Genomic DNA, 115,343 nt, shown 5'->3' on the forward strand with positions numbered 1-115,343 from the left:
GCGTGGAATGCCGACGCGACGCGCATGCCCTATCGCATGCATTCCGAATATTTAAGATCTCTGTTCCTGAACAACGATCTCGCGGAAGGTCGTTTCAAAGTCGGCGGGCACACCGTGACATTGACCGACCTACGCGTTCCGATTTTTGCAGTCGGAACTGAGACGGATCACATCGCCCCCTGGCGCTCGGTTTATAAATTTAACATCCTGAGCGATGCTGCCGTAACTTTCGTGCTGACGAGCGGCGGCCATAACGCTGGCATCGTTTCGCCGCCAGGGCTATCCGGACGCCACTATCGCATGGCGACAAAGCCCGCCAATGCGCCTTTCATCGATCCCGACGAGTGGCAGAAGAAAGCGCCCACGTTCGAAGGCTCTTGGTGGACTGCGTGGTCGAAGTGGCTTGCAGAGAGATCGTTGGAATGGGTTAGCCCGCCCCCAATGGGTGTGTTCACCGATACGCTGACGACGCTCACAAAGGCGCCAGGAACATACGTTTTTCAACGCTGAACGTTTGTCATATCACGGATTGATCTTCATCAAGGCACATGTCCTTCGCAACGGGAACATTTTTCAAAATCTTTCAGGAGTACAAACGATGCTCGATTATCCAAGCAGAAATGGAAGCCAGGGCTCGCGGGTGCCGGTTCCCGGCATCGCTTCGTTGACAAACGTTTGGTCGCCCGCGGCGACCTGCGCCGAGGCGTGGAATGCGGCGGTCTGCCAAGCCGGAGACGAAGTTACCAAAAGCTGGGTGAAATTTATTGGCGAGCGTATCGCCAAAGATAGTACCTTTCCGCAGCAGTTCGCAGCTTGCCGCACCCCCAGCGATATCTACGATCTTTACGCGAAATTCTGGCAGCAGATGGCAGGCGATTACGCGGCGGAATTCTCCGTCATCGCAAACACCGGCTGGAAAGCCGCGCGAACGTTTCTCGAAACAGCCAGTAATGGCCACCCCGCATCCAAGACAAATTGAATTTCCGGAGACCTACTGTGAAAGCCAGCGACATCATGACAACCGGCGTGGTCTCGACAAATCCCGAGTGCCCGCTTTCAGAAGTCCTGCAGGTGATGCTTGATCGCCGCATCAGCGGCCTGCCCGTCATCGACAAGAGCGGCAAACTGGTGGGTGTGATCACCGAAGGTGATTGCCTGCGCCGTGTAGAAACCGGCACCGAAATCAAGCGGCCGTTATGGCGAGAACTCTTCACTGGTCCGGAAAAGCTCGCGCAAGAATACATTCACGCCCACGGTCGCAAGGTCTCCGAGGTGATGACGGCGGATCCGATTACGGTCACCGAAGACACCGACGTTTCCGAGATCATCCACCTGATGGAGAAGAGCCGAATTAAGCGGCTTCCTATCATGAGAGGCGACGTGGTAGTCGGGATCGTCAGCCGCGCTAACGTCATTCGGGCATTGGCGGGCCTTCTGCGCGGCGCGAAGGTGAACGAAACCGATACCGAAATCCGCAATAATATTGTCGCGGAGTTCGGCAAGCTGCCTTGGGCGGCAAACGAGCTTGTCGACGTCAGGGTAAAGGACGGCGTCGTCGACCTATGGGGATCTTTTACGGCATTTCGTCAGGACGAAGCTGCCGTTGTCGCCGCCGAGAACGTTGCTGGCGTAAAGGACGTACGAAGTCATCTCTCCTGGATCGATCCTATGTCCGGCCTGATGATTTATTCGCCCGATGAGAAAACTCCATTGGCTGCGGTCCGCGCGCAAGTGTGAAACGCCAATGATGCCGACAACAAACCATGCGGAAAATATCTGCAGGAGTAGGACGATGGACGATAAGCAGCTGAGACAAAACATTATTGATGAACTCGAATTCGAACCAAGCGTTGATGCACAGGATATTGGCGTCGCCGTAAGCGACGGCGTCGTCACATTGTCCGGCCACGTCTCCAACTACGCAGAGAAGGTCGCTGCACAACACGCCGTCCAACGCATCAAGGGTGTGCGGGCTATCGCCCAGGAAATCGAGGTTCGCTATCCGGGTGAAAAGAAAACCGCGGATGATGAGATCGCCAAGCGTGCGCTCAACGTTCTGAAGTGGGACGCGGTCATTCCGGAAGATATGGTGAAAGTGACGGTTCAGAAGGGCTGGGTATTACTCACTGGCGAAGTCGACTGGCAGTTCCAGAAGAAAGCTGCTGAAGACGCCATTCGGAAATTGTCAGGCGTAACCGGAGTGAGCAATTCCATCACCATAAAACCGCGTGTCTCAGCGTCTGACATCAAGAAGAAAATCGAGGCGGCACTGGCGCGCAATGCTCACGTCGAAGCCCGGGCAATCCGAGTCAATGTGTCGGATGGCAATAAGGTGCGCCTCGAGGGAGCGGTCGATAGCTGGGACGATCGCGATATCGTTGAGAATGCGGCGTGGTCGGTGCCCGGCGTCCAGTCGGTGGACGACCGTTTGGCCATCGCGCTTTGAGCGCACCGAAAACAAAATCTTCGAATGAACCAAGCAACAGGAGCTAACGATGGAAGAAACACTCATTAACGGCATACGTCACGATACGCTGCAAGCGATTGAGAAGGGCGAGAAGCTCCTTCGCGAAGTAGAGAGCAAAGCCGGCAAGGAAACAGAGACGTTGCGTGACGCGACCGATCATCTCGTCGAGCATCTCAAGAAAGAACTCGAACGCTGGGAAAGAAAATACAAGAAAGCCAAAGTGGAGGCCTGATGCACCATCGGGGGCTCTCCAAATACTCTCGAATTGGCCGAGCTTAGAAACACCACAAGATGACTTCGCCGCGTATGGTCGCTTCACGAATGATCGAGGCCCCGTTGACACAGGCGAATCGGCTCGCAGTGGCGGTTTCATGCTGGGGCGCGCCAATGGAAAGTGTGAATCTACGTCCGGACGCACGTGTGGAATTTTTACCTATCACTCGCAGGAAACGGCCACGATCCGTTCGACAAGTCCGACGCCAACGGATACGCTCCTGTCTGGCTAGATGGAGTGTAGGACAGGCTGTGTTCTCGCTAGAAAGGAGACGTCCGCTACTGGTGGTACTGCGGCCGAGTGTAACTGGGTAGAATTCGGCCTTGCACCAAATCTCTTCGATGTCCGCAAATTCGACACAGCGGCTATCGGGGTGGCGAGCTGTGGTACAATTGCAAAGGTCGCCTTTTGGGATTAGACAACCTTGCGTTCTTTCCAATCGCGTCAGCTGGCTACTCTGCCCCTTCCCGCATCCGCCGCTCTGCCAGCTCCGAGACCGTCTCACCGGTCTCGCGCAAAATTCCCTGTCCGCCCGTGACTTCATGATAGCGACGCAGGATGACGTCTACATAGCTCGGATCGAGCTCTAGACCCCGGCAGCAGCGCCCAGCCCTCTCCGCCGCAATCAGCGTCGACCCAGAACCCAGGAACGGGTCGAGCACGATGTCATCACGATTGGTCATGTCGAGCAGCGCGTCTTCGAGCATCGCGACCGGTTTGACAGTCGGATGGTCTTGCAGGCCGCGGCGGGCATCGGAGCCCATGCTGGACGCGCCTGGGTAGATCCAGGTGTTCGAGCGCCAGCGTCCGTGCTTGCCGAGCTCGACGTTGTTGACATGCGGCGCGGTGCCGATCTTGAATAGCGGCAGAAGCTCGTGCTGCGAACGGTACTGGCTGCCCATACCCGCATTGGTCTTGACCCAGACGATGAGGTTGACAGGGCTTAAGCCGAGCGCCGTCGCGGCCGCGTGGACTGTCGGATAGCCGCGCCAGTCGATGAAGGTACCGAACAGGGCTCCGTCGCGGAGGTGTGATCGGCAAGCGGCCATCCACGCGTCATTGAAGACGTGGAACTCCCGATCCGACATCTCGCCGCTAGCCATGACGAACTCGCGGTGCGCACCTCGCGTGACGTTGCCGGAGATTTTGACATTATAGGGCTCGTCAGTCAGCAGAAGCTGGGCTTGGTCCTCGTGCATCAGGCGTTCGAGGACGTGAGGATCGGTGGCGTCGCCGCAGATGATCTCGTGCCGGCCCAGGATGAAGTGGTCGCCGATGCGCGCGACCGGCTGGGCGTCGGGACCCGGCGCGAGCGGCCCCGGGTCAACCGCGGAGACATCGTCATCAAGAAGAATCTGATCGATCTCCGGCAACGAAAAGCCGGTGATCTCGATCGGCGCGTCTTCAAGGATGAGCTCCTGGAACTCGATCCTGAGGCTGTCGAGGTTCCATTGTCCTTTTTCCTGCAGGCGGTTCATCGCGATGCGCAGGAGTCGCCGCTCGGAGGCTGAAAGATGGCTGACAACGATGCAGGGCACGCGTGGCAGGCCGAGCAGCTTGGCCGCTTCAAGGCGGACAGCGCCGTCGACAAGATTATTGTCGTGGTCGATCAGAATCGGGACGCTGAAGCCCAGATGCGACACGGCAGAGGCCGTCTCGCGAATATCAGCGGGGTCCAGACCGCGCACGTTACGCGCGGAAATGGAGACCTCGGCGGGCGCGCGATCGACGAGCTGCAGCTTGGGGAGCAGGTCGTTGCGAATGACGCCCGCCTGAGCGCCAGGGGCGCTCAGGCGGGCGAGTTGATCGCGTCGTTGACGGCTCTTGGCTTTGAGAGGCTCGAGAACTCCGGAACGATTTCGGATTGAATTCTGACGCATGGAAAAGTCCTTGCAGATTGAGGGTGAGGTCTCAGGAGCGGCTGTCAATTTTGCTACCTGAGCCAGACCTTGCGGTAGTGCATGCCGTAGCGGAGCGAGGTCTGCTGCGGCGGCGGGCCCGGCGGGAACCGGCGGCGTCGATGCTGGCCCGCGCGCAAGCGCGCTGTTGGGAGATGAAGCAGGAGCTGCGAGAGCGCGTCCGGCCAATCATCACTAGGGCCATACGGGAACGGCCCGATGAGCCTCAGGAACAGACGTGCCCACTCGGTGTTGGCCGGCAGAAAGACACGGCCCGCTTCGATCATGGGCGAGACGATTTCCATGCGGCGGAGCTTCGAATTGCTGCCGTGAGTTTCAATCGTGCCGACATGGTTGATGTCGCGTTCCTTCAGGAGAGCGTAGAGACCCTTACCCGCTCCGATGGTCTCGAGCATGAACAGGTCGGGCTTCCAGGTCTTGTCGAGCTTCTCGATCCAGCGAAGAAGGTTCGGGTAGTCGTATTGAACTTGTTCGCCATGAACGAGATAGACGTCGTCGCCGACGATGTCGCAGACCAACGCCGCGGTGAAGTCGCCGCCATTCTCGGTGAACGCCGGGTCGATGCTGATGACGCGGTAGTCGTACTTCGGGAGCTCCGTGTAGGTCCGGAACCAGGCCGGGTCGATCGGGCAGCCACCGGTCTTGACGGGAGCCTGCATATACTGCGCCTGGAAATGTACTTCCCCCTGCGCGACTCGCAGTTCTTCGAGGATCTCCTCGGGGAGTCGCTCTGGCTCAAGGAGTTCGCCTTCGCGGAACTGGTGGACCTCGTCATCACCGAGATGAAACGTCATATCGGCCGGAGCTACGGCGGGAATGTTGAGATGCACCGTATCCTTGCGGACCCGCAACATGTATGCCGTGAAGTCATCGACGTGGAGCCGTTGCATGACGGTGATGAGGACGCCCTCGGCGGCAGCGCGCCAGCGGTTGGCCATCGAGCTTGCATAAAGCTCTTCGAGTTTGCGCCGTTCGGTCTCGGAATGGGCGAGGCTGGCCTTCTGCGGGTCGTCGATGATGATGTAATCAAAACCGTGCCCGGTAATGCCGCCCTGCACGGAGAGAGCCCTGACCTCGCCACCAGCCGTCGTTTCAAAAAGCGTCTCTGTATCTTTCTCCTTGCGAATGCGTGTAGCTGGGGCCAACGACAGATACCAGTTGCTCTTCATGATCTGGCGGATCTTGCGCAGCTGTGTCGAGGCGAGCTCCTCATCATAACAAACGATGGCAATCCGGAATGACGGGTTCTGCACCAGTAGCCACGCCACAAACGCGATGCTGACCAAGTGCGTCTTCAGGGTTTTCGGCGGCTGATTGACGAGCAGCCGCCGGCTCTCGCCACGAAAGCACCGCGTCAGTTGGTAGGTGAACGACCATCAATTTCAATTTTCGATATGTAAATTGTATTTAATAATGCATAATTATGGGTAAGTCTTTCAACGCCTGGCGATGGGATACTCGCGAGCGGCGAGACCATCGAGGTGCCCCACCGTCATGCAGCGGGCGCGCCTGCCAATGCGGGCACAAGTGTCTTAGGAATGAACCAAGAGCGCGAGCGGTACGTTAACGGGGCCGCTAAACTATCGAGAACTGAGCTTTGAGACCGGCGATCAAGCTATCAGCAAAGCGCTGTGCCCTGGCAGGTGTCGGCTTATGAACCGATCGCGCGTTGACCGCACCACCAAGCTTGATCTTCAAGGCCTTGATCTGAGGATACTCGCCCGCGGGCAGCGCATCGACGGTATTCGACTGGCTCAAGGACCATTTCGCGGGTGACAGGGACGTTGGGTACGCGCACTCGATCGTGATCATACCAACCAAGCTGCCCATGACTAGGTTGAGAGCTACGACCTTCTCGTTCTCGGGGAGCCCGGCGAGGCTGAGGGCATAAAGGACACGTTCGACGAGGAGGGGATTGAGATAGTAGTTTGCCGCTATCTTACGACCGAACAGCAGAGCGACTTTCCGGTGCTTATAGAAGGCAGCGAACACGGCATCGAACAGATCCCGAAGGTAGGCCTCGCAGGTCTCGTTCGGCTTTGGGGGGCGTGCCACATCGGCGAGAATGGCTCGGATCACTTCGGTATGGATCTCGGCGAGCCTACCCCGAAAATGCGCATAGATGGCAGCCGGGGCGACGCCGAGCCCCCTGGCAATCCCAGCCATACCGAGGTCAGGATTGTCATCAAGGAGTGGAAGAGCTTTCGCGATGATCTTGGCGCGAGTCAGATGGGCTTTTTGGCCTGGTTTGCGTTTTGGTCGCTTGGTTACGTTTACCGGCACACCGCACCTATCTGCTGAACTAATAGTGACATAGATAATTCGTATTGATGGTTCGTCAATAGCTGCGTTCGGTTCTGCGCCGGGGTGATCTTCAGCTGAAAAGGCCTCGTGGCGATCTCTCCAGGCTGTGCAAGAACTCGGTTCGGGACCGGGCCGACGCTGCCGACGCGAAGCGAGGTTCCGGCTCAGAGGATGTTGAAGGCGAGGATCGAGAGTGCCGCTTCGGCTTTCACTGCCCTGAGCCCTTAGGATACTGGGGGATGTCCGCTTGCAGGCACTTGTCCACGGCAAGCGTCGCCGACGACTTGCAGCGCATCAGTCGCGCGATACAGACAGTCCCGCGAGAAGCGGCGCGTACGCGGCGAGCCTGCGGGATACGAACTCAGTGAAGAGCCGCACGCGCTTCGTCTTGCGTGTCTCCCCCTGTGTGAGAAGCCAGAGCGTTCCATGCATGTGCAGGTCGGTGCCCGGCACCCTCACCAGGAGGGGGTCGGCATCTCCGACGAAGCACGGCAGTGTCGTCATCCCGAGCCCTTGCCGTACTGCAACGATCTGCGCCTCTGCGTCCGTGGTCCTGAACGGAACCCCCGTGGTGCGAACCTCACCCTCGCGGGCCCAGCCGGGGATTCCATGAATGCTGATGACGATCCACCGGATGGGATCAGGCGCGCCCGCACGCCACGCGGCTAGCCGCTCGCGGGACATGTAAACGCCGCCGAACAAGTCCGGTCCCTTCAGGCCGTGAAGATTGAGCGGCAGGGTTTTGCGGTCGTAAACGACGCGGATCGCGACATCGGCTTCCCGATTGGTCAGATTTGCCAGCTCGCCGGACGACAGGATTTCCATCTCGATGTCCGGATGCAGACGCGCGAAATCGGCGAGGTCCGGCATGAGCAGGTGTGTCGCGAGGGTCGGCGCCAACGTCACCCGCAGAAGCCCGCGCACGCTCTGGTCGCGACCGAAGATTCGCGTCTCGAGCTGGTACGACGACGCTTCCATCTGGTTCGCGAGCTCGAGAACCTCCTCGCCCGCAGCCGTCAGGCGGTAGCCCGAAGGCAGCTTTTCGAACATGTGCGCCCCGAGGCGTTCCTCGAGCTGAGCGATGCGTCGCAGCACGGTCGAGTGGTTCACCCCGAGGCGCTCGGCAGCCGCCCGCACTGAGCCTCCGCGCCCGACGGCAAGAAAGTAGCGAACATCATCCCAGTCGATCATGGTGCAATCCCGCACCGCGCGGTGCGCCTTCCAAAGCCCGTATCTAGCACATCGAACGGCAGTACGAGCGGTCATTACAGCCTATGTCGACGGGCACGGCCTAATTCCAAACGGCGGACACCGATCGTTGCGGTTGGCGTCAGCCGTCCAACCGGATCGATTTCGCACCACCGATGTGCGCGCTTCCACACTCAGCAACGGACGCCGGCGGGTCCATTTCGAGGTCGTCGGAGGCAGATGCTGTCTCGACACCCCGAAAGGAGAAGTCATGGGAAAGCTAGAGGGTAAGGTTGCAGTCATCACGGGCGGATCGAGCGGCATGGCGCTGGCGAGCGCCAGGCGGTTCGTTGAGGAAGGCGCCTATGTCTTCATCACGGGTCGAAGGCAGGAGGCGCTGGACGAGGCCGTCAAGCTGATCGGCCGGAACGTAACCGGCGTGCGCGGCGACGCCGCCAATCTCGACGACCTCGACCGCCTATTCGATACGGTGAAGCGGGTCAAGGGCAAGATCGACATCCTGTACGCGAGCGCCGGCACGGGCGAAGCCGTCCCACTGGGCGCAATTACCGAGCAGCATTTCGATGCGGCCTTCGGCCTGAATGCGCGCGGCACGCTGTTCACGGTTCAGAAGGCGCTGCCGCTATTCAACGATGGCGGATCGATCTTCATGACCGGCTCAGTTGCTTCGGTGAAAGGTTTTCCTGGTTACAGCGTGTATGCGGCGAGCAAGGCGGCGTTGCACGCATTCGCACGCGGGTGGCTCAACGAGCTGAAGGCCAGGAATATCCGGGTGAACGTGCTGCACCCGGGGCCGATCGCCACACCGATGCAGGATCAGGTTCTCACCGAGGAAGCGAAGCAGATGTTCGAATCCCTGATCCCGCGGGGAAAGATGGGTCGTCCTGAGGAAATTGCGACGGCCGCGCTGTTTCTTGCTTCAGACGATTCGAGCTTCGTGAATGGGGTGGAGTTGTCTGTCGATGGCGGCTTCTCGGCCATCTGAATTCGCGCCGGAAATCAACATCAACACGGATTGGAGAAACATGATGAGCTACGCGATTGTAGGATTCGGCAAGATAGGCCAGGCCCTCGCCCACGCCTTCGCCCGTAAGAACATCGACGTGACCGTCGCGAGCCGCCGGCCGCCCGAGGCGTTGGCGCCGCAGGCTCGAGCCATTGGGCCCACGGTCGTTGCCAGGTCGCTGCGGGACGCACTCGAGGCCGACACGATCATCCTGGCGGTCCCGTTCGGGGAGCATCGCGAGGTTGCGAAGGCCCTGCCGAGCTGGCAAGGCAAGACGGTCATCGACGCGATGAACACGTTTGGAGTTCCCCCTGAGGAGCTGGACGGCCTCCCGTCCTCCACCTTCGTTGCGAAGTCGTTCACCGGCGCCAAGCTCGTGAAAGGTTTCAATCACCTGATTGCGGCCACCCTGGCTGCCGATCCGATCGTCGAGGGCGGGCACCGGGTCGTCTTTCTGTCGAGCGACGACGAGGACGCGACCGCTCCCGTGGCGGCCTTGGCCAAACAGCTCGGGTTCGCACCCGTCAAACTGGGAAAGCTCAACGAAGGTGGCGCGCTGGTGCACGCACGAGACCGCACTTGGGGCCAGCTGATCTTCCAGGACCTGTTCAAGAAGGAACCATGACCGATGTACGATCACGTGATGGCCCGAGCGGTATGATCCGTAGACCTCCCGCATCTCTCGTCGGCCGCAATGAAATGTCCCGCATCCCACCCCGAACCGAATTTCGGAAGGTCGGCTTAACAGACAGCGGCCGTGGCGATACCATCGCCTAATCAGGGTTTTTGCACAGCCTGCCTCGAAACGCCCCGGCATTTCCCTGCCGGGGCAGTCGTTTTCCCTGGGGCAGCAGATACGAATTCGCTGCGCGCCGACATCTCGTGATGTCCGCTAACCTGCAGTGAATATTGAGATTTCTTGCGCTTCGCGTTCGCACAAGGGCGGCGAAATATGCGAAATTCGCTGCTTTTATTGTGTGAGCAGGGAATAAGTGGTTATGGAGACGGGTTCGCGTCAGACTACGCACACCGCCAATAAGCCGTTTCCAACCTGACGCGCCATCCGAGCCTGTGTTGACCATGCCGGCGAACAACAACCTGATATTACCTCTGATTTAGATCTCAACTACCGAGACCCTTTTCTATCATCCTCGTTTGGCCGTTCTGCACGGTGCGGAACGACTGTGGGATAGAGAAAGGGTTTGAACTACTGGCTCGCGCCGTACGCCATCACCAAAGCCAACCCGCCCGGCATCCTCAAGAACGGCGGCTGGGCTGATCATCGCCTCAGAATTGTCGTGACGCTGGGTGTTCTGCTGCATCTTCCGAGGTAAGCGCAGGGGATCTCGCCGGGGACACGTGTGTCCGACATGTCAACCGCACCCCGCGCCGTGAGGATGCGGCGCCAACACATTCCCTCGACCAATGCTAGAGCTTCACCTCAGTCGCCGGACAGGCGCGACAAGGCCAGGCCGAGCACGATTGCTCAGCGAAACCGGGAATAATTCCTAAGTTCTGAGAATTATTTGGAATTCCATCCCGAGAGGCGAATTGCCGACCCTATCCCAGGGGGAACGGGCAAAAAGTGCAAAAAAGGCGCCAAACGCCTGATTCCCTGACGTTTTCTACGGATGTGTTTGAGAATCCGAGAGCCAGTGACGCTCGTGACATCACGAAATAACTGGGTCCACGTGGGGGGTTTTGCAGATGAAGAGACTACAATTGGGTGTCGCTGTGGCAACACTAGCGTGCCTTTCGACACAAGGCGCGATTGCGCAGGATGCCGGTGAGGGGACACAGCCGCCGCCGGCGGGAGCTCAGTCAGGTTCCCAGCTCCCGGAAGTCCAGGTCATTCAGAAGCAAAAGGCAAAACCGAAAGTAAAAAAGGCCGCTCAGAAGCCTAAGAAGGCAGCCCCGCAGCCGCAGCCGATTGAGCCAGCCGCACCATTGCCGGCGGCGTCCGACGCAGCGTTGCAAGCTGCGGCTAGCCAAGGACCGGTCTACGCAAATCCTGCTCCGCCACCCGGTGTCCTGGTCGCTCCGCTCCCCGGCGCGGATCTGCCGATCGAGAAAATTCCACGATCCGTCAACACGCTTTCCTCGGCTGACATCCAGCGAGACCATTCGGTCAACATGCAGGATACGCTGAACAATCGTATTCCAGGCGTTGTCGTGGACGACCTGCAAGGCAACGCATTCCAGACCGGCGTGCAATACCGAGGGTTCGAGGCTTCTCCTGTAAACGGCCTCCCGCAAGGCCTTGCCGTCTACCAGAACGGCGTTCGCATCAACGAAGCGTTCGGCGATACGGTCAACTGGGATTTCATTCCCGCGAACGCGATCCAAGACATAACCGTCATGAGCAGCAACCCGATCTTCGGGCTGAACGCAATTGGCGGCTCGATCAGCATAGCGATGAAAGATGGCTTTAGCTTCCAAGGCGCCGACGTAGACACGCGGTTCGGGTCATTCGGACGCAAACAGGTATCCGCCGAGGCGGGCGCACAAAGCGGCCACTGGGCGGTCTACGGCGCATTCGAGGCGATTAACGATGACGGTTTCCGCGACTTCTCAGATGCTCAGGAACGGCGCGGATACGCAGATATCGGCGTCAAAGGTGATGGCACCGAGTTACACTTCAATACGACCGTCGCATCCAGCCATGTTGGCGTGACGGCCGCTGTTCCCGAAGAGCTCATCGACTTTGCCGGACGATCGCGCACGTTTACGTCGCCGCAGATCACCCAGAGCGATATGCAGATGTATTCGTTGAACGGCAGCAAGCAAGTAACTCCCGACATAACCGTATCGGGCGTCACTTATTACCGTCACTTCCAACAAAGCCACATCGACGGGAACATCTCTGAATTCGACGAATGTAATAAATTCGGCACCGGACTCTGCACCGAAGATGGAGCGCCGCTCTTTGCGTTCGGCTCGATGGCAGGAATACATGATCTCGATCAGTACGGCGACGTGCTCGGATCGATCGATAAGACCGGTCAGAATACGGACGGCTGGGGCGTTGCCTTGCAAGCTGTCGATAAGGCAGACCTCTTTGGCCATCGGAACCAGTTCATCATCGGCACGAGCTACGACCGTGGTCACGTTGCATACCAGGCGTCGAGCCAGCTCGGCGGCTTCCTGCCACGGTACGTCGTGGCCGGAACAGGTCCTACGCTCACCGGCGACGCGTCTTTGTGCCCGCCAGATGAGCCCACCTGCGAGGATAATGCATCCGAAGTAACGCCGCGCTCGCTTACAACAATTAACGATTACGCCGGTGTCTACGCACTCGACGCATTTGACGTCACCGACCGCCTAACGGTCACGGCAGGCGGCCGTTTCAACTTCGCGCGCATTCAGATCATCAATACAGGTGAATCGTCTTTGGATGCCTTGAATGGTGTGAACGAATATAATCGGTTCAACCCCTCAGCTGGTTTCACCTACAAAGTTACGCCGGACATGTCGTTCTACGGCGGCTATTCAGAAGCAAACCGCGCACCGACGGCATCGGAAATTGCGTGCTCCGATCCAGATAATCCCTGCATCATTGAAAGTGCGTTGGCATCCGATCCGCATCTCGACCAGGTCGTGACAAAAACCTGGGAATTGGGACTGCGCGGAACGCAGAACTACTGGAACGGCTCAAGGATCGACTGGAACGTCGGCTGGTTCCGGGCCATCAACTCTGATGACATCATTCAAATCGCTGATGAGCAGCAGGGTCGCGGATACTTTGCAAACGCCGGCGACACGCTTCGCCAGGGTATTGACGCAAGCATTCAGTATCGCGACCAACGCTTGTTTGCTTACGCAAGCTACTCTTATGTCGACGCAACGTTCCTATCGTCGAACGTGATCCCGTCTGAAAATAATCCCAAGGTTACGACGGAATGCAGCGACTTTGGTATCGGCGGCGACGATGATGACGGCGGCGGAGACGATGATGACGATTACTGCATGCAGATTCGTCCGGGCAACCGCTTGCCCGGCATACCGCGGCACCGGTTCAAAGCGGGCTTTGACTACAAGCTAACGCCGAAATGGATCTTTGGCGCGGATTTGATCGCAGCGAGCAACCAGATTTTCTTCGGAGACGAAGCAAATCTCGACAAACCGCTGCAAGGCTATACGAAAGTCAACCTGCACACGTCGTATAACATTACCGACAACGTTCAGGTCTACGGGCTGATCGAAAATCTGTTCGATAACCAGTACGGTATCTACGGCACGTACTTCAATCGAGACCTGGCGCAGCAAGCAGGACCGGGATGCGGCGGCAGCAACGATGCCGAAAATTGCACCGGCACTGGGGGTGGCCCAGACAAGTCTCTGAATGGCTTGAAGTACAGCGATAACGACAGCCGTACGTCAACGCCAGCGATCCCATTCGCTGCATACGGTGGTATCAAAGTAAGGTTCTAATCAGATTTAAGGATGCCCGTTCTGCGGGCATCCTCTCACAACTGTTGCTAATCGAGTTCCCGTCCCTCGATTGCAAAAAGAACGGCGGCCCAAGGGGCCGCCGTTCTTTTTTACACCTCAAGGAAGAGGAAGAATAACAGCTTGCCTACTTGGCTTCGGGCTTGACGACAACGCCCCATGGCAATCGTCCGACTGGAACCGACTTTTCAGCTTTCAAGCTCGCGATGTCGATGACTGTCACGTCATTCGTCATGCCGTTTGCAACATAGAGCTTCTTTCCGTCAGGCTTGAGCGCCAGATGCCAAGGCCTCTGCCCGACAAGAATATAGTTTTCAATCTTTCGCGTCGCCGTATTGACCACCGCAACCCTGTTGGCCGGTCCCAGTGCAATGAAAGCGAGCTTACCGTCGAGCGTGAAGCGAATACCGATCGGTTGCATAAGCTCGGGACGTACGCCTGGCACTTCAAATGATAGCTTTTGCTTTATCTCGAATTTTTTCGTGTCGATGATCGCGACCGTGCCGCCAACCTCTGCGGAGACCCAAACTTCACCGCCGTCGCGCGTGAACGTCGCCTCGCGCGGGCGCGTGTCGACCAACAAGTTGGCAAGAACCTGGTTGGACTTGGCGTCGATGATGTGCGCCATGCTCGTTTGTTCTGAGGTATTGACGACAAGGCTGTCGTCCGGCGAGACCGCCATGCCTTCGGGTTCGACGCCGACCGGTATCTGCGTGATCGCATTCCCCGTCGCGCGATCCATGACCGTCACCAACCCGTCATCCTCGTTAGCCACGTAGAGCCGATCACCTTTATGATTGACCGCGAGCAACTCCGGATCGGGGCCAGACGCGGGATACGATTTCATAACCTCCAGTTTCTCGGTATCGATAACATCGAGCCGGTTGTCGTCCCCAATACAGACGATCACCTCTTTGTAGTCCGGTGTAATGACGAGGCCGCGAGGCCGCTTACCCGTCTTGATGCTCTTGACGACTTTAAGCGTATCGCTATCGACGACAGTTACGGTGTTGTCTCGTTCGTTGGAGACGAAAATCTTGTCGGCGAAGGCCGAAGGGGCAGTGCCAAGCATAAGGGATGCGACAAACAGACGAGTTGTGGTTTTCGCCATATCTTTTCCTTTAACTCCAACACCTCAGCCAGGCAGCTTGCACGTCGTCTCCGGTGCATCGACACCGAGCGTATCGGTCAAATATTTCGGATGTAGAAATCCTTCCTGGGGCGAGGTCGAAACGAGCGAACGCGGGCCAGTGAGGAGAATGGGCTGACGAAGCTGCCGATCCCATGGCCGGAACGACATCGCCTGACCTTTGAACCCGGCAACGCCGAATTGAGGCGAAAGAATGTACGTCCGCCAGCCAGCGATATCTGCCTTGCCGGACCGCGTCACCGCCTCTCCGAACACGCGAACGGCAAGCCACGCCATGTAATCGCGCTCAGTCATCGGGCGCTTGATCTTCGCACGAAAACGCTTTTGCAGCTGTATCCCGCCGTATTCTTCATAGAGTGGCCCCCACGCGACAGACACTAGCCCCTGCGTTCCGGCGATTGGCTTCGGAAGAGACGTTCGCCACATCAGATATTCGCCGAACGTATCCTGAGTATCGGCGACAACGACGATGTCGTGCGGTGGCGGGTTCTGCGTTCGCATCGGAATTTGCGTTTGAATTTGCTGATGCCCGGTTTCCGAGTTGCGATTGCCCGGATCAAAAATGATCGTTCGTTCTTCTACGATCTTGCCGCCAAATTTCTTTGCCGCGCGTTTCATCGCCTCTGCGTATTCGATATCCTCCTTGGCATTGCCGCGCAGAAGGAACCAGGATTTCCATCGCTTCCATGCAAGATATTGGGCGAGCGCATCCGCGCGCATCGACCAGCTCGGCGCGACATGAAACACATTCCGGCGGCAATCTTTGCCACGCAATTCATCGTTGCTCGCTCGCGCATTGATGATGATGGCATTCTTAGCCTCGGGAAGATCGGCAACGCGCAGAAGGTCCTCGGGCGTGAGATCGGCGACGACGAGTTGTGTCTTCTCTAGAAGTTGCTTGGCGTCCGCGATGATATCGCCATCCCTTGCAGTGATCTTTTCATCGAGATGATAAGACTGGCCGAGAAAGCGCCCCGTCGCGAGATTATCACTGATGCCGACGCGTGCCCCTTGAAGTCCCTGATCCGTAACGACCGGCTCAAGCAACGAAATCGGCAAGGGATTGGGATAATCCCGACCGAGATAGCCGATCTCGACATTGAGCTTCGCCGGCGGATGGACGGACGCAGGCCCCGCGATCGCCGCCGAGGCTGCGCAAAGCCCCAGCAGCCACGAGAATCGACTTACACGCATCGTTACTGAATCGCCTTTGTATCGGCCGGCGGAGGCTTGACCGACGTTGTAAGAAACTTCAGAGCACCCACAGCAGCTTGATTGTAGGTTTCAGTCGCGATGTCTAGGGCCGTTTTCCCGGCTACAGATTTCATTTTTGGATCTGCGCCCGCACGCAATAGGAGACCGATCATCGGCGCATTATTCTGACCGGCAGCAACCATCAGCGCGGTTACGCCATCCTTTGAAGCGGCATTGACATCCGCACCACGCTTGATCATTTCGGCTGCGAGTGCCAAGGGGGTCGGGCCCATGGCGAGTTGCTTAAGACGCTGCTGCGGCTGAAGCTGCGTCGCGATAACCATTAGCGGCGTCAGCTTCTCCGGACCGGCGCCTCTCTTTACGTCGGCTCCCTCATCTAGCAGAGCCTTTGCAGCAAAAAATTTTCCGTCGGAGAGGGCGACTTCGAGAGCCGTATACCCTTGTTTGGTTACCCCTCTTTCCATATCTGCCCCGCGCTTCACCAGCAACTGGATGGAGGGCACGTGATTGACATTAATAGCGTGCTGCAACGCCGTCATGCCATCAGAGTCGACCGCATCGACCTTGGCGCCGGCATCGAGCAAGATCTCCATAAGACCGGTCATTCGAATGCTTGCGGCAGAACCGAGCGGCAAAGCCCCGAGAGAATCGGGCTTGTTAACGTCAGCGCCTTTTTCGATGAGAAATTTTACACGATCCGCGTCTCCACCGACGATAGCGTTCATCAACTCCGCATTGACGTCGACGCCCTGCTTTAGCCAAGCCTCGAGCCGCGCACGCGTCACCACCACGTCTGGTGCGACAGCTGGATCAATCTTTCTCTTGTGCGGAATAGTGAGAAAGCGTTGGCTGTAAGCCGCGCCTTGAACTTCCTGGATGATGCCGTGCGATGGCAAATTACCTTCAACGACGCAATTCGAACATTGGACCAGTGGCACTCCATAATCTTCGAGAATTTTCGCGATATCGTCCTTCGCGTCTTCGAACGCCATATCGATCTTTAGTTTCAAAACAACATCTGTGTTCTGCACACCCCAACCGATCGAGAATTCCAACGGTGTGTCATCGACCAACATATTGGCCGGTTGGATTACGAGAGGCGCCCCCTTTTTCTTCAGCCATCCGGCGAACGGTCCCCAAACGGCAGCGATATCGATTTTCTTGTCGACTACGCGCTGAACTTGGCGCCAAGGCTGCTTGTCCGGCTCGAGATCCGCATCGTAGCTTATAATCTGAACATCGAGACCGTCTTTAATTCCGCGATCGGCAAACACCTGCCGCATGGCGGAATGCTGGAAGACGCCAATCTTCAATTTGTGCAGCAACGGATCATCGAGACTCTTGATGTCAAGTCCGCTGTCTTCGCGATAAGCGAGCACATACGTAGAGCGATAGAGCGGAATAGTCGTCAACATACCTGAGTAATCGGACGGTATGCCCAGAAGGATCTGACATTCTTTGTTGTCAAAAGACTGCCGTGTGATTCCGCTCTCGATATAAGGACGCCAAAAGAAACTAATATCGGCGCCAAGCTTGCTCCCCACGACCTTGGCAATCTTATTCTCAAAACCTTCGCGCTTTTCATCCGAGAGCGGCATGTTGCCGGGATCCGCGCAGGCGACAAGATGAGAAACCTTAAGCTTCTTGGCCTCTTCTTTCGCGGCGGAAAGTTCACCGGCAGTCAGTTGATCGAATGGCTTCGATTTCAGATAGCTCATGTCCCGCGCCGAAGCAGGACCGGCTAGCATCGAGATGATCGCAGACACCAGAATGAACTTTTGACCACGCATAAATTTGTCCTCGGAACCTTGATGGGTAGTTCAATTGCGCGATCGCTTTGCGCACATGTCTTGTTGCCGCTTATCGGAAACGGAGATGGCGTCCGGTCTTAGATGACCGGACGCCGTTGGTTGCTGTCACTCCAATCCTTACGGATAGATGCGGAAGGTGGAGAGCACGCCGCTCTGCGGGATCTTGTCGAGGCCGGCGGCTTTCGCCAGTGCCGTCGCGCCGATCGCGCCGAACTTATCGTTCATGTCGAGGCCGGCCGTAACTGGGATACCGACCCAACCACCGAGGCCTTGGAAGACGGAGACGTACTGCTTGCCGCCAACCTTGTAGGTAATCGGATTACCGATGATGCCCGATGCAAGCTTACGCTCCCAAAGGACTTTGCCAGTCTTCCGATCGACGGCGCGGAAATGGCCGCTGTTCGAACCGTAGAACACCAGACCTCCGTCCGTATTGAGCGTGCCGCCCCAGTTCGGATAAGGATCCGGAATTTCCCAATCGGTCTTACCGGTCAAAATGTCGAACTTCTTCAGCTTGCCGGTCACGCCCGGTTTCTCCGGATACATGTAGACGTTTGCAAAGACGTACACAGTACCTTGCTGGGTATGCGTACGGTCTTGCGGTTCGTCTTCCATGCACCAGTTGTTCGTCGGGCAGTAGAACTTGTTCGGTTCTTTCGGATCGACTGAGCAGGGCTGCTGGTCCTTGCCGCCCATCGCCGATGGACAGGCCTGGACGTTACGATGGCGCTCGAACGGCGAGTGCTCATAGACTTTGATTGGACGACCCGTTTTTAGATCGACTTTCTCCGCCCAGTTCACAGTTACGAACTTGTTCGCGCGCAACAGCGTGCCATCGTCGCGGTTCAGGACGTAGTTGAACCCGTTACGATCGAAGTGAACGAGAACGTCCTGTTTCTTGCCGTCGACATCGAGGTTATCGACAAGAATGTTCTCGTTGACGCCGTCGTAATCCCACTCGTCGAACGGCGTCATCTGATAGGCCCAGACAACTTTACCGGTTTCGACGTGGCGAGCAAAAATGGTCATCGACCACTTGTTGTCCCACTTTCCGCTGTTGCACTCTTCCCAGGTCTTGGCACCGCAGCGATACGACGGGCTCCAATGGCCGGGGTTACCCGTCGACCAATAGACCAGCTTGCGCTTCGGGTCATAGCTGCCCCATGCCCAGAACGTACCGCCGCCGATCTTCCACTCGCCCCCGTTCGTCGACGGATAGCTCGTGATGCCGAGGTCGTGGCCATAGGTTCCGTATTCGGGGTGGTTCTTGTTCGTCTCGGGCGTCAAGCAGACATCCTTGTCCGAACCGGTCGAATGGCACTCCCAAACCTTCTTACCTGTCTTAAGGTCGTAAGCCGACAAGCGTCCGCGCGCCGCGAACTCATCGCCGCCGAAACCGGCGATCACGAGATTCTCAGCGATAAGAGTCGGACCCGTGTGCGTCTCGCCGTGCTCAGGATAAGCATGCTTGACAACCCAGACTTCCTTGCCCGTCGTTGCATCCAGCGCAACGATGAAGCCGTCGAGGGTATGATAGATCACCTTGCCGTCGGCGTAGTTGACACCGCGATGGACGGTATCGCAGCACGCCCGCGGAACAGCCGTCTCATCACGATCCGTCTGCTTCACGTAGTGCCAAACCTGAACCGGATTGTCCGGATCAGAAAGATCGAGCGCCTGAAGGATATTGCACTGTGCCATGTTCGGGCAGCCAGACGAGAAGAACATCATCGGCTTACCGTTATGCATCACCACAATGGGCTGACCTTCATGGCCACGCAGTGCGCCCGTCGACTGAGACCAAGCTAACTGCAGCTTATCGACGTTCCCGGTGTTGATATCGGAAAGATCTGAATGGCGCGTCAACTGATTGTCACGGCCGGGCGCGGGCCATAAATCTGGGTTCTTCGCTTCTTGTTCTATTTGCTCGTTAGCAAATGTTGGCACCGCCGTAGCGCTGCATAGGAGCGCCACCGCAAGCCCGCCCGCCCACAGGAACGATTTCCTGAAGCTCATGGGTTTTCCTCTCCATAGGTTCCCGATACATGCGCTAGTCCAACCCGCCGGACATGAGATCCGGTTCGCAATCGCCTGCGGCCACACGAGCAGGAATGGACTGCACTGCACCTCTCTTGCGTCAGGTGATTCCTTGAAGCGGAGCAGGAAATATTCCGTCATAAAACGGAAGTTGTTTTCTACGCCGACACGCGAAGAGCGAAACCGCCCGCCGCCAATCCTCGCCTGACAAAAATGCGGAGGATGGCATGAAAACCTGGAGGACCGAGCCTCATCCCACCCAACCGCAAGCGTGGCGAGAGGACCCTATGGTGCCGTTATACAGTTCGCCACGGGACGAGTTCCCGATGTTTTTTGTCTGTCTTCCTATAGAGATCGGGATAGCGATTCTGAGCCGCGCTTCACGTTTTGCGCATCTCGAGTGCCATGCGGATCAGGTCAGCGGTTCGTTCCACTGCAAGCTTGCTCTTCATCAAACTGCAAGCGTTGGCGACGGTTTTGTACGCGACCCCAAGTGTCGAAGCGATCGCGCTAAGACTTTTGCCTTCGCCGAGCAAACGCAGAATCTCAATCTCGCGCATGGTTAAGCGTTCAAGAAGATCGCCGTCGCCGGAGAACTGCTTCATCGCGAGGTCTGTCGCAATCTCGCGTTCGACGTAGCGCTTGCCTTCTGCAACCCTCAAAACCGCTGTAACAAGTTCCTCCGCCGAAGCACCTTTTGAAATATAACCACGCGCTCCCGCCTGCACCGCCCGCGCTGCATAGATGGCCTCGGCGTGCATGCTGAGCATCAAAACTTTGGCATTCGGGTTTTCAATCAAAAAGCGCTTCAAAAGCTCCAAACCGCTCGCGCCAGCCAGGCTAATATCCAAAACGACGACGTCCGGACTTTGCTGACGGAACACCGAAAGTGCTTCATAGCTCGTGGCCGCTTCGAAAATTTCGACACCGGGAATAGCCGACAGGAGCCGACGTACCCCTTGACGTACAAGCACGTGATCATCGACCAAAAGTAACTTCATAATATCGCGGGTCCTGCTCCCATGAATGCTGATGTCTCCGAACGTTCGGCGTTTGCCGGGAAGCTTGCCTCCACCAGCACACCCTTCCCGTCCAGCCGATTGCCAATGGCGAACACGCCGAGGCGTGCCGCAACGCGTTCACGCATTCCCGTGAGCCCGTGTCCGGCCCGCGTCGATTTCAATCCCCCGCCGTCGTCGCTGACACTGACGCGAACACCCTTCACGGGGTCGCGTTCGACGACGATATCGATGACATTCGTGTTGCCGTGACGAACAGCATTGCTCGTGCTCTCCTGTACGATGCGATAGATGACGGGATCAAGTTCAGGACTAATTCCGTCTTCCGGTACTTGCGCATGGATACGCAGCGTGGGACGTCGCGAAGTCCAGAACTCAATAAGTCGATTGATCGCAGCTTCTAAGCCCAAGTCTTCGACGGTGCCGCTGCGTAGCCGACCTAGAATTTGCAGCACGCGCTTCTGACTGAGACTGACGGCTTCTCGGATCGATTCAAGACGCTCGACGACGTCGCCGCTTGCTTCATCTCCAAGCGCCTTCTGAACAGCGGCCGTATCGAGCCCGACGGAAAACAACAGCGGTCCGATTTCGTCATGCAGATCTCGCGCGAGCTCCGCGCGCTCCTCATCTTGAACGCTCGATAATTGTTCCTCAAGAAGCGTCTTCGACTCCTCCGCCTCTTCCAATTGCGCCGCCATGTGATTGAATCCCTGTGTGACGACACGGAGATCCCGCGGCCCCTCTTCGGCCAACCTCATACTGAAATCGCGTTTAGCAACACGAGACAACGCATGGCCCAAATGAGCGAGCGGCCGGAGCTCACGACCCACCGTCCAATAGATCAAAGCCGAGACCAGGCCGGCCAGAATCGAAATGACAATGAGGCTGCCACCTAGATCCTCCCAGACTTCCTGCACCTCGTTGCGCGGATCGGCTTCAACAAGAAACGCCGAATAGCCTTGCAAATTGCTTGGGACAGGAATTCTGGAGACTTCGTGTGGTCCGCCGAGAAAATGGTAGAACCAATCCGGCGCGGGATCTTTCGGCATTTCAAGCCGCGATTCCGCGACCCGATTTCCGTTCGAATCGAGTAGCGACACCTTGACGTGCCGACCGCCGCTGAAACGGTCGATGACGCTAGGAAGCTGCTGGTACGGTCTGGGCGACTGCTTGAGTTCGTCCACAGCGTCTTTCAGAACCTGCTCGCCTACGACAAACCCCGAATGCAGCTCGGTACGGATCTTTCCAGCCGAGCGCCAATAAGACATGCCCGCACCGACGAGCACGCTAAGGCCCAATACAAGCGCAACATTGAGCAGCAATCTCTGACGGAGTGACATCGCGGCTACCAAAACATCACGGTTTGATCACAAGCCCCCACGGCAGACGGCCGACCGGAATTGACTTCTCCGCTTTCAAAGTTGCGACGTCGATGACGGTCACGTCGTTAGAAAGTCCATTTGCTGTGAATAATTTCGACTTGTCGGCGTTGAAATCCATGTGCCACGGCCGCTGGCCTACGAGTATGAGCTTTTCTATTTTGTAAGTCGCAGTGCTGATAACGGCGACGCGATTGGCCTTGCCCAATGCCACGAAGGCGTGCTTGCCGTCTTTCGAAAATTGCACACCCATCGGCTGGATAAGCTCAGGCCGTACACCCGGAATTTCGAAGGTCAGCCTCTGCTTGATCTTATGCGTTTGCGCATCGATAACGGAAACGGTGCCGCCAACCTCCGCTGTAACCCAAACTTCTTTTCCATCACGCGTGAAGCGCGCAACGCGCGGGCGCGTATCGACAAGAACGTTTGCTATAACCTTCAGCGACTTGATGTCGATAAAGTGCGCCATACTCGTCGACTCGGAAGTTGCTACGACGACGGTATCGTCAGGAGACACCGCCATTCCTTCCGGCTCGACGCCAATCTGAATCTCGCCGCGAACTTTGCCATCTGCCGCGTCGATGACGGTGACCATGCCGTCGTCCTCGTTAGCGATGTAGATGAACTTGCCTGCGTGATCGATGTCGAGCAACTCTGGATCGGGACCGGACGTTTCATGCGTGCCGGTGATTTTAAACGTTGTTGTATCCATAACGTCCAAACGATCGTCATCTCCGGCGCAAATAAAAAGCTGCTTGTGATCGGGAGACAGCACCATACCTCTCGGCCGCCGCCCAACCGGCACGGATTTAATGACCTTGAGCGCATCGGTGTCGAGAATGGTAATCGTGTTATCCTTCTCGTTGCTGATGAAGGCCGTCCCCGCCGCGGCAGGCTGGGAGCAGACTGAGATCAACACCGCAAATCCAACGATTAAGCGCACCATTGTACATCCCGAAAAATTTTCAATTTCTCTGCTGGCATTTCGATTCAGGCTCGTCGTACCCGAGCGTATCCGTAAGATATTTCGGATGCAGAAAGCCCTCTTGCGGCGAAACGGAAACAAGCGCACGCGGACCGACAAGTAAAATGGGCTGGCGCAACTGCCGGTCCCACCTGCGAAAATTCATCCCCTGAGACTTGAAACCCGCGACTTCAAAACGATCGGATAGCAAATACTTCCGGAGAACGATTGGATCGATCGAACCCGTCCGCGTCACAGCTTCTCCGAAGGCGCGCACCGCGAGCCAGCCGGAATAATCGCGTTCGGTCATGATGCGTCCGACTTTCCTTTCGAAGCGGTGCTGCATTTGCGTCGCCGCAGCCTCTTCATATGAACGATGCCACGACACGGCTTTTAACCCTTGCGTTCCCGCAACCGGCCGCGGCTCGTACGTATTGAAAAGCAAATAATCTCCGAAGCTCTCACCGAGGTCCGCGACGATGACGACGTCATAATCGCCAAGACCTTGGGTGAGCAGCGGCATTTGCTTCTGGACCTGCTGATGCCCCGTATCAGTGCGCCGCGATCCAGCAGCAAATTTGTAGGTCTTCTCACCCACAATCCGGCCGCCGAACCGCTTCGCCGCGCGGCGGATCGCGTCCGCATAATCTTTGTCCATCGGCGCTTCACCGGAAATCAACGCCCAGTTTCGCCATCGCTTCCAAATGAGATATTGGGCCAATGCATCGGCACGCATCGCCCAGTCGGGCGGGATATGAAAAACGTTTTTTCGGCAATCTTCATTGCGCAATCGAACATCGTTGGAACGAATGCTGAAGATGATCGCATGCTGTGCCTCGGGCAGATCAGCGACTGCGAGAAGATCTTTGGGCTCAAGATCGGCGACGATCAGCGAGACCCCGGAACGCAATAGGTCAAGGGCCTTCGGTTTGATGTCGTCAGTTTCCGGAATGATCGCCTCGATCATCCGATAGTTCTGCCCAATCAGGCGCCCCGTCCGAACGTCTTCCGACAAGCCAACCCGCGCGCCCTGAATACCTTTATCGGTATAAATTTTATCGACGAGCGAAAGCGGTTCGACCTCGGCATAGGACTTGCCGAGGTATGCAATCGTCACGTCTATGCTCTTCGTCGCATCCGGCCCGGGCGAAGCGTCATCGCTTCGCACCGGGACCGCGAGAAAAGTGAGAAAGGCCGCAAACACAACTATAAATCCTCCGGCGCTACGCAACGCGCCTTGGAAAAAACTTGCGGCCAAACCGGCTTCGTGCGTCACCAATCCCGCCTATGGCCTTTGTAGAGCGAATGGACGAAGGCAATGATCTTCCAGAGCTGATCATCGCTCTTAATCAGCTTCCCAAAGGGTGGCATCGGTCCGACGACGCTTTCTTGACCCTTTCGGCTGACTCCGTACGTCTTCTGCAAATCCTGGCTACCATGCGAAATGAGACGGAACAGAATGTCGTCATTGCTGCCATAAACCCACGTGTCGTTGGTCAAGGGCGGACACATGCCACCGCCACCGCCGCCGCCATGACATCCGTTACAGCTATAAGAAAAGAAGAGCTTCTTTCCTGCCTCGATCTTGTCCGGCTGGTCCGTATAGGGGTTCTTCATCGTCCCGATCGGATTGGCCTTGTCGACTTCGAGCGGCGGCTTGTTGGTCACTGGCGTCGGCTTCTTAGCCTTGAATTCCTCGTACGCCTTCTTAGCCGCCGCCTTCGCCGCCGCCTCCGGATCGTCATCATTGGAGACGGCTGGCTGATCGTCCGCGACGACCTTAGTGAACGACGCCGACAACACGGCAGCAGCCAGCACCGATGCAGCCGTGAAAGCGACAATTGAGTACCATTTCCTCACGATCATTCCTTCCCTTGCGTTTTGGTTGCCCCAAAAGTTCCTAAGCGATTGAATTCGACCGGCAGTCGAGGCTTCCATTTAACGCGTTCGCTGTTGCCGAAATTTCCCGAAATTCGTGCTGTGGCGATTGCGCTTAATTGCTGCGCGCTTGCGATAGAAGGCCCAGCAGGCTGACCACTGCGGTGTTTCCGTTTTGCTGCGCGAGTTCAGCCGCCGTTTGACCTTCCGGAGATTTGAACGTCGGGTCGGCACCCGCCTGCGTTAACAGCCCTACGATCGGTGCGTTATTGTGCGCGGCAGCAAGCAGCAGCGCCGTCACGCCCGACGCAGATACGTCGTTGACCCTGGCACCTTTGGCGATCATGGCCCTCGCAACGTCGATCGGCCCCGGGTCGCTTGGATTGACCTTTTCGATCCGTTCGACGCCGGCAGCGAGAGTCATCTCGCGGTTCTCGGTGCCCGAAATGATCATCAATGGCGTGAGCTTCGAATCGCCATCCGGCGTTTCCACGTCCGCACCCACATTGATCAGTCCAATCGCCGCCTTGTACGCGTTGTTCAGGATTGCGTATGCTAACGGCGTGAACCCGGTTGGCGTCCGTTCCTCAAGATCGGCACCGGATATGGCGAGAGCGACGATCGTTTCGGGAGAATTTCGCAACACCGCGTGATGCAGCGCCGTATAGCCGTCACGATCCTTGAGATTGATATCGGCCTTATGCGCAATAAGCGCTGCGATGACTTTGGGTTGCTCATTGCGCGCAGCGATGTGAAGCGGCGCATACCCCTCGGAATCGAGCTTGTTTACGTCCGCGCCCTTTTCGATAAGGAACGAGATACGGTTCATATCGCCCGCCAAAACAGCGTTCGCAAACTCCTGGTTGAGATCCGCACCATTTGCCAGCCACCTCTCCAGCTTCTCGCGCGTGACCTTTTGGTCGGGAGCAATCGGAACGTTTGCCGCGTCTGATGTCGTATCGACGGGCTTCGTGTAGATGCCGTGCGACGGTAAATCGCCAGGCACGAAGCAGCGGCTGCATTGAACCAGCGGAACTCCATAATCCCGCAGAATTTTTTCGATATCAGCCTTTCTGGCATCGAGCGCCAAGTCGAATTTATACTTCAATATCCAGTCGATCTTACGCAGCCCGATCGTCAGATCGAACTCCAGAGGCACGTCGTCCTCGTCAAGATTGACAGGTTGAACGATGAGAGGAGCGCCCCTGGATTTGAGCCAACCCGCGAAAGGTCCCCATACACCGGCCACGTCAAGCTTGCCGTCAACAACCTCCTGCACCTGACGCCAGGGTTGGGCCGATGGATCGATGTCCGAATCGTGGCTTACGACGTGCAGTTTTACGTTGTTGCGAATACCGCGCTCCGCCAACGCCATGCGCAGCCCGGACGTCTGAAAGGTACCAATCGACAGCGTCTTGAGTTGCGGATCGTCGAGATTTTTTATCTTGAGCCCTCGATCATTCCGGTAAGCAAGCACGTAGGTTGTGCGATAGATCGGCTCGGTTTCCAGAACACGTTCAAATCCAACCGGAAGATCGAGCAGGACGTCGCATTCGCCCGAGTCGAACGTCTGCCGGGTGATGCCGCGTTCGAGATAAGGACGCCAGAAATAGGTCACATAGGTTCCCATCTCTGCAGCAATCAATTCGATGATCTTGTTTTCGTAGCCCGCCCTATTGATATCGGACAACGGCAAATTGCCGGGATCGCCGCAAACGCGAAGACCGCTGACCTTGCGTTCGATCGCAGCCTGCTTGAGCGCATGATGATCGGCGGACGTAAGCGGCATTTGCGCTTCGAGATGCGCAAGCGCTGTATCGAGGCGGAATTTTTGCTTATTTGCCGACGCATCTGCAGCAAGCGCGGCAGTCGCGGCAAACCCAAGCGATGCTAATGAGAGAATCGCACGAAGCGCAAAACGCATCATTACTTAAGCCCGATGCTGATCAAAAATTGTCGTCAATCGCTAATCAAATCTCAGCGCCCGGCATTACCGGCCGGACGCTGAGTAATCTGATCGGCCGACGCGAACGACTAATCCATCACACGGAACGTAAAGAGCGTTCCGGCTTGAGGAATTTTGTCGAGGTTGGCAGCCTTGGTCATGGCCGTTGCACCGATCGCACCGAACTTGTCGCTAAGATCGAGGCCCGCCGTGACCGGCACGCCGATCCAACCGCCAAGACCGGACAAGATCGATACATACTGCTTGCCTTTGACCTTGTAGGTGATCGGATTTCCGATGATGCCTGAGGCAAGCTTCCGCTCCCAAAGGATCTTCCCGGTTTTGCGATCGACCGCACGGAAGTCGCCGCCAAGAGAGCCGTAGAACAGCAAGCCGCCAGCGGTATTCAAAGTGCCGCCCCAGTTCGGATAGGGATCCGGAATTTCCCAGTCCGTCTTGCCGGTCAACACGTCGAACTTTTTGATCTTGCCAGTAGTACCGGGCTTCTCCGGGAACATATACACGTTCGCGAAGACATAAACCGTGCCCTGCTGAGTGTGGCTTCGCTCCTGCGGTTCGAGTTCCATGCACCAGTTGTTTGTCGGGCAATAGAACTTGTTGGGCTCAGCTGGATCGACCGAGCATGGCTGCTGGTCCTTGCCACCCATCGCCGATGGACAAGCATTGACGTTGCGGCCACGTTCAAGCGGCGAGTGCTCGCGCACCTTGATCGGCCTGCCGGTCTTCATATCGATCTTTTCCGCCCAGTTCACAGTCACGTACTTGTTGGCACGGAGCAGTGTGCCGTCAGTGCGATCGAGAACGTAGCTGAAACCATTGCGGTCGAAATGAACGAGCGTCTTCCGGTCTTTTCCGTCAACGTTCATGTTGACCAGAATATTCTCGTTGACGCCGTCATAGTCCCACTGGTCGAACGGCGTCATCTGGTAGGCGAAGACAGCTTCACCAGTATCGACTTTGCGTCCGAAGATCGTTAGCGACCATTTGTTGTCGAACTCACCCGTATTGCATTCGTCATGGGTTTTCTTCGCGCAACGATAAGCAGGGCTCCAGAGACCGGGGTTACCGGTTCCGTAGTATACCATCTTCAATTCGGGATCGTAGCTGAACCAGCCCCACGCCGAGCCGCCGCCAATCTTCCAGTCGTCGCCGACATGCGTATGGATGCCGAGATCCTTTCCGAACGTGCCATATTGCGGATTGGCCTTGTTCGTCGCCGGCGTCAGACACACGTCCTTGTCAGAACCGGTCGAATAGCACTTCCAAACGGGTTTTCCGGTCTCGAGGTCATAGGCATTGACGCGACCGCGCGCTGCGAACTCGTCGCCGCCGAAGCCGATAATCACTTTACCGTCGGCGATCAGCGGTGCGCTCGTGATGGTCTCGCCTTTCTCGGGCCACGCATGCTTGACGACCCACTTCTCTTTTCCGGTTTTCGCGTCGAGAGCGATAACGAAGCCGTCGAGTGTTCCGAAAACGATCTTTCCGTCGGCATACGACACGCCGCGGTTGACAGTATCGCAACATGCACGGGGAACCGCAGTTTCGTCGCGATCCGTCTGCTTCACATAGTTCCAGATCTGCTTCGGATGATCGGGATCTGTAAGATCGAGGCCTTGCACGATGTTGCACTTCGACATTTCGGGACAGCCCGAAACGAAGAACATCATCGGCTTGCCGCCGACATCATCGATGACAACGGGCTGACCTTCGTGACCGCGTAAAGCGCCGGTCGATTGCGACCAGATCATCTGCAGCTTCGAAACATTTCCGGTGTTGATGTCACTGAGCGGACTGTGCCGCGTCAGGCTGTTGTCGCGGCCGGGCGACGGCCATTGATTGGGATCGGCAGCCCGTTGTGTGACTTCATCGGCGAAAGTGGGAACAGCGAAGCAAACGAGTAACGCTGCCACGCCTCCCAACAACCAGTGGATTAATCGAAATTGCATTGTTGTTTCCTCCCAATACCGGCTTTGCCATCCGATGCTCGGCTTTGGATGTCTTTTCGGCTCGTGCCCCGTCGAAGACGCAATCCCTCGCTGCCCGCAAACGATCGATTGCGGACATTCAAACTGCGGATCTACTTACAAACGGTGCGCGTCCGGCCCTTCGCTTCTTAAGCCAAAGCCACCAGAGATCTGGCAGCGAGCATGTCGTCAGCAGGCAGACGTTAGTGTCCAAATTTCCAGCCGCCCATAGGAGTTGTTCCGTGCGCGGACAGGAAGACTTCCCCATCACACTCTTGTGATACTGTTACACGCCATCGAAGACTTGAAAAAAGTCGGATGGATAGACAGTCGCGGTGCTGAATATAAAAAAAAGGCGCCGAATGGAGGACAGGAGGAGATCCACTCGGCGCCTTTGACGTGGCGTGACCATGATTCATAGAATTAGCGATTTCCCGCTACGGGCATTTCTCCCGATTTGACATCACAAAACTCCTGGAGCGGAGCGCATTGCAAACGCTCATAAGTGCGGCCCACTTATTTCGCGTTTTCATCGAGAACGAGCTCCGCAAGAGAATTTGCAAAGTCGTTTATTCCCTCAACGCCGTCGCTATTGGTCAGCAAAGACACCGACACCCAGTGATCCGTCGTCGGCCGAACTATAAGATTGAAAGATGTATAGCCAGATACCGTGCCGCTATGGAAATAGCGATCTATCCCGCCCTTGTGGATGATGAACCAGCCCATACCGTAATAGGTCCAGACTTCGACTCGCGCGGAATCCGACAGCATCAGGTCCCGCGCAGGTCCCGTGAGCGCCCGACCTTCCATCAGCGCTTTGTCCCATTTGAAAAGATCCATGACCGAACTTGCGACGTCCGCACTTCCTTGCAACCAATCCGGCTTATCGAAGCGCGGGAGCCGCTGATAGTGAGCACTGACGAGACGCTTTCGAATCCAGGGCTCCGATTCAAAGCCGGTGTCAGTCAAACCCAATCGCCTGAAGATTTCGTCTTCGAGCGTCTCATGGTAGGTGCGCGACGTTTGCCCCAGTCTCACCGCCTCGATGATCTCAGATAAAAGGAAATAGCTCGTGTTTGAGTATTCGAAGGAGCCCGGAAAGCCGCTGGGCTTGTAAGTCCCCATCTGGCCGAGCAGCTTGTGCGCTGGCACGGCGCCCCAGGGATCGAGAGCCGGAGGCGGCCGGCGCGTAAAATTAGGCAAGTTTGACGTCATCGAAAGAAGATTGCCGACAGTGATCGGCGGACTCTTTTCGATTGCCCACTTATCCGCGACTTCCAGAATGTCCGCGACGGGCATTGACGGCGACAACCGGGCGCCGCTCCGTTTCGCAACCGCCCCCTTCTCCATTAGTCGCAAGATAGCAGCGGCAGTGAACTGCTTTGTGATCGATCCAATCATGTAGATGGATCGCTCCGTTGCCGGGAGATGCGGTCGAGCTTCGCCGAAACCGCCGGCGTAGAGAAGCGTCCCATCGCGCCCGATCGCCACGCTCATTGCGGGAATGACGACAGTCGCGCCATCCGGACGCCCCGACATGAAATCTCGGGCAAGGAGCTGAACCTGCCCCGCAAGTGATGTGGGGCTGTCTTGCGCGACAGCCGAGGTGCAAAAAACCGGACCAGCGATGGTCGCAAGAATGCAAATCCAAGCGCGAGCCACCATTATGATTGCCTCGCTTCCAACTCTCCTGCTGGCGATTAGAGCGCCACGAGAACATCACAGCCACAATTGGGAATAATTCCCGAATGATCGGGTAAATGCAAGAAAGAGAAACGGGATAAGATCGCCAATCGGAGCGATCGATCTTTGTTCGGCGACTCATCCGTGCCCACTATCTAGGGACATCACGATGAACCTGCCATTTTCTTTACCTCGCTATCTCCTGCTATTCGCCATTGCTCTGGCTATCGGCTGCTGCAGCACCATCGCAAACGCCGACGATAATCCGTGGCCGGATATTCAAAAAAGCGTTTTCCCAAACCGCCAGGTCAAGACCGATACGACCAGCCTCCAGATTTACGCGCCCGATCAGGCTGATGATGCAGCGATCGTTCCGATTTCCATTAAAATTCCCGCGAATGTAGCGCCCACAGTTAAATCCTTAACACTCATCATCGATCGCAATCCGGTACCGGTGGCCGCAACATTTATATTCGGCGATGCGTTCCGAACAGGGCCGAACGTTGGCGAGCGCACCATCGCGACGCGGGTGCGCATCGACGCCTTCAGCCGCGTCCGTGCCATCCTCGAAAAGACGGACGGAACACTGCACATGGCGTCAAAATTCGTCATTGGCTCGGGCGGATGTTCGGCGCCTGCGTCTCGCGATCCCGAGGAAGCTGTGGCGCATATGGGTGAAGCCCGGCTCATCGTGCTGCGTAATGTCGAGAACGGCGACAAATGGCGTGAAGCGCGCGTCATGCTCAGGCATCCGAATTTCACCGGAATGCAAATGAATAAGAAAACCGGCGATTATACCCCTGCTCGTTTCGTCGATCATATCGAAGTGAAGCAGGGCCAGAATATTCTGTGGCAGATGGACGGCGGCATTTCGATTTCAGAGGATCCCAATATTCGCTTCACGTTTGGAACAAATAGCGCCGCTGACCTCAAGTTCGATGCACACGACACCGCCGGCACCACGTTCACGGCGACGGGCTCGATAGTTCCGCCTTCATGAGCGGCCTCGGCAGACCTTTTAGATTGTCCGTCGTCAGTGGACACGTGAGTGTTTTGCGCAATGCATCGACGATCTGATCTTCTGTTTCGACAGGAAGATAAAGACCGCCCGTTTCCTCAGCTAAACACCGGGCGCCGAAAACCGCACCGAGACCGCCGGCTTCACGGTGTCGATATCCGATGACATGAATGGTGAGGTCTGCGGCAGCTGACTTCAGCGCTTGCGCCATATCGCAAGGTTTGCCGCCGCACGTTTCCTCACCGTCCGTCAACAAGACGATCACCGCCGGATTCTGCCGATAGCCAAGAACTTCAGCGGCATCGTGAACTGCCTGCGTCAGGGGCGTGCGCCCGGCGGGCGTGATCTTTTCGATTTCGGCCATCAGGATAGGACCGGCATTGATTGTCGGCCTCAGCTTCAACTCGATGCTGTCGCATTGGTTATAAGCGCCCTGCCCGTAGACGATGAGGCCCATGCGGCGCGTTTCCGGGATCTCACGAACGATCCGCCGGAATGCATTCTTCACCCGCTCGATATGAGCAACTCTCGCGGTGAGGTCTGTCGTCGCCATCGAGCCGGAGGCATCGAACACAAACATCAGGTCTTTCGTACATTCCGGACGCTTCTCGCGGCCCGGTGCCGATTGACCGGCCAAGAACGGAATTAAAAAACCCAGTACGATAAGGCGCCGGACATTCGAAATGATCGACCGACGTCCATGGCTTACGTCACGCATGGATTACTTCGACGATAAGCTGGAGACGTCCCAAATTCGCGCCTTGCCATCATACGAGGCGGTGACGACCTCGCGCCCATCCGGCGAGAACTCAGCGTCCTCGACCTCCATCAAATGCCCGGCGAGCGTTACGAGCAAAGCGCCGGTCCTGGCATCCCACACGCGGGCCGTTTTATCCTGCGACGCAGTAAGGAGATGCATGTTGTCGTGACTGAGAGAGATGCGCACGACATATCGGGTATGACCATTGAAAGTGGCGACCTGTGAGCCCGTCGCAACGTCCCAAAGCTTCGCTGTCTTGTCGGTAGATGCGGAATAGAGCTTCGTGCCGGTATGATCGAAGATGACACGGAGAACCCCGCGCCGATGACCTTCGAGTTTCTTCAATAAGGCTCCGTTGGCCGCATCCCAAATCCGGACAAATTTATCGCTCGAAGAGGTCGCAATGTTCTTGCCGTCAGGGCTGAACGTCGCGCTCGTCACCATGCCCCCATGGTCGCCGAGAGTGAAAAGTAAGTTTCCGCTGTTTGCATCCCAGATTTTTGCTGTCCGGTCATTGCAGGCGGTCACGATGCGCGAACCGTCGGGACTGAACTCGATATCGGCGATATTCCCCTGGTGCCCGACGAGCTTCAGAAGCTCTTTACCGGTTTTGACGTCCCAGACGCGCGCGGTGGCATCGAGAGATCCGGTCGCAACTTTTGACCCATCGGGGTTGAACACCAAGGCTTCCACCATCGCAGTGTGGCCGATGAGATCCGCAATCGGGGCACCGGTTTCGCCATTCCATAGCTTGCCGGCTCCGTCACGTGCGACAGTAGCGATGGTCTTGCCGTCAGGACTGAAGGAAGCATTTCGAATGCCTTCGGCGTGGCCGGTCAAAGTCGCAATTTCAGCGCCGGTCTTGGCATTCCAGATTTTGGCCGTCTTGTCGTTCGATGCCGTTAGGACGCGCGTCCCGTCGGGACTGAACTGCGCCACCCAAAGATCTTTGGTATGGCCGGAAAGAACGAGCTTCGGGTCCGTCTGAACGACGTTATCGGCGCAATTTGCGATCGGAGAAAAAGCAAAGACTGCAACGACCGCAATGATGAAGCGTCTGACGAGCGTCATTCCAATCCCCACCGCCCAATTGCAGGTAGACGGCACCTTGCTCGCGAACGAATGGCGGCAGCAATGGGAATATTTCCCGAAGTTTATGTCCACTTCATCCAGCTGTTGCAGGCATCGCACGATGCGCTCTACACAGCGCTCGCGCGATCTTGTCGCGCGTTCAGTCATTTCATCGTTGGCATCCGGAGACCACCAAAATGCGCTTGAGGATATTGTTCCTGGCCTCGCTTCCACTTTTCTTGGCATCCGCGCTGCCAGCATCAGCCGAAGGCACAATAACCCTCCCGGAGCGGAAGGCGGGACTGTGGGAACTCAAGACCATGATGGATGAAGGCGGCGGCCCCCACGATCAAACGATGAAGCTGTGCGTCGACCAGCGGATGGAAAAGAATACGGTGAAGGCAAGCATCGCCGACCACCAGAAAAACTGCTCAAGCTATGACGTTAAGGCCGCGAACGGCAATACGACCGTCGACTCTGACTGCATCTTCAACGGTCGCCGCGTCATGAGCACGACGACAATGTCCGGCGACTTCAATTCAGCGTTCCAAATCCGCATCGAAAGCACGACCACAGATCCCGAACAGAAAGACCGGTCAGTGGTGATCAAGCGCACTATCACTCAAGAGGGCAAATATCTTGGCGACAAGTGTGGCGACCTGAAACCGGGGGAGGCCCAGGGCACCGATGGTTCACGCATATTGGTTCAGTAAGCTCAGCGTGATCATAGGAATGCATCATTCTCCCATTCGTTTCCGTTCGTCGCGGAGCATGCCGCACGGCATGGCTCTGCTCGTGCTCCTGGCATTCGGCATCCCGGTATCGCTTTCGACGGGCCACGCAGCCGAAATCAAGACGCTGAACGATTGTCCGAACGATCATTGCCCCGACCTGGTCGTCCTTCCAGCATCGCCGCCAGGCTTCGAAATCGGTTCGCCAACTGACGAACCCGGCCGTCTTCCGTCTGAAAAGCAGCACGTCGTCACAATCAAACCATTCGCCATCGGACGATACGAAATCAGCACAGCCGAATACATGGCATGCGTCGCGGCCAAGGGATGCCGGCCACCGGAGTGGCTCGAACCGGGCGGCGAACACAATATCAAAACCGGCTCCGGTGTCGCCTACAAGAGCGTGGAACAATATATCGAGCCGGACGATCAACCGATCGTCGGAATCAGTTGGGATGATGCCCACACCTACGCCGTATGGCTGTCCAAGAAAACCGGCCATCACTATCGGCTGCCGTCGGAATCTGAATGGGAGTATGCAGCACGCGCCGGCAGCACGACGGCCTATTGGTGGGGCGATCAACCAAAACGCAACGGTGAAGTGATGGCGTGCTGCCGAGGCTGCGGCAGTGCTCGCGACGGCGAAGGCGCTTATCCGGTCAAAAGCTTCAAGCCGAACGCCTTCGGCCTGTACAATGTGCACGGGAATGTCTGGGAGTGGGTCGAAGATTACTATTGCGATGACTATGAAACGGGACCGGTCGACGGAACTGCGCGGGAATCGAAAAGCTGCAGCAAACCGGACGCAATAGAAGGGCTGCGTGTCTTCCGAGGCGGTTCATGCTTCTATGAACCTCGGCAGATGCGATCCGCGATGCGGCTGAGGAATTTGCCCAACTTCCGTAATCAAACCCTCGGATTTCGCATCGCACGAGACCTGTCGCCGTAATCCTCGAACCTCAAACGAGCTTAAGTTCGGCGGCAATCCGGACCATTTCCGACGAAGTGCGCGCACCGAGTTTCGTTCTCAGCATCGCGCAGTCTGCCGCGACGGTTTTATAGGAAACGGAGATATCGTTGGCGATCTCCGCCATGCTGCGCCCCCTTGCCAGCATGCGCAAAACTTGATGTTCACGCTCACTCAGGAGCGCCGTTGTGCCACGGGCTTTTGCTCGAAGCAGCGCCATCTCCTGAATGAGATCGTCCGATATCCAGGAATCGCCGCGAGCAACGGCCAGCACGGCATCTCTCAGATCGAACGGATTGCCGTTCTTGCTGACATAGCTCTTGGCGCCGCATTCGATGGCCTGGATCGCGAGCATGGGCGTATCGCTCATCGAGAAAACAACGATCTTCGCATCGGAGTCTTGCGCGATAAATTCACGCGTTAATTCGAGCCCCGAGCCGTCCGGAAGATTGATATCCACGACAGTGACATCCGGAACTTCTTCTTTCATCGCAATACGGGCAGCGGCAGCCGTACGCGCTTCGATCATCGTCACGCCGTCGTCTTCCGAAAACAATGCCCTGCAACCCGAAATGACGATCGGATGATCTTCGACGACGAGTAGTTTCACGAGTCGCTCGCGCTCACCTTGACTTCCAAACATTGTTTCCTTCTAGCGAGCGATGTCCGAATATCAACGTCGATTTTTCGGGAATTTTTCCCGACCAAGGCGAGACTTCTCGATGTCAATTCAACTGCGACTTAATCTTGCGATCGCACTGCTCTCTGCGTTGGGGCTGTTCTGCATGATCGCGTTCATCCTTCTCGACGCGAAGCCGCGTATGGAAGTCGAAAACGCAAGTACGATGTTGCTGACGGAAACGCTGATCAAATCATCGCTTTTACCGCTCAAAGATTCTCGCGACCCTGAAGCGGCGCTCGTGCGTTTGGTCACTGAACTCAAGAACCTCCGCCACGCGTCGGTCAACCTTGCTTCGCGAATGCCGCAAGGCACGCGTACCAAGGACGACTCTGAATCGACGTGGTTCTCGGGGGAAAAAAATATTCCGTTACCGACAGTGAAGGTACCAGTCGATGTCCGCGGTGAACTCGTCGATACGATCGTCATCACGCCAAAGCCGGGCGACGAACTCGCCGAGCTTTGGGAAGCAATCGAGCGGATTTTCCAGTGGGGCGTGATCATTTCCGCAGTAACGCTTGCCTTGACCTGGCTCATTATCAACCGTTCGCTGCGCCCGATCCACGCACTGAGAGACGCAATGGGGCGAATGGAGGCGGGTGATTTCGACTTGCGGGTGCCAGAAACCGGTCCTCCCGAAATCAAGAGCATTTGTGGAAGCCTAAACGGCCTCGCCGCCGCGTTACAGAAGGCGAGACAGGAAAATCAAAATCTGACGGCACACATGATCATGATCCAGGACCAGGAGCGTCGCGACATAGCACGCGAACTTCACGACGAGCTTGGCCCATACCTGTTCGCAATGCGCGCGGACGGCGCTTTGCTCGGACGCGAGTTAGAGAAGTCCCCGCCAGATCTTCCGCGCGCAATGCGCCTCAACGACAACATCGTTGCTCAAGTCGATCTCTTGCAACAGACGAACCGCAGAGTTTTGCAACGGTTGACTCCACCCGGTCTTTCGGAACTTGGCCTGGTGGGAGCATTGCAGGCGATGGTGCAGATGTGGCGCCGGACAAAAAGCACCGTAGATATTGATGTGATAGCGAACGGCCCGCTCGACGACCTCGATGAAACAACAACGCTGACGATCTATCGCATCGTGCAAGAAGGTTTGACGAACGCCTTTCGTCACTCCGGCGCCGATCGCATCGCTGTGCACCTGGCTGTGACAACGGACAAAACACACAAGCATACAGACGATATCCCTGACGGGACCATGATCGGTACAGTTGAAGTCACTGTTAGGGACAACGGTACGGGACATGGCACCAACACCAAGGAAGGCTTTGGTCTGAGAGCCATGCGCGAGCGCGTAACAGCACTTTCAGGGTCCTTTTTGATTTCATCAAACGGCGAAAATGGAACAAGTCTGCGCGTGAAGCTGCCCGCCACCATCGACAATCGACTGCAGACCGTCGCGAAAGCAACGGAACCCGAACGACTTACGATTCCTCCTGGCGCATGAGTCTAAAAGCCGACGAGCGGCCGGTTGGGACTTCATCGAAAGTGCGTTGATGTACCGATGAAGGGAAGCGACAGCGTAAGACCGGCGCCAAGACGTTCTCGTCCTCAGACACCCGGCAGCCGTTACCTTGCCGATCTTCCTCGCGCTAGGCCCAATGCTGCGAGACACGGCCCGCTCACATCATTTTTTGCTGCCTCCGTTGCTGAAGATTCGACGCTGCCGTCAATGCGCCACAGCGTCAGGCTTAGAGATCTCGCCGAAAAAGTCTTTTATATCCTTCGGCCGACGATGAAGCTCGCTTGTGTGACATCCAATGCGGAACCAGGCGTCTAGTCGAACCGGCAAGGAAAGCGTAGACTCCGCGCCACGATCGAGGAGGATTGGAATGCCGAATTTTGGATTATCCCGCCGGGACTCGGTCGACCTGAATCGTGCAGGCGAAATGAACTGGAAGCGCGGCCTGTTCCGGATCTGGATACTCATCTCGGCTGGATGGATCATGGGATGGACGATCTATCTGCTGCTCGAAGGCGTGCAAGGCAGTTTGCGCAGCACGCGCGATCTCATCGAAGTGCCGATCTTGCTGTTTGCACCTCCCATAGCTTTGTGGCTCTTTGGACTCGCTGCTGCGTGGGCTATTCGCGGCTTCGATCCGGAGCGCTAAACGGACCGAGCATCTACCGACAGCGTACTCAAGCCGCAGTTTGCGGCGCTACTCGCAGTGGAAGACCGTCGGAGAATATCTGTCTCAAAACGAAACACGTGCGCTTTCACGAGCGTGTAGCATAATATTTTTTCGCGAACCGGGCACCAGCCTCTAAGTCCGGTTCTCCGAGCGCCAAGCGACGCCGGCACTCTCTGTCCGACAATCAAGCCCCAATGGCAGACGGAACCGCAGCCCTTTAGCTGCCGCCGCAAGAGAGACGATGCTCGGATAGCAACAAAATTTTGAGAGGCATTCATGACAAAGATAGTTCAGGACATTTCTATAATATCCGCTTTGACGATGAGCTTGCTGCTCACGGCCCCAGGTGTATCCGCGCACAACGCGACGAAGCCACAACACAAATCACAAATTGTTCTCGAAGACCAGGGTAGCTTCACCGTCGGCGGCGGCGTGGTGACAAACCCGGGCAAGTTCGACCCGATCAAATTGACGCCTGATGGGCAAACGATTCACGGCGATTTTGCCTACGTGCAGTACCAAATTCCGCGCAATCCGCGTAGATATCCGCTCGTGATGTGGCACGGCGGCGGCCAGATGGCCAAGACCTGGGAAACAACGCCCGACGGCCGCGATGGCTTCCAGAACATCTTTATCCGGCGCGGCTTCTCAACCTACATTCTTGATCAACCCAATCGTGGACGCGCGGGCCGTGCGCTTCAAGGAACGACGCTCGCGCCGGTACCGGGCCCTGGACCAACCGGCGAGCAGGGCATCTTCGTTCGCTTCCGCATTGGAATTTGGCCAAACTATTTTCCTGGGGTGCAATTCTCGCATGATCCCGCCGCACTCCTACAATGGTGGCAGCAACAAACACCAAGCACAGGGCCAGCTGACAATGAAGTCGCCTCGGATGCCATAGCCGCTCTTTTCAAGAAGATAGGTCCGGCTGTACTGCTCTCGCATTCAGCCGGCGGCTACCCAGGATTCCGAACCGCGGAGAAAACACCGAACGTTCGCGGCATTGTTTCGTACGAACCCGTTGGCTGGACCTTTCCAGAAGGCGGTGCACCCGCACCAATTCCCACCGCGGCGGGCGACATAACCGGACAGACCGTGCCGCTGTCCGACTTCCTCGCACTGACCAAAATTCCAGTTCTGCTGGTCTACGGTGATTACATTCCGGACCCGCAAAAGCCGAGCGTCTACCCGGGTATCGACATTTGGCGCGGTCGCCTGATGATGGCGCGACTGTTCGTTAAGGCCATCAACGACCACGGCGGCAAGGCCCAGCTTCTGCATCTTCCGGAGATTGGTATTCACGGCAATACGCACTTCACAATGTCGGACCTCAACAACGAGACGATCGCCGACTTACTATCCAAATGGCTCAAGAAAAACCGGTTGGATAAATACGGCGATCGACGAGATCTGCATTAGGGAACCAAGCACATTGAGGCCGTACGCGCATTCAACGCCTGTACTGCCGTGTCGGCGGCCGGGCATCCTCCAGCTCGGCCGCCGCCGCATTGACTAAACGAGCTTGACGCCGGCGAAAGTTCGGCGGCCCATTGCCAAATGCATGTGGCCATATATTGAGAACTCGGACCACACATGAGACTACGTTGATGATCCGAATTCGAGCAGCATCGCGGCCATTGCTCTTGGCTTTCGCCACCGCCTGTGCGATCGCGGTGATATCTTTCTGGTTCCTTGATCTAAGGCACGCGGCTGTATCCTGTCTTCTCGGCTGGACGATGCTCGCAATCGCCGTCGTAGACTTCGAAGACTTCATTATCCCTGACACGCTCTCATTGCCTGCAATACCTCTCGGCCTCATCGCTGCGAGGCTGCTCGATGATCCGAATGGCGAGCAAAATCTTCTTCTCGAACATGTCGCGGCAGCAGCCGCGGGTTTCACGATCCTATACGCCATCAAACAGATCTATTACTGGTCTCGGAAACGCGAGGGACTGGGTCTGGGTGACGTGAAGCTTGCCTCCGCCGCCGGCGCATGGACCGGTCTCGAAGGATTGAGCCACGTACTTCTGCTCGCCTGCATCCTGGCGATGTCTTACGTTGCAGTGGCGAACATCAGAACACCGCGCGCGATTGAGCGAATGACGGCCATCCCCTTTGGTGTTTTCCTCGGCCCGGCGATTTGGATCGTCTGGTGCATCAGCGCTATCGTCGCCGGTCCCGAGACAACCATGCCTCTGGCATCGCGTCTTTGATGCGATGCCAAAGGCATTATCGACAATGCTCGCTCATTTTATCGAATAGCGTTTACCCGACCGGCCATCATGAACATCGATGTCCCACGCCGCCGGACGTGGCGCCAAGGACGCCATGCCGCCACGCAAAGCCTCGGCCGCGTTCGCGGCATCTTCCGGATCGCGAATGACGGTCGGCCGAATGAATACGATAAGCTCGGTCCGCGTCTTTGATGTTGTCGTATCTCCGCCGAGCACGTCTCCCAAGTAGGGAATCTTCTCCAACACCGGAATTCGCTGCTTTTCGTGATTGACTTGTTCGCGGATCAACCCGCCTAAGGCCACCATCTGCCCGCTCTGTACCGCGATCGTGCTCGTCACCCGCCTTTGCGATATCGTCGGTGTAAGTGACTGCGTGCCGGTACCCCCGCCACCTGTGGGATCCTGAACAGCACTCACCTCCTGTTGGATCTCCATCGTAACGAGGCCGTTGGAGTTGATCCGCGGCGTTACGTTCAGGATCACGCCCGTATTCTTGAACTCGATTTCGTTGACGGTCGGCGAGTCGGGATTGATCACGCTCTGGGCCTCACGCGTGATGATCGGAACCTCGTCGCCGACCTCCAGTGTCGCCGGCTGGTTATGGATCACGACCACCGACGGCGAAGACACGACCCGAACGGTCGTTTCTTTCGCGAGAGCATCAAGAATGACCTTCGGATTGGCGACATTCCCAGCGATGAGATTGAGCCCCGGGGCGACTGGGTTAATCGGAGCCAAGACGTCACTGGTGCTGAACCCAAGAACGCCGTTCTTCCCACCGTTCTTCTGCAAATAGAATTGAACGCCATACGCGAGATTCTTGTTGAGCGTGACTTCCGCCAGGGTGGCGTTAATCAGAACTTGCATAGGCGGCTGATCGATCCTGCGCAGGATTTGCAGGATCTTTCGATAGTTTCGCTCTGATGCCTTGATGAGCAGCTTGTTGTTACGCTCATCGGGCGTAACGCGCACTGAATCACCCGATTCCGAGCCCGAAGAGGAGGAAGAAGAGGATGAAAGATCGTCGAGCGATGAATCATCCGAACTCGAAGTCGGTGGCGGTGTACTCTTGAGCGGACCGCTGCTGCTTGAGGTTCCCGATCCCGATGACGTATCGCTTGTATTGCCGAAACCAGAAGTGCTGCTAGATCCCAGTCCGCCACTGCTGCTCGAACTTGAGCTGCTGCCAAAGCCACTGCTGCCGAAGCTGCTGCCAAGCGTACTGGAAGTGCGCGACGCGCCGAGCGTAGGAGCGACCTCCTTCTCCTCCGCGCCTCTCGACGACCCGCCGCCGCCCGAGCCGGAGAAGGCCGCCATCAGCAGCCGCGCCAAATCCCTGGCGCGGCCATTCTCGACGCGATAGACGTAAAAATTATTATCGTCTGCGCCTCCTCGATCAAGCCGCTCGATCCAATCCTGGACCTTGTTGATCGTCTGCGAACGAGGCGCCAAGACAAGGATGGCATTGAGCCGACTGATCGGCTGAAATCTCACGACGCCGCGACCCTGCTGCGCTGATTGAAAAACTTGCTTGAGTTCCTTGATAACCTCGTCGGGCGATGAGTTGTTCAACTTGAACAGCCCGGCCGATTGCCCCTTCATCCAATCGACATCGAACATCGATACGATGTCGACAACCGACTGGCGTACCTGGCTCGTCCCACGGACGAAGAGGAGATTATTGTAGACGCTCGCGCGCAGATCATCCTGTTTGACGAGCAGCCCATCCAGCATACGTAGAATGGCATCCGTCGACACATATTTCAGCGGAATTATCGAAACGCCGTAACCCTGCCCGACTTCGCGACTTTCCTTGACGTAGTCGAACGCTGCTATGCCCTGTTGATGCGCATCGCCCTCGGGAACGATACGATAAACGTTATTTTCGATCAGAAGCGCCGCGTGATAAGTCGCGAGCACGCTCTCTAGGATCGACAGCAGCTGCGCACGCGACACGGGCCCGCCAGTCGAGATCGTTACCTTTCCCTCGACTTTAGAATCGAAAACATAGGTAATCCCGAGCGTGTCCTTCAGAATAACCTTTGCAAGCTCGGAGATTTCCGTATCGCTGAAATTGAGCTCATATCCTGACGCGCTTTGGCTAATTCTCTGATCTGAATTTCTTTGAATATTCGCAACGCGATTGTCGCCCGGATATTTTTCCGAAATAGATCCGGTGGTCGGGCTATAATTTCTGAATTGGGGATGATAACTCGCTGGCGTCGCCGGGCCCAAATCTGCATTCGACAGCTTTGAGATTTCATCGGGCGGCTCGATCAGAGGCTTCTCCATCAGCGCTGAGCACCCTGCGACGCTGACTGACAACAAGCCCACGAGCGTCAAAACTTTCCAACGAGCCATAAACGACTCCCCCCAACATCCCAGCGACAAAGATCATTGTTTTTGTTGACTTTGCACTCAGTACGGCGATGGATTTTGCAATCTTTCCACCGCTTTATTCGGGTCTACGCCCGCGCACGCGCTCTCTCGAATCGGGACAATAGCTTGCCGCAATCGAAGACGAGCTAAATTCTACGAAGAGGGGGCGTTTGCATTTTCATCTGTTGCGCCCACGTAACTTGAACTCACGACGCGCATACTGACGAATATGCGTACAGTGCACTGGCTTGGACGGCAGTGCACTGACTGTTGTAATTGCGTTTGGGTCAGGAGTTCTACAAATCACAAACACCAAAACCCGAATCACCTTAACTCTGCGAGGCAACTCAAAAATACATTTCTGAGCCCTACTTTTTTGATATATCCTCAGCTTATCGTTGCCGGTGCGTATTTACTCAGGGGTAGGGCGAGCCATGAGTGGAAGTTTTGAGGAGTATCTGCTCAGCGAACAGCTCATTTCCCAAATCGAACTCGATAAGGTCGGCAAATTCCGGCAGGAGACGGGTGCGAGTATCTTTTCGGCGCTCCGCAAAGCTTCCGGTGTGCAGTCGCAGGCACTGGTCCGTGCAATCGCGGACTATCATAAAGTTCCGCGCGTCGAGGAAGATCAGTGGCTGAAATATCAACCGCCTCTGGGCAATATCTCTTACGCCTTCTTACGTGAGAACAAGGTATTTCCGCTCGGAGAGGTCGAGGATGGCATCCTCCTCGCTATGGAAGATCCTTCCGACGTCCAGGCGATAAATGCGGTTCGCATTGCCCTGCAGCGCGAAATCATTCCCCGAGTTGCATCGGCTGAAGACATCCTGACAGCAATCGAGCGTGCCGCCCGCGAGCGCGGCAGTTCGACGATGTGGCAAGACTCGTCGAAAACCGCGGCGGCGGGTGACGACATAGAGCATCTCCGGGATATGGCTCTCGGCGCCCCCGTTGTGCGTTACGTCAATCAAATGATCCAACAGGCCGTTCACGCACGCGCCACAGATATTCACATCGAACCCTTCGACGGCCGCGTTGCGATTAGAATGCGCGTTGACGGCATGCTGCGCGACGTCGCCCCTCCACCCGCGCAAATGTCTAAGGCGGTCGTATCGCGCGTAAAAATTCTATCCGGACTTAACATTGCGGAACGACGGCTGCCTCAGGACGGCCGCGCGCGCATCCGGATCAACGAGCACCGCCTCGATCTGCGTATCGCAACCATTCCGACGATCCACGGAGAAGCGGTTGCCATACGCTTGCTGGACAACGTCCGGCGCATGCTCGATTTCGCACCTCTAGGATTTGGCGAACGCGACGAGCGCGAGATTCGACGGCACTTGTCGGCTCCCTATGGTCTCATCCTGGTTACGGGCCCGACCGGCTCTGGAAAGACGACGACGCTCGCAACGGCGCTGTCGATGCTCAATTCCTCACACCGCAAGATCCTGACTATCGAAGATCCGATCGAATATGAGCTCGACGGCGTCAACCAAACGCAAGCGAAGCCCTCCATCGGACTGACCTTCGCCGACGCCCTCCGCTCCTTTCTCCGCCATGACCCCGACGTTCTAATGGTCGGTGAAATGCGCGACGGAGAGACGGCAAGTATTTCGATTCACGCGGCATTGACGGGCCATCTCGTGCTTTCGACATTGCATACGAACACTGCCGCAGGCGCAATACCGCGCCTTCTCGATATGGGAATCGACGCCTTTCTTCTCGCCTCATCCCTTCGATGCGTCGTCGGGCAGCGCCTTGTCCGCGTGCTCTGTTCGCATTGCAAGGAGCCGTCTGATGAGCCGCTGTCGCTCGGCGGAGCACAATTCATTGCCGGCGAAGACAACACCCATTGGAAGGCAGTCGGTTGCGAGAGGTGCTTCGGAACCGGGTATAGCGGCCGCCTCGTAATTGCTGAAGTCCTGAGCGTCGATGACGAAGTCCGCAAGCTCATTAAGCCGGATGCCGAGATGGCCGAGATCGAAGCCGCCGGCAAACGCAACGGCATGACGACGATGATCGTCGACGGAATTGCCAAGTGCCGCTCTGGCGTCACCACACAAGAGGAGGTCCGCCGCGTAGCTCTCGACGTTTAGCGACGTTCAAAAGAACGCGCGGCCAAAAATAAAAAATTGGAGGAAATGCCGTGAAATTCGTCAAGGTCGTCGATGGCCGTAGTCGGACCATCTAACGATGCTTTATCAATACAAAGCCCTCAGCCGTACCGGTGCCAGTCTTTCTGGTGAGATGGAAGCCGCCAACCGCGCAACCGTCCTTGAGGATTTGCATCAGCTTGGCCACTTCCCGATTGAGGTCAAGGAACTCAACGGCGGACCTGGCAAGGGCCGCAAATCGTCCTCGTTCTTTTCTGGAATGCCCTCCTCGCGGCAGATCACGCTCTTTACGCGCGAACTCGGCATGTTGCTAAAGGCGGGACTTCCTCTCCACCAAGCGCTTGTGTTTCTCGAACGCGATGCCGAGTCCAAATCGCTGGGACGATTGGTCGGACGCATCGGCAACGAAATCGGCAGCGGCAAGAGTCTGCACGAAGCTCTTGAAATGCAGGGCGACGCATTTCCCCTGATTTATTCGAAAATGGTGCGCGTCGCCGAGGCAAGCGGCACGCTGGAAACGGTTCTTGAGCGCATCGCGCAAGGTCGCGAAAAGGCACAAAAACTCAAGAGTACGGCGCTTTCGGAGATTCTATACCCGTGTCTTCTGATCGTTATGGCGATCGCAGCCGTTACCGTAATGCTGACGTTTGTTGTCCCGCGATTCAAGGACATGATCTCCAATGCCGGAACACAAATTCCCGACCAAGCCCGCTTCGTAATTGGCGCGTCGGATTGGCTCCTGGCCAATTGGCAATATCTTTTGGGCGGCATAGCCGCAGTCGTCCTGACGATAGCAGTGACCTGGCCAAAAATTCGCGGCGAAGTTCAGACGCTTCTGCTTCGTGTCCCCTTCATCGGCAGCATCATCCAGATGAACCTGACGATCCGCTTCTGCCGGACGCTCGGGATGCTACTCGAGAACGGAGTCGATCTCCCCGCAGCAATGAAACTCGTAAGCGACGTCATCGGCAACAAGCCTGCGGCAGCCGCCATAGACCAATCCTATGATGCTCTACGCAAAGGCCGCAGCTTTCTCGACCCCCTTTCCCAATCCGGCTTATTCCCGCCGGTCCTGATCAACATGCTTCGCGTCGGTGAGGAAACAGGAAGTCTCGCCAGCTCGCTGCTGCATATGGCCGAGGTCTTCGAAGAAAAATTAGAAAGAACCGTAGAACGTACATTCACGATTTTCGAACCGGTCATCATCCTTCTAGTGAGCGGCATTATCGCATTCATTATCGTCTCGATCTTGAGTGCTGTTATCAGCATCAACGACCTCGCCATATGACGGAGCACACAAGATCATGAAATTCACGGAAGTCCTGTTGAAAATGGCAAACACGCGACACAAAAAGAAAGGCAGACCTACAAAAAACCGCCAAGGCGAGGCCGGTTTTACCCTGATCGAGCTCCTCGTGGTGATGGTGATCCTCGTGCTTCTTGCAAGCTTGGTTGCGCCGCGCGTCATCGGTTATCTCGGAAGTTCGCGCACGAAAACGGCGAAGGTCCAGATTGAAAGCCTCAGCACTTCGCTCGAACTCTATAAGCTCGACAATGGGCGCTATCCTGACGCCCGCGAAGGTCTGAACGCGCTCGTACAACGGCCTGCCAACATGCCGAGCTGGAACGGCCCTTATCTGAAGAAAGACAAGGTGCCGCTCGACCCGTGGGGTGCACCGTACATCTACCGCTACCCCGGCAAACACGGCCCATTCGACATCATTACGCTTGGCGCCGACAAACGAGAAGGTGGAGAGGGTGAGGACCAGGACATTGCCAGCTGGCAATAGAACGCTAAGTGCGACTGCCGATGCCGGCTTCACACTTTTTGAAATGCTGGCCGTTATGGTCGTAATCGCGCTGACCGCAGCCGCGATAGCAACGCTTTATCGCGCGCCATCCGGAGCGCAACAGGTTAAGACCGAAGCGTTGATCGCCGCGTCGCGCCTGCGCGATCTCCGTTCGAACGCGATGACGTCCGGCACGGAAGGTGCCGCGACCATCGACGTTGAACGGCGCACCATCGCCTTCAGCGGCGGAATAACCCCTGTTCTGTTCTCCAAATCGATATCGCTGGAAGTAACCGCCGCAGACAGCGAGAAGCGGGGCCCTGGAATTGCGGGCGTCCGCTTTTTCCCAAACGGCAGCTCCACGGGCGCAACAATAGATTTGAAAATGGAAGGTCGTGCGTATGAGATCCGCATCAATTGGCTCACCGGCCGAGTGTCCACGGCTTCAATATATTGACGCTCAGCCGAACGGCAGCTCTTCGGGCTTCACATTATTTGAGACCCTGACCGCGATGCTCGTTCTCTCGATCGCGCTCGTCAGTCTGTTTGAAGCACATTCCCGTGCATTGCGAACCTCGCGCATCGCAACGAACTATGCACAAGCGCGGATATTGGGTGAATCGCTCCTCGCAAAGGCCGTAAGCGGGTGGAACGGCAAACTTCGATCTGAGAAGGGCGTTAGCAACGGCTTTGCTTGGTCCGTAGAAATTGCGCCTGAAACAGCCTCCTGGGCAAAAATCGAAACCAAGAACAACTGGCGGCTTCGCCACGTGCGGGTGCGCGTCGGCTTGGGTGACGGTCGCGAAATCAAGTTGGATACGCTGAAGCTCGGTCGCAGCAATGGTTAGTTCACCGACATCGCTCGCCTCATCGAACCGGCAAAGCGGATTTACGCTGATAGAGTTGCTGGTCAGCTTGACGATACTGACCGTAATTCTCGGTCTGTTGAGTGCCGCCTTGACAACCTTATCGCAGAATTGGAACGCCAATGCGACACAGATAGAACGCCTCGAAATGTTCTCCCGCGCCTTTGACATCTTCGAGCGTGACGTCTCTGGCCTCCAACGGCTCGTGCATAAAACCAACGATACGCGAGAGTTTATTTTCACCGGTACGCCGGACCGTCTCTCGTTCGTGACACTCGAACCGCCGTACCCCACCTCTCCCGGCCCGTATTACATTCAGTATTCAGTCGAAAGGAACGGGCCCCAGTTTAATTTGATCCGCGCCCGCGCACCGTATCAAACGAACATGTACCTGTTCCCGGGCGCAACGCCAGCGAACTCTGTTGACCTCATACAAGGCAGCTTCAAATACAAATTCTCATACGCATTACGAACACGAAAGGGCGACAAATGGCTGTCGGCGTGGCGCGCGCAGAATAGGGTCCCGGACATAATCCGGCTCGACGTCGTCGACGCAAGAAGTAACGTCCCAATAGCTCCGCCTTTTTTGGCGGCCGTACAAACCGATGCCGAACTCAGTTGTTTGTCGCAGAGTTCCGACACATGCACCGCTCGCACGAACGGCAAACTCGTGCGCGATGAATCTCTGACCGCTACGGCCGATGGCTCGACGAGGTAGATGTGACACGTAACGCGCCAGAGCTGTTCTCACAGGATCCGTTCGATCATTCGGCGCGCGAGCGCGGATTTGTGATGCTCGTCGTGCTTTGGGTGCTGACCTCGGCCGTCCTGTTGGTTGCTTCATTCAATGCCGCAGTGCGTAGCGGCGCAGCTTCCGCCGTTTCGGAAATCGGGCTTGTAAAATCCGACGCCATTCTGGACGGAGGTCTTGAAATCGCCGCGGCGCATTTGGCCAACTCCGACCCCAAAAAACGCTGGCCGGGTGACGGAAGAGCACACCAATTCGCTTTCTCGGATACTGAAGTCACGATTTCGATTACGGACCCGGACGGTCTTATCGATTTAAACAAGAGCGATGAAAAGCTGCTGCGTTCTTTTTTTCAGCGACATACCAAATCGGCAGCAAAAGCGGCGCAATACACCGATTTCATCCTGCGAGCGAGAAAAGCCGCCTCGGGAGAAACGCCCGGAGACAAGACCACTTCAGAGTTTCAAGCTACGAGCGATACGGGCAATACTGATGGTTTTTCGCCCCCCGCGCCTGCGTTCATCGATGTATGGCAGCTTGGCCGTTCGAACGGCATTCCTCACGATCTCTTCAATCGCATTGCCCCATACTTGACCGTCTATAGCCGTGACGGAACCATAAATCCCCTCGCTGCCCCGGAAGAGGTGCTGAGTGCCGTTCCCGAACTCAACAGGGCGGATATAGAAAAGCTCAAATACGCAGATAAATCTGCGACCTTCGACATCATGCAAAAAGGCCAAGAGTACCTGACCGACGAAAGCGGCCCAGCTTATCTCGTGACGGTCAGCGCACATCGGCCCAACGACAACTACAGCATCAGCAGGACTTACGTCATTTTGCCCGGTCTCGATGGCAATGCACCGTACAGGTTAATTGCCAAATGGCCGATGGTGACGTCAGCCGCGGAGAAAGTGCAATGACGAAAGACGGTAGCATAGGCCGCGCCCGCCGCTTCTATTGGTGGTGGCTTCGAGAGCTGAGCAAGATCATAACTCCGAGACGCGCAGGCGAACGTCCGTGGCGAACGCTGCTATTCAACACAACCGAAGGTTTGGAAATTTACACCCGCGGCGCGGGTCCGACCCGCCGCATCGGCATACTCGATCCACATGCGAGCGCTGACCAAATTGCCTCGCTAAGACGATTACTTCTCCAACGGGAAACGCAAAATTCCAAGCAGGTGCTGCTTCGTCTCTCTCCCGCTGACGTCGTCCATCGAACGATTCAAATTCCCGTGGCGGCAAGTGACCTGATGGATTCGGTCGTCGAAAACAAGATCGAAACGATCGTACCATGGCCGCAAGACAACACCTGTTACGGCTACCGCGCGAAGGGCGAGAACGCCACGACGCCTGACCAGATCGATACCGACATCGTCGCGACAACGAAGACGATCGTTGACGCGGCCGTAGAACGCGCGCGCCGGATCGGCCTATCGCCGAACGCCATTGACTTCGCTCCCACCGCGGATGCGCCATCGACCGCAGAGCTGATGACGCTCGAAGCTGACCCCGTCAGCAAAACCGCCGGGCGCCTGCATATCGCAATTCTTGCTCTCGTCCTTGCAGGTTTCGCCGTAGGCGGCTTCGGATTTTATCAAGTCTGGGGTTTGAAGACCCAGTATGGAGATCTCGAGAGCAAGATCACGGCGATTATGGCGCGCGTGGACGACGTCAAACGCCTCAATGACGAAAACACAAAACTGCGTGAACAGCGGGAGCGCTTAGCCAAGCTTAAGATCGACGATAGGCCAGTCATGGTGCTGATCGAAGCACTTAGCCGTGCATTGCCGGATACCGCTTACCTCGACGAATTTGAGATTCACGAAAAGGAAGCGCGCCTGGTCGGCAAGTCCGCGGATCCGACCAGCCTGATCGAAACTTTGGAAAGCACTCCGGAATTTGAGGACGTCAGATTTTCTGCCCCAACCACCCGCGAGGATGGTCAAAAGCTCGGCACATTCTCGATCGTTGGACGTGTGCAGGAAGAAGCGCATGCGGAGAAAACACAGTGACCTCGCCATCAAAATCGACGTACGTCGCAGTCGCGCTGCTCCTGGCGCTGTTCGTTGCCCTCGGTGCGGCGGCCGCGGCACCTTACTGGAAAATCCTGGGGCTTGAACAAGCGATCGCGGCGAAAAGAAAAACGCTGCCCGAATTACGTGCGGAGATATCGCGGGAGAACGCGCTGAAAAAAGAGCATTTGGACCTGACAGCCCTCGGTCAGGACAAGAGCCTGCTCCTCGAAGGAGATAAAACGGGCGTTGCGGGCGCTAATTTGCAGAGCCTCGTAAACAGCCTCGTGACCGCGAATGGCGGCACGGCTTCGAGCATTCAGATCATGCCGCCGAAGGAGGACGGCAACTTGACTCGCATTTCAGTAAGCATGTCGATCAGCGTTGGTACCAACGGGTTACGAGACATCGTTCACGGCCTTGAGACCGGCACGCCGCTCATCTTTATCGACGATATCATCGTGCGCGCTGTTCACGATGATTTTCGCCCGCCCGAACCGCACTACACCGGCCCACTCGACGTGACTTTGCAGGTAAGCGGTTTTGCGATTCAAACCGGAGCTTCTTGAGACGATGACACAGTACCGGCCGTTATTGTTGATTTTGGTATCGCTCGGCTTGGCGGGCCTCGTTTGGATGGATAATCGCGGAGCCTGGTTCGGCGGCGGCAAAGACCACATCGTCGCCACGCGCGCTGCCGGAAACTCCCCCGCTGCCGATACGCCGGACGAGCACGGCACCACCGCCAAAGAAGCTGAGGAAGCCGACCAAGAAAAGACGGCATTGGAGGAAGCCAATCAGCTCCTTAGCGGAAATCCATTAGCCTCATTCGACAAATCGACGCTCAAAAATTGGGTAAACCGGCCGCTATTCGCGCCCAGCCGGCAACCGCCAAAGAAAACTGCAAAGGGAACCGTCCAAAAACCGCCGCCCCCTCCCGATTACAAGCTTTTAGGCGTAGTTCTCAATCGCCATAGGACAATCGCGCTTCTCAAGAGCCAGGGCAGCGGCGCCGACTTCCGCGTAGAGGTCGGCGACATGATCGGCGGGTGGCACGTCGCGATGGTCGAAAAGGATTCCGTCACACTGAAGCGAGACGGCGAAGAAGCTCAAAAAGTCAAATTTGCAAAGGGCTGTTCGAGCGATTCTGACGACGATAGCTGCTGAACATCGCAAACCAAAGTCAAGGCATCGCAGGATTATTGGCAGGGGGAGCCGCCGGAGTTTGGCTCTTTTTAGAACCGCTATCGTCTTGGTTGCTCCCCGCGATCAGTATCTTACCGACGCCTGTCGCATTTTTCGCCGATCGTACGATCATGTAATTCTGATTGCGGAGAAGCCTTTCCAGAATTGCGGGCAACGTGCCGGAGATCGTCATTGAAACGGCATCATCCGACGCGAGTTTGTCTTCGCCCGAAATCTCGATCCCATATTTTTCGTGAAGCGTTTGGAGCACCGTCCCAATTGTTTCGCCATCGATCTTCATATCGATGTTCTGGGAAGGATGATCTCCCTTGATGGTAATGCCCTCCGCTCGCAGCTCTCCTTCTCCGAACAGGCAAATAAAAGCGATACTCAAAGTAAGAACACGTAGCGCACCACGCCCGCTATAAACGCACCTGACCGATCTGCTCATGAAAACCCGATCCGAAATGATTTCCCGATATTACAGCTTATCAATAACAGCCAGCATCAAGCATGCACTTGTCGAATCGCCAATTATCGTCGCCCCACCGCTCATAGTCCCACGGGCGCCAGCCGCGTCCGTTGCGCAGGTCGCATCGATACATAACTTTCATGCAACGCTGATAATTCCGGCAAATGCCTTCGTGCTTATGCACGTGATAGATGCCCAGGCGCGGATCCCAGCCAAACATCGGTCGGCAATGAAAACCGTGCGTCTTCTCCAATATAGGCGCGATAGCAAATTGACTTTTCGCGGCCGCGAAACCTGCCAGAGGGTCTGCTGAGCCGCCCGAAGCAAGCGGAAGATTGAGAATAGCGATCAGTACGGCTGCAATCGCGAGACGAATGCTTTCTCTGCGCAAGTCACGTCCTCCCCACGCGGGCGAAAAAACCGCCCCAGAATCAGTGACTCATACCACGAAACGCATAGGTCAATCGCATCGCAAAGCGCCCTCGGCAAAAAAACAGGCCGTAGAGTCGTGGAAGTGTCGCATCAGCACCACGGGAAATAACACTCGTTCTGCTCTACGGCGCAATTTTGGATGGAGCGCTGACGTTAACCAACGATCTCTCCCAAAGATGACACCAAATCGGTGCCTCACGAGCCATTTCGTGCACGATAAAAGATTGCAAACCTAAGCAAACAAATACTTCGCTTCGACAGAATAGAATACTCCGCTTTCATTTGCGCGAAATCTTCCTTCGCTCGCATGAAAATAATAATCAGCATACATACAATACAATTTGGATAAAGAAATCGCATCGAGTTCCTTTATATCCAACGCAAGTTCCCTCCTGCCGTAGCATCTCCTGGTCGGTCCGCCCTTTTATTCGCTTACCTGCGTAATCTCAAAAGAAGCGCGGGCGAATGAAAAAAGTTAGGAGAGGACTATGCAAAGCGTGTCAGTTGTTGGCGCACGACAAAAATCGTTGCGTCGATCGATTGTGGCTTGTTCGCTAGTTGCAGCAGGATTGACGTCAATTCCTGCGCTTGCGGCCAAGTCAGGGCCCGTCGTCAAGCTCACCGACGGTAAAATCCAAGGGACCACCGAGAACGGCGTGAATGTCTTTAAGGGCATCCCTTACGCAGCTCCCCCCGTTGGTAATCTCCGTTGGCAACCGCCACAGCCCGTAAAACATTGGAAGGGAAAGCTCGACGCGACCCACTTCGCCAATACATGCCCGCAGGTTACCGAACTCGGCGCCTTTGCCGGACCAACCAGCACGTCTGAAGACTGCCTCTATTTGAACGTCTTCACGACAGGTTCGAAAAAGAAGAAGGGCGTCATCGTCTGGATCCACGGCGGCGGTAACGTCGATGGCGAGTCAAACGATTACGATGCCACAAAGCTCGCAAAGGGCGGACCGAATGGCCATGAGACGGTTGTTGTAACGCTCAACTACCGCTTGGGCCTCTTCGGTTATCTGTCGCATCCGGCCTTGAATAAGGAAGGCCACCAGTGGGGTAACTACGGCATCATGGACATCCAGGCCGCGCTCCGTTGGGTACAGCGAAACGCTGCCGCATTCGGTGGCGATCCCAACCGCGTTGCCCTTGGAGGACAGTCCGCAGGTGCGACGGACACGGGAGCCAACATGCTTTCGCCAATCAGCACGGGCCTTTTTAGCCGTGCGATTTACGAAAGCGGCCCTCTTCCGGTTCTCCCTTCAGCCGCGACAGCAAAAGCTAAAGGCCAGGCATTTGCCGCCGCCGCAGGTTGTCCGAAGGGCGGAAGCGCAAAAGCTGCCGAATGCTTGCGGAACCTGAGTGCCGCACGCATTCTGCAACTGCAAGGTACGCCGAATGCCAACGGACCGTATATCGTCGGTCCTTTCGTCGACGGAACGGTGATCCCCGTCGATCCGCAGAAGGCATGGACCAAAGGCCGGTTCAACAAGATGCCGACGATGGGTGGCCGCGTGCAGGACGAAGCCAACTTCAGCATCAGCATCTCGGAGTACTTCTCCGGTCCGCCGCAGGTTCCGATGACTGCTGAGCAATACACAGCTGCTGTCACCAATACGTACTCAGGCAACGCCGGCCCCGGCGGCGCGCCCCCGGCATACCCGACCGGAACGGCTGAGAAAGTATTGGCGAAATACCCGCTGTCGGCCTACGACAACAACGTCCAAAATGCCTACAATCGAGTTAGGACGGACGTTCAGAAGTGCCAGGCGGATCACGTCTTGCAGCTTTGGGGTCCACAGATGCCAACGTACGCGTATGATTTCACATATCAGAACGCGCCGTACTTCTTCCCCAAGATGCCGGGCTTTAGAGCAAACGCCGCGCACACGATCGACATCCAGTTCCTGTTTGACAACTGGCATGGCGGCCAGCTTGGTGTGAACCTGGATCAGGACACGGGTATGCCGCGTGAGATCCAGGGCAAAGAGGTCAAGCTCTCGAATCAGCTCGTTGCAGCCTGGACCAACTTTGCATGGTCGGGAAATCCGAACGGAAACGGCAACTCTCCATGGCCGCAGTACTCAGGAGACGATAGCTCCAAGTACCTCGTTCAAGATATTCCACTGTCAAAAATGAACCAGAAGAAGTACCGCAAGAAATATAACTGCGACTTCTGGGATACCATCCTGTATTACGGTCCGTAATGCGAATAAGCGGCGGTTGCTTACGGCAACCGCCGCCTCCGTCGTTGCTACATCGCCCTGCCGATTGCAAATACGTTCTTATTATGAGGCGGCGGCACACCTCACACAATTATTCCTCCTCGTAGTTTGAATAGATGCGTCAGCCCGGAAAATGTGCAGCCAAGCAAAAGCATAAAACCAGCGAATGATTGTGCCTAAACAATATGCAAATACCGGCGCAACAAAGAAAAAGCGCATCAGAATTACGAATTTGATTACGAGAATAACTTTCAATGATCTCCGTGCTGGGATAAAACTACTCCCCCACGATCGAAAGATAGAATGGAAGGGTTTTAAGCGGGCGCGATAAATTTCGAACGACAACGTGAGCCGAAAGAATGAGCTCGCGAGTTCCGGAGAGACGCCAATGACAGAAAAATCTGAAAGGGACGCAGTTCCTTTTCCGGATTTCAAATCCAGCATCTACGACACAGAATATTTTGACCAAAAGAGAGCATTCGGCGCGTTTCGCGACGTTGTCCAAGACGCGTTCATGCCATGGACGATAGAGTTCGATTCTGACACGACGTTCGCCGCGCGAGTCGAATGCCTCTCGACCAATACAGAAGCTGTTGCAAGAGGGACAAATACGCCCATCGTTGCGGCCCGTGGCGCACGAGAAATCCAAAAATCGACATCAGACAGCTACTACGCCAATTTCGTATTAGCCGGCGAGCTTAACATCGAGCAGTCCGGACGATCATTCGATCTGCGACGCGGAGATCTCATCGTTTACGATAGCTCCTTGCCTTTGAAGATGACCCAAAGAAGCTCCCGATCTTTCGATCATCTTGCGTTCCGTATTCCGAAAGAAAAACTCGATCAATCCCCGTATATCGGGTCTCTTTTGCGTCATGGGGTAATACGTGCCGACAAGATGATGCCACCGCTCTCCAGCTGTCTGAACTTCCTTGCCCAGAATTTGGTATCTGCCGGAACGAGTGAGCTGCGGGCACTTTACGAAACGTGCACCGTTCTGATGCCACTCTCAGCATCTTATTTCGCGAAGGAAGTACGACGGAGCGAAGTCGCCGAGATGCCGGCGAAGCACTACGTCGACGAACTCATAAGTTATATTGATGCGCATATCGGAGAAATGGAATTGTCTCCCCGATCTGCCGCCGACAGGTTGGGAATTTCGGTGCGCTATGTCCATAAGCTTTTTGGATTTACGGGCAAGACATTTAGCGCACACGTACTCGCGAAACGTTTGGATTTTGTCCGCCGGGACTTGGTCTGCACCAACTGTTACAATCAACCGATATCCATGATCGCCTATCGCTGGGGGTTCAACGATATTTCAGCCTTCATCAGAGCATTCAAAAAGAAATATGGGTGCTCTCCGAGCGAATATCGGGCGAAATTCTAGAAATCCAAACGACAATAAAAAATACAACGGCGTCATAGTCTTATAAGGTTATGCTGCTGCCCGCATTTCTTTACCCATTCTATCATTATTGCGCCGGAGTGCACGCAAACCCTACGATCCTTTCCCTCAGCGCCTAGGGAAAATAATTGACGCGTGTTTAGCTGATCCTCTCCAGTCAAATCGGAGAGAGCAAAAACGATAAAAACAGAAAAAATGTAGGAGAGGAATTATGCAATGTACGTCCTATAAGGGCGCACGAAAAGTTTCGTTGCGTCATAGCCTCCTTGCGTCCTCGATGCTTCTGGCGTTCTGCGCATCCGGCGCAGCGCTTGCCAAGAATAATAACAGCGGACCTGTCGTCACGACAACCGACGGCAAGGTCCAAGGCTTTACGAAAAATGGTGTCGAAACGTTTCTGGGTATTCCGTACGCCGCACCACCGGTCGGGGAACTCCGTTGGCAACCGCCGCAGCCCGTAAAACGCTGGAAAGGCAAACTCGACGCTACGGAATTCCGCAGCAACTGCCCGCAGGTAACTGGACTCGGCGCATTCGCCGGCCCAACGAGCATTAATGAAGACTGTCTCTATCTCAACGTCTTCACAACGGGCACACCGAATAAAATCAAAAAGAAGAAACCGGTCATCGTCTGGATCCACGGCGGCGGCAACATCGACGGCGAATCCAACGACTACGACGGCAGCAAGCTTGCCAAAGGAGGCCCAAACGGCACACCGACAGTAGTTGTTACGATGAACTACCGTCTGGGCCTATTTGGCACGTTCTCGCATCCCGCAATCAACAAGGAAGGCCATCTTTGGGGCAACTACGGAACCTTGGACCAGCAGGCCGTATTGCGTTGGGTCCAGCGTAACATCTCAGCTTTCGGCGGTGACCCAAGTAGAGTTGCGGTCGGCGGACAATCCGCCGGAGCCTACGACACGGCAACCCACGTGCTTTCGCCTTTAAGCTCCGGTTTGTTGAGCCGCGCCATCTTCCAAAGCTCGCCGGGCTTCTTTTCTGTGCTCCCGTCAAAGGCTGATGCCCTAGCGCGCGGTAAAAACTTTGCAACCGCAGCGGGCTGTCCTACGGGTTCAGGAAAAAAAGCTGCCGACTGCTTGCGCAACCTTTCAGCCGCCCGCATTCTGCAACTGCAAGGAACTCCGAATGCCGATGGCCCGTTCACGACAGGGACACCGTTTGTTGACGGAACGATTATTCCGCGCACACCTGAGAAAGCGTGGACAACCGGCCGGTTCAACAAGATGCCGGTCATGGGCGGAGCGACAAAAGACGAGCTGACATTCCTTACCGGAATCTCGGAGTACTTCTCGGGACCGCCTCAAACGCCAATGACCGCCGACCAGTTTGCGGCTGCGGTTTCGGAAGGCGCGCCTTGCGCATTCTGCACGGGCGGCACCATGCCCGCAGGTGTTGCCAACAAATACAAACTATCCGCATACGATAACGATCCGATGATCGCCTATGAAAGGGCCGTCACAGATCCTGCGAAATGCCGCGAAGTGCACGTACTTCAACTGATGGCGCCTCAGGTCCCGACTTACGCCTACGACTTCACCTATCCGGATGCGCCATATTACTTCCCGAAGATGCCAGGATTCAAACCTCTGGCGGCGCATACCATCGACATCCAGTTCTTGTTCGACAACTGGCATGGTGGACAGCTCGGCGTGAACCTCGACCAGGAAACAGGCCAGCCGCGCGAGCTCAACAAAAAGGAAACGCAGCTGTCCGATCAGCTCGTTGCCGCTTGGACGAACTTCGCGGACACTGGTAATCCGAACGGCTCTGGCAATTCGCCCTGGCCAAAATTTGCTGCCAGCAACAACGCAAAGTATTTCGTCCAGGATATTCCGTTGTCGACGACGACGGTCAAAAAATTCCGGAATGAATACAAATGTAATTTCTGGGATAAACACCTGAGCTACTAATCGCCCAGGACATTCCGACTGAGGCCAATCGTACCCGCCCGGATTTCTGGGCGGGTATTTTTTTGTCCGAGATTGAAGCCATACTCTGAAATTGAATGGGAACGGCCGTCGGCCACCGGGGTTACGCAGGCATTCAGACGACGCAAGACCGTCATCACCCGGAGAATCCCATGCATGTCACGAGCGAACAAGCGGCCGCAGCGATACAAGCTGCGATCACAAAGGCGAACGAAATTGGCAACAAAAGCTGCATTGCCGTCGTCGACTCAGGAGCCAATCTCAAGGGCTTTCACCGCATGGACGGCGCATGGGTTGGCTCGATCGACGTCGCGATAAAGAAAGCCCACACAGCAGTATTCTTCGCGATGCCGACCGGACAGCTCGGCAAGCTCTCTCAACCTGGCCAATCACTTTACGGCATCGAAGTATCCAACCACGGACTGATAAGCTTTCCCGGGGGTCTTCCGATTGTAGACACCGAAGGCGTCATGATCGGCGCAATTGGCGTCTCTGGCAGCACGGTCGAAGACGACGAGCAAGTGGCAAAGGCTGGCGTCAAACCAGTTGGCGTGAGCGATCTCCCGAAACACCCTTGGCGGACATAAAGATCGAATACCGATCACAATTGTTACAGAAATCGTTGAGCCCTAGGCCGCATGGCTGATCTTGAAACTGTGTGGTTACGCAAACATCTGTCGGGAGGATGTGAATAACTTTAGAACCGCTATGTCTCATGTCAGGAGTTTAAGCAGTGGGCACGGGAACAATGTCTTCCATCGTCATCGTCGACCGCTCATTTGCGTCAGGCTACGGGATGAGAGAAGCGCTTCTTCATGCCGGCAACAGCGTTCATGTCTTCAGCTCCTATTCGGCAGCGCTCACCCTTTTGGAGCATAAAAAGATCGACACAGTTGTTGTCGAATTCGACAACGACCGACCGACGACTGAGTTCTGCGATGCGGTGCGCCGTTTGAACATACCGATCGTATATTCGGCTCCTCCGGTCTCCGCGGACGATCTTCGCCAGTTCGGCTTTCGCCGCAATGTCCCGAAGCACTACCCAACTCCGACGATATTTTTGCCCTTCAGACCTGCGCGCGCCGGCTATTCGGCCAGAGCATTGTAGAGATTTATCACACCCAATTCGCCTTTCTCAGCCGGAACCAGCCCTTTCCGGGATTCGTTACTTTCGATAGCGGGCTGTCGCGAGTGGCTCGCTGAGCGCCCCTATTGGCGCGGAGTCGCTGGCCGTGTTGAAACGGGGCCAGCGGCTTCTCGTGTTACGCGCCAAGCTTGCTGCGGCTCCTCAGTGATGGCATCTACACACCATGACAAAAGACGCCGACCTGCCGCCGCAAATTACCTTCTATGACTTCTTAAAAGTCGATATACGCGTCGGGACCGTCATTTCGGCGGAGGCTTTTCGTCAAGCGCGAAAGCCCGCCTATAAGCTAACGATCGATTTCGGCGAAGAAATCGGCACGAAGCGCTCTTCCGCGCAAATCACGAAACACTATGAGTTGGACGAGCTGGTAGGAAAACAAGTCATCGCCGTAGTTAATTTTCCGCCCCGACAAATTGGACCGTTCATGTCGGAAGTCCTGACGCTCGGCGTCCCGGATGCAGATGGAAACGTCGTCCTTCTTATCCCCTCGCAGCCGGTGCCGAACGGCGGCCGGATGTTTTGATAATATATTTCAGTCCTGATGAACGCCATTGGACCACGGCGTTCGCCAAATTACCGTGCCGCCTGCCATACGACAGCGGCGTCAGAAACTATTGTCGCATCTGCGCGGCACGGCGAGCAACTTCCTCTTCCGTTACTTCACCGGCAGCAATCAATGCGTTGAGGCATCGTGCGGACAACTTCTCGCCCGCTGCCCGCATGCACTGACGAACCTCGGGACTATCGGAGGGATACTGGCTGCACAATGCGTGGTAGTCACTCGAACAGGCAAGCTTGACTCTGAGACTGACGGCCCCAGCAGGCGCAACCCAAGTGGTCGCCACGGCAAAAGCTCCGGCCAGAATACCCAATCGAAACCCCGAACCGATCTGCAGCAGGGAATCTCGCATCTCGCGCTCCACGCTAGGTCAAGTTGTTAACATACTGACAATAAATGATTTAACGAACACTAACAGGCTTCGCGGCGAAGGATAACCACAAACTGCGACGCACCACGAAAGTTTCGATCGGGAATTTTTCTTCTCCCGCTCGATCAATTCATCGATAGGCGCGATCAAAATTGATCGCATCATGAAGCCCTTTCGCGTCGGCGATCCCCTTCGCGCCTACGAAATTCGCTTCGTCGAGGTTTGCTCGAGTGAAATCGGCCCCGGCAACGTCGGCGCCTGCGAAATCGGCGCGCGACAGATCCGCATCGGTGAAGTTGGCGCCAGTCAAATCCGCACCCGTGAACTTCGCGAACCACAACACGGTTCGCTGCATCTTCGCGTCATGAAGACGTGCGCCGGCAAAATTACAGTATTTGAGAATATTCTTATAGGTCGTCGTCATCGTCCCTTCACCGGGTCGCCCTTCAAGTGGAAGGAAATCGGCATCCGTCAGGTCAGCACCCCGAAAATCCGAACCGGACAACTCGGCCTGTACGTGCACGTGCGTGAGGTTGGCGCCCGAAAAGCGCGGCGCATCGGAAGTCGCATTCGATAAATCGGAATAAATTGTTGGCCGGTAGATCGTCGCCCCAGTCAGGTTGGCTCCGGACAGGTTTGCACGGATCAATACCGAGCGATCAAGTCGGGTATGGGACAGGTCGACGCCGGATAAGTTTGCGCCGGTAAAATCTGTGCCGTAAAAATCCGAACGCGCGAGATTGGCGCCTTTGAAGTCGAGGTCCGATAGATCCAAATAGGCGAGAAACTTACCGGACAAGTCAGGCCGCTCACCTGCCTTCGCTTGATGCAGCAGCGTCGTGATGGCGTGAGCATTGATCTCCGCGTGCATTGAAACCGGCCCAAGTGGCTGCTCTGCCCATGCGCCGCCATCAATGGAAACGGAAACTGTGGTCAAGATCGCGATTATGAGAGCATGAAATCGGCCAAAGGGCATGTATCACCTCGCGAGCCTCATCATGAGCCGAATCTACGAAAAGAACGATACCCAATTTGTCGCCCGAGTACGGCAAAATCGCCTGCTGCCGGATAATTTACGCAACGTTATTGCGCACAAGCTCAGGATTCACGAGGGCGACTTGCGGCAGGCTGCGAAGAGATCGAGCGACGGATTGTAGACCTTCGTCTTTACGTCCATCAGCCCGAGAACCGAATGGAAAAGGTTATCGTGCCCCACACGCTCTGACGTATGCTTCACAAGACAAGCCTGATCGATACCAGTCGCTTCCCGCATCGACGGTGAAAGCCAGATCACCATCGGCACGTGGATCTGTGCCTCCGGTGCGATCGCATAAGGCATACCGTGAAGATACATATTGTGCTCGCCTAGGCTCTCGCCGTGATCGGAGACGTAGAGCATACCGGTATCGACACCGTGACTCTCCGCTTGCGCCAGCACATCGATCAGCCGCGCCAGAACGTGGTCGGTGTAGACGATCGTGTTATCGTAAGCGTTGATAATGTCTTTGAGTTCGCAATGGCTGAACTGCGCCGACTTGCACGCCGGTGTGAAGGTCTCGTAGCGCGCAGGATAGCGCTTCCAATAGGTCGGGCCATGACTGCCCATCATGTGCAAAACGATGACGGTATCGCGGTCGAGCTTGGCGATCCGGGCGTCCAACCCGTCAACCAAAACATCATCGAAATTCTTGGTACTCGGATAAAATGTGGGGAGCTTATGCCCTGTTAGCGTTTCCGTTGGAACGCGTGCACACACGCCCTTGCAGCCCGCTTGGTTCTCCCGCCAAAGCACATCGATGCCCGCATGCTTCAAAATGTCGAGCAGATTCTCCTGTGTCTCGGCCTTGGCGTTTGTGAAATTGGCCTTACCCAGCCCAGAGAACATACACGGCACGGATTGCGCCGTATCCGTCCCGCAGGAAAATGCATGCGGATAATTGACCAGATCTTTAATCTTGGAAAGCTCGGGATTCGTCGGCCTCGCGTAACCGTTGAGCGCAAAATGATCCCAACGCGCAGTTTCCCCGACGACCACCACAAAGAGTGACTTGCGCGAATGCGTTTCCGTCCCTCGGTGAGCATCCCTTCCGTAAGGCGCAATGACTTTACTGGCCAATGCACCACGTTCTCTACTCAGGTATCTCGGAAATGCCGACAGATAGTTGAACGGCGTCAGCGTCATCTTGAGTTCTGTGTGCTCGCGGAAGAGCGAAAGGAAGGTGCCCCAAACCGGAAACACAGTGACCGTCAGGACAACCAGCGCGACAGCGGCGAATTTCATTTTGGCAAAAGCTTCGCCGCCGAACGATCTTGGCGTCCAGGGAAGAAGACAAAACACGATCGCCGGCACCAGACCAAAAAGTCCGACATAAGCAATTAAGCCCACCGTTATGAGATCGCCTGTTTCGCGCGTGTCCGTTTCCAGCACATTGCGAACCATGTTGGTGTCGATGACGATTCCGTATTCGGTCATGAAATACGCCGCCGCGGCCGTGACCGGAAGCAGCATAAGGAAGACAGTCTTGATGACCGGCTTCAGTGAGAAAGGCAAAATGATGAGATAACCCGCCAGCGTCACGGAAACGACGACGGTGCCGAGAAAGTACCAATCTTCGAAATTGTGCGGAGAAACTACGCTATAGAGCTTGCGCCAAAAAGCCTGATTCAGAACCAGCGCCACATAGGCTGCCAGCACAAGCAGCAGTATCTCCGGACGACGAGGTTTGAACACGCGCAATCCTATCAATTGATCTAATGGTCCAAAACGAAATGGAAGAGCGGCCCCAGCTCTCCCCGCGGCAGTGGGGCAGCATCAATGTCAGCTTAATGGCGGCGTCAAGCAGCAACCTACCGACGCGACGCTTCGAGCAGCCGCTCAAGCGTTACTTCCGTCGATCTGTCAAGCCTGCCATCGACGCGGCGAGGACGAAAATGGGCTTGAAAAGCTTTGAGAACCTTTTCCGTACCCTCGTCCAGAACCCCGCTAAGCTCGATTCCATAACCATAGGAGGCAAGACGTTCTTGCGCACGCGCGACGCGTGTGCCGCAGGCGCCTAAGCCGAGACCGGCATCGTCTGCTCGGACCGGCGATGGTCGCGCCCAGAGCCCGAGTCCGGCTCTTGCCAACGCCATCCAGTTGAACTTCTCGCCCGGATCGATCTTTCGCCCTGGTGCGACATCGGAATGGGCGAGAACAGCGTCGGCGGCCATCGCATAACGCTCTGTGATTTCTTTACCGAGTGCAATGACGGCATCCATTTGTGCGGGCGAAAAATCCGGATAGCCGTGCTGATGCCCGGGATTCTGAATCTCGATGCCGATCGAATGCGAATTGATATCCGTCTCGCCCCGCCAATATGAAGCTCCGGCATGCCAGGCACGTAAGCTTTCTGGAACAAGCTGTGCGATGCGGCCGTCTTCGTCTACGACGTAATGGCAGGAAACATTGCTTTCAGCGCGCGCCAACCAGTCGATCGCCTTCGCAGCCGACGACATGCCCGTGTAATGCAAAATGAGAAGCGACGGCTTGATGCAGCCACGTCGCGGCTCGGTGTTCGCTGCCGGATGAATGCTGCTGACGAGAGGGCTGTCCGCTGCGAAGCTCACTGACTTGGTTCCAGCGCCCGTTCGACGCGCAAACCGCGCTCGGCAAGAATGGATTCGTAGGCTGCCGTAATCGCCGCGAGCCTGCGCTCAGCGCCGGCAAGGAACTCCGGCGGCACACCTTTCGCAACGAGCGCATCGGGATGATGGCTTTTGACGAGATCGCGATAGCGCGACTTGATCTCTCTGTCAGTAGCGGCGGGCGAAACGTTCAGCACCTCATAGGGACTGTCGGCATCGACCACGAAGCTGCGGCGCAAGCACCGAAACTCGCGTTGGGAAAGCCCGAGAATTTCCGCGACGTGCGCGAGGTAGCGATCCTCGTCGGGATGCAGTACGCCATCGGCGCTGGCGACATGGAAGAGACATTCAAGCACCGATATCTTAAGCTCGTGCTGACCTTCCAGCAGACGCGCGACCTGCGCCGCATAAGCTTCGTATCCCGCAACATCCTGGCTCGCGAGCTGATAGAGACGGCGAAGGTGGGCGCGTTCCGAGTCCGGCACGGAAAACTGCCGTTCGAATGCTTGCGCTTCGATTGGCAGTGACACGCCATCGGCTTTGCTCATTTTGGCAGCAAGGGCAACGACCGCGATTGTGAAAGCGACGCGCGATTCCGCCGGCGAACGCGCGCCATCAAACCCAAACGTCTCTTTGAGGTGCTCAAGTGCCGTCCGCATCCCGCCGTTGTACGTCGCGGCGACTGCATTCTTGAGAGATTGCCAAGACATCGTTCGACCACACCCGTCTCTATCGCGAACGACTATAAGCCGCCCTCGCCAGAAACAGGAGCATAAAGGAGGACCTGGCTGACTTCCCCTAAATTAACCGCAATAATGCCTGAGAAACGGAAATAGCAGATATGCTTCAAAATACGGCGTCTGGCCGTGCCCCCCTGCAAATGCACAATTTATCACGAACTGTGCGGACCTCCGGCGCGCCGCGATTTGAGAAAAGCTTGAAAATCCGTGGCATCCGCAGCATCGCGTAACTTGGCAAGAAACGTTCGGAACTCGCGGGCTTCGTCTTCGAGATTGCGGAGCGTAGCACGCCGGTATTCGTCAAAGGCGAAGTTATCCGAATCGCGCGATCCGCGACGCTTATCAAACGGGCTATGACTGCCTTCTTTCAGTCGCCCAAAGAACCGGGATGCACATCCTCTAAAGGTGCCGCGGAAAAAGAGGCCACCCCCAAGCAGCGCAGCTGCCGCAATCGCGAGCAGCGCAACAATAAAAACAATCCGCATCAGCACGGCTCCGATTGCGAACAGGACCATGACCGTCACGAAAAACGGCACGAACAACAGGGGCAGCAATGGCAGAAAAAGTAGGCGCATTGCGCTGTGCTCCAGTAAAATGCAGTTAGCGGACGATTGCACACAAAATGAATGAGGTGACACGTGGCCACCCCATTCTCAATTTTCAAGATCAGACCGCACCCTCGCTCGGCGCAGGCCGATCTCGGCGCTCAGACATGAACTGATCGAACTCGGATTTGTCCTTGGCCTGCCTCAAACGTTCGAGGAAGGAACGGAACTCGCGTTCCTCTTCTTCCAGTCGCTTCAGCGTAGCTTCGCGATAGTCGTCGAACGCTTTATTGCCGCTCGAATACGCGCCACGCGCGAAATTCCTCATCTCGTCCTCGACGCGAGACCGCGCCCGTCCGAAACGTTCCGCGAAACGGCTTTCCCACCGCCCGCGACCACCGCCGTGCCATCCGCAATTCATGCGTCCACTCCAAAGCATATAGGCCAAGATGGTGAGCCCAACCGGCCAGAAAAGAACGAAGCCCAGGACCATCGCGGCAATCCACGCGGGCTTACCGAAATCGTCCAGAGTCTGAACCACTTGCGCCATTCGCCACCCTCTCCTTGGTTAGGATGTAAATGTATTTTACATTCACATAGGTGGGAGAGCAAGGGCGGAGTTCAAGGGATGCGGCCGACGAATTTGAAATTTTGCATTTTGGATACGATCAACCGGCCTTGGGCCGGACTCCTAACCCATCGAGATAGATGAGCACCGCCGCATCGAGCAGGTCTTCCGGGCTCATCGGAATGGGACGCCGCGCTTCATCCCCTCGCGCGAACAACGACGCGATCCCGTGCGCTTCCGCCCAAATGTGAAGCGCCATCATCATGACGGGAGGCCGTTTTGCTTCAGGCATCGTCGCAATCAGGGCGGCACATGCGTCTTTGAGAACGTTGAATGCGCGATCTCCGGCAACGTGCAAATCCGGGAACGCCTGAAACGAAAGACCGGATTCGAACATCGCGGAATATTGCGCCGGCTCCTTTCGTGCGAAATTTAGATACGCGCGCCCCACGCGCTCGAACGCCTTGAATGGATCGGGCGCGCCCCCGGCCCACGCATCCTTCAATTTCAACTCGAACGCTTCGAACGCTCGGCGCGCGATATCCGCCATCAAGGCATCTCGATCGCGGTAATGCCGATAGGGAGCGGCGGGGCTGACACCCGCCGCACGCGCCGCTTCCGCGAACGTGAAACCTGCTGGCCCTTTTGCGGCGATCAGATCGAGCGCAGCCTTCATCAAGGCTTCACGCAAGTTTCCATGATGGTAGCCGCGGCGCGCGCCCGGCGGTGGATCGTGATCCCAGGTCATGAGCGGCTTCTAGCGGATTTACGCCGTTTCTGCACGCGTATCAGCATTTACGCTAACCGGCTATTTGCAGATGTGCATCAACCCGTCGCGACCGTGATGCGCAAGATCGAGGTGAAAATGGTTGCGATGAAGACTGTTATAGTTCGGGCCAAGTACGGTCGTAAAATACTCGCACGAACCATCATGCACGCGGCGCAGAAAAGCCTGCTCACGGTCCGAACCGTTCCAGCCATGAAGCACGCTGATCGTATCGCCGTTCGCTAGTCTGAAGCCGCCGATATCGACGGCATTGGCATAAGCATGCTCTGAAATCTGCGCCCCATCGACACTATTCATCGGTCGGCAAGAATAGGACGCGAGCACTTTCAAACCGACGAGCTCTTGCCGGAAATAATATCGCGCGGCAGGCTCCACGACATTCTTCACCCAATTATCGATCTCAGGAATCATCGGACATCGCAGCGATGCCGGCGGATCAAGAACGACCCTTCCGTTATCGGCCGCGGCCATCTCGAAAGGAATTTCTGCACCACAGACGCTCGGACCGCCAAGCGCCGAGCGCGTATGAACGAAGGCTGTCTGATGTACCACGCCAGAAGCCAGGCAAGCGCGCTCTTCCGGAGAGCGCCACGGATCGTTCTTGACGACAAAATTCGGTCCGACCGTTCCGCAACCCGAAAGCAAAACGGGCCCGGATAGCAATAGGGCGGACAGCGGAACAAATACGCGGGTACGACGCGAAACCATGGCCGGGCAAGTAAACGGAAGTAACGTTAACCAAGAGTAAAGAAGCGCCCGCCCGACCGAGAAAATCTCAGATTTTTCAGGCTGATTTTGGCTCCGCGAGTGTCAAAGCTGGGGCAAACTCCGAATCTGCCGCCATGATAACGGGCGTTGTCGTCAAGTCTCACGAACGACCGCCGCCAAAGTTATCCACAATCTAGTCTGCGCCGACCCAGACCTGAAATCTCAGCGTCATTGAACGCCGCTATTGGGCTTGTGCTCCCGGAGGTGCTCGCCGGCTCGCACACGTACCGCGTACGAGACTGGAATGCGCCGTTCCCACGTCTTCGATCGGATTTGTGTCGCGTACCGATCCGAAGACGTTCCGGAGTGATGGAAGTACTCGCGAGGCCTCCCGCGCCTTGGCGGGGGACGTGCACCCTGACGTGCCCGGATGTCCGGTCTTGGCTCGCATCCCTCATAGAAAAGAACCGGTTCAACGGGCCGTCAGGACCATTTGACGTAGTCACGCAGTATCAAGAAACGCCAGGACCTCGGACTTGAACGTCCGGTCGCCGACCGCGCGATTATGGTCCCGCCCGGCAATCGTGAACGCCCGCGCGCCGGGTATCAGCCTTGCAAGCTCTTCCGCCGAACCACCGATAACATCGGTTTCACCGACGGCAACGAGGACCGGCGCGGCGATCGATGCGACCATCTCGGCGGTGATCGGCGCTCGCGACGAACGAATACACGCAGCAAGGGCTCGGAGATCGCTTTTCGTCTGTTCGGCGAATGCCCGGAACGTCCGCGCCGTCGGATTGCCGACATCCTCAATGCTTTGCGCTTCGAGCGCGCGCGCGATTGGGCCGGTCCCCGCCATGCCCCGAACCATGTTGATGCCAAGCCCGCCAAAAACGATGTGATCGACGCGATCGGGATGCGTCAATGCCAGAAACGCGGCGATTCGTGCGCCCATCGAGTAGCCGATAACATGCGCACGCGCGATACCAAGGTGATCGAGGAGCCGACGGGCATCTTCAGCCATCAGCGGCGCGCCATAGTCCGTCAATTCATAGAGCTTCTGACTCTCGCCATGGCCGCGATTGTCGAACGCAATGACGCGATATCCTGCCTTGCCGAGAAATTCGACCCAGCCGGTCCCGATCCAGTTTGTCTCTACATTGGACGCAAAGCCGTGGATCAAGAGGACCGGCGGCTTCTCGGAATCGGCTTCGGTATCGAGAAAAGCGATATCAACGCCCGCGCTGTCGAAGTGCTTCATGCCGTCGCTGCCTGATCCTCACGTATCCACGGCATCTCCCCTACCATCATCGCCGCCAGGAAGGTATGGTGCAGCCGCAAATCACCAATTCGCAAAGGGCGTCGCATGGCCGGATCCGTTATCCCTCATTTCGCAAATGACGTCGGCGCCGAGCGCATTTTCATCGGCGTCAAGGAATTCAATTGCATGGGCGCCCGCCCGCCGTTCGACCACCCGCACGTCTATCTCGACATGGGACAGGACGGGCAAATCCTTTGCCCCTATTGCTCGACGCTCTACATCTATGACCCACGCCTCCAGGCAACCGAAAGCGATCCGAAAGACAGCCTCGTTTCCGACGCTGCCTGATAACAACATGATAGCGCGCGGCGCAAAATTCCGGCGCAACGGCTGATGGCCGGGGCAAACCTCGACATCGCCATTGCAGGCGGCGGCATCGGCGGTCTGGCCGTCGCAATTGCTCTCTCACGGCTCGGAATTTCTTCGCAGGTGTTCGAGCGCCGCGCCGAATTTCCGGACGAAGGCGCAGGCATCCAGATCGGCCCAAACGGCACGCGCATTCTGCAAAGTCTCGGTGTCGCGGAACTGCTGCAAGAGCGCGCCGCGATCCCAGATGCGTTGAGCGTCCGCGACGGTATAACTGGACGCGAGTTGACGCGTCTGCCGCTCGGCGAATGGATTTCGAAAAGACACGGCGCGCCTTATTGGACCGCGCACCGGAAAGACTTGCACAAGGCGTTGCGGCGGCGTGCCGAGTCCGAACCGTTGATAACGCTCAATCCGGGCGTCGAGATTACTTCCTTCGTCAACGACGGCGAGAGCATCAAAGTAATCGGCAACACCGGCGAAGTTGCCAACGCGTCGCTATTGATTGGCGCAGACGGGCTCTGGTCGAACGTAAGAAAGCAAATCGCGCCCGCCGTCTGGCCGCAACCCGTTGGAAAGGCTGCATTCCGCAGCGTCGTTTCGGCAGATCGTCTGCCCGCCGAATTGATTCCGAACGCGGTCCACATCTGGCTCGCTCCCGGAGCGCACATCGTCCACTATCCCGTCAACGGCGGTCGCGATATTGCCCTCGTCGTCATCGCCAATGATAAGGCACTCCAACCCGGATGGGAGAACGTCACATCCGCTGAAGTCCCACACAATAAAGTCCTCGACTTCGCATCCTCTGTGCAATCGCTCATTCAGCGAGCCGACGAATGGCGTCAATGGACGCTTTACAGCCTTCCCTCGCTCACGCGTTGGTCTGCCGGACGCGCCGTATTACTCGGCGACGCAGCACATCCGATGCTGCCATTTCTCGCCCAAGGTGCGGTCATGGCGCTTGAGGACGCCGAGACGCTCGCGGAATGCAGCGCGAGCAGCCGCAACGACATGAAAGCAGCGTTGCAGAAGTTCGCACAGCAACGCCGCTACCGCGTGCGCCGCGTCGCGGAAGCTTCTGAGCGGAACGGCCGGATCTATCACATGACGGGAGCTTCAGCGCTTGCGCGCAACGTCACGATGCGACTCATGCCGCCGACCCATGTCATGGCTGGCTTCAACTGGCTTTATGGCTGGAGGATTTAACCTTGTCGCTCCGGCTCATCCCACGCGTACCGCGCGCCGACCTCATCACGCTGGGTGTCCAAGGCGTCGTCATCGACAAAACGTCCCGCATTCTGCTCGTCCGGCATGGCTATCGGCCAGGCTGGCATTTTCCCGGCGGTGGCGTCGAACGGGGCGAGAAAATCGATCACGCGTTATGTCGGGAACTGAACGAGGAAACCGGCGTCATCCCGACCGCGCCCGCCCGGCTCGTCGCCATCTATACCAACTTCGATATCTTTCCCGGCGATCACGTTGTTCTTTTCTTCATTGACCAATGGCGGCAGGATCATATCCCGGCACCGAATGCCGAAATCCTTGAGCAGCGTTTTTTTGCTCTCGATCGGCTCCCGAAAACGACGACAACCGCCACTAAGCGTCGGCTCGGTGAACTTTTCGCCGGCGCGACACGCGAAACTACGTGGTAGGCCGCGCCGCTTGAAACGCCTTTTCTCTTACGACGAACGATCTTAAGTAAAGCACCTCATTTTCCCTGCGGTATCCGAAGATGGAAATTTTAAGCGGCATTGTCGGCAGCTTTTTCATTGCGCTGCCTGCCCTGTTCTCGATCGTCAATCCGATTGGCGGCGCGTTGATCTACAGTCAGGTCACGATTTCACGACCGCATCCGGAGCGCGTCTCCTTGGCGTATCGCGTCGCATTCTATTCCGCCATTGTCATGCTGACCTCGCTCTGGATCGGCGCAACGGTGATGAGTTTCTTCGGCGTAAGTATCGAAGCCCTCCGCGTCGCCGGCGGCTCTGTCGTTGCTGCCAGCGCCTGGCATATGCTCTACGATCCGAAAGAGAATGAGGATCGCAAACAGGATCATGCCGCGCCGGCCAAATGGGGCAGCGATGTCGCCTTCTTTCCCTTGACGATGCCGTTCACGACCGGCCCAGGCACGATCTCAGTTGCGATTGCTTTGAGCGCCAGCCGCCCCGCGGCAACACCCGAGCTTTTACCGTTCTATGCCGGAGCGTCCGCCGCAGCCATTGCCGTAGCCATCGCGATAGCGGTCTGCTACGCCTCCGCTGACCGCCTCGTTGCCATGCTCGGACCGGCACGTGCCCGGGTTCTGACCCGTCTTTCGGCGTTCTTGCTCCTTTGCATCGGCGTCCAAATTCTTATTTCCGGCATACAGGGCGCGCTCATAACCACCTTCGCGCCACACGCGTAAGTCGCTGCTCCTTTTCGCCGCCGATCAAATACCCTACGCTCGCTGAGAAACGCCACGCTACGGGCTCAAGCCCATGGGAGCACCGCGCATGATACCGATCATCGCCCTCGTCATTGTCATCTACCTCATAAGCGCAATCCGAATTTTACGGCAATACGAGCGCGGCGTCATATTCCAGCTGGGCAAGTTTGCGGGCGTTCGTGGGCCGGGAATGACGCTGGTATTCAGCCCCATCCAGGCAATGACGCGCGTATCACTCCGGACTGTGACGATGCAGATCCCGTCACAGAAGATCATCACGAAAGACAACGTCTCGATCGATATCGCGGCCGTCGCCTACTATCACATCAGCGATCCGGAAAAGTCGGTCATCGCCATTGAGAACGTCTACGAAGCGATCAATCAGATCAGCCAGACAACAGTTCGCAATGTTGTTGGCCGTTTTTCGCTAGACCAGCTTCTGGCGCAGACCGTGGACGTCAACGACCAAATCAAGAACGTCATCGATGCGCACACGGAACCGTGGGGTACTCAGGTTACGGCGGTAGAAATCAAAGACATTGTACTGCCGGAAAACATGCAGCGCGCGATGGCGCGAGAGGCCGAAGCTGAACGGGAAAGACGAGCCAAGATCGTTGCGGCCGAGGGCGAATTCCAGGCGGCGGTTCGATTGGGCGAAGCTGCCGATATCATTTCCAAGCATCCCGTCGCGCTACAACTCAGGACGCTACAAACAATGGCTGAGATCGCCACGGAAAAGAATTCGACGATCTTCTTTCCGGCTCAGTTCATGACGACCGTACAAGAAGCCATTGCGACGATGAAAAAAGACTCGCAAATCTGAGCCTTAACCGCACGCACGCTGCCCGGAATTACCACCAGTTAAAAAACGTAGGCGCTCTCCGATAGCGTCGATCGTACCGCGAATACCGATCATCGCGATCATAGTAATCGTAGGGATCGTCACGCGTATAGAACGACGGCGCCGGCTTTCGCGGACGCTTCTTCAGCGCGCCCTGCGGCTCGGTGCTGATGACAACGACAAAGTCCGTAGCCTTGCCTGTTTCCTTGCTCAGCGGCTCATCGGAAACGATCAGAGATGACCCGGGCCAGACATAACCGGAAATGCGCGATGAAACCTCTGGCGGAATCGTGATGCGGTCGAGTGCGGCCGTAGCAAAACTCACATCCGTTGCGGGCGCATTATAATCGACATCCGCGCGCCGCCGCTTCTTGTAGGAAGCCCGATCGTCGTCCTCCGCGGAGCGCCGTGCAATCGAAACCACCTGCCAACGGAGGTCTTTGCCCTGATTCTTGTAATTGACCGCCGTGATGACGTGCGTGCCAATTGGCTCATCCGGATTGGTGATCGTAATCGGCGCGTCGAACACCGGCTCGTTGCCCTGGCGAACATAAAGCCGTTGCGTTTTCCGGCTGACAAACATCGAAACGGGCATCGTCTTCCATTTCGCTTTGTTCATTGCCGCAACGGCAGATTGTTTAACGGCGTCCGCCTTTTTCCATTCTTCGGTCGCAGCCGCCAATTCCTTCTCCGCGGTATCGAGCTCAGCTTTAGCGGCATCAAAGGCATCGTTCGCGCGCTTCGCGATGGCGGCGACTTTTAATTTCCAATTTTGCGCGCGATCGCTCGCTTTGGGCGTCTTCGCCGCCAAAAGTGCCCGATCCGCCCGCTCGACTTTTGCATCGTCTCGCTTCTTTACGGCTGCGGCACGCTTCAGCCGCTTTGCGGCGCGCGCACGAATGGCCTTCTTCCCGTCAACGACAGCCTTCAATTCGTCGGCTTGCGAAATCGCCGTTTGCGCAACGAGACTTTTCTCCGACGCGACGGCTTTGAGAGCCTGCAACTGCGCCGCCCGCGCCGGCCACTTCGAAACGTCCGGTTCGAAAACGCCCGGCTGATCCTGATCGTTCAGGTCCCCATCTTCGTCATAGGTCGCCGGCACCGCCACAGCGACTTCCTCCGCAGGCAGCGGTTTCGGAAGCAGCGAATGAGAAATATCTGCCGGCGCAACATCATCGTGCACAACGACCACGCGTAAGCCGAGGCGAGTCAACGGAAAGAGCTGCTGTGCAAATGGATACGGCATGCGAATGCAACCGTGAGAAGCCGGATATCCCGGAAGCGCTCCCGCGTGGAGCGCGATACCGGACCACGTCAGCCGTTGCATGAACGGCATCGAAGCATCATCGTAGATGTTGGAATAATGCTCTTCCTGCTTCTGCAGGACGCTGAAGACGCCGACTGGCGTTTCGTAACCTGTCTGGCCGGAAGATACGCGGGCCCTGAAAGCCTCACCCTTGGCGTCATAAACCGAAATGCGCTGGTCCTTTGTCGAAACCACGGCGATCACAGGCGGACCGGACAGCGCAGGACGTGAAATTTGGTCGTCGTCGGCGTTCCGGCCGTAATTCCGGGCGTCCGCCGCATCGGACAAACCGCAGCTAGCCAACGCGATCAGGGTTGCACTGGCACAATTTCGAACGCGCGCTCGCGCCGTTACGCTGAACATTTCTGACGCCCTACCGGAGGTGTACTACGAAGTGCGACAACACTTCCCCACCTATTGAACAATTCATTGCAAATTTACGTTCCGCATTGGCAAGCCGGCCCTGCCGCAGCGGAGAAGACCACGGAATCGTGCCGGAAACTCGACGTCGGCGCAATCGAGATTAGCCGTTGCACGTGAAGTGTCGGTTAAATTTGCCTGATTTTGGCGCGCAATCCGCCGGACCTTTAGAATTGAGAGAGATATGGGGCGCCCCAAGACGCTGACGGTCTAGGCGGGCATATTGCATTATGTCGTCCCACGGCACTGCAAAACATGGCAAGTGGCCCTACATAGGAAACCGAGCCAAATCCCTTAAATACTCATCTCGTTCAGAAAGGGCATCTGACCATGACCACCACTGCAGAAACGATTGAACGCGCCGGACATTTTTCGATCGGCGGTGATCTCCCTGTCGTGAGGCTCGGCTTCGGGGCCATGCGCGTGACCGGCACCGGAGTATGGGGCGAACCTGACGACAAGGCCGAGTGTTTGCGGACGCTTCGCAAACTGCCGGAGCTTGGAATCAACTTGATCGATACGGCCGACTCTTACGGTCCAGAGGTCAGTGAACGCCTTATCCGTGAGGCTCTGCATCCCTACGATGGCATGGTCATCGCAACGAAAGGGGGCCTCGTCCGTCCGGGCCCTGGCATTTGGATCCCCGTCGGCCGCCCCGAATACCTCCGCCAGCAAGTTATTCTGAGCTCACGGCGTCTCGGCGTCGAACGCATCGACCTTTGGCAACTGCACCGCATCGATCCGAAAGTTCCGCAAGACGAGCAGTTTGATGCGATCAAAGCGATGCAATCGGAAGGACTGATCCGTCACATCGGTCTGAGCCAGGTCAGCGTGCAGGAAATTCAGGCCGCGCAAAAATACTTTCAGGTGGCAACGGTACAGAACCTCTACAATCTCGCCGACCGTTCGAGCGAGGATGTGCTCGACTTCTGCGAAAAGAACGCGATCGGCTTTATTCCCTGGTTCCCGCTTGCGTCCGGCGACCTCGCAAAGCCCGGTTCCCAACTCGATGGCATCGCCAAGCGCCACAAGGCGGCTCCAGGCCAGATTGCGCTCGCATGGTTATTGCGGCGAAGCCCGAACATGCTTCCAATCCCCGGAACCTCCAAGGTCAGCCACCTTGTGGAGAATGTAGCAGCGGCAGAAATCAAACTGACGGATGCCGATATGGCAGCGCTTAACGAACTTCGGAAGGCCGCTTAACGGCCCGCATTGACGGGAGGTGTGCTGGCGAACGAGCTGGCCATCTCCCGCAACAAGGCGCGGACATCCGGATGCTCGTTACGGTCCCATTCCGACAGCATGTGTCTCAAGTCATCCTCCCGGTTATGCAGCAACCGGGCATACGCTGACCTACCGTCTGCGCTGAGTTCAAGCATTTCGCCTCGCTGACGCACCAATCCCGACTTAGTTAGCCCTTCGATCAGCCGTGCGCGCTGATCGTCGCTCCCCGATAGCCGCTTCTCAAGCTCACTCTTGCTGGCCTCCCCGCCGCGTTCACCGATACGCGCAAAAAGCCAAAACTCGTCCGGCTCCAGCGTAACGCCAATGCGCTTGGCGCTTTGCTGGTAGACGCGCCACCGGTTTTCGCGCGCCGTTACGCGGGCAACGATCCGCTCAAGCTCTTCAAGCGAAGTTGCATCGCGCGGCATCTGCAGCGGATCGTTGACGGGCTCGGGCGCCAAGCTCGTCTTCAGCGGAACTTCCTTTATCGCGAACGTCAAAAGAAAGGCGCAAAAGGCGAGAGCTGCCGCAGTGACAAAGACCGGCTGCAACGACTCCACGAATAGCGCGAGATAGGTCGTGTGCAACGGCTCGCCAAGAGCCGCAATCGCGGCTGGATCGTTCCCCGCCGCCGCAAGCTCCGGAGCCGAGATGCTAAGCTTGCTCTGCAAGGTGTAGGAAAAAATACCTCCGAATAGCGCGGCGCCAACCGAGCCGCCGATGGAGCGAAAAAGCGTTGTCCCGGATGTCGCGACTCCGAGTTGTTCGTACGCGACGGCGTTCTGCACCGACATGACGAGAATCTGCATCACCATACCGAGCCCGAAGCCCAGGCACAGCATATAGGCCGAAGCGACGGCCGCCGAAGTGGAAAGCGTCATACTGGACAACAACCCTAACCCGAGCGTCATCAAACCCGTCCCGATAACCGGGAACATTTTGTATCGGCCGATACGGCTGATGATCTGCCCGCTCGTCACGGAGCTCACGAAAACCCCGAGCATCATCGGCGTCATGTGCAGACCGGCGCTTGTCGGATCCAGCCCCTTCACGACCTGCAGATAGACCGGCATCAGCGTGATCGACCCGAAGAGCGCCATGCCGACGATAAAGCCCACTGACGTCGCGATGGCAAAGGCACGCTTCTTGAAAAGCGATAATGGCAGCAGCGGATCGGGAACCTGTGTCTCTGCATAAAGGAACATCGCCAGCGAAACGATGCCCAGCGCCGAGATTGCGAACATGCTGACCGGCGCCTCGCGCGCCAGTGTCGCACCGAGGCTGGTAATGACGACGACGCTCGTGAGCGCCAGCGCAAGGAGCGTCGCGCCGACGTAATCGATGTCGACCCGTTTCGTCCGCGTATGCGGCCGGAACGTCGCAGTAATAACAATCAACGCAAGAATTCCGAACGGCAGGTTGATCAAAAAAATCCAACGCCACGAAAGATTGTCGACAATAAATCCGCCGATCAACGGCCCGAGAACCGTCGAAAGTCCGAAAACGCCTCCGAAGAATCCTTGATATCGCCCGCGCTCGCGCGGCGGCACGACATCGCCGACGACTGCGATCGCAGTCACGATCAGACCGCCGCCGCCGAGACCTTGAAGAATGCGAAAGGCGATCAGCTCCGGTAGATTTTGCGCCAAACCGCACAATGCCGAACCGACGAGAAAGATCACCACTGCCGTCTGCAGGACAATCCGCCGGCCGAAAAGATCGCCAAGCTTGCCGTAGAGCGGCACGACGACCGTCGTCGCCAAAAGATACGCGGTAACAATCCACGATAGATGCGACAGACCACCGATATCGCGCACGATTGTCGGTAGCGCGGTCGAAACGATCGTCTGATCCAGAGAAGCGAGCAACAGAACGAGAGCAAGCGCCGAAAATATCGCGACTCGCCGCCGCTTTTCGGTTTCGGCATCGTTGGCAGTTTCGACAGGCAATCGTTGCATATCGTAGAAACTTTCTGCAGAAGGCTATCCATCCAATGCGGAAGAAAGAGAACCAGATCGAAACTCCGCCACAGGAGACCGTTCGGCTTTGAAAGCCCGCGCGAAGCGCTGAGTGCCGCAGAATAGGAGCAGTTTGGTGTCTATCCCTGGAACCGCGGCGATAGTGCTCGGTTACGACAAGCTAGATCATCCCACAGACGACCGATGAGACCCCTCTCCGGCTTTTGTGGATATTTTTCCCCTGAGCGCCGCATAAGCAACACAACTCACTTTATGGTAGCGGCGGCCCGAGGTTCGGTTGGCACCGGCGGCTCGGATGTGATAGCCGAACACAATTGCAAGACCGGAGTCCTTCATGCGAGCACGGGCGGCTCAAATCGCAGCGATCGCACTTTTTTGGATTGGCGGCATTGCGTCAGCCTCAGCCAATCCGGCGTTGCTGTTCGAACCGTCGACGGGCAAAGTACTTTACGCCGAGGATATCGATGATGTTTGGTATCCCGCGTCGCTGACGAAGCTGACGACGGCCTATCTGGCATTTGAAGCGATCAAAAGCGGGAAGCTCCGTCTCGACGAGAAGATTCCCTGCTCGCTCGTGGCAACACTGCAGCCCCCAAGCAAGGCCGGCATAAAAGTCGGGCAGACCTTGACGGTCGAAAAGGCGCTGCAAGCCGTTATCGTCAAATCCGCAAATGACGTAACCGTCATGCTTGCCGAAGCAATCGCCGGAAGCGAGAGCGCCTTCGTCGAGCAAATGAATGCCACAGCGCAGCGCCTCGGCATGACGCGCACGCACTTCGACAACACCAACGGCTTGCCATCTCCGGGCCAGCTGACGACGGCACGCGATCTCGCAAAAATTGCGACAGCGGTCATCCGCGATTTTCCGCAATACGCAAGTTATTGGTCGATGCCCGCTATGTACATCGGCAAGCGGCGGCTCGGAAATCACAACGCTTTACTCAGAACGTTTCCCGGTGCCGACGGCATGAAAACCGGCTTCATATGCGATTCCGGATATAACGTCGCCGCCACCGCGACGCGCGACGGCCGTCGTTTGATGGCGATCGTGCTCGGTGAATCCTCAGGCAATGAACGCGCGATCCGCGCCGCAGCGCTCCTGGAATACGGTTTCCAGGACTACGCATGGAAAGATTATTTCACCATGCCGACCATCGATACCGTCCCGGTCGACCCCAATGCAAAAGGCATCACTTCGGTACGAGATACGGTGGTGGCGTGGAGCTGCAACGACCATCACCGCCATCGCGTCGTGCACAAGGTGCACAAAGCCCGTAAAGCTAAGCGCGCCGCGAGCAAGGGCAAGGCGGTGAAAAAGGGTACCGCCAAAGCGCAACAATCGGTACCGGCTAAAAACGCGGCTGCTGCCTCCGCTTCCCCCTAAACGATAAGATCGAGCGGTCCTTTCCGATACAAACATCCCGGCGGGTCATGCGGCGGGCGCGGAGCCTCGTTTGAACGGCCGCCGCCATTTTCTTGCTGCCGATTGCCTCGCCGTTGCCGCGGCTGGCCAGCGCCGCGACCTTCCGCTTTCTTTTCCGAATATGAACGACCACCGGCGGAGCTGCTCTGCGTGCGTTCTATTCCGGAACGGTGTTCGCCAAACTCCGGCACGAAACTTGGCGCAGCAATCGCCTGCCCGGCGGCACCTAACCATGCGGTGAAAGCCAGAGCGCGAATTATCGAATGCATTTCGCATCCTCTTTAGAGGCATGTCGGCGGCGCACCCGCCAATTAACCTACTTGGTTAAGTTTGATCAACAAGCCATACACGACATGGCGCCAAACTTGCTTCCTAAGCCCCATCAACCGCTATTTAAGCCTTGGGTGGGAAGATACGTATGACTTCGACGTCGCGAACATTCAGGATTCCTGAAACGGACTTCACACCGACGCCTCGCGACGTCGGCGCGATGGCCGAGGTCCTGGAAGGCAAGCACGGCACCTTTGCCGCAGCAATCGCCGACTTCTTTGCCATTTATCACGGCGAGAAAGGAGACGCGAGCCGGGCTTGGGCCTGGAGCGGAGTGGCCGAGCTCGTGCGCAGCCGCGAACGCGCTCGCTTAGAAAGTTAATCGCAAGACAGGAATTCGGCACCTTGAAGACCGCGACCGTAGAAAGCCTCGATCCGGCCGCGGCCCCGCGTGCAGAAACGGGACAGCGCCGAAGCGCGATCGAGGATTTACGCGGCCTCCTATCGAACCTCCTGAAACAAACGCGCGATGTCCTTTTGTCGGACGGTGAACGCGCGAGGACACAACGCGACGCTCTAATGGCATTTGCCGTCCGCGTGCTGAGCGCGGGCCTGCTCTATCTCACGCAGATTGTCCTCGCACGATGGATGGGCGGCTCCGAATACGGCATCTATGTCTCGGTCTGGACCTGGGTGCTCATCCTCGGTGCCGTATCGCATCTCGGATTGAATCTCGCATCGATCCGCCTCGCGCCGGTCTACCGCGAGACGGACGACTTCAACCGCCTGCGCGGCCTCATGCACAGCGTCCGCTACGTCGCGCTCGGCGGTGGCACGGTTGTCATGGCTGCCGGACTGGCGGGCGTATGGTTTTTTCAGGATCACATCCAAAACGCGTTCGTCTTGCCGATTTATCTCGCGCTCGTCTGCGTACCACTTTATGCGCTGACCGACGTCCAAGACGGAATCGGCCGCGGCAACGCCTGGATGGGCATTGCGCTCATCCCGCCGTATCTCGTCCGTCCCCTGCTGCTGCTGACTGCGATGTTCGTCGCCTATGCCTTCGGCTTGCCCATGGACGCCACAACGGCCGCCGCCGCCGCGATCGTTGCGACATGGCTTACGGGGCTCCTTCAAGCACTCTTCCTCAACAGCCGCATGCGAATGACGATCCCTGCCGGACCGCGAATCAGCGATCTCCCGGCGTGGCTAAAAATCTCGCTGCCCTTGCTCGTCATGATGAGCGCTGAGCTTCTTTTGCAGAACACCGACATCCTGGTGGTCACGCGGTTTATGTCGCCCGCGGATGTCGGCATTTATTTCGCCGCCGGCAAGACTATGGCGCTGATCATGTTCGTGCATTATGCCGTTGGCAGCGCCGTCGCCCACAAGTTCGCGGCTTTGAACGCACGCGGCGACCACGCCGGACTTCGCAACTTCGTCAAAGATGCGGTCAACTGGACGTTCTGGCCGTCTCTCGCCAGTGCTCTCGTTATTCTAGCGCTCGGAAAACCACTGCTTTCCCTTTTCGGACCGCAGTTCGCGAGCGGTTATCCCGTGATGTGCATTCTCGTCGTCGGATTTCTTTCGCGCTCCGCTATGGGTCCGGCCGAATACCTTTTGAACATGCTGGGCGAACAGAAACTCTGTGCCGCAGTCCTGTTCGGCGCCGCGCTTTTGAATATCGTACTTAATTGCATTCTGGTGCCGAGGCTCGGTCTTGTGGGCGCCGCAAGTGCTACGGCAATTTCACTGACGAGCGCCGCTCTTTTGAACGCAATCGTCGTCTGGCGCCGCCTCGACATTCAAATGCCGATCTGGCGTAACCTTCCGAAGTTCTGAACCGACGCCGCGCCGGCGGCTGGCTCGCGGAACGCGAGTCGCCGGCGCCAATCAAATAAGCGGCGCGAGCGCGAATTAAGAACCCCTACATCGGCGCAGCGATGACGAGCGTCCAGAAGGATTTGAATTCCGTCTTCGGATCTTGCACCAGCGCGATACCCATGTTCGTCGCATCCGGCGTCAGAAGATTTTTGTTGTGCCCGGGACTCTCTTCCCAGCCGCGCATAACTTCCTTGAAACTGACTTGCCCGGTGCCGACATTCTCGGCGGTCAAACGCGCCCTGTAACCCGCACGCTTGACACGATCCCACGGATTGGAACCGTCGGAGCCGTAGTGCGAAATGCGATCCCATTTGGCGAGATCGCGCGAGTGCGCCTTTGCAGCTTCCGTCAATTCGGCATTGAGCTTCAGCGGTTTGAGACCGTGCTTCTTGCGATAGGCATTGATAATATCGCGCGCCATTTCGGCGTTCAAAGACGTATGCGAATAATCACGATCGGCGAGAACGCCGGGCGCAGCCTTTTCGAATGTCCCGCTCGGCGCTTTGTCGATCGCCGCGACCTTCACTTCGCGATGCGCCGCTGGATCACCGCCCAGACCAAGACTTTTAAAGGAAGGCGAAAGCGACGCCGTAGAAAGTGAAGAGGAAGAATCCTGTTCCGCGAAACCGGAGGTGATAGACGAAGAACCAAGACTGCAACCCGTCAAAGCGGTTGCAAGCCCCGTAGCGAGCACGACGCGATACATAACAGCAACTCCCGGCACGAAACGTGCGCGAAACGTCAGCATTGCCGGAAATCCGTTAAGTCGGTGTTAATGCTAACGGGGCGCGAATCACACGTCGCGGCACGCCGCAGCGATGTCTCAGACCCACTCACGTCGGATCCCTCACGAACCCAATCCCACCCCGCCTGATCTTCGCCTCAACAAGGTGTCGCGATTTTGACGTCGCGACGGCAAAAGCCTGACCGCAAGGGCCAATTTCGAGCACTCGGTCGAACATCCCGCCCATGTGCCGTATCTTCGCAGCCTGTGGGTCCTCGCCGTCGAACCTCTTGGAAGTGCTCGATCGATCATCAACAGTCGTCGCCGCAACTTGATTCGCGCGGGAGACCTTCGATGAGTGCAGCCATCGGACAATCTGAGCGGAAATTGAAAACGCAGTCCCTGCCTCTGAGCGTCAGGGATTTAGTGTTGCTGCGTGTGTCAGCGAGCACCGCAACTCGCGCGGATCTGCAGCGCGATGTTGCCCCGCTGCTGGCCCCCAGAATTCCGGGCGCTGAGTTTCGCCGCTCGGCCGAACTTGCGATCAGCGCGCTCCTCGGCAGCCAACTCATTAGCGAAGCAAAGGGACGGCTAACCGCATCGGACAAGGGCCAACAGGTGGCAGAGGCATTGCTCGCTCCAGCCAAATCCTTGTGTAGCACCTGGCGCGAAGTGCGAACCGCACTCGTCATGCGCGCCGTCCAAACCAACGACACGCCCGCAATACGGAAGGCGCTACAACGCGTTGAGGGACTTGCGGCTCTCGTGTTGCAGCATCATTTCGGCAAGCCGACTGGACGCGTGCAGTCACCCGCCGACCTTCGCTCCGATCTCGCAATCATCGCCCTAGAACGTGCTTTCGGAAACAAAATCAAAACCGGGCTCCGGAAGGGTGCCGGTCTTCCCGCCAAACCAGCCCGCGTCCTGGCCGGACAACTTTTCAAGCAGCCGCGCGAGATCGCGACGGACGGAAAACTGATTACGCATCTCGCCTGCGAAATCGCGGGAACGCGCGACCCCTCTCTCGATGCGCTCGAACTTGCGGTGCTGCGCAAGTTAATGACACCAGCCGAACTCGAAGAGGCGCCATCGCGCCCGCGCTCCGAGCCGCAACAGCGCCCATCGCGCCATCCACCAAAACCCGCGAACGATCGGGCGCCAATCGATGAAGTTGCGCCACCAACACCGCTTGCGTCGTCCCCGCCAGACATGCCCGAATTCTGTCACGCTGTGATCGATGCGGCACGACCTGTCGCTGAGGGCTGGCCAGGCAACCGGAAGGCGTTTATCTCTTTGGTATGGAAGGCGATTCGCAACGCGCGGCCCGATTGGGGCTTATCCGAGATTGCGTTCAAAGGCATGCTCGCGGAAGCCCACCGCTCTGGCCGGCTCGAACTGGCGACCGCAGACCTCAAAGACGGTCGCGATCTGAAATCGCTCGAGGATTCTAAGATCCTCTACAAGAATACCGTCTGGCACTTCGTGCGCGTCCAAGACTAAAAGGCATTTCGATCCGAAAATGGGCGTTGAAGGCGGTCCACTCAAAAAGACGTCGTTTGCACCCTCGCTCCCGCCCGACAAGCTGAGCGAAGCGTTCGAGCATTCGATTACTTGGGAAGACGACCTATGGCGCGCCGATCCGGTCGACGTGCCGGAAATCCATGCTAAGGCGCGCCAGAAGTTCAACGACCTGTTGACGACGGTTACGTCGGGCCGCGGTTACCACACGCCCGAACGCATCCTGCTTTTTCACGGGCAGTCGGGCGCCGGGAAAACGCATCTTCTGAGGGCGCTCAGAACAGACTCGCATCGCACCGGCCAAAGCTATTTCGGCTACGCCCAGATGACGCCGGACGTGCAGAACTACGCCGAATTCTATCTGCGCCGCCTCGTCCACTCGCTGGAAAAACCGTACGATCCAGATCGCTTCGGGGAATCCGCGCTCTCGCGACTGACAAATCGCATGGTGCTCGATTCCGAAGTTATCTCCTCCGCCGATCTCGACAAGCTGCGCGACGCGACCCTCGACGACAAGCAGCTCGCGCGCCTCATCCTGCGCCTCGCCGATCAGATCGTCGCCTGCGACAAATTCCAGACGCGCGAACTCGATATCAACATCGTGCGCGCGCTTCTGTACCTGCAGCGCCGCGATCCGCGCATCGACCAGCGCATCCGTCAATATCTCAACGGCCGTCAGTTGACCGGCATCGCCCACGAAGCGGTCAGTGCCCTTGATCCCAATGACGGCGAAGACCGCGCCTTCGAAATCATCGCGGCGCTCGGAGCGCTCGTCTGGACAGTCGATCGCGCCGCGCTCGTCTTTTGCATCGATCAGGTCGAAGACTTGCGCTTTTTCGACAACGCCGAGGATCGCTTCCAACGCGCCATTCGCGATCTTATCCAGATTGCAAACCGGTCGACGAATGCCATCATCATCATTTCATGTCTGGAAGATTTCTACGGCCAGGTGCGTGGCCTCGTCGCGCAATCCTACATCGATAGAATTGAGAAATCGGGTCCCGTGCTTCTCCGCGAGAGCCGAACACCGGAAGAAGCCCGCCTCATCATTTCGAAGCGATTGGCGTATCATTCGGAAACGAACGGCGGGGGACTGAGCTTCCCCGACGCCACACAATTTTTCGGGCCGCAATTCTTCGAGGAATTCGGCGGGCTTTCGACACGTCGTCTTCTCGAACACGCGCAATCACGCCTTAGAGAAGCAACCGCCACGGAAGACGACGAACGAGAGGCGGAGGAAGAGCGTCCGTCCTTTATCTCGACGCTTGCCCAAGCGCTCGGAGCAGCTATCGGGTTTGGATCGGAAGATGAAAGCGCGCCGACGATCTCGGCTGTGCAATTCCGCGAGATGTGGGAACGCTTCGCCAACGAGAGCGAAGCCGAAATGCCTGCGGACGAAGGCGAGTTAGTGGACATTCTCAGTGGCGCCGTCCAACTTGCGCGCGAAGAATGGGGCCGCGCGATCGAGATTACGACAAAGCGGCTGGAGCTTGGCGATGACCTGCCGGCTCTTGATCTTACCGTCCGTCACCGCACAGGGTTTGCCAACGACGTCCGCGTATTCATTTGCAACGGCAAAACACAGGGCGGCGCGCTGAAGCGTCAGCTCGATAAGGTCCTGACCTCGATGCAGGGCAAACCGTGCTTCATGCTGCGCGCGAGCGACTTCCCGCCCAATTCGAAAAACCAAACAGCTCAGGCTCTGCGCAAATTCCGCGAGAACGGTGGCCGTCAATTGCTCGTGCCGATCCCGGAATGGGAACGCATGATGACTGTACGTGAGTTCACAGCTCACCACCGAAGCGATGCCGGCATGATTCAGTGGCTCGAAGGCACGAAGCCCCTGTCGAGCCTCATCTCGATCACCCACCTTCTGCGTCTCGATTTGCTCGGACGCCCCGTGCCGCGCCTCGTCGCCAAGGAAATGGACGATCCTCAGTCGTCGCTCGATGGCTTTGATACTCTCTCGTCCGAACAAGCGCGCGCCGCGAATCCTGGGAATAACGAACTCGGATTACCCGCCAACGACGACGACCTGCCGATGTCGGTCATCCTCGACGAGAACGGCAGTTATGGCGCTAGCATTCTTGCCGGCGGCGAGAAGAACAGCCGAGGCCGCCCGGTCACTCTGAACAAGAGCGTATTGAAGCGTCACGCAGCATTCTTGGGCGGCTCGGGCTCGGGTAAAACGACACTTGCACTGTCGTTAATCGAGCAACTTCTCCTCCGCGGTGTCCCGGCCGTCCTGATCGACCGTAAAGGCGATCTCGCAAGCTATGCCAATCCCGAAGTCTGGCGCTCGAATGACAATGAAGCGCCCGAGCGTCGCGCCGAACGCGAAAAGCTTGCCGATGCTATCGACGTCGCCGTCTACACGCCGGGCCGCGCGTCCGGGCGTCCGATTTCGATCACGCTGCTCCCGAACGGTATCAACGAATTGCCCGATCACGAGCAGCAGCTGCTCGCCAACCTTTCGGCAGCAGCCCTTGGCGAAATGCTGCATTTGAAGAATTCGGCTACACATCAGAAGCAATCCGGCGTTCTCGCGGTCGCACTGCGCATTCTCGGTTCGCTCTCGACCAGCGAAGTGACGCTTGCCGACCTCATTCACCTGCTCGAAGATGAACACCCCGAGCTGACTGATCAAACCCAGCGCATGGATCCCTCGGGCAAGCTCCGCCGCGATCTCGTCGCGCAACTCGACTCGCTGCGCCTGCGTAACGCCGCGCTGTTCGAAGGCGGCGGCGAAAGCCTGCGCATGGAGAGCCTGCTCGGTCTCGGCCGCTATCAGCGTCCGAACCGGACGCGCTTGTCCGTCATCTACACCGGCTTCCTCGGCGACAACGAGAACATTCTGTTCTGGGTTTCGCAGTTCCTGTCGGAAGCGCTCCGCTTCTGCCAACGCAACCCGAACGATGAACTGCAAGCCGTCGTCATGTTCGACGAAGCCGACCTTTATATTCCGGCGAACTCGAAGCCCGCGACGGCAGAGCCGCTGCAAAGCCTCCTGAAACGCGCACGCTCCGCCGGTCTGGGCATGATGCTCGCGACGCAATCGCCGGGCGACCTGGATTATAAGAGCCGAGATCAGATCACGAGCTGGTTCATCGGCCGCGTGCGCGAGGACACCGCGCTTCGCAAACTAAAGGCTGCGTTCCAATCGGAGTCTGGCCTCGACCCTGCCACGGCACTCCCGGGCCAGACGGTCGGCGAATTCCATCTTGTTCAGGAAGGTCTGGTAAGACCGATGAAGGCCCAGCGCTCGCTTATCGCAGCTGAGCAGGTGCCGTTCGATCGCATCGAGCAATTGGCGGCAGAGACTCGCGGCATCGACGAACGCCAGCTTCGCCTTTTTGATCTTCGTTAATTTGGTTGGCCGCCATCTGGCCGAGCATCCGCGCCATTCAATTCGCGTTTCAATGCTTGACATATTCCGTGATATTGCGGTGCAGACGGTTGTCCGATTAGGTGCAGCAACAATCGGACACAATTCGAGCAATACTCTGAATTGCCTAAGTTTTATTTTGCCGCCTTTTGTCGTTGAATGAGCGGGCGCGAATATTCTGTTACAATATCCATATGCGGGCCGCAGTCTGGTATGCGGCTGCAAAATATCGCGGGGGTCTGTCAACTCCTTAGTCGCCGATATATCATAGGGGCGGTCGATCATCTTGGGATAACGATCGGCTACGCAGTTAGGGGGCGGCCCTCTCTCAGCGAAAAAAGGGATGCCGCGGCCGAGGGGGCAAACCGGCCGCCGGACGTCTTGTGTTCAGCCGAGTGTAACTGGGAGCGAACTTCAAGAGTTCAGTGCGGGGTACGTGTTATGGTGGCGAAACCTTTCGTCATGATGGTCGTTGCGACCCTTGTTGGTCCTGCAATCGGCGTCGGTCTTTTCATCCTCATGAACAATTTCTGAGCCTTCACAGCGCGTGGAGCCGGGATTGCAATTGACGTTGCTGATTGGCTTTGGCCCAGCGCCGAAGACACGGAATAGCCATTTCCAACATAATGCCGCCGCCAGCCCGCTGAGCTGTCGCCTTAAAGAGCCGCTACGCCCTGCTCTGTGACCTTCGCCGCCCCGGCGATGGCAGTAGCGCACCTTTGCGTCAGCGATGTTACATGTCCTGCGGCATCTGAACGCCCTCTCCGAATTCTGTCTAAGGATTCCGTCACGCATTCTGCGCTGGCTGATGTCGGCCGTCGCTTTCAATCCGAAGCTCGGTCCGTTGCGTCATCTCTTCTCTGCGGCCGCTATATACGTCGTTTTCGCACTGCTCCTCGTTTATGTCGTCGCCCCAATCCGGGGCTACCTCGGCGACCTCTCGATGCGCGACAAACTCGGTTACGACGCCGAGCGCTGGCTCGCGACAGCGATCTACGATCCAAAGGGAAACTTTATCGGAACATTCGACCCGCGGCTCGATAGCCTGCGCGATGTCAATTACACTGGCAGCCCCATCGATCTCGGCGATTACGTCGCCAATCCCGACCACAAGTCGATTCCTGTCCGTGAAGTGCCGGAGCAATACTGGCGATGCCTCTCTTATCACGAGGATCGCTACCTCGGCAGCTGGCTCAATCCGTTCGGCATCGATCTCGCCGGCGTCCTGAAAATCCCGATCACGACAATCACGAATTCGATCGCCGCCGGACGTCCGATGCTCGGCGTCGGCGGCTCGACGCTACCGATGCAATTCGCACGCGTGATTTACAAGACGCCTCCGAGCCCGAACGAAGGGAGCCTCGAAAAACTCCGCCGAAAGTTTGGGGAATGGTGGCTTGCACCCGTCATCTATCGCGACCTGACCCGCAACGGCGACGACACGTTGTTGAGGCAATGGGCGGCGAACCACATCTGGCTCGCGCAACGAACCGGCGGTCAGCCGCTGCACGGCGTCGAGGTGACGAGCCAGGTCGTGTTCGGCAAGGAAGCCAAAGATCTGACGACCGCCGAACAGTTTGTCCTCGCATCGGCCGTCAACAAACCGATCATCCTTCTCGAAGGCAACGATCGTTTAAACGCCGTACGCCTGGATCGCTGGCGCTATATCACGGAAGTCCGCGCCCGCACATGCGCCGAGAAACTGATCACGGATGAAGCCGAGCAACGAAAAGTTGTCTTCGAACTGATGGCGCTCGCAGGCGGTCCGCCCGATCCGAAGGTAAAGCCTAAGCTCGAAGCCACCCTCGAACGTTTCGTTCCAGGCGAAGTGAAACGCGCTGAGGCAAACCCGGTCATCCGCGCCAATCTGCTGCTGCCCGGGGCCCGTTTCGGTATTCGCGAAGAAATGAAACAGCGCTACGGCTTCGGCTGGCGCGATTACGTCCGCGGCGTAACAACGACATTCGACGCAGGTGAAAATCTCGCATTCCGAAATGAGATCGATACCGAGCTTGCCACGCTCGACGCCAAGTGGACATCGCGCATCGACCCAGATTTCACGCTCGATCCTAAGAAAGCCAACGCCGACAAAACGCTGCCGAACATCATCGTCGTAGCTGCCGACGCCGATGGCCGCATCGTGCGCTATTACGAAACGGGAGAAACAGCCGCCTACTTCGGCTCTACTCCGGCGAGGAATCGCGAAAACGGCCTCTATGACCCGAAGCTCGAAGGCCGCCAAGTCGCTTCAACCGGCAAGATGCTGCTCGCCATCGCACTCGCAAACCAGGGACGCGACACGGCAGAAAGCCTTTATTCCGATCCCAAAGCTCCATCGAGCGGACTCGACACATGCGCCAAAGGCGCGATGCGGCAACCTCGAAAAGCAATCGTCGCCTTCGCCTGTTCGCTCAACGCGCCATTGATCGCACGCGGCGCCGCGCTTGGTCAGGCGCCAATCAAACGGCTGATTGACCGTTTTGGATTTGCAATGCCTCCTGCGGCGACAACAGGCGGCACGCCCCCCTCGACTGCGGTCGTACTAGGTCAGATTGCAGGCGCACCCCGGCGGGTCCACTTCATGTCGAGCGTGATCCTGGCATCACTGATCGGACGAGGCGGGCGGGCCGTACGACAGCCGACTTTAATCAAGGCCTACGACTACACGCAGAAAGGCCGGAATGGCGGTGGCATCGCCAGCGAACCAAGCGAAGGACTGATCCCGAATTCATTGATCCGCGCGCGGGCAAGAGGGCTCATCAAAACGCTTCTTGGAGCACCACTTTGCTATCAGACCGGCGGCAAGTCTTATGGGACCTTGCAAAGCCTCGCAAAATGGTGCGCGCAGCGCCGAAGCGACGTGCGGCTGCATTTCGCCAAGACAGGAACATCCGTCACGTTAGACCCGGATGCAACGGTCGATACCTTGGCAACGGGTGGGCTTCAATTTGCAAACGGTGCCGCCTATTCCTACGTCGTTCTTGTCGGCACCGGTAACGCGTCACGGCCATGGGCGCGCCATCTCCATGCAGCCCAGATCGCGGCGCCGCTGCTCGACGTTCTTTTGCGCGACTTGGCTCGCGACGCAAAATCACACGCGCGCCGCGATTTGGTTTCCCATCGCCGACCTGTGCCCACCGCGACAACGCAGACGCCCGCGAAAGAATTGGCTGCCGCCAACCGCTAGGCCAGAAGCCCGACGGATACCCAACACGCCGATGAACGAAGCGCCTACATTCATCCGCACGATCGAAAACCGTCAGCACTTCGACACGCGCCAGCCGCAGTTGCGACATGAAAAATGCGGACTGGCGGCAGAGTATGGCACCGACCTCCAAAAGCGGGTTGGCGGCAATGAGTTTGGAAGTACCCGAGTTTCGGCGCAAAACGGCGTCGCTGCGCAGCCGCGCGGCGAATGATGAAGACGATGCGCCGTCGCATCCACGGCGTGACTGGAAACGGCTGATCCTTATCGTCGGCCTGGGCGCACTTTCGTGGGTCGCAACCTACGTCGGCATGCTCGAGCTGATCGAAGCCAATATGGGCGAGCTGCCGCTGACGCATCGCGTCATCGTCGGCTTCTCCGTCGCGATGCTGATGACAGTGATCATCTGGCTCCTCGATCAGCTTTTCCGGCCGCAACCTTTCATTACCAAGCTCTCCTACGCGGCCGGATACATCTTCCTCTCGCTGATCTCGATCGGATTCGGATTCGGCTTTTATTGGAAAGTCCTCGAAAGCCGCGGCGAAGCCTCGCGCTCGGCCGAAAGCGCCGTCTCGCAGGTGCAAGACGCCCTGCACGGGGCTTCGACCCGACTAACCCAGTTGCAGGCGACGTTGACGCAACTGACTCAGGTTTCAACCGACAAAGCCGAGCTTGAACGGACGAAAGGCACCTCCTGCCCGAATTCGCGTCCGGGCGATGGCCCGCGCCGCAAGATGCGCGAGGAGGACGCGCAGCGCTTCTCGTTCGCCTCCGAATTCGTCAAAGGCCGCATCGGCGCCGTCAACGGCGACATGCAAGCGCTGAATGGCGATCTCGCTAAAGTCGTATCGGCCGATCCTTCGACGTTCGACCCGAAGACCGGCACCCGTAACGAATTTATGCGCGCGCTAGGGCGCAAACTCGATTTGACGGTAACCGGCTTCAACGCATTTCGCACCGATCCGCAGCTTCGCCAAATTCGTACCGATCTCGCCGATCGCGCCGAACGCACGACCTTTGGCGACGGCAAGAAAATCATTTCGTGTCCTGATCCGCAGTTGCAGATGGCATTGCGCGGCGTCGTAAAGGCGATTGATCAGCTTCCCGAATTGCAGAAGCCGAAAATCGCGGCTGTCGAAGGCTCGGAAGCAACCATAGAAGCCTTTCGTCGCCTAACCGCGACGTTCTACGGCCTGCTCTCATTCAAGATGCCGCCATCGGCCGATGAATTGCGCGAATTGCAAAAGAAAGCCGTTCAGTCCGTCGAAAACCCGCCGAGCGCCGCGTCACGCGCTGCGCTCGACGCCGATGAAGCGTCCGGCCTTTCAAAACGCGATTACGTTCCGCTCGCTGTGGCGCTATTCGTCGACCTTTGTTTGTTCCTCGTGTCGATGGGACAACGGCCAGGCAGCCGACTCGACGGGCTGATGCCGAAAATGAAAGCCGCCGAGCGCGGTCCGGTCATCGATATTCTCACGCGCTTTAATGACATCCATCGCGACAAGCAGATCCGCGAGAACTTCGAGTTGTTCCGGCATGTCGTGTTCGACATGAATGGCGATTACTACGTCGCCGTGCCGCTCGACGCGCCGCCGCGGCTCAATCCTGCCGAACGGGAGGGCCTTCGTGTCGAAGCGCAACTCCTCGCCAATCTCTTCGCAAGCTTCGAACGAGAAAAAATATTCAAGCGCACGTTGCTGCCAACGACGGGCAGCATCCAGAAACGTCTCGCACGCCAAGGTTCCAAATTTGCCGGCTCGGAATCCTTTCGAGTCTATAAGTTCACCAATGGCGCCTGGTCGGACATCATCCTCGGCGCCGTCATGGGCGCCGCCAAGCGCGCCGAAGCACGACAGGCCGACGGAGCGGAGGCTGATACCGATGAGCCTTTGACGACGACGCCGTTCAATCCCTCACGATCGCTCCCGACGGACGCAATCCCGAATGCCAAGGATTTCGAACCGGTCTTCGAATCGACGCGCGACGAGCCCGCTGCCCGCGCGAGCATTGATCCTGAGCATGTCCGGCGGTTCGGTCCTTACGCCGCCGTCTATCGTCCCGAACGGCAACCCCCCATTGCATCCGCCCCACAGGCGCCGCGCGTCCGCAGACCTCCGCCGCCACCGCTCCCGGAAGCCGACGTGACGGTAAAGGCGGCGAACAGTAACGCCGCGGCGATGGACGAAATCTCCCGGCCTCCCCACCCCGAGGCGCGCCCCGCGACAGTCGTAACGATCCCGCAGCCTGGCTTAAATTCTCAGCTGAACCAAAAAGCGAACGCTACCGCCTCCAGGCAACCGCGCGATGGACTAATGGCGCGGATTACACTCGAACGAGAAACGGCGATGTTCAGCCTCCCGGTCAGCGAGGCCGTGATTCCGGCTTCCTTGCGAAACGTTTTCTCGCAAGTCGCTAAACCCTTGGCGCAATTACGGGATACGCAAACAATTGAAGAACGTCCCAGCCGGTCGGAGGAGTTCGCGTTCGGCAACGAAGAAGACCTGCCGTCTGCGGTCGACAAGACGTTGATCCGGCGTATCACCCCTCCGGCCGCCGAATGAAATACTTGGACAGAAAAAGAGATAATGACCTTCGCCATAAATCGAACCGACCGGCAACGCTTGTTTAACGTTCTTCGCGGCTTAATGCATCTGTCGGGACCAGCCGGCGAATGGATCGCCCGGCAGCGGCGATGGGTTGACGATAGGGTATTATCACATGCGCATTTCGACGCCTTCGCGGCTCATGATGATGTCTCGAACGGATAAGGAAACGCGGCTCAAAGACTTCATCGCCGAGAGCCTTGATGCTCTCGCCGAAAGTCCGGGCGCGGCCGGTATCGTAACGGTCATCGCACGGAGCAACGAAAGCCCTGCGGCACGCGCCTTAATCGCGGCATTGTCGGAAGCCCATGGTGCCTCGCTCGATATCCGCGTGATTGTTGCAGACGCACGAACCGAAGATCCGGCGGCGCTATCATTGCGTGACATTGCAGGCGTCGACTGCCGCCTTTTGTCGGACCCACGCTTTGGCGCTTCCCATGAGCAGCTCGTCATCGGTCGCACGCACGTCTGGATCGGCGATTGCCTGCGCCGCGATCCGAACAAGCGCGATGCCTTCGAGCTTTATCACAAAGCCGATCCCATCGCGCGTAAATGCGCAATCATTTCGTTCGAAAGACTTTGGGCGCGCGCGAAACCGCTGATGCCCGCGAAAAATTCCTCTATCCCCTCCGAGCTTATCGCTGCCGGAAAGAACGAGGACAGCGACGCATTTCCGCGGCCGCTTCGCCAGTAGGCGAACGCACAGCAGCAGAACTTGAAATGCCAGTACACGCCTGAGCCTAGCCGACGCGTGGAACGGACGCGGGCATATTAACCGCGTCCGCCGGCATCGAATTTTTTCTCTAAAGTTATCACCGCCTGTCACGGGCCTGATATATTTGCCCGAACATGAGGACCGGTGGAAAAAAAGCGCAAGAATGCGCAAGCTTCGGCAATCCGCAATTTACCGCCGCGCTTCGGCCGTTCGCTCTTGTTGGTCTTTAGGCCTCGCCGTTTGAGCGCGATACTCCGCGCGGGCTAAGCTGAGTGCGCCCATGTGCGCCTTAACCGACTGACAAGGAAATTCACCATGACCGTCTTCGCGCGCCTCGTTTTCGTCACAACGCTTTTGCTGGCGACGATCAACGGAGCAACGGCGGCCGAGAAGGTCTTCCTGCATCATGGAATCGCCGCCGATGCCAAACGCTACGAAGCCTTTTTGAAGGCGAACTGGAAGCCCGAGGGCAAGCCCGCGGCTGTTCTTAAAGCCGAAGCCGACAAGGTATTTGATTCCGATCCGCGCGCCGCATCGCGAAATCTGGCCGCCGCCGTCGTTGAAAACGATAAGGACTGGACCAGCTGGAGCCGCCTGGCAGAAGCGTTGCTCGCGATCAAACCTGACCCCAATGCGAGCAGCGAACGCTACGACCTTCCAATCTACGCATCCGGCGCAGCCTATCGCGGCTACCAGCTCGCGGATGCGACAGCCGATAAGGCTCACGCGCTCTACGTGCTCGGCGAAACGCTGGAGCGCAGGTCCTACTGGCGCCCGGCGATCGACGCCATGAAGCTCAGCCTCGATCTTGCTGACAATCAAACGACCCGCGAAGCCTACGACAAACTTCGCGGTCAATACGGCTTCCGCATGACCGATTACAAAACAGATAACGAAGCGACGCCACCGCGCCTCTGCCTCGAATTCTCCGAGGAATTGAGCCGCACGCAAACAGACGTCGCAAAATTCATCTCGGTCAACGGCAAAGACCCGCAGAACCTAGTCCAGGACAATCGCCAGCTGTGCGTCGAAGGCTTGAAGCACGGCGAGCGATACGTCGTTCAGATCCGCGCCGGGCTGCCGTCGAACATCGGCGAGACTTTGCTTAAAACCTCCGACATCGCAGTCTATGTCCCGGATCGCTCGCCGTTCGTGCGCTTCACGGGCAAAGCCTACGTGCTGCCGTCGCGCGGTCAGCAAGGCATTCCCGTCGTCACCACCAACACCAACAAGATCAACGTCGAGGTTTATCGTATCGGCGACCGCGCGCTCGCCGCGACGCTGCAATCCGGCGACATGCAACGCCAGCTGTCGAGCTATGACGTCGATACCATTCGCGACCGGACCGGTATCAAAGTCTATTCCGGAACAATGGACATCGCCTCAAAGCTCAATGAAGAGGTGACGACCGCCGTCCCTGTTACGGACGCCACCGGCAAGCTTGAGCCGGGTGTCTACGTCATGGTTGCGACGCCGTCGCAGAAATCGAAAACCGACAGCTACGAGCGCGCCACGCAGTGGTTCATCGTCTCGGATCTTGGATTGACGGCATTCACCGGCGGCGACGGCATTCACGCCTTCGTTCGTTCGCTCGCAGAAGCAACCCCTGTCGGCGGAACGAATGTCAAGCTGATCGCACGCAACAACGAAGTGCTGGCGACCGCAACAACCGACGAGCACGGCTACGCCAAGTTCGATGCCGCCATCACCAAGGGCGAAGGTGGATCTGCTCCCGCAATTCTCGTCGCGCAGAAAGGTGAAGGCGAATACGCGTTCCTCGATTTGACGCTCAACGCCTTCGATCTCTCGGACCGTGGCGTCAAGGGTCGCGATCCCGCAGGTCCGGTCGATGCCTACATGTACACCGAGCGCGGCGTTTACCGCGGCGGCGAAGACGTGAACATCACCGCGCTCGCCCGCGATCAGTTCGGTAAAGCCTCGTCTGTTCCGACGACGCTGATCGTCTCGCGCCCCGATGGCGTCGAGCAAACACGCACGATTATGAACGATCAGGGGTTAGGCGGTCGCGACTTCATGCTCCACCTCGCCAAAACCGCAATGACGGGCACTTGGCGACTGTGGTTGCACACCGATCCGAAACAGTCCGCCATCGCCGAGCGTGCGTTCCTCGTCGAAGACTTCGTGCCCGAACGCCTCGACATGAAACTGTCGGCGGATGTGAAAGCACTCTCGCCCGACGAGAACCAGACTATCAACGCCGACGGCCACTATCTCTATGGTCCGCCCGCCGCCGGCCTCGGTCTCGAAGGCGAGGTCGTCGTCAAAGCATCGAACAAAGATGTTCCAGGCTACGCTGGCTACGTCTTCGGTCAGGCCGACGAGTTCGTGAATCCTGCGCGCCAGCCTCTGCCATCGAATCTCAAGATGGACAAGGACGGCAAGGCCGCGATCCCGATAGCCCTGCCGCAACTGTCACGAACGCCGAAACCGCTCGAAGCCGCAATCAGCGTCAAATTGCGCGAAGCCGGTGGCCGCACAATCGAACGCAATCTGACATTGCCAGTCGATCTGAAACTCGAACGCGTCGGCATAAAGCCGCTGTTCGACAACCTGACCGCCCCTGAAGATCAAAGCGCGGGCTTCGACGTCGTGCTCCTCGATGGCAACAACAAGCCCGAGTCGAACAGCAACCTGACCTGGACGCTGACCCGCCTTGACACGAATTGGCAATGGTACCGGCGCGACGGTTCCTGGACCTACGAAGCCGTGACCGTAAAACGCAAGATCGGCAGCGGCCCTCTTTCGATCAACGCCGACAGACCTGCGCGCATTTCGCAAGCCATCCGCTGGGGGCGCTATCGCCTCGACGTCGCGTCGAACGATCCGAACGGCCCGGCATCAAGCATCATCTTCAACGCCGGTTGGTATACATCGGGCGACGCCGTCGACAGTCCCGAGCAGCTCGACGTCGCGCTCGATAAGGACAGCTACAAAGCCGGCGACACCGCCAAGCTCCGCATCGCGTCGAAACTCGGCGGCAAAGCCCTCATCGCAGTTCTCGGCACCGGCCTTCACTTGATGAAGGAAGTCGATATCGCCAAAGGCGGCGGCGAAGTGGACGTGCCCGTCTCCGACACCTGGGGTCCAGGTGCCTACGTCACCGCCCTCCTCTATCGTCCGATGGACGAGGTGCAGAAGCGCATGCCGAGCCGTGCCATCGGCATCAAATGGTTGCCCGTCGATCAGAGCGCCCATCAGCTGAAGGTCGCCCTCACGCTTCCGGACAAAGTCAAATCGGGCAGCAAGATCGACATCCCGCTCAAAGTGAATGGCTTGGCTCCCGGCGAGGACGCACGCGTCGTCGTCGCCGCCGTCGATCTCGGCATTCTCAATCTCACGCGCTATCAGACGCCCGCTCCCGAGGACTGGTTTGCCCAGCAGCAGAAGCTGTCGTTCGAAATTCGCGATTTCTACGGTCGCCTGATCGACGGCATGCGCGCCGACCGCGGCAAGCTCCGCTCCGGCGGCGACGCGGGTAGCCCGGCCATGCAGGGCAATCCAACAGTCGAAACCGTTGTCTCGCTCTATTCCGGCATCGTTCGCGTGAAGGAAGACGGCACCGCGAGCGTCGATTTCGAACTGCCCGACTTCAACGGCACCGTCCGTGTCATGGCGGTTGCGTGGAGCAAGGACAAAGTCGGCCACGGCTCCGGTGACCTGATCGTCCGCGATGCCGTTGCACTTACCGTCGCAGTCCCGCGCTTCATGAGGCTCGGCGACGACGTTAAGCTCGGCTTCGACATGCACAATGTCGATGGGCCATCGGCCGCATACAAGCTGACGCTGTCGAAGAAGGAAGGCGACGACACAAACGAAACGCTGACCTCAATCGCGGACAAGACGGTGAACCTAAAGACCGGCGAGCGGGAGATGCAGCGCATCGACTTCAAGCCGAACGAGCTTGGCCGTTTGACCCTCAAGGCTGTCGTCACCGGCCCGAACGACCTCGCCGTAAAGCGCGAAATGACGTTCGACGTGATGCCGCCCGCAGGGGACATCAAACGGACGACGATCTCGTCGCTGAAGCCCGGCGGCAAGCTGAGCGTCAGCTCGGATCTCGCATACGATCTGATCCCGTCACGGACGCGCATCAATCTGTCGGTCGGACCGGCCGCGCGTCTCGACGTGCCGACGCTTCTGGCCCAGCTTGATCGCTATCCGTACGGCTGCGCCGAGCAGACGGTGTCCCGTGCCATGCCGCTTGTCGTGGCGAACGCACTGGCCGCGCAGGTCGGGATTGCCGAAGACAAAGAACTCAAAGATCGCGTGCAAAAGGCCATCGCGCGCGTCTTTGAAATGCAGGACTCGTCCGGCGCCTTCGGCGTCTGGGGCCCGTCCGATACCGATCTGTGGCTGACGGCCTACGTCACCGACTTCCTGACGCGTGCGAAGGAAGCGCATTACGATGTCCCGCGCGAAGGCTTCAACCGCGCGTTGGATCGCCTGCAAAACTTCATCGCCTATGCGTCGGACTTCGAGAAAGGCGGCGAGGATCGCGCCTATGCGCTCTATGTTCTCGCTCGCAACGCGCGAGCACCGATCGGCGATCTGCGCTACTACGCCGATACGCGCATCGACCGCTTCTCGACTCCATTGGCGAAAGCGCAGATCGGAGCCGCGCTGGCAATGATGGGCGACAAGGAACGCGCCGAGCGCGCCTTCGCCGCCGCAACGGCGATGATGCCGGACGTCACGCCGGACTTCGGCTACCGCAACGACTACGGTTCGAGACTGCGAGACGGCGCCGCGCTTGTAACGCTTGCCGCGGAGACCGGCGTCGCTAAGGCCGATCAACCAAAACTCGCAAGTGTCATCGCCAAGGCTTACGAGTCCCGAAACTACACGTCCACGCAAGAGCAGGCCTGGATGCTGCTCGCCGCCAAGGCCTTGAACGACGAAGTCAAGGCGACGACACTGTCGGTCGATGGCAAGCCATCGTCCGGTCCGGTGCTGCGCGGCCTCACACCCGCCGAGCTGAAAAACGGCGCACTGACGATCACCAACAACGGCGATACCGCCGTCGATGCCGTGATCTCCGTCATCGGCGCCGCCTTGACGCCGGAACCGGCCGTCTCGAAAGGCTTCACCATCGAGCGAAAGGCTTACACGCTCGACGGCAAGCCCGTTGATCTCGCGAGCCTTTCGGGCGGCAAAGCCGACGTGAAGCAGAACGACCGCTTCGTCATCACCGTGAAGGTCACCTCGGATGACGATAGCGGCCGCGTTATGGTCGTCGATCACTTACCTGCTGGCTTCGAGATCGAGAATCCGCATCTTGTCGATAGCGGTTCGATCGCGAGCCTCACCTGGCTGAAATCGACAGCTGAACCGGAGCATACCGAGTTCCGTGACGATCGCTTCGTCGCCGCATTCAATTTCGGAAACATCCGCACGGCGGCGGCGAATCCCAACTCCGATGACGCCGCGATCCCCGGCGATGAGAGCATTGCACTCGGCGGCGGGGGAACACGGCAAAAAACATCGAAGGTCTCCGCAACGCTGGCCTACATCGTGCGCGCTGTAAGTCCCGGTACGTTCATCCATCCCGCGGCAACGGTCGAAGATATGTATCGTCCCGAGCGTTATGCCCGCACCGCCGCCGGCACGTTGACCGTCTCAGCGAAGGAATAGTGGCGTGCAGCGAGGTCTGTTCTCGAAACGCATCGCCTCTCTTATTCCCCTCCCCCCACGCGGGGAGGGGTTAGGGGTGTGGAGAAACACGACCTCAAATGATCCGATAGACCTCAACTCTTCTCACACCCCACCCCCGCCCCCTCCCCGTCAAGGGGAGGGGAGAGGACGCCGCGTCGCAACGCTGAAATGGTTGGCACTTGCAACGTTCGTGACGATGCTTGCCGGTGCGGGCACAGCCTACAGCCTATATTGCAAAGCCTTTGCCGACGCCGGACCTCTGCTGCTCGAACAAGCAAAGGCAACTTCCGTCACCGTCGTCGATCGCAACCATCGCTTATTGCGGGCCTTCACCACATCGGAAGGCAATTGGCGTTTGCCGCTCGATCCGAAAGACGTCGATCCGAAATATCTCAAAATGCTGTTCGCGTTTGAGGACAAGCGCTTCTACAGCCACCACGGCGTCGATCCGAAAGCCGTTGCGCGCGCCGTACTGCAGATGCTCCGCCACGGCCGCATCGTTTCCGGCGGCTCGACACTGACGATGCAGGTCGCGCGCCTGCTCGACGGCAAGCACGAGCGGACGGCCAACGGCAAACTCCGGCAGATGGCCCGCGCCATCGAACTCGAACGCAAACTATCGAAAACCCAAATCCTGGAGCTGTATCTCCGCCTCGCACCGTTCGGCGGCAATCTCGAAGGTGTCCGCGCGGCGTCGCTTGCCTATTTCGGCAAGGAACCGACACGCCTCTCGCTCGGCGAATGTGCGCTGCTCGTGGCTTTGCCTCAGTCACCCGAGCAGCGTCGCCCTGACCGCTATCCCGAAGCCGCTCGCCGTGCGCGCAATCGCGTCCTCGCCCGCGCCGTCGCAGCCCGCGTCATAACGCAAGCCGACGCTGCGAGAGCCAGAACAGAGCGCATGCCGAAGGCGCGTTACGCCTTTCCGATGTTTGCGCCACATCTGACCGAGGAGCAGGTCGCCGCACATCCAAAAGAGCACATCATTCGTCTGACGCTAGACCGCAACTTGCAGGCAAACCTCGAAAAGCTCGTCGCAGAACATGCGCAGCTTATTGGCGACAAGGTTTCCGCTGCCGTCATCGTCGCCAATCACCAAACCGGCGAAATTCTCGCGGAGGTCGGCTCGCCCGGATACATGGATTCGGAACGCCAGGGCGCGGTCGATATGACCACCGCCATCCGCTCGCCGGGCTCAACGTTGAAACCGTTCATCTACGGACTCGCCTTCGAAGCAGGTCTCGCACATCCGGAAACGCTCATCGACGACCGCCCGACGCGCTTCGGCACCTACGCGCCGAAAAACTTCGACGAAAATTTCCACGGCACAGTCTCGATCCGCGAAGCCCTGGAGCAGTCCTACAATATCCCCGCCGTCCGCGTGCTTGCGCGGGTCGGACCAGGCAAGCTCGTCGGCCGCTTCCATCGCGCAGGCGTCGAAGCGCGCTTCCCCGACAAATCCGAACCGACGCTCGCGATGGCCCTCGGCGGCACCGGCCTGACGCTTGAAGAACTGACACAGCTTTACGCAGCGCTGGCGCGCGGCGGCGACAGCATCGCGCTCGTACATCGCTTTGACGAACGCGCCCGAGCCTTGGCAGCAACGCGCGTTAAACCCCTCGTCAACGCACACCGCCTGATGTCGCCGCTTGCCGCGTGGTACGTCACCGACGTCTTGAAGGATGCCCCGCCGCCGCCGAACGCGAAGGGCGGCCGCTTCGCCTACAAGACCGGCACGTCCTACGGCTATCGAGACGCCTGGGCCATCGGGTACGATGGCAAGTATGTCGTCGCCGCTTGGGTCGGAAAGCCGGACAACTCCAGCGTCCCGGGCATCCTCGGACGCACCGCCGCCGCGCCGATCCTGTTCGATGCTTTCGCGCGCATATCGGAGAAGCGCGTTCCGCTGCAAAGCGCACCGGCCAATGCGATCCGCGGAACGAATGCCGATCTTCCCGCCCCCCTCAAACGTTGGCGCGATCCGGGCGACGACCCGGCAACGGGACGTTTCATAGAGCCGCCCGTGCTGATCTCCTTTCCGCCCGATCAATCGGAAATCGAAGAGTCAGACCTCGGCGGCGATCCGCTTGTGCTCAAAGCCGACGGCGGCGCGTTGCCGCTGACCTGGCTCGTCGATGGCGCGCCGATCACATCCGATCCGCACACGCGCGATGTCACCTGGCAGCCGCGCGATCCAGGCTTCGCCAAATTGACCGTCATCGACGCCAATGGCCGCACCGACCGCGTGTCCTTCCGCATAAGATAGCAAGGGCATCGGTGACGTTACGCCAGCGCACACGCTACGCTGCGGTGCATGATAGACATGCTTTTGATTCTTCTTGCGGTGGATGCAAATTGCATCCTCTGATTCGATCGGACTTCGCACGATGACATGCCCCGTCGGGACCTTGGCTCGAACCGTCATTCATATCGCCGCTGCAGCCGTATTGCTTACTCTTGGCGGATGCAAAGAACCCAAGCACGCGCAAAATGTCCCCACGCTTCCGGCTCTCGGCGCAGACGTCAATCAAACAACCGTCTCGGGTATCTCATCCGGTGCTTACATGGCCGGGCAATTTCAAATGGCGCACGCCAAGCGCGTGGTCGGCGCGGCGATCATCGCTGGCGGCCCATATGGCTGTTCGGAAAGCATCTTCGCCAATACTATACCCGGAACGGGGACCGCATTTCTAAATCTCAGTAAAGCCGTCAACGGCTGCATGCTCGACCTCCTCGAAGCCTGGGGCGTCGCCGACCCGGCGGAGCTTGCCAAGAAAGCCGAGGAGCGCGCCTCCAAAGGCGAAATCGATCCCATCGCCGACGTGATGCACGATCGCATTTATCTCTTCACCGGAACGTCCGATCACACCGTCGCCCCATCTATCGTAAGACACGCGGCAGAGTTCTACGCCAAACTGGGTGTACCCGAAGCGAACATCAATCTCGTTTCGAATATCCCAGCGGGACATGCCTTCGTCACCGACGATGAAGGTAATGCGTGCCCCACGTCGGCAGAACCCTATGTCGTCAATTGCAATTACGACCAGGCCGGTGCTTTGCTGAAGCAATTATACGGACCGCTGCAGCCCCGCGCTCAATCTCCCACCGGCGAGTTCATAGACTTCGATCAGAGGCCATTTCTCAAAAACGAAGCCGACAGCGGCCTTGCCGAAACTGGCGTGGTCTACGTGCCAAAAAGCTGCCGTGAGACGCCAGGCTGTCGCGTGCACATCGCCTTTCATGGCTGTGCCCAAAACCGGGAAATCGTCGGAGACACGTTCGTCAAGGAATCGGGCTTCGCGCGATGGGCCGACACCAACCGCCTGATCGTCCTTTTTCCACAGATCGCCGCTTCCCCAATCAACCCGCAAGGGTGCTGGGATTGGTGGGGTTATACCGGCGCTCAGTATCTGACGCGCAGCGCGCCGCAGATTGCCGCAGTAAACCGGATGCTCGACGGCTTGCAAGCAGGCGGGGGAGGCGCGTAAAGCCATTGCGGCTGCGGGGCACGCGGTCAACAGGAATGCCGACGAAATCGATCAATGCCATCGTTCGGCTGAGAGCTCCCGGGGGAAGCAGACCATGTTGATGCGCGAAATATTGAAGACTCCGGCGTGGCCGACATGGCCGCTGGCGGTGCCCGACATTCCGCGAGCCGCAGAGATTACGGCTACAGTCGCCGCGATGGGGCTTCTCGTCGCTTCGGCGGCGCTTCCCAACGATCGCGACTCCGCCCCTGCCGCATCCGCAAGCGCACCCGTTTCAACTGCGCATAATCCGGGACGTGAATCCGACTTCGGCGCCTATCTTGGCGCGCCGTATCACTATCCGAGCGATTTCCATCTCAAGAAGCAGGGCGTCACCGACCTGACGATCCCAAACATCCCTTGGTACACCAAGCCGTTCGAAAACCCGCTTTACTACGGCGTCCGTTTCCAGCGTTGGTTTGAAGGCGGCCTGTTCGGCACGATGCTCGACTTCACGCATTCGAAGGTCTACGCGCCGATGAAGGGCGACCGCCCGTTCGAAGGCACGATCGACGGCAAGCCCGCTCCTGCAACCGCGAAGATCGGCGACTACTTCGACAAGCTCGAATGGACGCACGGCCATAATATGCTGACGCTGAACGGCCTCGTGCGCCTGCCGTCGCTCGGCATCATCTCGCCTTATGCGGGTATCGGCGCCGGTCTTTCATTCCCACACGCCGAAATTCATCTGAAGTCCGACGCGCACCGCACCTACGAATATCAATACACCGGCCCATGCGCGCAGGCTCTGTTCGGCCTGGAGTTCCGCCTGCGCACCGGCTCGATCTTCGTCGAATACAAATTTACGGCCGCAAATTACTGGGGTCCGCTGACAGGACGCGACGGCACTTGGTATCCGATCGACATGTGGCGCCAGTTCTCGCGCTGGTGGAAAGGCGAAGAGCCGCCGAACGGCTGGGCCGGGGCGAAGCTCATCAGCCATCAGGCGATCGGCGGCTTCCTCGTACGCTTCGTGCCAAAGACAGCCACGCAGTAAACCGCAAACGCTCTATCGTTTGAGGATTTGCGCAAGCACCTCGATGCGGTCGGTCGAGATACCGCCCGCGTAACCCTTCGGCAGGCGACGGAAATCGTCCATGCTGTCGATGCCCGTCGAAAATTGTCCGCCCGTATAAGCACCGCTCGCGAACGTCACGGTGTTGACCTTAGCCATGCGCGCATCGAAGCGGTTGGGCCAGCCCCAAAGCCATGGACCGATGTTGCTCGGAATGAGCAGAATGGAATCCCGGCACGACGTGGGCACGTAGCCGCTCCATCCGAGCGCAACATACGTCAGCAAGCACGATTTTATACTCGCGCGCGACATGACGCGAAGGTGAGGCATTTGCTTTTTCAGCGAAGCGATCGGCCGGTCACCGCCGTAGACCATGATGCGCGCGAGTTCCTCCGGTGGGCGCTTTGCGAGCGCATCGGCCAACAGCACGCCTTCCTCGGCATCGTTACTTTTTACGTTGATCAGAAAAGATCGTTGGGGAAATGCGTCGAGAACCTCGTCGAGTAACGGCATCAGCCCGACGCCCTTACCTCGAAAGGGAAACGTCCTTCCGCCATCGGCTGTGTAGCCGTAACCGATATCGAGCTTTTTCAGCTCCGCAAGCGAATGGTTGCGCGTGACCCCGTGGCCATCCGTCCGGCAATCGAGCGTCCAATCGTGAAACACCACAAACTTCTTGTCTGTGGTCGGATGCACATCGATTTCGACGACTGAAGCGCCAAGCGAGAAAGCCGCCTTGATCGCTGGGATCGTATTTTCGAGATAGCCGTGACGCGGCGGGTCGATACGTGACGCCGTGCAGGTATCGTTTTTCAGTCCCACGGTACTGAACGTCTGATGTAGGCCGCGATGCGCGAGCAAGCCCGGTCCGTCAACAGGCGGCGGCTCTAGTGAGCTTGCGTTCGCGACATAAAGAAGGACAACCGATGCGCAAACGATTGCCGCCGTCGCAAAGTATTTGCCCTTCCGCATCTCGCCTCAGAACCGCTTCAACAGCCGATCGATGTAATCGAGTTCTTCCTGCGGACGCAGACTGTCGCCCGACCGTTTCCGCAGCTCTTCGAGAATTTCGCGCGCCCGCTGCGCGTCGATGGCGTCAGGTACTTTCACCGATGTCCCGAGATCGGGACCCTGCGCCCGCTGCGGCCGTCCGAGCGGATCGCGCGGAGAATTACCGCCGCGGCCGATCCGCTGCTGTGCATTCTTTTGCATCTGCTCGGCCATCTGCTGCGCGCTCTGGCGCATCTGCTCCAACGCTTGGCCCTGCTGATTTCCGGCTTCATCGAGATCGTTCTGCTTCAAAGCCTCTTCGGCTTTACCCATTGCATCCTTGGCGTTGCCAAGTTTATCGGGATCACCCGCGCCCATCTGGTCGAGTTGCTTTTTCAGCTCGTCGAGCTGCCTGCGCAGTTCGGCCTGGCGGTCCTGGAGGCTGCCCTGGCCGCGTTGCTGCCGTCCAACATTGTTGCCGCTAGAGCCTTGCTCGCCTTCGCCTTGTTGTCCGCCGCCCTGCCTGTTCGCATCCATGCCTTGCTGGCCGCCCTGCGGACTGCGGCCCTGCTGACCGGGACCACCTTTTTGCGGCCGGCCCTGTCCGTTGGGATCATCCTGCGAGCCACCTTGCGGCTGCTGACCTTCCTGACGCCGCTGCTCGCCGAACGTGTCATCCATCAGTTGCTGTTGTTTGCGCGCGAGATTATCGAGCTCATTGAGCTTCTTCATCATCTGCTCGGCGCGCTGCTGCTGAGCGCGCGCCTCCGGCGAATTGGCCGCCTGCAGACGGTCCATCAATTCGCGCAACTGCGACAGCATTTGCTCGGCTTCTTCCCGCGAGCCTTGCTTTGCGCTCCGCTCAAGATCCTTCATCATCTGATCGAGATCTTGCTGGCCCAGCTGCTGCATTTGATCGTTCTGCTGCTGGTCCCCAGACGGATTGTTCTTCTCCGCGTTCTTCTGCATCTGGTTGAGATAATCGCTCAGACGCTTTTTGAGTTCGGCCAAAGCATCTTGAATCTCTTTGTCGTCGCCCTTCTTCAGCGCGTCGGAAAGCCGGTCTTGCGCATCTTTCAACGCACGTTCCGCTTGCGAAAGGTTACCGTCCTCGACTTGCAGCGCGATCTGCCAAAGCTCGTCGACCGACTCTTTCAGCGCTTCGCGCGTGCCTTCACGATCCAGGCGATGATAGATCGCTCGCAACCCGAGATAGACGGACGTGTCGGTGATGAAGCCTTCCGGCTCCAGCGTCAGGGCATCTATCCCTTTGACGACCATCGGTCGATTACGGGAATCTTCCGCGAGCTTGCGGCGTTGTTCGATCAGCGCACGCGCCAGCGGATTTTTAAAGTGCCTCGACGGCAGCACGATCTCGATCGGTTTGCTCTTGCCGATTTGCCCGCCGACGTCGGTAGCTTCGAGCCAGAACTTGACACGCTGCCCCGCCCACGGATGCTCACCAACTTCGAGCAACGTGGACGTATCGACTTGCTTTGCACCGGGACGCGGAATCCTGAGGCTCAGAACCGGCGGACGTTCCAGCGGCAGACGAGGCCCAGTCAACGGCGGAGGCCGCGCCCATGATTTCGTCGGATCGCCCGGCTTCGGCGGCAAGAGCTGCAGTTTCACCTGCGCACTGGCGACGCCATAATCGTCGGAGGCTTTGTAGGATACCCGCATGGAGCCGCGCGGTGTGGCACTGATGGCCTTCGTCATCGCGATCTTCGGCAGCTCATCGACAACGACGTCGAATGTCCACTCCCCGAGTTCCCGCGAACCGGCGAGCGCCCTGATCCGCGAAGACTTGCGCAACTGATACCTGACCTCAGAGACGTTTGAGGTATCGCCAGCCTTGCGCTTCTCGGCATGAATCGTGACGGCCTCCGGCGCGCCATCGCTCAAGACCTCTAAAGACACGGCCGTCGAACCAAAACCGACGCCTCTAAGCGTCAGCAAGCTACGATCAGGCACCTCGAAGAAACGCTTTTCTTTGCCATCTTCGGTCATCGCCAGCTGCGATCCGTCGGAAAGCAAAATCGGCGGCAGCGCGGTATAAGGCGGCGGCGTGACCCACGCATCGACGCGCGTTGGTGCCCCGGTACCCGTGACCCCGAACCGAAACGCAGACGCGAGGCGATCACTCAGGCTGCCGCCTACAAGGAGAGCGGCGGGGATGAGCAACAAGAGCAGAAGCCCGCGCACAGCCCACGGATCGAAACGGTCCGTCCTGGGCTTCGGATTACCGACGCGAAGGCGTGCGATCGCACGGGCAAGACGTTCGCGATGCGCCTGCCAAAGCGCGGCCGTCGAGACATTTTCAGTACCGAAGGAAAGCGTATCCTCGTAGGAAGTTGCGGGACGGTGCGGAATACCCGAGCGTTTCTCGATCCGCCGGATTGCTTCGTCGCGCGTCGGCCAAGGCGCATAAACCGCGTAAACCACCGCAGCCACGGCCGCGAGACCGAACGCAGCGAGCACCAGCTTATGGATGCTGCCGTCGAGATACGGCCAAACGCCCGCGAACGACAGTAATGCAAAAAGCAGCGCGAGGCCGATCAACAGCCAGAGACGCGGCCATAGACGTTCGAAATAAAGGGCAAGCGTACTAAGGCGAACTTTGCGGGCAAAAGATCGCGAAAGCGCGGAATTGGTATCCGTGTCTCTAGGGTCAGCCATTACACCAAGATTAACATGGGCCTATGGCCCCGTCCCTTAACAAAATGCAACGTCTACACCAGTAAATCGGCTTTAATTTCAACGATCCTAGGCAGCAATTGTTGCCGAATTCGGGACCGCTTCCCGGTTCCGTCATCTTGGAGGCTGCACAAGCAGATATCCGGAAACCAGAACGTCTGGCAGCGCGATGAGACCTGGGAACGCGCTGGATGGCCGAGTCAAGCCCGGCCGTGGAACAGAGAAAAAATACGGATCACTTTTTAAGCCAATCCGGCACGCGATCCGCACCAATCAAATCATCGTAACTCGGACGCGGCCGGATGACGGCATAGTGGTCGCCGCTGACCAGAACTTCTGGAATGAGCAATCGCGTATTGTATGTCGACGACATGACGGCCCCATAGGCACCTGCCGTCATGACGGCGAGGAGATCGCCAGGCTCGACCGGCGGCAGCGCCCGATCCTCCGCAAGGAAGTCTCCTGTTTCGCACACCGGCCCGACGATATCCTGCTGCACCGGCGACATAGCCTTCCGCTCTTCCGAAACGGGCCAGATATCGTGATAGGCCTCATACAATGTCGGACGAAGCAGATCGTTCATCGCCCCATCGACGATTGTGAACGTCTTTTCGGCCCCTTCCTTGACGTAAGTCACGCGCGTGACGAGCACGCCGGCATTGCCGACGATCATCCGCCCCGGCTCCAGCACGATCTTCAGCCCGAGATCGCCAAGCGCCGCCTTTACGACAGCCGCGTATTCGTCCGGAGTCGGCGGCACGTCGTCCGCGCCGCGATAAGGCACACCAAGCCCACCGCCGATATCCAGATGTCCAAGCGGAATACCGTCGGCTTTCAGATCGCGCACGAGCTCACGCATCAGCGCGAACGCATCCCGAAATGGCGCCAGATCGGTGATCTGGCTTCCTATATGCATATGAATACCGGAAACGTGGATGCCCGCCAGCTTTGCCGCCCGTGCATAGAGAGCGCGCGCGTCGCGGTAAGGTACGCCGAACTTGTTTTCGGCCTTGCCCGTCGAAATTTTCGCGTGCGTCTTCGCATCGACGTCCGGATTAACCCGAATCGCGACGGAGGCGGTCTTGCCCATTTCGGATGCAACGTCGCTCAGCGCGATAAGCTCGGGCTCGCTCTCGACATTGAACCCGAGAATTCCTTCCTCAAGCGCATACGCCATTTCGGCGCGCGTTTTTCCGACGCCTGCGAAAATGATCTTCTCTGCCGGGACGCCGGCCGCTCGTGCGCGGCGCAACTCGCCCTCCGAGACGACATCCATGCCCGCCCCAAGCCGCGCCATTGTCGCGAGCACCGCCTGATTTGAGTTGGCTTTGACGGCGAAGCAGATCAGCGCCTTCTGATCGCGAAAAGCTTCCGCCAATACGTTGTAGTGACGTTCGAGCGTCGCAGTCGAATAGCAGTAGAATGGCGTTCCAACCTCCTCCGCGATACGCGCGAGGCTGACATCCTCGGCATGGAGAACGCCGGATTTGTAATGGAAATGATGCATGAATTTATTCGAACTGCCGGTTGGATGGTTCCAACCTCTTGCCCGCAGAGGCGCTATCCGTCCAGGGCTATTGTCGCAACAGCGTTGAAATTCCGCGACGACGCCAAAAAACTAGCGCAACAGCGGATCGAGAACGAACCCTTCATGCGGCTTCTTCGGCGCATCCGAATTCGAGCCGGGGTCCTGAGCCTCGGGCGATTTCGCCTCACCGGTCACTTTTGCATCCGGCGGCGGCTCAAGCGGACCTTTGACGCCGCAGCCCGCGAATCCGAACCCCAAGGCGCAAAACAGCGCCGCGAGCGTCACGAACTTGATGCGCAGAAGCGCCCCCATGCGTGCGACCTTCCAATACCCCTCGGCCCGCAAACGTGCAGGCTGTCTACCCGGCGGTTTTAGACCTTACTCCGTTCCTTTTCCAACCGGCGCAACCAGTGACGCGCCATTTTGAGGACGTTCTGTGGCGCGGTTCCCCCATAGCTGGTTCGGCTCTTGACCGAGTTTTCCACCGAAAGCACCGAAAATACAGCTTTCGTGATCCTCGGCTCGACCGCCTGCATATCGGCAAGCGGCAGCTGATCGAGATCGACGCCTTTGGTCTCGGCCGCCTTGACGATGGCGCCAGTCACATGATGCGCGTCCCGGAAAGGCATCTTGAGTTCCCGGACGAGCCAATCCGCGAGGTCCGTGGCGGTGGAGTATCCCCGTCCCGCCGCATCCCGCATGGCCTCCGGCACCGGCTCCAGATCGGAGATCATCCCCGCCATCGCCGCCATCACCAACCTGAGGCTCGCAAGCGCGTCGAAGGTCGTCTCCTTGTCCTCCTGCATGTCCTTCGAATAGGCGAGCGGCAGCCCTTTCATCACCATCGCCAGCCCCTGGAAAGCCGCCGCGATCCTTCCGACCTTGGCACGCGCCAGTTCCGCCGCATCCGGATTGCGCTTCTGCGGCATGATCGACGAACCCGTGGTGAAGCGGTCCGACAGCCTCACGAAGCCAAACTGCGGCGTCATCCAGATGACGATTTCTTCCGCGAGGCGCGAAAAATGCACGGCTGTGATCGCCGCCGCGGCAAGAGTCTCCAGCGCAAAATCGCGGTCCGACACGCCATCGAGCGAATTGGCCATCGGCCGGTCGAAGCCCAGCGCTGCCGCCGTTTTCTTGCGGTCGATCGGAAATGAAGTTCCCGCCAATGCCGCCGACCCGAGCGGACATTCGTTAAGCCGCTTCCGGGCATCCGCAAACCGGCCACGATCCCGCGCGATCATCTCGACATAGGCAAGCAGATGATGTCCGAACGTAACGGGCTGCGCAGGTTGAAGGTGCGTGAAGCCCGGCATGACGGTTGCCGCATGTGCCTCTGCTTTTTCCGCCAACGCCTGCTGCACGCGTTCGAGCGCGGCATCGATGCCGTCGATGGCATCGCGCACAAAGAGCCTGAAATCGGTCGCCACCTGATCGTTGCGCGAACGCGCCGTATGCAGGCGTCCAGCCGCCGCGCCAATCAGGTCTTTCAGGCGGCTTTCGACGTTCATGTGCACGTCTTCGAGGGCAACCGAAAATTCGAACGTTCCGGCTTCGATCTCCGCCCGGATTTGGTCCAACCCCTTCGCGATCTCGCGCGCATCGGCTTTTGTAATGATTCCGGCATCGGCCAGCATTTGCGCGTGCGCCTTTGAGCCGCGAATATCTTGCGGTGCTAACCGCTTGTCGAAGCCGACCGAGGCATTTATCTCCTGCATGATCTCGGCCGGCGACATTGCAAATCGGCCACCCCACATGGCGTTGGCGGGCTTATCGGTCACTGATGGCTCCGTCTTAGCGAGAAAACACAAGGATCCCAGATGGCAGCGAACGAAGCGGCAAGACCGCAGAAGGGCCTTTGGATTGTGGCGCTGTCGGCGCTGATCGGGTTCGGGGCCGTATACGTTATCGGAGGCGGGTTCGACAACGCAGGTTCGTCGAAATCTGGAGCCGCGGCACAGGATTTGTCTCCACCGCCAGTGGGGGAATCGGGGCAATCATCGTTCAAGTTCGGAAAAATGGCGGCATTCGTCGCCAAAAAGACGCCCGCGCCGCTTCCGGATATCACTTTCCAGGACGCCGACGGCAAGGACGTGAAGCTTTCGAGTTTCAAGGGCAAGACGATCCTATTGAACCTCTGGGCAACCTGGTGCGGTCCCTGCCGCGAAGAAATGCCGGCACTCAACCGGCTTGAAACCGCCCTCGGCAGCGACAAGTTCGAGGTTGTGGCGCTGAGCCTCGATCACAAAGGCTACGACGCCTCGCGCAAATTTCTCGATAACCTGAAAGCCGACAAGGTGAAGCTCTACGCCGATCCGACCGCCAAGCAAGGCATGGAGCTGAAGCTCATCGGCATGCCGACGACGATCCTGATCAACAAGGACGGCCTGGAAGTCGGCCGTCTCGCCGGCGCCGCCGAATGGGATTCCGACGACGCTAAAAAGCTCATCCAATCCGCGATGAACTGAGCCGAAACACCGTCATCCCGGGCCTGCGCCGGGATGACGTCCTTTGCTTATCGAATTACTTTTTCTTCTTGACCTTCTGGGTCAGCGCCGATGCGGCCGCCGACTTCGCAGCTTTGCTCGCTTTTGGATCGCGCAAAACCTTCGACGCCGTCGCCGCGACCTTGGCGCTCGTTGTTTCCGTGCTGCCTTTCTGCGTTAACGCCGAAGCCGCCACCGATTTTTCAGCTTTGCTCGCAGTCTTGCTCCGGAGAACTTTCGAGGCCGCTGTCGCCACTTTCTTGCTCGTGCTTTCCGATTTCGCCATGGACGTCGTTCCTTGTTGCGAGGGCCGCGAACGGCGGTCCCGACGAAGCGGCAAGATGTCAGATTCGCTTATCCCGCAATATCGCGCGCGAGGCACATTGCAACTGTTCTTACACTGTCAGTTAAGGGGGCCGCGATTGCGCACTTGCCAACCGCCCGCGCCGAATTGACAGGCTCGCGGCAAGGGGCGACAAGGCCGGTCGGCATTTCATGACGACGTTGAATGGAGATCGGAACGCAATGGCCCCTGCACACAACCTCCTCGATTTGCAGAAGACCATCGAGACGGCGTGGGAGAGCCGGGACTCCGTTTCGTTCGAGACGAAAGGCGAGGTTCGCGATGCCGTCGAAAGCGCACTGGACCTGCTCGACACCGGTAAGGCACGCGTTGCCGAGAAGAAGGACGGCACCTGGACGGTAAACCAATGGCTCAAGAAGGCCGTCCTTTTATCGTTCCGCCTCAATGACATGGAAACGATCACCGGAGGCCCCGCGGGAAGCTTTTACTGGGACAAGGTGCCCCCGAAATTCACGGGTTGGACGGAGGCCGATTTCCGCAAAGGTGGTTTTCGCGTGCTCCCTGGGGCCATCGTCCGCCACTCCGCCTACATCGCACCAGGCGCGGTGCTGCTCCCTTCGTTCGTCAATCTCGGTGCCTACGTCGACAGCGGCACCATGGTCGACACCTGGGCCACGGTCGGTAGCTGCGCCCAGATCGGCAAGAATTGCCACATCTCGGGAGGAGCTGGCATCGGCGGCGTCCTCGAACCTCTCCAGGCTGGCCCCGTCGTCATCGAAGACAATTGCTTCATCGGAGCCCGGGCCGAGGTCGCCGAAGGCGTCCAAGTCGGTGAGGGCTCGGTCCTCTCGATGGGCGTCTATCTTGGCGCATCGACGACCATCATCGACCGCACGACCGGCGAGAAATTCTTCGGCAAGGTCCCGCCTTATTCCGTTGTCGTCTCTGGCTCCATGGCCGGAAAAAAACTGCCGAACGGCGAACCGGGGCCAAATCTCTACTGCGCCGTCATCGTGAAACGCGTCGACGAAAAGACGCGCTCAAAAACGAGCATCAACGAATTGCTCAGAGATTAAATCTTGGCAAAAAGAGAAGACCGGTATCGCTCGCTCGACGCTGACAAAATCATCGAGACGTTGGAACGTCTCGAACAGCGTATCGGCGAGCGTTTTTCCGGATCTGGCCTTTCACGCGTTTGTGCCGAACTGATCTCCGTTGCCCGCCAAACGTCCGAGCGGATCGCATATGTCTCGCGCCCTAACTGGACGCTAAGAACGCTCTTAGTCGGCCTTTTAAGCACCGCCCTAGCCATTCTTGCTTATCTCATATCGCAAGCGACGACGTTCAAAGGAACGGACGAATGGTCAGAAGCGCTACAAGGGCTCGACGCTCTGTTCAATATCGCCGTTTTACTGGGCGGTGCAGCCTTCTTCATTTCCACCCTCGAAACACGATGGAAACGCACGCGCACGCTCTCGGCCCTACACGAGCTTCGTTCGATCGTTCACGTCATCGACATGCATCAGTTGACCAAAGACCCAAGCACCATGGGCTCGGCACGGACATCGACGTCGCCAGATCGCGATCTGACCCCATTTTCGCTGATGCGTTATCTCGATTACTGCTCCGAGATGCTATCGTTGACCGCCAAGTGTGCGGCTCTTTATGCCGAAACGCTGAGCGATGCTGTAGTCGTTGATACGGTTGGCGACATCGAACGGCTCACATCTGAACTTTCGAGTAAGATCTGGCAAAAGATCACTATGGTGCAAAGCCTCGAAGGCCGCGACATCCCTCTGCCCTCCGTAGAGCAGCTTCACATCACGCCGAGCACGCAATGACCCTCGTCCCAACCGATCCAGTCGCTCTGACCCAAGCACTCATCCGCTGCCAAAGCGTGACGCCGGACGAAGGCGGCGCCCTGACGCTGTTGCAGAACATTCTCGAACCCGCGGGCTTCACGTGTCATCGTCTCATCTTCACGGAACCCGGAACGCCAGACGTCGACAATCTTTACGCGCGCCTCGGATCCGGTCGTCCGCATCTTTCCTTTGCCGGACATACCGATGTCGTTCCGGCAGGCAACGAAGCCGCGTGGACCGTCCCGCCATTTTCAGGCGATATCCGGGACGGCAAAGTCTACGGCCGCGGCGCCGTCGATATGAAGGGATGCGTGGCCGCCTTCGTTTCCGCTGCGCTGAAGTATATTCACCACCACAGCGGCCTGCCGCGCGGTTCGCTATCCTTCCTGATCACGGGCGATGAAGAAGGCCCGTCGATCAACGGCACGATGAAGATCCTCGACTGGCTGAAATCCCGTGACGAGGTCGTCGATGCCTGTCTCGTCGGCGAACCGTCGAACCCGTCGGCATTGGGCGATGAAATTCGCATTGGCCGCCGCGGCTCGCTCAATGCCGAGATCGTCGTTCACGGCAAACAGGGTCATTCCGCCTATCCGCAGATCGCCGACAACCCGGTGCCCAAACTCGCCCGCATCATCGATCGCCTGGCATCTGCAAAGCTTGATGACGGAACCCCGGACTTCCAACCGTCCAATCTCCAGGTGACTGTTATTTCTGTGCCGAACACGGCGACCAACGTTATCCCGGGCCAAGCCGTTGCCAAGCTCAACATCCGCTACAACGATCTTTGGAACAGACCGAAGATCGAATCCTGGGTTCGCGATAATGTCGCACGTGCGGCTGCAGAACTTGGTGCGAAATACGATTTGAGCTTTTCCGGGACGGGCGATGTTTTTCTGACCCAGCCTGGACCGCTCGTAACCACGCTGACCGACGCAGTAAAATCTGTCACCGGCCGCACGCCCGCATTGACGACAGGCGGCGGCACGTCGGACGCACGCTTCATCAAAGACATTTGCCCGGTCGTCGAGTTTGGCCTCGTCAACGCCACGATCCATCAGGTGGACGAACACACCAGCATCGACGATCTCGAAAAGCTGACCGAAATCTACGGCCGCTTCATCTCCAACTTTTTCCGCAGCGGCTGAACCATTCGTCATCCTCAGCCAAGCGCGTCGCAGACGCGTTGAAGGCCGGGGATCCAACGCAAAAGTTGTCGCAGACACCAAATATATTGCGCCTTCGGCAAGTTTATGCTGGATCCCCAATCGCGCTCACAAGAGCGTTCGCACGATTGAGGATGACGGACTTCGACGACCGCTGATGCCCCGCGCTGGCGGCCGGCTCCGCGAAGCGGAGTCGTCAGCGCCAATAAAAAAGGCCGCCCGCAAAGGCGACCTTTCTTGATTCCACCCGCTTACGCGAGCGTTAGATCGATTCTTTGAGCTCCTTGGCGGCTCGGAACGCGATCTTCTTCGAAGCCTTGATCTTGATGGCTTCGCCGGTTGCCGGGTTGCGGCCCATGCGCGCCGGGCGCTTGCGAACCTGCAGCACGCCGAGGCCGCCGATACGGATGCGCGCGCCTTTCTTCAGGTGCTTACCGATTGCAGTGACGAGATCCTCAAGCAGCGCGATCGACTGCTTCTTGGGAATATCGTGGGCCTCGGCAAGCGCCGCCGCCATATGCTTCAAAGTAACGGTTTCAATCTTTGCGGCCGTCTTGGAGGCCGACTTCGCCGGAGCCTTCGCCATGGGTATCCCTCTCATTTGCGAATCGATTTGGTGTCGAACACTACATCGTCGAAGCCCAAAAACGCGCTGTTTGCGGGCATTTTTCGAATGAAGCGCGCGAAAAGAGCAGCATTTGTTGCCAGAAAGCAAGCGGCAGATTTGTGACGAAGGCAAAAAAAGCGCCGAAATCCATGGGATTCGGCGCCAGTTCCGGGGAAGGACGAGACGAGGGGAAGAAAAATCAGAAGCTCAAAGCAGTGCCGCCGCTGACTTCGATCGTTTGGCCGGTAACCCAGCGCGACTGCGGCCCCGCGAGAAATGCGACGAGATCAGCGACTTCCTCCGCCTTGCCGATCCGTTTCAGGGCCTGCATGTTCAGGACGAAGGCTTGACTGTCAGGATCCTTGACGAGCCCTGATGCCATATCCGTATCGATGACCCCAGGCGCGACGGCATTGACCGTTATTCCCCGCCCGCCGAGTTCTGTCGCCAGCGCTTTTGTTACGTTGTCGACAGGCGCTTTCAGCATGGAATAAGCCGGCACGGCCACGCCCGGAAGTCTGGCAACGACGCTGGAAGTGGAAATGACGCGGCCACCATCTTTCAGCCGCTTGACGGCTTCCTGGGTGATCAGGAACAGCGACTTGACGTTGACGCTATAGATTTCGTCGAGAATGTCTTCAGTCGTTTCGCCGAAGCTGACGAACGGCGCGATCCCGGCATTGTTGACGAGAATGTCGAACTTGGTATCGCCTGTTCGCTTGGTGAGTTCCTGATCGAACGCGGCGAACAAAGCTTGCGCCGCGCCCTTCTTCGAAAGATCAGCGGCGACCGCGAAAGCATTCCCGCCGGAAGATTTGATCTGGGCGACGACCTCGTCCGCCCCGGCTTTGCTCTTGCCATAGTGAACGGCGACGAGCGCGCCATCCTGGGCCAGCGTTTCCGCGATGGCGCGGCCGATGCCACGGCTCGCACCCGTGACCAACGCGATCTTGCCATTGAGAGGTTTAGACATGGCGTCCTCATAATTTTGTCTGTCCTG

The 115,343-nt window shown here is 57.7% G+C and carries 96 protein-coding genes and 1 pseudogene; 54 read left to right on the top strand and 43 right to left on the bottom strand.

The features are described from left to right. The 5 genes and pseudogenes from VHB22_RS13675 to VHB22_RS13695 form a co-directional block, all read left to right on the top strand. Positions 1-510: pseudogene (locus VHB22_RS13675) on the top strand (poly-beta-hydroxybutyrate polymerase); the annotation flags it as partial. An 88-nt stretch (positions 511-598) separates the two neighbouring features. Next, positions 599-979: a phasin family protein gene (locus VHB22_RS13680; RefSeq protein ID WP_325457537.1), complete on the top strand. Its 381-nt coding sequence runs from the start codon at positions 599-601 to the stop codon at positions 977-979. 17 nt (positions 980-996) lie between these two features. Further along, positions 997-1,737: a CBS domain-containing protein gene (locus VHB22_RS13685; RefSeq protein WP_325457538.1), complete on the top strand. Its 741-nt coding sequence runs from the start codon at positions 997-999 to the stop codon at positions 1,735-1,737. Positions 1,738-1,792: 55 nt separating this feature from the next. Beyond that, positions 1,793-2,446: a BON domain-containing protein gene (locus tag VHB22_RS13690; RefSeq protein ID WP_325457539.1), complete on the top strand. Its 654-nt coding sequence runs from the start codon at positions 1,793-1,795 to the stop codon at positions 2,444-2,446. Between the two features lie 49 nt (positions 2,447-2,495). Further along, entirely contained in the window at positions 2,496-2,699 is a 204-nt protein-coding gene (locus VHB22_RS13695; protein ID WP_325457540.1) for a hypothetical protein, read from the top strand. Between the two features lie 494 nt (positions 2,700-3,193). Here VHB22_RS13695 and VHB22_RS13700 read toward each other — a convergent pair whose 3' ends face one another. The 4 genes from VHB22_RS13700 to VHB22_RS13715 form a co-directional block, all read right to left on the bottom strand. Further along, on the bottom strand, positions 3,194-4,621 hold the full coding sequence (locus VHB22_RS13700) for a DNA modification methylase (RefSeq protein WP_325457541.1): 1,428 nt from the start codon (positions 4,619-4,621) through the stop codon (positions 3,194-3,196). A gap of 53 nt (positions 4,622-4,674) precedes the next feature. After that, entirely contained in the window at positions 4,675-5,946 is a 1,272-nt protein-coding gene (locus VHB22_RS13705) for a hypothetical protein (RefSeq protein WP_325457542.1), read from the bottom strand. A 289-nt stretch (positions 5,947-6,235) separates the two neighbouring features. Continuing rightward, positions 6,236-6,943, bottom strand: a complete 708-nt coding sequence (locus VHB22_RS13710) for a TetR/AcrR family transcriptional regulator (RefSeq protein ID WP_325457543.1) — start codon at positions 6,941-6,943, stop codon at positions 6,236-6,238. 315 nt (positions 6,944-7,258) lie between these two features. Beyond that, a complete protein-coding gene (locus tag VHB22_RS13715; RefSeq protein WP_325457544.1) occupies positions 7,259-8,155 on the bottom strand; it encodes a LysR family transcriptional regulator in 897 nt (298 codons plus the stop codon). Between the two features lie 268 nt (positions 8,156-8,423). Between VHB22_RS13715 and VHB22_RS13720 the strand changes: the two genes are divergently transcribed. From VHB22_RS13720 to VHB22_RS13735, 4 genes are all read left to right on the top strand, one after another. Then, positions 8,424-9,158: an SDR family NAD(P)-dependent oxidoreductase gene (locus VHB22_RS13720; protein ID WP_325457545.1), complete on the top strand. Its 735-nt coding sequence runs from the start codon at positions 8,424-8,426 to the stop codon at positions 9,156-9,158. Positions 9,159-9,201: 43 nt separating this feature from the next. Next, positions 9,202-9,804, top strand: a complete 603-nt coding sequence (locus tag VHB22_RS13725; RefSeq protein WP_325457778.1) for an NADPH-dependent F420 reductase — start codon at positions 9,202-9,204, stop codon at positions 9,802-9,804. A gap of 577 nt (positions 9,805-10,381) precedes the next feature. Beyond that, positions 10,382-10,513 (top strand): hypothetical protein, encoded by a 132-nt coding sequence (locus VHB22_RS13730; RefSeq protein WP_325457546.1) that lies wholly within the window; start codon positions 10,382-10,384, stop codon positions 10,511-10,513. A 373-nt stretch (positions 10,514-10,886) separates the two neighbouring features. Continuing rightward, the gene (locus VHB22_RS13735) at positions 10,887-13,610 is read left to right on the top strand and encodes a TonB-dependent receptor (protein WP_325457547.1); all 2,724 of its coding nucleotides are present in this window, start codon (positions 10,887-10,889) and stop codon (positions 13,608-13,610) included. A 145-nt stretch (positions 13,611-13,755) separates the two neighbouring features. Here VHB22_RS13735 and VHB22_RS13740 read toward each other — a convergent pair whose 3' ends face one another. From VHB22_RS13740 to VHB22_RS13795, 12 genes are all read right to left on the bottom strand, one after another. Continuing rightward, entirely contained in the window at positions 13,756-14,739 is a 984-nt protein-coding gene (locus tag VHB22_RS13740) for a PQQ-dependent catabolism-associated beta-propeller protein (RefSeq protein WP_325457548.1), read from the bottom strand. Positions 14,740-14,763: 24 nt separating this feature from the next. Continuing rightward, positions 14,764-15,972 (bottom strand): ABC transporter substrate-binding protein, encoded by a 1,209-nt coding sequence (locus VHB22_RS13745; protein ID WP_325457549.1) that lies wholly within the window; start codon positions 15,970-15,972, stop codon positions 14,764-14,766. A gap of 2 nt (positions 15,973-15,974) precedes the next feature. Further along, positions 15,975-17,783 carry a quinoprotein dehydrogenase-associated putative ABC transporter substrate-binding protein gene (locus VHB22_RS13750; RefSeq protein ID WP_325457550.1) on the bottom strand — a complete coding sequence of 603 codons (1,809 nt, stop codon included), beginning with the start codon at positions 17,781-17,783 and terminating at the stop codon, positions 15,975-15,977. 138 nt (positions 17,784-17,921) lie between these two features. After that, complete coding sequence (locus tag VHB22_RS13755) at positions 17,922-19,820, bottom strand: PQQ-dependent dehydrogenase, methanol/ethanol family (protein ID WP_325457551.1); 1,899 nt, start codon at positions 19,818-19,820, stop codon at positions 17,922-17,924. Positions 19,821-20,221: 401 nt separating this feature from the next. Beyond that, entirely contained in the window at positions 20,222-20,842 is a 621-nt protein-coding gene (locus VHB22_RS13760) for a response regulator transcription factor (RefSeq protein WP_325457552.1), read from the bottom strand. Next, entirely contained in the window at positions 20,839-22,200 is a 1,362-nt protein-coding gene (locus tag VHB22_RS13765) for a histidine kinase (RefSeq protein WP_325457553.1), read from the bottom strand. The genes VHB22_RS13760 and VHB22_RS13765 overlap by 4 nt, the downstream gene beginning before the upstream one ends. A 16-nt stretch (positions 22,201-22,216) precedes the next feature. Beyond that, positions 22,217-23,185, bottom strand: a complete 969-nt coding sequence (locus tag VHB22_RS13770; RefSeq protein WP_325457554.1) for a PQQ-dependent catabolism-associated beta-propeller protein — start codon at positions 23,183-23,185, stop codon at positions 22,217-22,219. Positions 23,186-23,204: 19 nt separating this feature from the next. Further along, positions 23,205-24,320 carry an ABC transporter substrate-binding protein gene (locus VHB22_RS13775; protein ID WP_325457555.1) on the bottom strand — a complete coding sequence of 372 codons (1,116 nt, stop codon included), beginning with the start codon at positions 24,318-24,320 and terminating at the stop codon, positions 23,205-23,207. 155 nt (positions 24,321-24,475) lie between these two features. Continuing rightward, positions 24,476-25,069, bottom strand: a complete 594-nt coding sequence (locus tag VHB22_RS13780) for a cytochrome c (protein WP_325457556.1) — start codon at positions 25,067-25,069, stop codon at positions 24,476-24,478. 127 nt (positions 25,070-25,196) lie between these two features. Continuing rightward, positions 25,197-27,008 (bottom strand): quinoprotein dehydrogenase-associated putative ABC transporter substrate-binding protein, encoded by a 1,812-nt coding sequence (locus VHB22_RS13785; RefSeq protein WP_325457557.1) that lies wholly within the window; start codon positions 27,006-27,008, stop codon positions 25,197-25,199. A 107-nt stretch (positions 27,009-27,115) separates the two neighbouring features. Beyond that, on the bottom strand, positions 27,116-28,996 hold the full coding sequence (locus VHB22_RS13790; RefSeq protein ID WP_325457558.1) for a PQQ-dependent dehydrogenase, methanol/ethanol family: 1,881 nt from the start codon (positions 28,994-28,996) through the stop codon (positions 27,116-27,118). 534 nt (positions 28,997-29,530) lie between these two features. Next, on the bottom strand, positions 29,531-30,679 hold the full coding sequence (locus VHB22_RS13795) for a serine hydrolase domain-containing protein (protein WP_325457559.1): 1,149 nt from the start codon (positions 30,677-30,679) through the stop codon (positions 29,531-29,533). Positions 30,680-30,866: 187 nt separating this feature from the next. On the opposite strand from VHB22_RS13795, the gene VHB22_RS13800 reads away from it, so the two are divergent. Continuing rightward, positions 30,867-31,697, top strand: coding sequence for a quinoprotein dehydrogenase-associated SoxYZ-like carrier (locus VHB22_RS13800; RefSeq protein WP_325457560.1), 831 nt, complete (start codon positions 30,867-30,869; stop codon positions 31,695-31,697). Here VHB22_RS13800 and VHB22_RS13805 read toward each other — a convergent pair. Both VHB22_RS13805 and VHB22_RS13810 read right to left on the bottom strand, forming a co-directional pair. Beyond that, complete coding sequence (locus tag VHB22_RS13805; RefSeq protein ID WP_325457561.1) at positions 31,663-32,433, bottom strand: vWA domain-containing protein; 771 nt, start codon at positions 32,431-32,433, stop codon at positions 31,663-31,665. The two genes, VHB22_RS13800 and VHB22_RS13805, sit on opposite strands and share 35 nt — an antisense overlap. 3 nt (positions 32,434-32,436) lie before the next feature. Continuing rightward, a complete protein-coding gene (locus VHB22_RS13810; RefSeq protein ID WP_325457562.1) occupies positions 32,437-33,546 on the bottom strand; it encodes a WD40 repeat domain-containing protein in 1,110 nt (369 codons plus the stop codon). Between the two features lie 197 nt (positions 33,547-33,743). Here VHB22_RS13810 and VHB22_RS13815 point away from each other — a divergent pair, with 197 nt between their 5' ends. Both VHB22_RS13815 and VHB22_RS13820 read left to right on the top strand, forming a co-directional pair. Then, a complete protein-coding gene (locus VHB22_RS13815) occupies positions 33,744-34,259 on the top strand; it encodes a DUF3617 domain-containing protein (protein WP_325457779.1) in 516 nt (171 codons plus the stop codon). Next, complete coding sequence (locus VHB22_RS13820) at positions 34,234-35,226, top strand: formylglycine-generating enzyme family protein (protein ID WP_325457563.1); 993 nt, start codon at positions 34,234-34,236, stop codon at positions 35,224-35,226. Before VHB22_RS13815 ends, VHB22_RS13820 begins: the two co-directional genes overlap by 26 nt. A gap of 10 nt (positions 35,227-35,236) precedes the next feature. On the opposite strand, the gene VHB22_RS13825 is transcribed toward VHB22_RS13820, so the two are convergent. After that, positions 35,237-35,887, bottom strand: a complete 651-nt coding sequence (locus VHB22_RS13825) for a response regulator transcription factor (protein WP_325457564.1) — start codon at positions 35,885-35,887, stop codon at positions 35,237-35,239. A 79-nt stretch (positions 35,888-35,966) separates the two neighbouring features. Between VHB22_RS13825 and VHB22_RS13830 the strand changes: the two genes are divergently transcribed. The 4 genes from VHB22_RS13830 (at position 35,967) to VHB22_RS13845 (ending at position 40,286) form a co-directional block, all read left to right on the top strand. Further along, positions 35,967-37,388, top strand: coding sequence for a HAMP domain-containing protein (locus VHB22_RS13830; protein ID WP_325457565.1), 1,422 nt, complete (start codon positions 35,967-35,969; stop codon positions 37,386-37,388). Positions 37,389-37,773: 385 nt separating this feature from the next. Continuing rightward, positions 37,774-38,052: a hypothetical protein gene (locus VHB22_RS13835; protein ID WP_325457566.1), complete on the top strand. Its 279-nt coding sequence runs from the start codon at positions 37,774-37,776 to the stop codon at positions 38,050-38,052. A gap of 342 nt (positions 38,053-38,394) precedes the next feature. Beyond that, on the top strand, positions 38,395-39,492 hold the full coding sequence (locus VHB22_RS13840; RefSeq protein ID WP_325457780.1) for an alpha/beta fold hydrolase: 1,098 nt from the start codon (positions 38,395-38,397) through the stop codon (positions 39,490-39,492). Between the two features lie 188 nt (positions 39,493-39,680). Next, positions 39,681-40,286: an A24 family peptidase gene (locus tag VHB22_RS13845; RefSeq protein ID WP_325457567.1), complete on the top strand. Its 606-nt coding sequence runs from the start codon at positions 39,681-39,683 to the stop codon at positions 40,284-40,286. A 33-nt stretch (positions 40,287-40,319) separates the two neighbouring features. On the opposite strand, the gene gspD is transcribed toward VHB22_RS13845, so the two are convergent. Then, entirely contained in the window at positions 40,320-42,668 is a 2,349-nt protein-coding gene (gene gspD, locus VHB22_RS13850) for a type II secretion system secretin GspD (RefSeq protein WP_325457568.1), read from the bottom strand. 452 nt (positions 42,669-43,120) lie between these two features. Here gspD and VHB22_RS13855 point away from each other — a divergent pair, with 452 nt between their 5' ends. The 10 genes from VHB22_RS13855 to VHB22_RS13900 all read left to right on the top strand — a co-directional run bounded on the left by VHB22_RS13855 (position 43,121) and on the right by VHB22_RS13900 (position 51,385). Further along, positions 43,121-44,782, top strand: coding sequence for a GspE/PulE family protein (locus VHB22_RS13855; protein WP_325457569.1), 1,662 nt, complete (start codon positions 43,121-43,123; stop codon positions 44,780-44,782). 97 nt (positions 44,783-44,879) lie between these two features. Continuing rightward, positions 44,880-46,088, top strand: a complete 1,209-nt coding sequence (locus VHB22_RS13860) for a type II secretion system F family protein (protein ID WP_325457570.1) — start codon at positions 44,880-44,882, stop codon at positions 46,086-46,088. A gap of 43 nt (positions 46,089-46,131) precedes the next feature. Beyond that, positions 46,132-46,590: a type II secretion system major pseudopilin GspG gene (gspG, locus tag VHB22_RS13865; RefSeq protein WP_325457781.1), complete on the top strand. Its 459-nt coding sequence runs from the start codon at positions 46,132-46,134 to the stop codon at positions 46,588-46,590. Then, positions 46,559-47,047, top strand: a complete 489-nt coding sequence (locus VHB22_RS13870; RefSeq protein ID WP_325457571.1) for a prepilin-type N-terminal cleavage/methylation domain-containing protein — start codon at positions 46,559-46,561, stop codon at positions 47,045-47,047. Before gspG ends, VHB22_RS13870 begins: the two co-directional genes overlap by 32 nt. A 55-nt stretch (positions 47,048-47,102) precedes the next feature. Continuing rightward, a complete protein-coding gene (locus VHB22_RS13875) occupies positions 47,103-47,438 on the top strand; it encodes a hypothetical protein (RefSeq protein WP_325457572.1) in 336 nt (111 codons plus the stop codon). Then, on the top strand, positions 47,431-48,174 hold the full coding sequence (locus VHB22_RS13880) for a PulJ/GspJ family protein (protein ID WP_325457573.1): 744 nt from the start codon (positions 47,431-47,433) through the stop codon (positions 48,172-48,174). The genes VHB22_RS13875 and VHB22_RS13880 overlap by 8 nt, the downstream gene beginning before the upstream one ends. Before the next feature lie 2 nt (positions 48,175-48,176). Then, a complete protein-coding gene (locus VHB22_RS13885; RefSeq protein ID WP_325457574.1) occupies positions 48,177-49,124 on the top strand; it encodes a hypothetical protein in 948 nt (315 codons plus the stop codon). Further along, positions 49,121-50,218, top strand: a complete 1,098-nt coding sequence (locus VHB22_RS13890; RefSeq protein WP_325457575.1) for a PilN domain-containing protein — start codon at positions 49,121-49,123, stop codon at positions 50,216-50,218. Before VHB22_RS13885 ends, VHB22_RS13890 begins: the two co-directional genes overlap by 4 nt. Further along, positions 50,215-50,787 (top strand): type II secretion system protein GspM, encoded by a 573-nt coding sequence (gene gspM, locus VHB22_RS13895; RefSeq protein WP_325457576.1) that lies wholly within the window; start codon positions 50,215-50,217, stop codon positions 50,785-50,787. Before VHB22_RS13890 ends, gspM begins: the two co-directional genes overlap by 4 nt. Before the next feature lie 4 nt (positions 50,788-50,791). Beyond that, on the top strand, positions 50,792-51,385 hold the full coding sequence (locus VHB22_RS13900; protein ID WP_325457577.1) for a type II secretion system protein N: 594 nt from the start codon (positions 50,792-50,794) through the stop codon (positions 51,383-51,385). Between the two features lie 16 nt (positions 51,386-51,401). Here the strand turns inward: VHB22_RS13900 and VHB22_RS13905 are convergent, their stop codons facing one another. Together VHB22_RS13905 and VHB22_RS13910 are read right to left on the bottom strand one after the other, a co-directional pair. Continuing rightward, complete coding sequence (locus VHB22_RS13905) at positions 51,402-51,854, bottom strand: hypothetical protein (RefSeq protein WP_325457578.1); 453 nt, start codon at positions 51,852-51,854, stop codon at positions 51,402-51,404. A gap of 40 nt (positions 51,855-51,894) precedes the next feature. After that, the gene (locus tag VHB22_RS13910; protein WP_325457579.1) at positions 51,895-52,266 is read right to left on the bottom strand and encodes a hypothetical protein; all 372 of its coding nucleotides are present in this window, start codon (positions 52,264-52,266) and stop codon (positions 51,895-51,897) included. A gap of 529 nt (positions 52,267-52,795) precedes the next feature. Here VHB22_RS13910 and VHB22_RS13915 point away from each other — a divergent pair. The 6 genes from VHB22_RS13915 (at position 52,796) to VHB22_RS13940 (ending at position 59,564) form a co-directional block, all read left to right on the top strand. Next, a complete protein-coding gene (locus VHB22_RS13915; RefSeq protein WP_414652744.1) occupies positions 52,796-54,517 on the top strand; it encodes a carboxylesterase/lipase family protein in 1,722 nt (573 codons plus the stop codon). A gap of 406 nt (positions 54,518-54,923) precedes the next feature. Then, the gene (locus VHB22_RS13920) at positions 54,924-55,925 is read left to right on the top strand and encodes a helix-turn-helix domain-containing protein (RefSeq protein WP_325457581.1); all 1,002 of its coding nucleotides are present in this window, start codon (positions 54,924-54,926) and stop codon (positions 55,923-55,925) included. A 229-nt stretch (positions 55,926-56,154) separates the two neighbouring features. After that, positions 56,155-57,876, top strand: a complete 1,722-nt coding sequence (locus VHB22_RS13925) for a carboxylesterase/lipase family protein (RefSeq protein ID WP_325457582.1) — start codon at positions 56,155-56,157, stop codon at positions 57,874-57,876. 170 nt (positions 57,877-58,046) lie between these two features. Then, positions 58,047-58,481, top strand: coding sequence for a heme-binding protein (locus VHB22_RS13930; RefSeq protein WP_325457583.1), 435 nt, complete (start codon positions 58,047-58,049; stop codon positions 58,479-58,481). Positions 58,482-58,642: 161 nt separating this feature from the next. Then, positions 58,643-59,002, top strand: coding sequence for a hypothetical protein (locus VHB22_RS13935; RefSeq protein WP_325457584.1), 360 nt, complete (start codon positions 58,643-58,645; stop codon positions 59,000-59,002). A gap of 202 nt (positions 59,003-59,204) precedes the next feature. Further along, complete coding sequence (locus VHB22_RS13940; RefSeq protein WP_325457585.1) at positions 59,205-59,564, top strand: tRNA-binding protein; 360 nt, start codon at positions 59,205-59,207, stop codon at positions 59,562-59,564. A gap of 88 nt (positions 59,565-59,652) precedes the next feature. Here the strand turns inward: VHB22_RS13940 and VHB22_RS13945 are convergent, their stop codons facing one another. From VHB22_RS13945 to VHB22_RS13990, 10 genes are all read right to left on the bottom strand, one after another. Further along, entirely contained in the window at positions 59,653-59,952 is a 300-nt protein-coding gene (locus tag VHB22_RS13945; protein ID WP_325457586.1) for a hypothetical protein, read from the bottom strand. 148 nt (positions 59,953-60,100) lie between these two features. Next, positions 60,101-60,946, bottom strand: a complete 846-nt coding sequence (locus VHB22_RS13950; RefSeq protein WP_325457587.1) for a pentapeptide repeat-containing protein — start codon at positions 60,944-60,946, stop codon at positions 60,101-60,103. A 129-nt stretch (positions 60,947-61,075) separates the two neighbouring features. After that, a complete protein-coding gene (locus tag VHB22_RS13955) occupies positions 61,076-62,701 on the bottom strand; it encodes a phosphoethanolamine--lipid A transferase (RefSeq protein ID WP_325457588.1) in 1,626 nt (541 codons plus the stop codon). Positions 62,702-62,817: 116 nt separating this feature from the next. After that, a complete protein-coding gene (locus tag VHB22_RS13960) occupies positions 62,818-63,576 on the bottom strand; it encodes an N-acetylmuramoyl-L-alanine amidase (RefSeq protein WP_325457589.1) in 759 nt (252 codons plus the stop codon). Continuing rightward, a complete protein-coding gene (locus VHB22_RS13965; protein WP_325457590.1) occupies positions 63,573-64,304 on the bottom strand; it encodes a DnaJ family molecular chaperone in 732 nt (243 codons plus the stop codon). Before VHB22_RS13965 ends, VHB22_RS13960 begins: the two co-directional genes overlap by 4 nt. 182 nt (positions 64,305-64,486) lie before the next feature. Next, positions 64,487-64,909: a DUF2852 domain-containing protein gene (locus tag VHB22_RS13970; protein ID WP_325457591.1), complete on the bottom strand. Its 423-nt coding sequence runs from the start codon at positions 64,907-64,909 to the stop codon at positions 64,487-64,489. Positions 64,910-65,000: 91 nt separating this feature from the next. Next, positions 65,001-65,429: a DUF2852 domain-containing protein gene (locus VHB22_RS13975; protein ID WP_325457592.1), complete on the bottom strand. Its 429-nt coding sequence runs from the start codon at positions 65,427-65,429 to the stop codon at positions 65,001-65,003. Positions 65,430-65,547: 118 nt separating this feature from the next. Next, the gene (locus VHB22_RS13980; RefSeq protein ID WP_325457593.1) at positions 65,548-66,195 is read right to left on the bottom strand and encodes a TetR/AcrR family transcriptional regulator; all 648 of its coding nucleotides are present in this window, start codon (positions 66,193-66,195) and stop codon (positions 65,548-65,550) included. A 60-nt stretch (positions 66,196-66,255) separates the two neighbouring features. Then, positions 66,256-66,942, bottom strand: coding sequence for an extensin family protein (locus tag VHB22_RS13985; protein ID WP_325457594.1), 687 nt, complete (start codon positions 66,940-66,942; stop codon positions 66,256-66,258). 502 nt (positions 66,943-67,444) lie between these two features. Then, positions 67,445-68,203, bottom strand: coding sequence for an alpha/beta hydrolase (locus VHB22_RS13990; protein WP_325457595.1), 759 nt, complete (start codon positions 68,201-68,203; stop codon positions 67,445-67,447). 105 nt (positions 68,204-68,308) lie between these two features. Between VHB22_RS13990 and VHB22_RS13995 the strand changes: the two genes are divergently transcribed. The 5 genes from VHB22_RS13995 to VHB22_RS14015 all read left to right on the top strand — a co-directional run bounded on the left by VHB22_RS13995 (position 68,309) and on the right by VHB22_RS14015 (position 71,817). Continuing rightward, positions 68,309-68,551 (top strand): zinc-finger domain-containing protein, encoded by a 243-nt coding sequence (locus VHB22_RS13995; protein ID WP_325457596.1) that lies wholly within the window; start codon positions 68,309-68,311, stop codon positions 68,549-68,551. 45 nt (positions 68,552-68,596) lie between these two features. Continuing rightward, a complete protein-coding gene (locus VHB22_RS14000; protein WP_325457597.1) occupies positions 68,597-69,775 on the top strand; it encodes an FAD-dependent monooxygenase in 1,179 nt (392 codons plus the stop codon). 2 nt (positions 69,776-69,777) lie between these two features. Beyond that, positions 69,778-70,221: an NUDIX domain-containing protein gene (locus tag VHB22_RS14005; protein WP_325457598.1), complete on the top strand. Its 444-nt coding sequence runs from the start codon at positions 69,778-69,780 to the stop codon at positions 70,219-70,221. A gap of 80 nt (positions 70,222-70,301) precedes the next feature. Then, a complete protein-coding gene (locus VHB22_RS14010) occupies positions 70,302-70,973 on the top strand; it encodes a MarC family protein (protein ID WP_325457599.1) in 672 nt (223 codons plus the stop codon). Between the two features lie 88 nt (positions 70,974-71,061). Further along, positions 71,062-71,817: an SPFH domain-containing protein gene (locus VHB22_RS14015; protein ID WP_325457600.1), complete on the top strand. Its 756-nt coding sequence runs from the start codon at positions 71,062-71,064 to the stop codon at positions 71,815-71,817. A gap of 28 nt (positions 71,818-71,845) precedes the next feature. Here VHB22_RS14015 and VHB22_RS14020 read toward each other — a convergent pair whose 3' ends face one another. Next, positions 71,846-73,504 carry a L,D-transpeptidase family protein gene (locus VHB22_RS14020; protein WP_325457601.1) on the bottom strand — a complete coding sequence of 553 codons (1,659 nt, stop codon included), beginning with the start codon at positions 73,502-73,504 and terminating at the stop codon, positions 71,846-71,848. Between the two features lie 387 nt (positions 73,505-73,891). Here VHB22_RS14020 and VHB22_RS14025 point away from each other — a divergent pair, with 387 nt between their 5' ends. Then, a complete protein-coding gene (locus VHB22_RS14025) occupies positions 73,892-74,764 on the top strand; it encodes an aldo/keto reductase (RefSeq protein WP_325457602.1) in 873 nt (290 codons plus the stop codon). Here VHB22_RS14025 and VHB22_RS14030 read toward each other — a convergent pair. Continuing rightward, the gene (locus tag VHB22_RS14030) at positions 74,761-76,743 is read right to left on the bottom strand and encodes an MDR family MFS transporter (RefSeq protein ID WP_325457603.1); all 1,983 of its coding nucleotides are present in this window, start codon (positions 76,741-76,743) and stop codon (positions 74,761-74,763) included. The genes VHB22_RS14025 and VHB22_RS14030 overlap by 4 nt on opposite strands. A gap of 355 nt (positions 76,744-77,098) precedes the next feature. Here VHB22_RS14030 and VHB22_RS14035 point away from each other — a divergent pair, with 355 nt between their 5' ends. The 3 genes from VHB22_RS14035 (at position 77,099) to VHB22_RS14045 (ending at position 80,299) form a co-directional block, all read left to right on the top strand. Further along, positions 77,099-78,148, top strand: coding sequence for a D-alanyl-D-alanine carboxypeptidase family protein (locus tag VHB22_RS14035; protein WP_325457604.1), 1,050 nt, complete (start codon positions 77,099-77,101; stop codon positions 78,146-78,148). A gap of 457 nt (positions 78,149-78,605) precedes the next feature. Further along, positions 78,606-78,839, top strand: a complete 234-nt coding sequence (locus VHB22_RS14040; protein ID WP_325457605.1) for a hypothetical protein — start codon at positions 78,606-78,608, stop codon at positions 78,837-78,839. Positions 78,840-78,862: 23 nt separating this feature from the next. After that, on the top strand, positions 78,863-80,299 hold the full coding sequence (locus VHB22_RS14045) for a flippase (RefSeq protein ID WP_325457606.1): 1,437 nt from the start codon (positions 78,863-78,865) through the stop codon (positions 80,297-80,299). An 85-nt stretch (positions 80,300-80,384) separates the two neighbouring features. Here VHB22_RS14045 and VHB22_RS14050 read toward each other — a convergent pair whose 3' ends face one another. After that, a complete protein-coding gene (locus tag VHB22_RS14050) occupies positions 80,385-81,089 on the bottom strand; it encodes a CAP domain-containing protein (RefSeq protein WP_325457607.1) in 705 nt (234 codons plus the stop codon). Between the two features lie 330 nt (positions 81,090-81,419). On the opposite strand from VHB22_RS14050, the gene VHB22_RS14055 reads away from it, so the two are divergent. The 9 genes from VHB22_RS14055 to VHB22_RS14095 all read left to right on the top strand — a co-directional run bounded on the left by VHB22_RS14055 (position 81,420) and on the right by VHB22_RS14095 (position 102,685). Further along, a complete protein-coding gene (locus tag VHB22_RS14055) occupies positions 81,420-82,565 on the top strand; it encodes a hypothetical protein (RefSeq protein WP_325457608.1) in 1,146 nt (381 codons plus the stop codon). Between the two features lie 19 nt (positions 82,566-82,584). After that, on the top strand, positions 82,585-85,950 hold the full coding sequence (locus tag VHB22_RS14060; protein ID WP_325457609.1) for an ATP-binding protein: 3,366 nt from the start codon (positions 82,585-82,587) through the stop codon (positions 85,948-85,950). A gap of 826 nt (positions 85,951-86,776) precedes the next feature. Continuing rightward, positions 86,777-89,155 carry a transglycosylase domain-containing protein gene (locus tag VHB22_RS14065; RefSeq protein WP_325457610.1) on the top strand — a complete coding sequence of 793 codons (2,379 nt, stop codon included), beginning with the start codon at positions 86,777-86,779 and terminating at the stop codon, positions 89,153-89,155. A 134-nt stretch (positions 89,156-89,289) separates the two neighbouring features. Then, positions 89,290-91,734 (top strand): hypothetical protein, encoded by a 2,445-nt coding sequence (locus VHB22_RS14070; RefSeq protein ID WP_325457611.1) that lies wholly within the window; start codon positions 89,290-89,292, stop codon positions 91,732-91,734. A gap of 157 nt (positions 91,735-91,891) precedes the next feature. Next, on the top strand, positions 91,892-92,470 hold the full coding sequence (locus VHB22_RS14075; RefSeq protein WP_325457612.1) for a hypothetical protein: 579 nt from the start codon (positions 91,892-91,894) through the stop codon (positions 92,468-92,470). A 336-nt stretch (positions 92,471-92,806) separates the two neighbouring features. Then, entirely contained in the window at positions 92,807-98,143 is a 5,337-nt protein-coding gene (locus VHB22_RS14080; RefSeq protein ID WP_325457613.1) for an alpha-2-macroglobulin, read from the top strand. Between the two features lie 217 nt (positions 98,144-98,360). Beyond that, positions 98,361-100,427 (top strand): penicillin-binding protein 1C, encoded by a 2,067-nt coding sequence (gene pbpC / locus VHB22_RS14085; RefSeq protein WP_414652746.1) that lies wholly within the window; start codon positions 98,361-98,363, stop codon positions 100,425-100,427. A gap of 121 nt (positions 100,428-100,548) precedes the next feature. Beyond that, positions 100,549-101,649, top strand: a complete 1,101-nt coding sequence (locus VHB22_RS14090; protein WP_325457615.1) for a poly(3-hydroxybutyrate) depolymerase — start codon at positions 100,549-100,551, stop codon at positions 101,647-101,649. Positions 101,650-101,743: 94 nt separating this feature from the next. Continuing rightward, complete coding sequence (locus tag VHB22_RS14095; RefSeq protein WP_325457616.1) at positions 101,744-102,685, top strand: hypothetical protein; 942 nt, start codon at positions 101,744-101,746, stop codon at positions 102,683-102,685. 12 nt (positions 102,686-102,697) lie between these two features. On the opposite strand, the gene VHB22_RS14100 is transcribed toward VHB22_RS14095, so the two are convergent. The 5 genes from VHB22_RS14100 to argH all read right to left on the bottom strand — a co-directional run bounded on the left by VHB22_RS14100 (position 102,698) and on the right by argH (position 109,699). Beyond that, positions 102,698-103,675, bottom strand: a complete 978-nt coding sequence (locus VHB22_RS14100; RefSeq protein ID WP_325457617.1) for a glycerophosphodiester phosphodiesterase family protein — start codon at positions 103,673-103,675, stop codon at positions 102,698-102,700. 6 nt (positions 103,676-103,681) lie between these two features. Next, positions 103,682-106,372 (bottom strand): TIGR02302 family protein, encoded by a 2,691-nt coding sequence (locus VHB22_RS14105; RefSeq protein WP_325457618.1) that lies wholly within the window; start codon positions 106,370-106,372, stop codon positions 103,682-103,684. 253 nt (positions 106,373-106,625) lie between these two features. Further along, a complete protein-coding gene (gene lysA / locus VHB22_RS14110; protein WP_325457619.1) occupies positions 106,626-107,897 on the bottom strand; it encodes a diaminopimelate decarboxylase in 1,272 nt (423 codons plus the stop codon). A gap of 111 nt (positions 107,898-108,008) precedes the next feature. After that, entirely contained in the window at positions 108,009-108,230 is a 222-nt protein-coding gene (gene lptM / locus VHB22_RS14115) for an LPS translocon maturation chaperone LptM (RefSeq protein WP_325457620.1), read from the bottom strand. Positions 108,231-108,289: 59 nt separating this feature from the next. Next, positions 108,290-109,699: an argininosuccinate lyase gene (gene argH, locus VHB22_RS14120; protein WP_325457621.1), complete on the bottom strand. Its 1,410-nt coding sequence runs from the start codon at positions 109,697-109,699 to the stop codon at positions 108,290-108,292. Positions 109,700-109,738: 39 nt separating this feature from the next. On the opposite strand from argH, the gene VHB22_RS14125 reads away from it, so the two are divergent. After that, positions 109,739-110,386: a TlpA family protein disulfide reductase gene (locus tag VHB22_RS14125; protein WP_325457622.1), complete on the top strand. Its 648-nt coding sequence runs from the start codon at positions 109,739-109,741 to the stop codon at positions 110,384-110,386. 55 nt (positions 110,387-110,441) lie between these two features. On the opposite strand, the gene VHB22_RS14130 is transcribed toward VHB22_RS14125, so the two are convergent. Continuing rightward, on the bottom strand, positions 110,442-110,690 hold the full coding sequence (locus VHB22_RS14130) for a hypothetical protein (protein ID WP_325457623.1): 249 nt from the start codon (positions 110,688-110,690) through the stop codon (positions 110,442-110,444). A 239-nt stretch (positions 110,691-110,929) separates the two neighbouring features. Here VHB22_RS14130 and dapD point away from each other — a divergent pair, with 239 nt between their 5' ends. From dapD to dapE, 3 genes are read left to right on the top strand one after another with little or no spacing between them, the layout of a single operon-like run. Beyond that, complete coding sequence (dapD, locus tag VHB22_RS14135) at positions 110,930-111,784, top strand: 2,3,4,5-tetrahydropyridine-2,6-dicarboxylate N-succinyltransferase (protein WP_325457624.1); 855 nt, start codon at positions 110,930-110,932, stop codon at positions 111,782-111,784. Between the two features lie 3 nt (positions 111,785-111,787). Beyond that, positions 111,788-112,549 (top strand): hypothetical protein, encoded by a 762-nt coding sequence (locus VHB22_RS14140; RefSeq protein ID WP_325457625.1) that lies wholly within the window; start codon positions 111,788-111,790, stop codon positions 112,547-112,549. Further along, complete coding sequence (gene dapE / locus VHB22_RS14145; protein ID WP_325457626.1) at positions 112,546-113,718, top strand: succinyl-diaminopimelate desuccinylase; 1,173 nt, start codon at positions 112,546-112,548, stop codon at positions 113,716-113,718. The genes VHB22_RS14140 and dapE overlap by 4 nt, the downstream gene beginning before the upstream one ends. Before the next feature lie 280 nt (positions 113,719-113,998). Here dapE and VHB22_RS14150 read toward each other — a convergent pair whose 3' ends face one another. Continuing rightward, the gene (locus tag VHB22_RS14150) at positions 113,999-114,322 is read right to left on the bottom strand and encodes an HU family DNA-binding protein (protein WP_325457627.1); all 324 of its coding nucleotides are present in this window, start codon (positions 114,320-114,322) and stop codon (positions 113,999-114,001) included. A gap of 220 nt (positions 114,323-114,542) precedes the next feature. Then, complete coding sequence (locus VHB22_RS14155) at positions 114,543-115,316, bottom strand: SDR family NAD(P)-dependent oxidoreductase (RefSeq protein ID WP_325457628.1); 774 nt, start codon at positions 115,314-115,316, stop codon at positions 114,543-114,545. Between the last annotated feature and the right edge of the window lie 27 nt (positions 115,317-115,343).

Origin of the sequence: Hyphomicrobium sp., from assembly GCF_035548195.1 — a bacterium.
In the GTDB taxonomy this organism is placed as follows: domain Bacteria; phylum Pseudomonadota; class Alphaproteobacteria; order Rhizobiales; family Hyphomicrobiaceae; genus Hyphomicrobium_B.

Bases quoted from the DNA above. Each gene is read 5' to 3' on its own strand.
- VHB22_RS13780 (WP_325457556.1), bottom strand. From the start codon at position 25,069: ATGATCGTGAGGAAATGGTACTCAATTGTCGCTTTCACGGCTGCATCG.
- VHB22_RS13900 (WP_325457577.1), top strand. From the start codon at position 50,792: ATGACACAGTACCGGCCGTTATTGTTGATTTTGGTATCGCTCGGCTTG.
- dapD (WP_325457624.1), top strand. From the start codon at position 110,930: ATGGCCCCTGCACACAACCTCCTCGATTTGCAGAAGACCATCGAGACG.
- VHB22_RS13985 (WP_325457594.1), bottom strand. From the start codon at position 66,942: ATGGTTTCGCGTCGTACCCGCGTATTTGTTCCGCTGTCCGCCCTATTG.
- VHB22_RS14080 (WP_325457613.1), top strand. From the start codon at position 92,807: ATGACCGTCTTCGCGCGCCTCGTTTTCGTCACAACGCTTTTGCTGGCG.
- VHB22_RS13810 (WP_325457562.1), bottom strand. From the start codon at position 33,546: ATGACGCTCGTCAGACGCTTCATCATTGCGGTCGTTGCAGTCTTTGCT.
- VHB22_RS14125 (WP_325457622.1), top strand. From the start codon at position 109,739: ATGGCAGCGAACGAAGCGGCAAGACCGCAGAAGGGCCTTTGGATTGTG.
- VHB22_RS13855 (WP_325457569.1), top strand. From the start codon at position 43,121: ATGAGTGGAAGTTTTGAGGAGTATCTGCTCAGCGAACAGCTCATTTCC.
- VHB22_RS13785 (WP_325457557.1), bottom strand. From the start codon at position 27,008: ATGATGCGTTTTGCGCTTCGTGCGATTCTCTCATTAGCATCGCTTGGG.
- VHB22_RS14050 (WP_325457607.1), bottom strand. From the start codon at position 81,089: ATGCTGACGTTTCGCGCACGTTTCGTGCCGGGAGTTGCTGTTATGTAT.
- VHB22_RS14040 (WP_325457605.1), top strand. From the start codon at position 78,606: ATGACTTCGACGTCGCGAACATTCAGGATTCCTGAAACGGACTTCACA.
- VHB22_RS13995 (WP_325457596.1), top strand. From the start codon at position 68,309: ATGGCCGGATCCGTTATCCCTCATTTCGCAAATGACGTCGGCGCCGAG.
- VHB22_RS14090 (WP_325457615.1), top strand. From the start codon at position 100,549: ATGACATGCCCCGTCGGGACCTTGGCTCGAACCGTCATTCATATCGCC.
- VHB22_RS13715 (WP_325457544.1), bottom strand. From the start codon at position 8,155: ATGATCGACTGGGATGATGTTCGCTACTTTCTTGCCGTCGGGCGCGGA.
- VHB22_RS13800 (WP_325457560.1), top strand. From the start codon at position 30,867: ATGAACCTGCCATTTTCTTTACCTCGCTATCTCCTGCTATTCGCCATT.
- VHB22_RS14105 (WP_325457618.1), bottom strand. From the start codon at position 106,372: ATGGCTGACCCTAGAGACACGGATACCAATTCCGCGCTTTCGCGATCT.
- VHB22_RS14055 (WP_325457608.1), top strand. From the start codon at position 81,420: ATGAGTGCAGCCATCGGACAATCTGAGCGGAAATTGAAAACGCAGTCC.
- pbpC (WP_414652746.1), top strand. From the start codon at position 98,361: ATGCTTGCCGGTGCGGGCACAGCCTACAGCCTATATTGCAAAGCCTTT.
- VHB22_RS13755 (WP_325457551.1), bottom strand. From the start codon at position 19,820: ATGAGCTTCAGGAAATCGTTCCTGTGGGCGGGCGGGCTTGCGGTGGCG.
- VHB22_RS14095 (WP_325457616.1), top strand. From the start codon at position 101,744: ATGTTGATGCGCGAAATATTGAAGACTCCGGCGTGGCCGACATGGCCG.
- VHB22_RS13925 (WP_325457582.1), top strand. From the start codon at position 56,155: ATGCAATGTACGTCCTATAAGGGCGCACGAAAAGTTTCGTTGCGTCAT.
- VHB22_RS13725 (WP_325457778.1), top strand. From the start codon at position 9,202: ATGAGCTACGCGATTGTAGGATTCGGCAAGATAGGCCAGGCCCTCGCC.
- VHB22_RS14010 (WP_325457599.1), top strand. From the start codon at position 70,302: ATGGAAATTTTAAGCGGCATTGTCGGCAGCTTTTTCATTGCGCTGCCT.
- lysA (WP_325457619.1), bottom strand. From the start codon at position 107,897: ATGCATCATTTCCATTACAAATCCGGCGTTCTCCATGCCGAGGATGTC.
- VHB22_RS13945 (WP_325457586.1), bottom strand. From the start codon at position 59,952: ATGCGAGATTCCCTGCTGCAGATCGGTTCGGGGTTTCGATTGGGTATT.
- VHB22_RS13950 (WP_325457587.1), bottom strand. From the start codon at position 60,946: ATGCCCTTTGGCCGATTTCATGCTCTCATAATCGCGATCTTGACCACA.
- VHB22_RS13835 (WP_325457566.1), top strand. From the start codon at position 37,774: ATGCCGAATTTTGGATTATCCCGCCGGGACTCGGTCGACCTGAATCGT.
- VHB22_RS14155 (WP_325457628.1), bottom strand. From the start codon at position 115,316: ATGTCTAAACCTCTCAATGGCAAGATCGCGTTGGTCACGGGTGCGAGC.
- VHB22_RS13930 (WP_325457583.1), top strand. From the start codon at position 58,047: ATGCATGTCACGAGCGAACAAGCGGCCGCAGCGATACAAGCTGCGATC.
- VHB22_RS13690 (WP_325457539.1), top strand. From the start codon at position 1,793: ATGGACGATAAGCAGCTGAGACAAAACATTATTGATGAACTCGAATTC.
- VHB22_RS13845 (WP_325457567.1), top strand. From the start codon at position 39,681: ATGATCCGAATTCGAGCAGCATCGCGGCCATTGCTCTTGGCTTTCGCC.
- VHB22_RS13765 (WP_325457553.1), bottom strand. From the start codon at position 22,200: ATGTCACTCCGTCAGAGATTGCTGCTCAATGTTGCGCTTGTATTGGGC.
- VHB22_RS13890 (WP_325457575.1), top strand. From the start codon at position 49,121: ATGACGAAAGACGGTAGCATAGGCCGCGCCCGCCGCTTCTATTGGTGG.
- VHB22_RS13700 (WP_325457541.1), bottom strand. From the start codon at position 4,621: ATGCGTCAGAATTCAATCCGAAATCGTTCCGGAGTTCTCGAGCCTCTC.
- VHB22_RS13750 (WP_325457550.1), bottom strand. From the start codon at position 17,783: ATGCGTGGTCAAAAGTTCATTCTGGTGTCTGCGATCATCTCGATGCTA.
- VHB22_RS13695 (WP_325457540.1), top strand. From the start codon at position 2,496: ATGGAAGAAACACTCATTAACGGCATACGTCACGATACGCTGCAAGCG.
- VHB22_RS13680 (WP_325457537.1), top strand. From the start codon at position 599: ATGCTCGATTATCCAAGCAGAAATGGAAGCCAGGGCTCGCGGGTGCCG.
- VHB22_RS13915 (WP_414652744.1), top strand. From the start codon at position 52,796: ATGCAAAGCGTGTCAGTTGTTGGCGCACGACAAAAATCGTTGCGTCGA.
- VHB22_RS14065 (WP_325457610.1), top strand. From the start codon at position 86,777: ATGTCGGCCGTCGCTTTCAATCCGAAGCTCGGTCCGTTGCGTCATCTC.
- VHB22_RS14000 (WP_325457597.1), top strand. From the start codon at position 68,597: ATGGCCGGGGCAAACCTCGACATCGCCATTGCAGGCGGCGGCATCGGC.
- VHB22_RS13935 (WP_325457584.1), top strand. From the start codon at position 58,643: ATGTCTTCCATCGTCATCGTCGACCGCTCATTTGCGTCAGGCTACGGG.
- VHB22_RS14150 (WP_325457627.1), bottom strand. From the start codon at position 114,322: ATGGCGAAGGCTCCGGCGAAGTCGGCCTCCAAGACGGCCGCAAAGATT.
- VHB22_RS13965 (WP_325457590.1), bottom strand. From the start codon at position 64,304: ATGTCTTGGCAATCTCTCAAGAATGCAGTCGCCGCGACGTACAACGGC.
- VHB22_RS13795 (WP_325457559.1), bottom strand. From the start codon at position 30,679: ATGGTGGCTCGCGCTTGGATTTGCATTCTTGCGACCATCGCTGGTCCG.
- gspD (WP_325457568.1), bottom strand. From the start codon at position 42,668: ATGGCTCGTTGGAAAGTTTTGACGCTCGTGGGCTTGTTGTCAGTCAGC.
- VHB22_RS14060 (WP_325457609.1), top strand. From the start codon at position 82,585: ATGGGCGTTGAAGGCGGTCCACTCAAAAAGACGTCGTTTGCACCCTCG.
- VHB22_RS13745 (WP_325457549.1), bottom strand. From the start codon at position 15,972: ATGCGTGTAAGTCGATTCTCGTGGCTGCTGGGGCTTTGCGCAGCCTCG.
- VHB22_RS13980 (WP_325457593.1), bottom strand. From the start codon at position 66,195: ATGACCTGGGATCACGATCCACCGCCGGGCGCGCGCCGCGGCTACCAT.
- VHB22_RS13720 (WP_325457545.1), top strand. From the start codon at position 8,424: ATGGGAAAGCTAGAGGGTAAGGTTGCAGTCATCACGGGCGGATCGAGC.
- VHB22_RS14100 (WP_325457617.1), bottom strand. From the start codon at position 103,675: ATGCGGAAGGGCAAATACTTTGCGACGGCGGCAATCGTTTGCGCATCG.
- VHB22_RS14025 (WP_325457602.1), top strand. From the start codon at position 73,892: ATGACCACCACTGCAGAAACGATTGAACGCGCCGGACATTTTTCGATC.
- VHB22_RS14020 (WP_325457601.1), bottom strand. From the start codon at position 73,504: ATGTTCAGCGTAACGGCGCGAGCGCGCGTTCGAAATTGTGCCAGTGCA.
- VHB22_RS13990 (WP_325457595.1), bottom strand. From the start codon at position 68,203: ATGAAGCACTTCGACAGCGCGGGCGTTGATATCGCTTTTCTCGATACC.
- VHB22_RS14035 (WP_325457604.1), top strand. From the start codon at position 77,099: ATGCGAGCACGGGCGGCTCAAATCGCAGCGATCGCACTTTTTTGGATT.
- lptM (WP_325457620.1), bottom strand. From the start codon at position 108,230: ATGGGGGCGCTTCTGCGCATCAAGTTCGTGACGCTCGCGGCGCTGTTT.
- VHB22_RS14030 (WP_325457603.1), bottom strand. From the start codon at position 76,743: ATGCAACGATTGCCTGTCGAAACTGCCAACGATGCCGAAACCGAAAAG.
- VHB22_RS13840 (WP_325457780.1), top strand. From the start codon at position 38,395: ATGAGCTTGCTGCTCACGGCCCCAGGTGTATCCGCGCACAACGCGACG.
- VHB22_RS13790 (WP_325457558.1), bottom strand. From the start codon at position 28,996: ATGCAATTTCGATTAATCCACTGGTTGTTGGGAGGCGTGGCAGCGTTA.
- VHB22_RS13760 (WP_325457552.1), bottom strand. From the start codon at position 20,842: ATGAAGTTACTTTTGGTCGATGATCACGTGCTTGTACGTCAAGGGGTA.
- VHB22_RS13735 (WP_325457547.1), top strand. From the start codon at position 10,887: ATGAAGAGACTACAATTGGGTGTCGCTGTGGCAACACTAGCGTGCCTT.
- VHB22_RS13860 (WP_325457570.1), top strand. From the start codon at position 44,880: ATGCTTTATCAATACAAAGCCCTCAGCCGTACCGGTGCCAGTCTTTCT.
- VHB22_RS14075 (WP_325457612.1), top strand. From the start codon at position 91,892: ATGCGCATTTCGACGCCTTCGCGGCTCATGATGATGTCTCGAACGGAT.
- VHB22_RS13905 (WP_325457578.1), bottom strand. From the start codon at position 51,854: ATGAGCAGATCGGTCAGGTGCGTTTATAGCGGGCGTGGTGCGCTACGT.
- VHB22_RS13770 (WP_325457554.1), bottom strand. From the start codon at position 23,185: ATGGTGCGCTTAATCGTTGGATTTGCGGTGTTGATCTCAGTCTGCTCC.
- VHB22_RS13880 (WP_325457573.1), top strand. From the start codon at position 47,431: ATGGTTAGTTCACCGACATCGCTCGCCTCATCGAACCGGCAAAGCGGA.
- dapE (WP_325457626.1), top strand. From the start codon at position 112,546: ATGACCCTCGTCCCAACCGATCCAGTCGCTCTGACCCAAGCACTCATC.
- VHB22_RS14015 (WP_325457600.1), top strand. From the start codon at position 71,062: ATGATACCGATCATCGCCCTCGTCATTGTCATCTACCTCATAAGCGCA.
- VHB22_RS13975 (WP_325457592.1), bottom strand. From the start codon at position 65,429: ATGGCGCAAGTGGTTCAGACTCTGGACGATTTCGGTAAGCCCGCGTGG.
- VHB22_RS13940 (WP_325457585.1), top strand. From the start codon at position 59,205: ATGACAAAAGACGCCGACCTGCCGCCGCAAATTACCTTCTATGACTTC.
- VHB22_RS13805 (WP_325457561.1), bottom strand. From the start codon at position 32,433: ATGCGTGACGTAAGCCATGGACGTCGGTCGATCATTTCGAATGTCCGG.
- VHB22_RS13875 (WP_325457572.1), top strand. From the start codon at position 47,103: ATGCTCGTTCTCTCGATCGCGCTCGTCAGTCTGTTTGAAGCACATTCC.
- VHB22_RS13740 (WP_325457548.1), bottom strand. From the start codon at position 14,739: ATGGCGAAAACCACAACTCGTCTGTTTGTCGCATCCCTTATGCTTGGC.
- VHB22_RS13815 (WP_325457779.1), top strand. From the start codon at position 33,744: ATGCGCTTGAGGATATTGTTCCTGGCCTCGCTTCCACTTTTCTTGGCA.
- VHB22_RS13920 (WP_325457581.1), top strand. From the start codon at position 54,924: ATGACAGAAAAATCTGAAAGGGACGCAGTTCCTTTTCCGGATTTCAAA.
- VHB22_RS13820 (WP_325457563.1), top strand. From the start codon at position 34,234: ATGGTTCACGCATATTGGTTCAGTAAGCTCAGCGTGATCATAGGAATG.
- VHB22_RS13830 (WP_325457565.1), top strand. From the start codon at position 35,967: ATGTCAATTCAACTGCGACTTAATCTTGCGATCGCACTGCTCTCTGCG.
- VHB22_RS14070 (WP_325457611.1), top strand. From the start codon at position 89,290: ATGGCACCGACCTCCAAAAGCGGGTTGGCGGCAATGAGTTTGGAAGTA.
- VHB22_RS13825 (WP_325457564.1), bottom strand. From the start codon at position 35,887: ATGTTTGGAAGTCAAGGTGAGCGCGAGCGACTCGTGAAACTACTCGTC.
- gspG (WP_325457781.1), top strand. From the start codon at position 46,132: ATGGCAAACACGCGACACAAAAAGAAAGGCAGACCTACAAAAAACCGC.
- VHB22_RS13970 (WP_325457591.1), bottom strand. From the start codon at position 64,909: ATGCGCCTACTTTTTCTGCCATTGCTGCCCCTGTTGTTCGTGCCGTTT.
- VHB22_RS14130 (WP_325457623.1), bottom strand. From the start codon at position 110,690: ATGGCGAAATCGGAAAGCACGAGCAAGAAAGTGGCGACAGCGGCCTCG.